Genomic DNA, 115,343 nt, shown 5'->3' with positions numbered 1-115,343 from the left:
CGGAGCCGAACTGCCCCAACGTGAGTTTCGCCAGATACGCCGGATCGCGGTATTGCGACTCCCAGACCTGGAAGTTGCTTTCATAGGTTTCAGCAGTCTTGATGTCGCTGACCCACTGACTGAACTCATCGTCGCCCGCCGCCGTCCACGTTGGCGGCAAAGCCGTGCCGTCGTGGTTGTCGAAGTAGCGGGCGAAACCGATGCGATCGCGGATCAACTCCGGCTGCGGTAGCGGGAAATACTCCCAGGACGGCAGGTCCTGCATGGAACGCGCCGTACCGAGCATGTGCCGGTGCATGAAAAAGAAGTCCACGCCGGAGCCGTTGCGATCTTTGCGCGGGCCACGGGCATCTCGCTCCTTGTCACGCGGCCCGGGCTGCCAGCCAATCCCGCGCAGCGCCTCGCGCTTGTCCTCGGGAAGCTTGTGCCATTTGTCGCGCGTCGCATGCCACAACTGGTGGAACAGGCGATGCTCAGGAGAAATCAACCACGCCAGCAGCGTCGCGTTCAGCGGCGTGCGCTCGCGGGCTTCGGGAAACAGCTGCTTGACCGCGACGAAGCGGTTGTCCTGCGCAGGCAAATTCAACGGCCGGTCGAGGCGCAGCGCTTTGCCGCTGAGAGTGCCGCTGCCGGCATTGCCGAAATCGGCCCAGACCTCATCGAGGATCATGTCCAGCTCATAGCTGATCTGGCCATCAGCGCCGATCAACCGCCAACTCAGTTTCGCCGCATCGGCCTTGGCCAGATCACCGAGAATTCGGTAACGAGGTGTTTCGCCAGAGCGCAAACGCTCCGGCGTATCGAGAAAACCGCACACGCCCCGACCTTTATGGCCAATGTCGAGAAGCACCTGCAGACCTTTCTGCGGCAAGCCTGCAAGGCCCGCGTCAGCGCCTTCGAAACGGATATCCCAGACCCCGCGCAAGGCGTTCGCCAGGCGCTGACCGGCCATGTCCGCCACATCAAAAGAGGCCTCGCCCGGCGTGATCGTCGGATCCGGCTTCGTCCATTCACGATGCCCAAAATAAGCCGCCGGCACGGCAGCGCCAGTCAGCGCCAGGCCTGCCATGAACCATCGTCGAGAAATCTTCATTGCCCTACCTGTGTCAGCCATGAAGCAGGCTTTATCCAAGCTAGAACGTTTGTTGCGCAGGTAAATTTATGTGGGTTTGAAAAGATCGCAGCCTTTGGCAGCTCCTACATGGAATGTATATCCCTGTAGGAGCTGCCAAAGGCTGCGATCTTTTAACCTGGCAACCTAAATTCCACGGCCATCCACTCGTTCTTCCCAGATAGCAAAGGCCCCCGCGCCTGCACCTCAATGGCGAACCCGACTGAGATGGCAATGACAAAACCACGTTCGAAAAAGGCTCTATTCATTGGCCTGCCGTTAGCCTTGGCGATCAGCGCCGGCGCAGGCTTTGCCGTATGGCAACACTGGTTCAAGGATGACCTGGGCTACCCGGTCAAAGTCATGAAACAGGCAGATGAGCTGCACGAACGCATGCTCTCTTTCGATAGCCATGTCAGCCTGACGCAGAACTTCGGCACCGACGGCCACGAGGCCGACAAGGACGGTGACGGCCAGTTCGATCTGGCCAAAGCCAATCGCGGTCGCCTGTCCGGCGCGGCACTGACCATCTTCGGCTGGCCAGAAATGTGGAACGGTCCGAACGCACCGCACAAGCCAACACCCGGCTTCGTTGACGAGGCGCGCAACCAGCAGGAAATTCGCTTCAAGATCATCTCCGGCATGGTCCGCGACTATCCCAATCAGGTCGCCATCGCCTACACCCCGGATGATTTCCGTCGTCTGCACGGCGAAGGCAAATTCGCGATTTTCATCAGCATGCTCAACGCCTACCCGCTGGGCCACGATCTGAGCCTGCTGGATATGTGGACGGCGCGCGGCATGCGCATGTTCGGTTTCAGCTACATCGGCAATAACGACTGGGCTGATTCATCGCGTCCGTTGCCGTTCCTCAATGATTCACCGGACGCCCTCGACGGTCTCTCGGATCTGGGCAAGCAAGCGGTCAAGCGCCTGAACGATCTGGGCGTGATCATCGACGTCTCGCAAATGTCGACCAAGGCCCTTGAGCAAGTCGCGCAACTGAGCCGCACGCCGCTGATCGCCTCGCACTCGGCGCCACGCGCGATGGTCGATATTCCACGCAACCTCAGCGACAAGGAAATGCAACTGATCAAGAACAGTGGCGGCGTGGTGCAGATCGTCGCATTCTCGCAATACCTGCGCCCACTGACGCAGACCACGCAAGACAAACTCAATGAGATGCGCAAGGACTTCGATCTGCCGCCCCTGCCAAACCTGGCCATGGCGTTGATGCCCGGTGATCCGATCATTGCCGCGTGGTCCGAACAGAAGTTCGGCCAGTACGCTGGCCGCCTCTACGGCATCCTCGAAGAAGAGCCGAAAGCCAGCCTCAAGGACCTGGGCGACGCCATCGATTACGCGGTACGCAAGATCGGCATCGATCATGTCGGCATCAGCTCCGACTTCAACGAAGGTGGCGGCGTCAAAGGTTTCGAGAATGTTGGCGAGATCCGTAACGTCACCGCCGAGTTGATCTCGCGCGGTTATTCCGAGGCGGATATCGCCAAACTGTGGGGCGGCAACTTCCTGCGGGTCTGGGATCAGGTCGAGAAAGCCGCGAAAACGGCACTGGCCACCGCGCCGGGAACCGCCAAGCCATGAGCAATCGTCGTGATTTTCTCAAGCAGGCCGGGATACTGGCTGCGGCGCTGCCACTGGGTGCGAGCCTGCCCACGCTCGCCAGTGCTTCAGCCGTTGCGCCGCTGCCGCGCAACAAGTGGGCGCAGCTGCAACAGCTGTTCGATCAGGACCCGGACTGGCTGCACTTCTCCAATTTTCTGATCACCTCGCACCCCAAACCGGTGCGCGAGGCCATCGAGCAGCATCGCGCGGCCCTCGACAAAAACCCCGGTCTGGCGATGGATTGGGACCTGGGCGTGATCGAACAGCGCGAGGAAAACGTGCGGGTCTGGGCCGCTCGCTACTTGCAGGCCAACGCCAAGCAGATCGCGCTGACCGGCAGCACCACCGAAGGCCTGGCGACGATTTATGGCGGCGCGCATGTGCGCGCCGACCAGGAAATTCTCACCACCGTCCACGAACATTACGCCACCCACACCATCCTCGCCTTGCGCACCGAACGCGATGGCACGCGGGTGCGCAAGATCCCGTTGTTCAAGGATGTGTACAGCGCCAGCAAAGCCGAAATCCTCGCCAACATCGACAACGCCATACGTCCCGAAACCCGCGTGCTGGGCATGTGCTGGGTACATTCGGGCAGCGGCCTGAAACTGCCAATCGGCGAGATCGGCGCAATCGTCGACAAGCACAATCGCGGTCGCAGCGATGCCGACCGGATCGTCTATGTGGTCGACGGCGTGCACGGCTTCGGCGTGGACAACCTCAACTTCGCGCAAATGAACTGCGACTTCTTCATCGCCGGCACACATAAATGGATGTTCGGCCCACGCGGTACCGGGATCATCTGCAGCCGCTTCGAAGACGTCAGATACGTCACGCCGGTTATTCCGACGTTCTCCGAAGCCACAGCGTTTTCCACCACCATGACCCCGGGTGGCTACCACGCGTTCGAGCATCGCTGGGCACTGGACGAGGCGTTCAAGTTGCACCTGCAACTGGGCAAGGCTGATGTCGAAGCACGCATTCACGCGCTCAACAGTTACTTGAAACAGCGCCTGCAACAACGTCCGCAAATCGAACTCGTCACGCCGTTGAGTCCAGCGCTGTCCGCCGGTTTCACATTCTTCCGGGTCAAGGGCAGGGACAGCGACAAGATCGCTGCGCACCTGATGGCCAACCGCGTGGTGGCCGATGCCGTCCACCGCGATGTCGGCCCGGTGATCCGCACCGCACCCGGGCTGCTCAATGACGAAGCACAAATCGACCGTCTGCTGGCCGTGCTCGACCAAGCCCTCTGAGCGCTCCCTTTTTCTTTTAGCGAGACCCGCCATGAACAGTGAACTGCGTCGTTTTCCTCTCAAGACCCTGCCGGCGCTGATGCTCACCGCCCTCGCCGCCGGCCTGCTGCCTGGCGCTGCCCAGGCTGCCACACCACCGGCGCCGGGCAAGGTGTTCAAGGACTGCAAGGACTGCCCGGAAATGGTCGTGCTGCCCACCGGCACCTTCACCATGGGCACCCCGGACGATGAAGTCGGCCGCGAGCCTGACGAAGGCCCGATGCACCCGGTGACGTTTGCCCAGCCGCTGGCGATCAGCCGTTTTCAGGTACTGCGCGGCGAGTGGGATGCCTACCTCAAGGACAGCGGCTACAAAATGCCCGACGGCGACACGCGTCCAGGTCGTGCGTGCAAGGCCGGCATTCCCGACTATCAGGGCAGCGACCCGCGCAAACAGTACACCGACAAGCACCCAGCAGTGTGCATGGACTTTCCTGAAATCGAAGCGTACGTGGCGTGGCTGTCGAAAAAGACCGGCAAGCAATATCGACTGGTCAGCGAATCCCTGCGTGAATACGCCGCACGTGGTGGCAGCACCGGGCCGTTCCCCTTCCCATTCGATGAGGGGAAGGAATACAGCATCGCCAAACACGCCAACACTTACGGCGCCGCCGATGGCTACAACTTCACGGCGCCGGCCGGCAGCTTTCCAGCCAATGCCTTCGGCGTGTACGACATGCACGGCAACATCTATGAATGGACCGCCGACTGCTACAACGAAAACTACGTCGGCGCACCGAGCGACGGCAGCGCCTGGCTGAGCGGCAAATGCGAGATCCGCCGCATCCGAGGCAACGACTGGGGCGAAGCGCCAGTGTTCTCCCGCTCCGGTAACCGCAATGCCACCTACACCGACACGCGCGGCGACTGGATCGGCTTTCGCGTCGCCCGCGATCTGTAACGCCATCGCCGGCTAAATTAGCCGTCCTGCCAGTCGTTTTACAGGTGAGCGCGAACCGCCACGGTGCGCCACCGCCCTCTACGTCATCCAGGCGAAGTCCGCGATCAATAGCGGCCTTCGCCGCTCTTTCAAGCAGGGAACCTCCATGAGCAAACCAACACGCGGGGTGATCAAAGAATTGTTCGCCCTGCTCAAACCCTTTCGGCTGATTGTGACCGTCTCGACCCTGCTCGGTATGGTCGGCGGTCTGAGCGTCACCGCGCTACTGGCGACCATCAACAGCGTATTGCATACCGAAGGCGACCTGAGCAACACCATGGTCGCGCTCTTCGCCGGGTTGTGCCTGCTGGCCCTGACCAGTTCGATTTTCTCCGACATCGGTACCAACTATGTCGGCCAGCACATCATTGCCAAACTGCGTAAGGAGCTGGGCGAGAAAGTCCTCTCGGCCCCCATTGAACAGATCGAGCGCTATCGCAGCCATCGTCTGATCCCGGTGCTGACCCACGACGTCGACACCATCAGCGACTTCGCTTTCGCTTTCGCCCCGCTGGCGATTTCCATGACCGTCACCCTGGGCTGCATGGGCTATCTGGCGATGTTGTCATGGCCGATGTTTTTGATGGTGGTGGTCGCGATTCTGCTGAGCACGATCATTCAGTACATTGCTCGCGGGCGTGGCATGCAGGGCTTCATGAAGGCCCGCGACTACGAAGACGAGTTGCAGAAAAACTACCACGCCGTGGCTGAAGGCGCGAAAGAACTGCGCATCCACCGCCCGCGCCGGCACCGCATGTTCGTTGCCGGCATCGAAGGAACGGCGAACAAGATCTGCGACACCCAGGTACGCTCGGTGAACACGTTCGTCATCGCCAAAACCCTCGGTTCGATGCTGTTTTTCGTGGTCATCGGCTTGGCGCTGGGCTTGCAATCGCTGTGGCCGAGCACAGATAAAGCGGTGATCAGCGGCTTCGTGCTGGTGTTGCTGTACATGAAAGGCCCGCTGGAACATTTGATCAGCACTTTGCCAATTGTCAGCCGCGCACAAATCGCGTTTCGCCGCATCGCCGAACTGTCGGAGCAATTTTCTTCGCCCGAACCACACCTGCTGCTCAGCGAGCAAGGCCCGAAAAACAAAGTCGTGCACAGTCTGGAACTGACCGACGTGTCGTACAGTTTCCCCACCGTGGAAGGTGCATCGCCGTTTCGTCTGGGCCCGGTGAACCTGAAAATCGAACAGGGCGACATCATTTTCATCGTCGGTGAAAACGGCTGTGGCAAGACCACTCTGATCAAGCTGTTGCTGGGCCTGTACGCGCCGCAACAGGGTGAGATCCGCCTCAACCAGCAGATCATCGACGCCGCGACCCGCGATGATTATCGTCAGTTGTTCACGACGATTTTCGCCGACTATTACTTGTTCGACGACGTGGTCCAGGGCGACACGCATATCCCGGAAGACGCCAACAAATACCTGCAGCGCCTGGAGATCGCCCACAAGGTCAGCGTGCGTGACGGTTCGTTCACCACCACCGACCTGTCCACCGGCCAGCGCAAGCGTCTGGCGTTGATCAACGCATGGCTGGAAGAGCGTCCGGTGCTGGTGTTCGACGAATGGGCCGCCGACCAGGACCCGACCTTCCGCCGCATTTTCTACACCGAGCTGCTGCCTGACCTGAAGCGTCTGGGCAAAACCATCATCGTCATTTCCCACGACGATCGTTACTTCGATGTCGCCGACCAATTGGTGCGCATGAGCGCCGGCAAAGTGGTCACCGAGCTTCAACCCGCCTGATTGTGAAAAATTTGTAAAAAAAGTGCGTTGAGCCTTTCCGGTTTTCGGAAGGTTCAACGTCTTATTTACAGTTAATAGAAATAGTTCTCAGTCAACACTTTGAAGAGTAGAAGAATAATGCCCGCACCGCACGGACTCCACCCGCTCGCCAAGGCTCTGCTGATCCGCCGTTCTTTCCGTTCCACGTTGCCAGCGCTGTGCGCCATGGTTCTGACCTTGCCGATGATCGGCCAGGCGCAGGCTGCGGCCGTGGCGATCAATATTCCTGCCCAGTCGCTGGGGAGCGCTTTGCAGGAATTCGGCCGCCAGACCAACCTTCAGGTGCTGTACAGCCCGGATGAAGTGAGTGGTCTGCGCAGCAGCGCGGTCAGCGGCAACCTGGAACCGACTGCCGCCATCGCGCAGTTGCTCAACGGCACCGACATTGCCTACAGCGTTGAAGGCAATAACGTCGCGTTGCGCTCGCGCAGCAACAGCGGCGCCAGTCTGGATCTGGCACCGACCAACATCTCCGCCACCGCGGAATCGGCCTGGGGTCCGGTCGACGGGATCGTCGCCAAACGCAGCGCCACGGGTTCGAAAACCGATACGGCAATCAAGGTCATCCCGCAGACGATCAACGTCGTCACCCAGGACGAAATCAAGATGCGCGGTTCGCAATCGGTCACCGAGGCCCTGCGTTATACCCCGGGCATCACTGGTGGCGGATTCGCCGACCGCGTGAAGATTTTTGACGAGCCGACTTCCCGCGGCTTCTCCCCGACTCCGCTGTACCTCGACGGCCTGCACATGCCTTACGGCGGCGGCAGCACCGGCGGTTCGCTGCAGATCGACCCATACACCCTGGAGCGCATCGAAGTGCTCAAAGGTCCGGCCTCGGTGCTCTATGGTCAGAACCAGCCTGGCGGCATCGTCAACATGGTCAGCAAGCGTCCGACCGCGACACCGCTGCACGAAGTGAAGATCGGTGGCGGCAGCTACGACCGCGCCTACGGTGCCTTCGACCTCGGCGGCCCGATCGACGATCAGGGTGAATTCCTCTATCGCCTGACCGGTGTGGTCAACGACAGCAACTCGGCCATCGACTACGCCAGCCAGAACCGCATGATGCTGGCGCCAAGCCTGACCTGGCTGCCGAACGACCGCACCACCATCACCGTGTTCGGCCAGTACCAGAAGGACCACGACGTACCGGAAGCCCAGGGCCTGCCAGCGTTCGGCACAGTCAAGAGCACCTCCAATGGTCGCATCAGCCGCAGCCGCTTCATCGGCGAGCCGGACGTGAACAAATACCATCGCGAGCAGTTTGTCGTCGGTTACGAAATCGCTCACGAACTCAACGACGTCTGGACCTTCAAGCAGAATGCCCGTTACGCCGACGTCAACGACCAGTACGTCGCGCCGCTGCACGGCTATTCGTTCCCGACCAACCCGGTCACCGGCCTCAACGACAGCAGCTTCCAGAGCCGTTACGCCGTGGACTGGTCGCAGCACAACAAGGTCTACGGCCTCGATAACATTGCCCAGGCCAAGTTCAAGACTGCCGATATCGACCACACCGTGCTGTTGGGCGTGGACTACTACCACTTCAACTCGAAGTTCCTTGGCCTGTATGACCGCACTGCTCCGGGTATCGACCTGTACAACCCGGTGTATGGCAGCGCGATCAACTTCCGCCAGCCGTACAAATGGGATAACACCATCACCCAGACCGGTCTGTACGCTCAGGATCAACTGCGCTGGAACCAGTGGTTCCTGACCCTCGGCGGTCGTTACGACTTCGCCGAAACCGACAACAAGCAACCGCTGACCGGTGGTCACAGCAACCAGAAAGACGAGAAGTTCACCGGTCGCGCCGGCCTTGGCTACGAGTTCGAGAACGGCATCACCCCTTACGTGAGCTACGCCGAATCGTTCCTGCCGCAAACCGGTACTGACATCGGCGGTGGTGCGTTCGAACCGACCACCGGCAAGCAGTACGAAGTCGGTATCAAGTACGAACCGACCTTCGTCGACGGTTTCATTCAGCTGTCGGCTTACCAGATCGACCAGGACAACATGCTGACCACCGACCTCAACAACCCGGGGTTCAGCGTCCAGAGCGGTACGGTGCGTTCGCGTGGCGTAGAGCTGGAAGGCAAGGTCAATGTCACGCAGAACCTGCGCGTACTGGCCGCCGTGTCGCGTAACCAGACCAAGTGGCACAGCGCCAACGACGGTCGCGAAGGTCGCACCGTGGCCATGGCTCCACCGTTGACCGCATCGGCGTGGATCAACTACGACTTCGACATTTCTACTGCTCTGGCCGGTTTCGGCATGGGCCTGGGTGCTCGTTACGTACAACAAAGCTACGGTTCGGACTACGAGTCGGATTCCTTCCAGGTACCGTCGTACACCGTGTATGACGCGATGGTTTCCTATGATCTGGAAAAATCGCCTCTACATGTCAAAGGTGTGAAGCTGCAGGCTAACCTGCAGAACATCACCGACGAGAAGTATGTTGCCGCGTGCAACGGGACCCTCGACTGCTACTACGGCGAAGGCCGTACCATGACTGCTGACGTGACCTACAACTGGTAATACGTTTTGCGCTCACTGAAACGCCGGCATTTGCCGGCGTTTTTTTTGGGGATCTTGGGTTTTGGGTGTATATCCGTTGCTTCGGGTGCTGCCGCTGGCGGTTTCGCTCTTACAGCGACTCACTTTTTCAAACGCCAAAAAGTAAGCAAAAGGCTTTGCCCCTGGCGTACGGCACTTCGCTTAGGCTCAGTGTTCCCTCGCTACGGTGTCCATCCGGGGGCATCGCCTACGGTTTGCTTCGCTGCACCTCCTCTCGATGTGTTCGACTTCGTCGAACGGCGCTGCGCGCCTACCCCCGGATGAACACCTCCGCTCGGCCTGCCGATGGGGCAAAAGATCAAAAGCCGAAGCCAGATCAAAAGCCAGATCAAGAGCCCCTCACCCTAGCCCTCTCCCTGAGGGAGAGGGGACTGACGGTGGTGTTTGGGAGAGTTACGCCGACGTGAAATACCGAGTCGAACTCAGATCTTGAAAAACACCCAAATCGGCTCCCTCTCCCTCGGGAGAGGGCTGGGGTGAGGGGCAAATCCACCACCAAACCCAAAGCCGACCACGCTGTGCTCTTCACCACTCAATAGGCCGAGTGTCAGCTCGCCTGCTTTTGATCTTGATCTGTAAGGCGACGTCGGAAGGCTGAGTGGAGGGATTGATCCGGGGGTGGGAGCGCAGCGACCGTTTGGCGCAGCCAAACACAGCGAGAGTAGGTGCAGCGAAGCAAACCGGAGACGCTGCGCCCGGATCGATCCCGCAGCGAAGGAACCCCGAGCCCCAGCGAGCGGGCCGCACGCAGGAGCAAGCCTTTTTGGTTACTTTTTCGGCGTCTGGAAAAAGTGACCCGCCGTAAGGGCGGAACCCTAATCAGCAACACCCGCAGCAACGGATATTCCCCCCCCCCTCGTCAAGCCAAAGCAAACACCTCTACCAAGCACCCAGCAATATGCTCCTGCGCCTCTTCAGCCTCATCAATAATCGCCCCCATGCGCATGAAGTCGTGGGTCATTCCCTCATAAACCTTCAACTCCACCGCAACCCCCGCCGCCTGCAAGTGACGCGCATACGCCACGCCCTCATCGTGCAACGGATCACACTCGGCCAACACCAACAGCACCGGCGCAACGTTAGCGTTAACCTCAGCCAGCAACGGCGAGAAACGCGGATCGAGACGATCACTGGCATCACGCTGATAGTGCTCATAAAACCACTGCAGCGAAGCCTTCTCCAACAGATACCCTTCGCCGAACTGCTCGATGGAAGGCGTGCTGCGACTGGCATCGGTGACCGGATAGATCAGCACCTGCAAGCGCGGCTGCACAGCCGCATCCGTCAGTTGCGCGGCGAGCACCGTGGTCAGGCTGCCACCGACGCTGTCACCGGCAATCGCCAGACGCGCGGCATCGATGCCCAGATCCGCAGCACGGGCCACCAGCCAGTCCCAGGCATCGCGGGCGTCGTTGGCTGCCGTCGGAAAGCGAAACTCCGGCGCCAGCCGATACGCCACCGACAACACCACACAATCAGCCATCGAAGCCAACGCCCGGCACAGAGAATCGTGGGAATCGAGGCTGCCGACCACATAACCGCCACCATGGAAATACAACAGCGCCGGACGCCCGGCACCGCTACTCAAAGGCTGATTGCTGTAGATCCGCGCGTTCAGACGCGTGCCATCGCGCACCGGCAATTGCAACTCATCCACCACAACCAGCTCTTCGCCGCCGGCGTCCATCAACAACGACGACTGATCAAACTGTTCGCGAGCCTCTGCCGGGCTCAGCTCATGCATGCCAACGCGCTTGCCACTGGCCCGGCCGTTGCCGACCAGTTGCAGGAACGCGGCGATATCAGGGTTCAACGACATTCGTATCTCTCCAGACAGGTCGAGCGCCATAAAGGCGCCCGACCGTTTTTTCAGGTTCAGAACATAGTTCAGGACATGGCTACTGGTTCAACGATCTCGCCGAGCATTTCTTCAGCCTCGGACAGGAAAGTTTCATCGCGCGGGATCTGGAAGTGCCCGCAATCGAGCCATTCGCCGCCCATACCCGGTTGCTCAAGTTGCGCCGCCAGTTCCACAGCCTCCTCTTCGCGACCCAGCGTCCACCAGCAGATCGGATTGACCGCCAACGGAGCACAGCGATCCAGTTGCAACGACAATTGCTTGAGCCGGCGTGCCACGCTGAACACATGGGCCAGTTCATCGGCGCCGAGTGCCACGTAGGTTGAAGCGCCACGTTCGACACTCATGGCGCCGGCGAACAGTGCCCGCAGGTTATGCGGTGTTTCCTCACCGTCGATGCTCAAGTCCTGCGCAGCATCCGGCAGGGTCACCCGCAGGAAATCGCGCAGATCAGCCTGCCAGTCATCCACTGCGCCTTCGTTGACCTTGGCCGACGGCACGAAGCTGTCCACCAGGCCGACGAATTTCACGGTCTGACCAGCCTGTTCCAATTGCGCGGCCATCAACATCGCCAACGTCCCGCCCAGCGACCAGCCCAACAAGTGATACGGCCCGTGTGGCTGCTTCTCGCGAATCTGCGCCACGTAAGCGCTGGCCATGCTCTGCAACGACACATCGTTGAATGCCGGGTCCAAGAGCATGCGCGACTGAATTGCCAACACCTGACGACGACCGCTCAAACGGCGCGCCAACGGCTCGTAGTCGAACACCGTGCCGAAGCCTGCGTGGATGCAGAACAGCGGCGCAACGCCCTTGACCTCTGCGTTCATCGCCAACAGCCCGGAAGCTTTTTCGGCGCTGCCCTGCACACTGGCGACCAGTTCGGCGATGCTCGGTTTCTGCATCAGGTCGCGCAGTTTCAGGCTCAGCCCCTGAGCCTTGAGCACACGACTACGGGCCACCACTTGCAGGCTGAGAATCGAATCACCGCCCAGTTCGAAGAAGTTGTCGGTGAGGCCGACGCGTTCGATTTTCAGCACCTCCTGCCAAATCTTCGCCAGGGCCTTTTCCAGCTCAGTGCGCGGCGCCAGGTAATCCTGACGCTGTTCAGCGTCCGGGTTCGGCAGCGCCTTGCGGTCAAGCTTGCCGTTCGGCGTCAATGGCATGCGGTCGAGCAACATCAGGTGCGCAGGCACCATGTAGTCCGGCAAGCTGGCCTTGAGCTGCTCGCGCAGGCGTTCGCACAAACCATCGGTTTGCGTATCGGCATTCGCCAACACGTAGCCGAGCAATTGCTTGCCACTGGCCCCCTCACGGGCCACCACGGCCGCGTCGCGCACGCCTGGCTGCTGCTTGAGACGCGCCTCGACTTCACCCAGCTCAATGCGGAAACCACGGATTTTTACCTGATGGTCGATCCGTCCCAGGTAGTCGACAGTGCCGTCCTCGCGCTGGCGAACCAGGTCACCGGTGCGATACAGACGACTGCCGTCGGTGCTGAACGGGTTGGCCACAAAGCGCTCGGCGGTGCCGCCGGCACGGCCCAGATAACCACGGGCCAGCGCGCCGCCCAGGTACAGTTCACCGGCAACGCCCGCGGGTAATGGATTGAGGTCAGCGTCGAGCACATAACCGCTGCGCTCGCCGACCACACTGCCGATTGGCGCGTAGGCCGCACCGCACTGATCATCCGCACCGGCCTTCCAGATCAGCGGTGTGACCACGGTTTCCGTCGGCCCGTAACCGTTGATGATGTATTGCGGCTTGAGCGCACGTTTGGCCAGTTCGAAACTCGCCAACGGCACGGCATCGCCACCGAAGCAGTAAATACGCACCGCCGGCGGATTGCCGTCTTGCTCGGCGTGTTCGGCCAGTTGCTGCAAATACACTGGCGGGAACGCGGCCACGGTTACGTCGTATTCATGCAGAGCGCTGTACGTCTGCTCGGCGGTCCACAGGCTGTCGTCACGGATCAGCAAACGCGCGCCGTGTGTCAGAGTGGTCAACCAGCGCTCATGCGCGCCGTCGAACGCGAACGACATGAAGTGCAGCTCGCAATCGGCCTCACTCATTTCATAACGCTGACCGATCGCCTGGCAGTGCATCGCCAACGGGCCGTGAGCGACACCGACGCCTTTCGGCTGGCCGGTCGAACCGGAGGTATAGATCACGTAGGCGAGATTGCCCGGTTGCACCGCAACATCCGGTGCGCTGGCGGAGTGCGCGCTCAGATCCAGTTGATCGAGCTCCAGCACATGCAGGTTGTCCTGCGTTGGCAGCACCTGACGCAGACTCGAATCACTGAGCAGCAAGGCAATTCCGGAATCGCGCATCAGATAACTCAGGCGCTCACGCGGATAGGTCGCATCCAGCGGCACATAAGCGCCACCAGCCTTGAGCACCGCGAGCAACGCCACGATCATGTTTTCGCTACGCGGCAACGCCACGCCGACGCGTATTTCCGGGCCGACGCCTTCAGCGATCAGCGCATGGGCCAGACGGTTGGCGCGGGCGTCGATCTGCCCGTAACTGAAGGTCTGGCCATTGAAGATCAGCGCCGTCTGCTCACCACGCTGCGCCGCCCATTGAGCGATCCGCTGATGCACGGCCGGTGCTTGCGAAGCGGCCGGCACAACCTGCGCGGTAGCCGCCTGCCCCGTTGGCAGACCAATGCGCCCCAGCGGTTGCGCCGCATCCTGTGCCAACGCCGCAAGCAAGCCTTCCATGTTGCTGCGAATGCCTTCAACGGTCGCCCGGTCGAAATGCTCGCGAAGGAACATGTACTCGATCACCAGCCCCTCTTCGAGGGTGACCATCAAATCCATCGGGAAGTTGGTCAGGCCGGCGTTGCTGATCTCGCCGAACTTCAGCGAGTCATCGCGCCACTCGCGCAGCGCCTGGTCGATCGGGTGGTTCTCGAACACGATGATGCTGTCGAACAGCGATTGCCCGGCACGTCCGGCCCAGCGCTGCACGTCGGTGAGCGGGGTGTATTCGCGCTCACGCATTTCCAGGTTGAAGTCCTGCAAGTCGCGCAGCCAGTCGCCGACCGCCTGCTCGGCCGGTACATCCTTGATCACCGGCAAGGTGTTGATGAACAGACCGAGGATCGATTCCGACGCCCGCAGACTCGCCGGGCGCCCCGCCACCGTGGCGCCGAACGCCACACAACGCTGACCGCTGTAACGGCTGAGCAGCATCAGCCACGCGCCCTGCACCAAGGTATTGAGGGTGACTTGCTGTGCTTGCGCGAAGGCTTTGAGCTGTTCGGTACGTTCTTCGCCCAGGCGGCTGTACAACGCTTCGTGGCCACGACCGCTGCCGGTGCGCGCCACGGCGTCGGCCAGATAAGTCGGCTCGTCGAGCTGACTCAGGTGCTGACGCCAGAACCCTTCACTGGCGTTGCCATCCTGCTGTTGCAGCCAGTTGATATAGCGGCGGTACGGCACGGCGTCGGCCAATGGCTTGCCGGAGTATTGGCTCAACACCTCACCGATCAACTGCGAACTGCTCCAGCCGTCGAGCAGAATGTGGTGGTAGGTCCAGATCAGTTGATAGCTGTCCTCGCCCACTTGCACCAGCGTCAGGCGTTGCAGCGGCGGCTGATCGAGATCGAAGCCCTTGGCTCGCTCGGCATCGGCCAACGCTTGCAGCGCTTCGGCCGAGTGATCCTGCTCGCGCCAGTCAAGCAGGCTGATTGGCAATTGCGGATCAGCGAGGACGAATTGCAGCGGCTCGGCCATGTCCTGCCAGAGGAATCCGGTGCGCAGGATATCGTGGCGTCGGCTGACGGTTGCCCAGGCGTCCTTCAACCGCGCCGGGTCAAGGCCCTGCACCGGAATGCACAACTGGTTGATGTAGAGATCCGACTCCGGCGCGTTCAGGCCGAGGAACAGCATGCCCTGCTGCATCGGCGACAGACGATAAAGACCTGCCAACTGATCTTGCGGCAGCGGCAATTGCGCGACTTGCACCTCACTCAGACCATGCAGCGGCACCTCGATCAGTGCTGCCACCGGCTTATCGCAGGAGGCTTCGACGCGCAGGGCCAATTGCGCAATCGTCGGGTGCTGGAACAGGTCCTTCGGACTCAGTTCCAGGCCTTGCTGACGGGCGCGGCTGACCACTTGAATCGAAATGATCGAATCGCCGCCCAGGGCGAAGAAGCTGTCGCTGGTGCTGACCTGTGCCAGCCCCAGCACGTCTTTCCAGATCTCCACCAACGCCTGCTCGGTGGCATTGACCGGGTCGACGTGTTGTTGCGCCGCCGTGAGTTCCAGAATCGGCAAGCGCTTGCGATCAATCTTGCCATTGGGCGTGAGCGGCATTTGCGCCAGCCACAGACGATGGGTCGGCACCATGTAATCCGGCAGCGTTGCGCCCAGCCAGGTACTGAGGCTGTCATGCAACTGACGTTGCTGCTCGGCGCTGGCGTCGACCGTCGCCGGATCACTCGGCACAAGGTAGGCGATCAACTGCTGGCTGCCCTGCACTTCACTGGCCACCACGACCGCTTCGCGTACGCCGTCATGCGCCACCAGGCGCGCTTCGATTTCGCCGAGTTCGATACGCAAACCGCGAATCTTCACCTGATGGTCGATCCGCCCCATGTACTCCAGCTCACCCTCTTCGCGTTCACGAATCAGGTCGCCAGTGCGGTACATGCGCTCACCGTTGCTGGCGAGTGGATTGGGCACAAACCGCTCGGCGGTCATGGCCGCACGGCCCAGATAACCGCGCGTTATGCCGGCACCGGAGAGGTACAGCTCCGCCGACACACCTTGCGGCACAACGTGCAGATCGGCATCGAGCAGATGGCTGGCGGTGTAGTTCAGGGCACGACCAATGCGCGCCTGACCACCGGCGGTGCGGCGGGTCCAGGTCGAATAGGTGGTGTCTTCCGATGGGCCATAGAGGTCGTAGACATGCTCGACCGTCGACTGCTGATACAACGCGTCGACCAGGCCTTGCTTGAGCGGTTCGCCGGCCAGATTGATGATGCGCACGCTCGCGGGGATCTGTCCGGCGCGTTGCAGTGCAGCGATGGCCGACGGCACGGTGTTGATCAGGCGTACCTGATCACGCGCTGGCAACTGCGGCAGTTCGAGAGCATTGCGCGCAATGATCAGCGAACCACCATTGGCCAAGGTGACAAACAGCTCCCACACCGACAGGTCGAAGCACACCGAAGTCGAGGCCAGCACGCCTTGGATGTCGTCGCGGCTGTAAACCTTGGCCGACCAGCCAATCAGCGCCATGACGTTGCGATGGGCAATCGCCACGCCTTTCGGTTTGCCAGTGGAACCGGAGGTGTAGATCACGTAGGCGAGGTTGTCCGGTATGACCGATGTTTGAGGTGCGCTAGCCGGATAAGCGTTCAGCGAAACCTGATCCATCAGCAGCACTTGCGTATCGCCCGGTACGCTCAGCGTCGCCGCGACCGCTTGCTCGGTGAGCAGCACCCGCGCACGGCTGTCTTCGAGCATGTAGGCAACGCGATCCGCCGGGTAATCCGGGTCCAGCGGCACATACGCGCCACCGGATTTGAGCACCGCCAGCAAGGCAATCAGCAACTGCTCGGAACGCGGCATCGCCACGCCCACGCGCACTTCCGGGCCGACACCCAACTCGATCAGCTTGTGCGCCAGACGATTGGCCTGCGCATCCAGTTCAGCGTAGGTCAGTTGTGTATCGGCGAAGGTCACCGCAAACGCATCCGGAGTCGCCGCCACTTGGCGAGCGATGGCTTGATGAATGCACCGCTCGGCGACGAAATCGGTCTCGACGCTCGTGACATTATCGATCAGGTTCAACTCGCTGAGCGTACGTTCGCCCGACTCGCTCATTTGCCCGAGCAGGCGCTGCAAGTATTCGCCCAACTGCACAACGCTGTGCGCCGCAAAGCTGTCGCACTGGTAGCTGAAGTGCATCGACAACTCATCGCTCAGATGTACCAACAGCGTCAGCGGATAGTTGGTCTGCTCATGGTTGTTGATCTCGCCGAAGCGCAATTCCTGCGGCGCGCCCTGCTCCAGCGCCTCGGACACCGGGTAGTTTTCAAACACCAGAATGTTGTCGAACAACGCTTCACCGTTGCGCGCCGCCCACCGCTGAATGTCGAACAACGGCGTGTGTTCATGCTCGCGCAACGTCAGATTCTGCGCCTGCACGCTCTGCAACCACTCACCTACGCTCGATTGCGAACGTGGGCTGGCGATCACCGGCAAGGTGTTGATGAACAGACCGATCTGCTGCTCGACACCTTTGAGTTCCGCCGGACGCCCCGCCACCGTAGCGCCGAATGCGACGTTCTGTTGACCGGTCAAGCGCTGCAACAACAGCAACCAGGCCGCTTGAATCAAGGTGTTGAGCGTTATTTTCTGCTGACGGGCGAACTCGCCCAACTGCCGGGTTTGCGCCGCGTCGAGCACACAGAAATGTTCGCCATGACCGTCTCGCGGGGCGTCGCCACGCTGCGCCTGAAGTGCTTGCGCCAACAGGGTTGGCGCTTCCAGGTCAGCCAGTTGCGCGGTCCAGTAATGTTCGCTGGCCTGCACGTCCTGACGCTGCAGCCATTCGATGTAATCGCGATAACGCCCGGCCAGCGTCGGCTGGGCAATGCCGCTGTAGCGCTGCAGCACTTCGCCGAGCAACTGCGAGTTGCTCCAGCCGTCCATCAGGATGTGGTGGTTGGTGTAGATCAAATGGCAGCGCTGATCGTCCAGGCGCACCACGACCATACGCAATAGCGGCCCCTGACTCAGGTCGAAACCTTGCGCCTGCTCGGCACTGGCCAGCGTTTCCAGTTCAGTCCGGCAGTCGCCCCGCTCGCGCCAGTCGAGCACGCTGAATGGCATGTCCAGTTGCTTGTGCACCACTTGCACCGGGCGCGCCAGTTCACCTTGCCAGACAAAACTGGTGCGCAGGATGTCGTGGTTATCCACCGCCGCTTGCCAGGCCTGCTGGAAGCGCTGCGGGTCGAGGCCTTCGACGTCGAGACGGACCTGGTTGATGTAATCACCGGTGGCCTGTTCGTAGAGACTGTGGAACAACATGCCCTGCTGCATCGCCGACAGCGGATAGACATCGGCAATCTGCTGGGCCGGCAAAGGCAAGCCGTCGAGTTGTGCCTGGGTCAGCGCCGCCAAAGGGAAGTCCGACGGCGTCAGGCCTTCGACGCCCGGGGTCAGGCAATGCTCGATCAAAGCGGCCAGTTCTTTGGCGTAATCCGCCGCCAGTGCTTCGATCACGGCGTTGTCGAAACGCTCGCTGCTGAAGGTCCAGCCCACGCGCAGTTCACCGCCATACACCTGACCGTTGAGGGTCAGCCAGTTGCCCATTGGCGCATCCAGGCTCTGGTCGAGACCGGCATTGTCCGGCGCCGGAGCGAACAGCGCGCCGTCATCGCCCTCGAAACTGCCGTCGAACTGGCCGAGGTAGTTGAAGGTGATGCGCGGGGTCGGCAAGGTGCGCAGGCTCTGTTGTGCCTGAGCATCGCCAAGGTGACGCAGCGCACCGAAACCGATGCCCTTGTTGGGGATCGAGCGCAGTTGTTCCTTGATCTGCTTGATCGACTCGCCCGGCGTAGCCGCCGGGGTCAGACGCACCGGGAACAGACTGGTGAACCAGCCCACGGTGCGGGTCAGATCGACGCCGTCGAACAGCTCTTCACGGCCATGGCCTTCGAGCTGAATCAGCGTCGATGACTGCCCGCTCCAGCGCCCGATCACCCGCGCCAGCGCCGTCAACAACAGGTCGTTGACCTGAGTGCGATAAGCCGCCGGCGCTTCTTGCAACAGTTGTCGGGTCAGCTCCGCGCCCAGTTTGGTCTGTACCGTCTGCGCCAGTCTGTTCTGCTGACCGGCGTCCATCCGCTTGCACGGCAGATCGCTGCCGACATCACTCAGGCATGCCTGCCAGTAAGCCAGTTCCTGTTGCAACGCCGCGCTGTTGGCGTAGCGCTGCAAGTGCTCGCTCCAGTCCTTGAAGGCACTGGTTTTGGACGGCAGGTTCAGGGGCTGACCGTCGAGCACTTGTTGATAAGCGTTTTGCAGATCCTCCAGCAGAATCCGCCACGACACACCGTCGACAGCCAGGTGATGGATCACCAGCTGCAAACGCTGAGTACCATCGGCCAGATTCACCAGCACCGCCCGTAGCAACGGCCCGCTCTGCAGGTCGAGGCTGCGCTGGGCACGATTGCCCAAGGCTTCCAGCGCAGCGGCATCGGTGACGTCTTCTTGCCACAGCAGGTTGTGCGGCTGCGCTTCAATCGCGCGGTGCTCGGCCTGCCACACGCCGTTGTGCAGAGTGAAGCTCAGGCGTAAGGCATCGTGATGCGCGACCAGCGCGCGCAATACTTGCTCGATTTTCTCCGCGTCCAGCGGCTGACGCGGCTTGAGCAACACCGACTGGTTCCAGTGCTGACGCTCAGGGATATCGTCTTCGAAAAACTGCTGCTGGATCGGCAGCAACAACGCCGCACCGGTGACCGCTTGCTGGTCGATGCTCGATTCGTCGTCGCCCAACTGCGCGACCAGCGCCAGACGCTGAATGGTCTGGTGCTGGAACAAATCTTTCGGATTCAGCCGAATGCCGGCCTGTCGCGCGCGGCTGACCACCTGAATCGAGATGATCGAGTCGCCACCCAGCTCGAAGAAGTTGTCGTTGAGGCCCACTTGCGGCAGCTTCAGCACGTCTTGCCAGATCGCCGCCAAGCGTTGTTCCAGCTCACTTTGCGGCGCCTTATAGGCCTGCTGCGCCTGACTGGCATCCGGCGACGGCAACGCGCTGCGGTTGAGCTTGCCGTTGGCCGTCAGCGGCAATTGCCCGAGCAGCAACAGGTGCGCCGGGATCATGTGATCCGGCAGGTTTTCCTTGAGCTCGGCACGCACGCTGTCGCGCCATTGCGCTTGCTCAGCGGCGCTGGCGTCGAGCAACGCCGCATCGTTCGGCACTAGCCAAGCAACCAGTTGCTGACCACTGAGGCCCGGTTGCGCCAGCACCACCGCCTGACGCACGGCAGTCTGTTCGAGCAGCTGCGCTTCGATCTCACCGAGTTCGATACGGAAACCGCGAATCTTCACCTGATGGTCGATCCGCCCGATGTATTCGATCACGCCGTCAGCGCGATAACGCGCCAGGTCGCCGGTGCGATACAGACGACCACCGTCAGCGGCAAACGGATCGGGAATAAACCGCAACGACGTCAGATCGGCACGGTTCAGATAACCGCGCGCCAGACCGGCGCGACCGACGTACAGCTCACCGATGCAGCCTTTGGCCACCGGGTTCAGGTCGCCGTCGAGCAAATACCACGACAGGTCCGGGATCGGCTCGCCGATCGGGCTGCTGGCGTCACGCTGCAAATCGGCCATCGACAACGGCCGGTACGTCACGTGGACGGTGGTTTCGGTGATGCCGTACATGTTGATCAGTTGCGGCGTTTGGTCGCCGAAACGCTCGAACCATGGACGCAGGCTTTTCACTTCCAGCGCCTCACCGCCAAACACCACGTAACGCAGCGCCAGCTGTTGCGCAGCGTGCTCCGGGGCGCAAGCAACTTGCATCAACTGCTTGAACGCCGAAGGCGTCTGGTTGAGCACGGTGATGCCTTCGCGGCACAGCAAGGCAAAGAAATCTTCCGGCGCACGGCTGACCTCGTAAGGCACCACCACCAGTTTGCCGCCGTACAGCAACGCGCCGAAAATCTCCCACACGGAGAAGTCGAACGCATAGGAGTGGAACAGGCTCCACACATCTGAAGGGCCGAAATCGAACCAGGCATCAGTGGCTTCGAACAGGCGCAGCACATTGCGATGGGCGAGCAAGGTGCCTTTGGGCTGGCCGGTCGATCCCGAGGTGTAGATCACGTACGCCAGGTTATCCGCGCTCATGCTCACGTGCGGATTGCTGTCGCTGTAGCCCTCGAGGTCTTCGCGATCCTGATCGAGTATCAGGCTGCGCACCGAATCCGGCACCGGCAGACGACCGAGCAGATGGCTCTGGGTCAACAGCAGGCCGATGCCGCTGTCGCCGATCATGTAGCTCAGGCGTTCTTCCGGGTAGCTTGGGTCGAGCGGCACGTAAGCACCGCCGGCCTTGAGAATGGCGAGCAGTCCGACCAGCATGTCGAGACTGCGTTCAGCTGCCAGACCGACGCGCACGTCCGGGCCGACGCCATTGGCGATCAGCTTGTGCGCCAACTGGTTGGCGCGGCTGTTCAGTTCACCGTAGCTCAAGGATTGCTCGGCATACGTCACGGCAACCGCTTGCGGTGCGCGGGCGGCCTGGGCTTCGATCAAGTGATGCAGGCACTGCTCGCTTGGGAAGTCGGCCACGGCCGGGTTCCATTGCAGCAGGGTCGCGCCGCGCTCGGTGGCATCGTGCAGTGGCAGTTCGGCGATACGCTGGGCGCTGTCCGCGACGATGCCTTGCAGCAGATTCGTCCAGTGTTGCGACAGACGCTCGATGGTCTCGACGTCGAACAGGTCGGTGGCGTAAGTCAGCTCGGCCCAGACATTGTCGGTCGACTCAAAGGTGTTCAGCGTCAGATCGAACTGCGCGGTATTCGACGCCCAAGGCAAGCCTTCGATCTGCAGTTGCGGCAGACGTGTAGCACCCTGCGCCTGACGCGCCTGGCTCTGGTGGTTGTGCATCACCTGGAACAGCGGGCTGTGGCTGAGGCTGCGTTCCGGTTGCAGCGCGTCGACCAGTTGCTCAAACGGCAGATCCTGATGGGCCTGAGCGCCGAGCACGGTGTTCTTCACTTGTTGCAACAGGCTGCGGAAGGTCTGCTGGCTGTCGAATTCAGCCTTGAGCACTTGGGTGTTGACGAAGAAGCCAATCAACCCTTCAGTCTCGACTCGATTACGGTTGGCCACGGGCACGCCAACACGGATGTCGGCCTGACCGCTGTAACGGTGCAGCAAGGTCTGGAACGAGGCCAGCAGCAGCGCGAACAGGGTGACGTTTTCACGCTGCGCGATGTGCTTGAGGGCTGCGGCCAGTTCGCGGCTCAGCGGGATGTCGCGACGCGCGCCGCGATAGCTTTGCTCGGCGGGACGTGGACGGTCGGTCGGCAGCTCCAGCAACGGTTGATCACCATCGCCGAGTTGCGCGGTCCAGTAGCTCAACTGACGCTCGCGTTCACCAGCGTCCATCCACTGTTTCTGCCACACGGCATAGTCGGCGTATTGCACCGGCAGCGCCGGCAATTGCGCGGTCTGGCCCTGGCTGTACGCGGCATAGAGCGCCACCAGTTCATCGACCATGATGTTCATCGACCAGCCATCGGAGACGATGTGGTGCAAGGTGATCACCAGCGCATGGTCATCGGCGGCCAGGCGCAGCAGTTTCACCCGCAGCAACGGGCCTTGCTGCAAATTGAACAAGTGCAGGGTTTCTGCGGCGACCAGCGCTTGCAGCGCCGCATCGTCGAGCCCCGCCACGTCCTGCACTTGCAGATTCAGCGTGCCGTGGGCCTGAATCACTTGCAGGGTCTGGCCCTGCTCTTCGACGAAGCAGGTGCGCAGGGACTCGTGGCGCTCGATCAGCGCATTGAAGCTTTGCTGCAACGCCGGCAGATCCAATTCGCCACGCAGACGCAGTGCCGCCGGAACGTGATAAGCGCTGCTGGTCGGTTCCAGCTGCCAGAGGAACCATTGGCGTTCCTGTGCATAGGAAAGCGCCAGCGGTTGCAGGCGTGGCAAGGCAACAATCGGTGGTTCCTGAGTGGCTTGATCGACACCCAATGCAGCAACGAAATCTTCCAGCGTGCTGTGTTCGAACAGCGTGCGCAGCGGCACCTGAACGTTCAGCGCCTGACGCACACGGGAGACCACTTGCGTTACCAGCAAGGAATGGCCGCCGAGTTCGAAGAAGTTGTCACTGAGGCTGACACGCTCAAGCTTGAGCACCGCTTGCCAGATCTCGGCGACGGTGTGTTGGGTGGCGGTTTGCGGCGCGCTGTAAGTCGATTGCAACTGGCTGGCGTCGGGTGCCGGCAAGGCTTTGCGGTCGACTTTGCCGTTGGGCGTCAGCGGCAGTTGCGCGAGGAACAACAGGTGCGCCGGCACCATGTATTCCGGCAGCTCAGCCTTGAGGCTGGCTTTCAGTGCGGCGCGCAGTTCGACTTCGTCAACAGCACTGGCGGACGGCACCACATAGCCGACCAGTTGCGGACCGGTCGGGCCGTCCTGAGCGACGACGACGGTTTCACGCACGCTGTCCAACGCAAGCAAGCGCGCTTCGATCTCGCCAAGCTCGATACGGAAACCACGGATTTTCACTTGATGGTCGATGCGCCCGATGTACTCGATCACGCCTTCTGCGCGATAACGGGTCAGGTCGCCGGTGCGGTACAGACGCGCGCCGTTTGCCGAAAACGGATCCGGCACAAAACGTTCAGCGGTCAGGCTCGGACGCTGGAAATAACCACGCGCCAGACCGTCACCACCAATCAGCAATTCACCGGGTGCGCCGAGCGGATTCAGCTCAAGGTCGCTGCCGAGGATGTACAGCGCGGTGTTGTCGATCGGCGTGCCAAGGAATGGACGACTGTCGTCCACGCTCAGCGCATGTTGCGCCGACCAGATCGTGGTTTCGGTCGGGCCATACAGGTTCCACACACTCGGCGTCAGCGCCAGCATGCGCTGGGCCAGTTCCTGCGGCAGCGCTTCACCGCCACAGAGGAACGTGCGGCCCTTGAGAATCGCTGCGTGTTCGTTGTCGAGCAGCATGCGCCAGGTCGATGGCGTGGCTTGCAGCACGCTGACGGCATGACGCTCGATCAGTTCGAGCACCGCTTGCGGGTCTTGATGCACGTCCTTGCCGGTCAGTACCACACAGGCGCCGGCGAGCAGCGGGCCGTAGATTTCCAGGCCGAAAATATCGAAGGAGAACGTGGTCAGCGACAGCATGCGATCCGCAGCGGCAATCCCCGGCTGCTTGATCATGCTCGCGACAAAGTTGCGCAGCGCCGCGTGGCGTACCATCACGCCTTTCGGTTTGCCGGTAGAGCCAGAGGTGTAGAGCGTGTACGCCAAGTGTTCGCCATTGACGGCAACGTCCGGCGCGGTCTGTGGGTAAGCCGCCAGCCAGTCACCGGGCTGATCGAGCAACAGGGTTTGCACACCCGCCGGGATCGGCAATTGCGCCTGCAAGTGCGTTTGGGTCAGCAGCAATTGCAGACCGCTGTCTTCGATCATGTAGGCCAGACGATCCTCGGGATACGCCGGGTCCAGCGGCACATAAGCGCCACCGGCCTTGAGGATCGCCAGCAGGCCGACGATCATCTCAACGCTGCGCTCGACCGCGATGCCGACCAACTGATCCGGGCCGACGCCGGCCTTGATCAGGTGATGCGCCAGTTGATTGGCCCGGGTATCCAGTTCGCCATACGTCAGCACCTCGTCGCCGATGATCAGCGCCGTGGCCTGCGGGTTTTGTTGCGCCTGCAAGGCAAAGTCCTGCTGCACGCACTCGGCCTGCGCACTGTGATCCGCCACGCGCAACCAGTCCTGCAACAACACGCCGTGTTCAGCGCTGTCCAGCAGCGGCAGTTCGCCGACACGCTGGGTTGGCGCGGTGATGATGCCTTGCAACAGGTTCTGCCAGTGACGGGCCAGACGCTCGACGGTTTCCGGTTTGAACAGATCGGTGGCGTAGGTCAGCTCGGCGGCAAAACCGTCATTCGATTCATAGGTATTGAGGGTCAGGTCGAATTGCGCGGTGCGCCCTTCCCACTGCACATCCTCGACGCTCAGTTGCGGCAGTTGCACCGCGCCACGGCCCTGATCACGGCTGGTCTGATGGTTGAACATCACTTGGAACACCGGGCTGTGGCTCAGGCTGCGTTCCGGTTGCAGCGCTTCGATCAACTGCTCGAACGGCAGATCCTGATGCGCTTGGGCGGCCATCGCCGCTTGCTTGACCTGCGCCAGCAATTGGTTGAACGGCAGTTGACCATTGACCTCGGCATTCAAGACCTGGGTGTTGACGAAGAAGCCAATCAGGCCTTCAGTTTCGACCCGGTTGCGGTTGGCAGTCGGCACGCCGACACGAATCTGCGCCTGGCCACTGTAGCGATGCAGCAACGCCTGGAACGACGCCAGCAACACCATGAACAGGCTCGCGCCTTCACGCTGGGCCAGTTGTTTGAGCGCATCGCCGAGGGCGGCTGGCAGGTCCAGTTGCAGACGTGCACCGCGCAGGCTTTGCACCGCCGGGCGCGGAAAGTCGATGGGCAATTCCAGCACCGGCTGCTCGCCGTCCAGCGTCTTGATCCAGTAAGCCAGTTGCCGCTCACGCTCGCCCGCTTCCAGCCAGTGACGCTGCCAGATCGCGTAGTCGGCGTATTGCACCTCCAGTTCCGGCAATGCCAGTGGCTGCCCGGCGGTGTCGGCGGCGTAATGCTGGATCAACTCGTTGACCAGCACTTTGATCGACCAGCCATCGGAGATGATGTGGTGCTGGATCAACACCAGCACATGATCGTCATCGGCGACCTTGAGCAATGCCACGCGCAGCAGCGGCCCCTGTTGCAGATTGAACGGGCGCGCGGTTTCGCTTTCGACGAACGCCTTGATCGCCGCCTCTGCGCCAGCGGTGTCGAGGCCGGCCGGTAAAGGGGCCAGGGTGATGCTCAGCGGCAACTGCGGGTGAATCACCTGACAGAAAGTTTCGCCGTGCTCGGCGAACGTGGTGCGCAAACTTTCATGACGCGCGGCCACGGCATTGAAGCTGCGCTCCAGCGCCGCCACGTCCAGCTGCCCCTTGAGGCGCAAGGCGCTGGGAATGTGATACGCGGTGCTATGCGGGTCCATTTGCCAGAGGAACAGTTGGCGTTCCTGAGCGTACGACAGAGGAATCGCTGCAAACCCGGAACGTGTTTCCGGGATCGGCAGGTTGGCCGGAGAGACGCCCTCTTCGAGCATCTTTTCCAGGTACAGCTTACGTTTGTCCAGCGGCAGAGTGATAAAGCGCTTGGCTACCCTCAAAGCAACACTCTTGTCCATCAGACTTCCTCCATATCGTCAAGCAGGGCTTCCAGCTTGTTCAGTTTCTGTTCGTTGATTGCCCCGCCTCCTGTATCGAGTCGAGCGACAAAGTCGCTCAGGACGGGGTGCTGGAATAACAGTTGCGGGGTCAGCGTCAGGCCCAGTTCAAGGGCCATGCGCGACACCACGTTGACGGCCAGCAGCGAGTGCCCGCCCAGTTCGAAGAAGTGATCGTTCAGACCAATGCGTTCAACCTCGAGCACTTGCTGCCAGATCGCCGCGACCTGCTGCTCAAGCTCACTCTGCGGCGCGACATACGCGGCCTGCATCTGGCTGGCATCCACCGCTGGCAGGGCCTTGCGGTCGAGTTTGCCGTTGGGCGTCAGTGGCAACTGCTCAAGGAACAGCAGGTGCGCGGGAATCATGTAGTCAGGTAACGAAGACTTGAGGCCAGTCTTTAGTCCGTCGCGCAGTTGCCGCTGCGCTTCACCGTCATACAGATCCAGTTGCGCGGCGACCACGTAGGCCACCAGTTGCGCACCGCCCTCGCCTTCAACGGCAAGCACCGCCGTTTCGGTGACCGCCGGTTGCGCGAGCAATCGCGCCTCGATCTCGCCCAGTTCGATGCGGAATCCACGAATTTTCACCTGATGGTCGATCCGCCCCATGTACTCCAGCTCGCCCTCTTCGCGTTCACGAATCAGGTCGCCGGTGCGGTACATGCGCTCGCCATTGCCGACGAACGGGTTCGGCACAAAGCGCTCAGCGGTCATCGCCGCACGGCCCAGATAACCGCGGGTGATGCCGGCACCAGACAAGTACAGCTCCGCCGAAACCCCGTGCGGTACCGCTTGCAGATCGGCGTCGAGCAAGTGACTGGCGCTGTGATCGAGAGCACGACCGATGCGCGGCTGGCCACCGGCGGTGCGATGAGTCCACGTCGAATAGGTGGTGTCTTCCGACGGGCCGTAAAGGTCGTAGACATGCTCAACGGTGGGCTGTTGATACAGCGCGTCGACCAGCCCTTGTTTCAGCGGCTCACCGGCCAGGTTGATGATGCGCACGCTCGGCGGAATCTGCCCGGCGCGTTGCAGCGCAGCGATGGCCGACGGTACGGTGTTGATCAGGCGTACCTGATCGCGCGCCGGCAGGTTCGGCAACTCCAGCGCGTTGCGCGCGATGATCAGCGAACCGCCATTGGCCAACGTGCCAAACAGCTCCCACACCGACAGGTCGAAGCACACCGAAGTTGACGCCAGCACGCCTTGAATGTCGTCACGGCTGTAGACCTTGGCCGACCAATCGATCAGCGCCATGACATTGCGGTGGGCAATCGCTACGCCTTTCGGTTTGCCGGTGGAACCGGAGGTGTAGATCACATACGCGAGGTTGTCCGGCTGCACTTTGGTTTGCGGTGCGACGGCTGAATAACCGCTCAGCGAATCCGGATCCATCAGCAGCACCTGCGTATCGCCCGGCACGCTCAGCGTCGCCGCGACTGCTTGCTCGGTGAGCAGCACTCGCGCACGGCTGTCTTCAAGCATGTAGGCAACGCGATCAGCCGGGTAATCCGGGTCCAGCGGCACATAAGCGCCACCCGACTTGAGCACTGCCAACAGCGCAATCAGCAACTGCTCGGAACGCGGCATCGCCACGCCTACGCGCACTTCAGGACCGACACCGAGCTCGATCAACTTGTGCGCCAGACGGTTGGCCTGCGCGTCCAGTTCGCCGTAGGTCAGTCGTGTATCGGCGAAGGTCACCGCCAGCGCATCCGGCGTTGCTGCCACTTGGCGGGCAATGCCTTGATGAATGCACAGTTCGGTGACGAAGTCGGTGTCGACGTTCGTGATGTGGTCGATCAGGTTCAACTCGCTCAACGAACGTTCACCTGCTGCAGCCATCTGCGTCAGCAAACGCTGCAGACTCGCGCCCAACTGCGCCACGCTGGCCGGGGCGAAACTGTCGCGCTGGTAACTGAAGTGCACCGACAGTTGCGCGCCCATGCTCACCAGCAAGGTCAACGGATAGTTGGTCTGTTCCTGATTGACCACTGCACCGAAACGCAAACCCTGCGGCGCGCCGCGCTCCAGCGCTTCGCCAATCGGATAGTTCTCGAAAACCATCAGGCTGTCGAACAGTGCGTCACCGCCCTGCCCGGCCCAGCGCTGAAGGTCCGCCAGCGGCGTGTGTTCGAACTCGCGTGAAGCGAGGTTCTGCGCCTGCACGGCTTGCAGCCAACTGGCCAGACTTTGCTGCGTTTGCGGCGCGGCCACCACTGGCAAGGTGTTGATGAACAGACCGATCTGCTCCTCGGCCCCCGGCAGATCCGCCGGACGCCCGGCCACGGTCGCGCCGAACGCCACGCAGTCCTTGCCGGTGTAGCGCTGCAACAGCAGCAGCCATGCGGCTTGCACCAGTGTGTTGACGGTGACTTTCGAGGCCCGGGCAAATTCACCCAGACGCACGCTCAGATCAGCGTCCAGCACTTGGTAATGGTCGCCGTAACCGACACTTGGCAAAGCATCGACTGGCCGTGCAATGGCATTGGCCAGACGCGTCGGCTCGTGCAGAGGTTCCAGCGCCGCCAGCCAGTAGGCTTCAGCCGCCGTTGCATCCTGACGTTGCAGCCAACCGATGTAATCGCGATAGCGACCCGCCGGACGCGGCACCGCTTCGCCGCGATAATGCTGCAGCACTTCGCCGAGCAATTGCGCACTGCTCCAGCCATCCATCAGGATGTGATGGTTGGTGTAAATCAGGTGATGACGATCAGTCGCCGTGCGCACCAGCACCAGACGCAGCAGCGGCGCACAGGTCAGGTCCAGCCCCAGTGCGCGCTCCTCATCAACCAGGGTTTGCAACGCCGAATCCAGATCAGCCTTGCCGCTCCAGTCGAGCACACTGAACGGCACGTCCACCTGCCGTTGCACCACTTGCACCGGTTGCGGCAAGTCGCCCTGCCAGAAGAACCCCGTGCGCAGAATGTCGTGGGCATCCACCACCGCTTGCCACGCGGCGTGGAAACGCTGCGGATCGACGCCATCGACGTCCAGCCGCATCTGGTTGATATAGTCGCCACTGCCCTGTTCGAGCAGGGTGTGGAACAACATACCCTGCTGCATCGGCGATAGCGGGTAGATGTCATTGATGCCTTGCGGCTCCAGCACCAGCGCATCCAGTTGCGCTTGCGACAGTTGCGCCAGCGGGAAGTCCGACGGCGTCACGCCACGGTTGTCGTTGTCACAGCAATGGCCGATCAGCGCCGTTAGTTCCTGCACGTAGTCATCGGCCAGACGCTCGATGGTCGCCGCGTCGAACATCGCGCCGCTATAGGTCCAGCTCAGGTCCAGTTCACCGCCGAAGACTTTGCCGTTCAGCGCCAACGGGTTGCCCAGCGGGCCTTGCAGGTTGACTTCAGCGCCTCCGGATTCGCTGGTCGGTGCGAACAAAGCCTCATCCGCCTCGGCAAAGCTGCCATCGAACTGGCCCAGATAGTTGAAGGTCAGGCGCGGCGCCGGCAAGGCTTGCAGCGATTCGCGAGCCTGCGCATCGCCCAGATGTGCCAGCGCACCGAAGCCGATGCCTTTGTGCGGAATCGCCCGCAACTGCTCCTTGATCTGTTTCAGCGAAGCCCCCAGCTCAGCCACTGGCGACAGACGCGCCGGGAACACACTGGTGAACCAACCGACCGTGCGGGTCAGATCGATGTTGTCGAAGAGGTCTTCGCGACCGTGGCCCTCAAGCAAGACCAACGCGTTGTCAGCACCGGTCCAGCGCACCATCACTCGCGCCAGTGCCGTCAGCAGTAGATCGTTGACCTGCGTGCGATAGGCGGCCGGAGCGTTCTGCAGCAACTGGCGGGTGAGGTTTTTGTCGAGGTTGCGGCGGATCGTCAGCGCCTGATCGTGTTGCTGCCCACCGTCCGGATGGTCGTAAGGCAAGGCAGCCGAAGCGCCCTGCAACTGCTGCTGCCAGAAGCCCAGTTCGGTTTGCAGCGCTGGGGTTGCCGCATAGTCCTGCAACGCTGCCGCCCAGGCTTTGACTGCGCTGGTCTTGGCCGGCAATTGCACGGGTTGACCGGCAAGGATCTGCCGGTAAGCGTTCTGCAGGTCTTCGAACAGAATTCGCCACGACACGCCGTCGACTACCAGGTGATGAACGATCAGCAACAGGCGTTGCGTACCGTCAGCCAGGTTCGCCAGCACCGCGCGAATCAGCGAGCCGCCGCTCAATTGCAAGCTGCGCTGGGCCTTTTCACCCAGGGCCTGCAGCGCCGCGAGATCAGCCACCTCGACTTGCCAGAGGATGGTCTCGCCCGCTTGCGTTGCAGCATCGCGGTATTGCGCGACCCAGCCGTCAGCCTGCTCGACAAAGTCCAGACGCAAGCTGTCGTGATGCAGTACCAAAGCGTCCAGCGCTTGTTCCAGCAGCTGCGCGTCCAGCGCCTGATTCGGCTTGAGCATCACCGACTGGTTCCAGTGATGACGATCGGGAATCGCCTGCGCGAAGAATTCCTGATGAATCGGCAACAGCGCAGTGCTGCCCGTCACCGGTTGCTGATCAATCGACTGCAGCGCTTCACCGGTCTGCGCCACCAACGCCAACGCCGCGATGGTCTGGTGCTGAAAAAGGTCTTTCGGTGTAAAGCGAATCCCGGCCTGCCGTGCACGGCTGACCACCTGAATCGAAATGATCGAGTCGCCGCCCAGCTCGAAGAAGTTGTCGCTGACGCCCACTTGCTCAAGTTTGAGCACGTCCTGCCAGATCGTCGCCAGTTGCTGTTCTAGCGCGGTTTGCGGTGCAACGTAAGTTTGCTGCAGTTGGCTGACGTCCGGTTTCGGCAGGTTCTTGCGATCCAGTTTGCCGTTCGGTGTCAGCGGCATGCGTTCCAGACGCAGCACGTACGCCGGCACCATGTGCGCCGGCAACGTCGCCTTGAGTTGTGCACGCAGATCGTCGGTGAAGCCGGCACGGTCTGCATCGCCGACTACATACGCCACCAAGCGCTTGCCACTGCCGGCGCTGCCTTCCTGCGCGACGACCACCGCTTCGCGCACGCCGTCGAGGGCTTGCAGCGCCGCTTCGACTTCGCCGAGCTCGATGCGGAAGCCACGAATTTTCACCTGATTATCGATGCGATCCAGATAGTCGAACGTGCCATCGCCACGCTGACGCACCAGGTCGCCCGTGCGATAAATCAAACCGCCGGTGGTGCTGAACGGATCAGCGACAAAGCGCTCGGCGGTCAGACCCGGACGGTTCAGGTAACCCCGCGCCAACCCTGTACCACCAAGGTACAACTCACCGGCCATGCCTTGCGGCAGCAGGTTCAAATCGGCGTCGAGCACATAAGCGCTACGGTCACCAATGCGGCTGCCGATTGGCGCATAGGCTGCACCGCATGGCACTTCGCGTCCGGCCTTCCAGATCAGTGGGGTGACCACGGTTTCGGTCGGGCCGTAACCGTTGATGATGTAGTCCGGATCGAGCGCGCGTTTAACCCGCTCGAAACTCGCGTTCGGCACCGCATCACCGCCGAAGCAATAGATACGCACCTTCGGCGGATTGCCGACGCGCTCGGCGTGTTCGGCCAGTTGTTGCAAGTACACCGGCGGGAAGGCGACCACGGTTACGCCGTGTTCGATCATTGCGTTGTAGGTCTGCTCCGGCGTCCACAGCGTGTCGTCGCGAATCAGCAGCGACGCACCGTGAGTCAGGCTGGTCAGCCAGCGTTCGTGGGCACCATCGAAGGCGAACGACATGAAGTGGAATTCGCAGTCGCTGTCACGCATCTCATAGCGCTGACCAATGGCCTGACAGTGCATGGCCAACGGGCCGTGCGCGACGCTGACGCCTTTCGGGTTGCCGGTGGAACCGGAGGTGTAGATAACGTAGGCGAGGTTGTGCGGATCGAGTTGCACCTGCGGTGCCTTGATCGGCAGCTCACGCAAATCGAGGCGATCCAGTTCCAGCAGCGGCACCGCTTCATCGACCGGCAATTGCGCCGACACCGACGAGTCGCTGATCAGCAGCGCCAGCCCGGAATCTTCGATCAGATAGGCCAGACGCTCGCGCGGATAACTGGTGTCCAGCGGCACATAGGCGCCGCCCGCCTTGAGCACGGCCAGCAGCGCGACGATTACCGACTCACTGCGCGGCAACGCTACGCCAACGCGGGTTTCGGCACCGACACCACGGGCGATCAGCGCGTGCGCCAGTTGATTGGCTCGCTGGTCGATTTCGCCGTAGCTGAAATGCTGATCATTGAAAATCACCGCTGTGCGTTGCGGATTTTCAGCGGCCAATGCGGCAATGCGCTGATGCACGCCGATGTCCACCGGGTACGGCTGCGGGTGGTTTTCGGCTTGCTGGCGTGCCTGCTCTTGAGCATCTGCCAGAGCGATTTCACCGAGATTGCGCTCGGCCGACAGGGCGAACTGTTCCAACAATTGCAGCAGGTGTGCACTGATGCCGGCGACGACATCGCTGTCAAACTGGCCGCGATCAAAGCTGTAGTGCAACGCCAGTTGCTGGCCAAGCGTGACCGCCACGCTCAGTGCATAGTGCGTCTGTTCGAGGTTACCGACCTCGCCGAATGTCAGTCCTTGTCCGGCCTGACTCAGCGCCTGGGCAATCGGGTAGTTTTCGAACACCAGAATATTGTCGAACAGTGCTTCACCGCCCTGCCCGGCCCAACGCTGGATGTCCGCCAGTGGCGTGTGTTCGAAGTCGCGCAGGCTCAGGTTTTGCGCCTGAACGGCTTGCAACCAGCTGCCAACGCTTTGATCCGGACGCGGCGCGCCAATCACCGGCAAGGTGTTGATGAACAGACCCACCTGTTGCTCGATGCCCGGCAGATCCGCCGGACGCCCGGCCACGGTCGCACCGAACGCCACGGCTTCGTGACCGGTATAGCGTTGCAGCAACAGCAGCCACGCCGCTTGCACCAAGGTGTTGACGGTGACTTTTTGCTGGCGGGCGAAGGCCTCCAGTGTTTGAGTGCGCTGCACGTCCAGGGTCAGGTAGTGATCGCCGTGGCCGCTGAGGTTCTCGCCGCCGGTGGCTGCGCGCGCCAGTCGCGTCGGCTCTTGCAGCGCGGCCAATTGACCGCTCCAGAATGCCTGACTCAGTTGACCATCCTGGCGTTGCAGCCAGGCGATGTAGTCGCGATAACGCCCGCCGCCATTCGCCGGCGTGCGCCCGCTGTAGCGCTGCAAGACTTCGCCGAGCAACTGTGAGTTGCTCCAGCCGTCCATGAGGATGTGGTGATGGGTGTAAATCAGGTGCCATTGCTCGGCGCCAGTCTGCACCAGCAGCAGTCGCAACAATGGTGCACTGCTCAGATCGAAACCTTGCTGACGCTCGGCATCGGCCAACGCCGCAAGCGCTGCGGGCTGATCGTCGCGGTCGCGCCAGTCCAGCGTGCTGAATGGCAGATGCACCTGCTTGTGGACGATCTGCACCGGCTGCGCCAGCTCACCCTGCCAGACGAACCCGCTGCGCAGAATGTCCTGCGCATCGACGGTGGCTTGCCACGCAGCGCGGAACCGCTCGGGATCGAGACCTTGTACGTCAACGCGCAACTGGTTGATGTACTCGCCCGCGGCTTGTTCGTAGAGGGTATGGAACAGCAAGCCTTGCTGCATCGGCGACAGAGGATAGACATCGTCGAGTTGACCCGCTGGCACCGGCAACCCATCCAGTTGCGCTTGCGTCACGCGCGCCAGCGGGAAGTCCGACGGCGTCGCTTGCGCGGCTTGCAACGTGCAGCAATGCTCGATCAGCGCATGCAGTTCCAGCGCGTATCGATCGACCAGATGCTGCACGGTCGCGCTGTCGAACATCTCACGACTGAAACCCCAGCTCATCGACAACTCACCGCCATACACCTGACCTTCTACGGTCAGCCAGTTGGCCAAGGGCGCAGCCGGATCCTGGGCGACGCCGCTGGTTTCAGCGGACGGCACTAACAGCGCGGCGTCGTCGAACTGACGGTCGAACTGGCCGAGGTAGTTGAAGGTAATGCGTGGCGGTGCCAACTGCGCCAGCTCGGCGCGCACCGATGGCGCCGCCAGATAACGCAGCACGCCGTAGCCCAGACCTTTGTCCGGCACCGCGCGCAGCTGCTCCTTGATCGACTTGATCGACCCGTCGAGATCGTCACTAGCCGTCAGCTTGACCGCGAACAGACTGGTGAACCAGCCCACGGTGCGGGTCAGGTCGATGTCATCGAACAGGTCTTCACGACCATGCCCTTCCAGTTCAATCAGCGTACCCGGCTGCCGGGTCCAGCGGCTGATGGTGCGCGCCAATGCAGTGAGCAGCAGATCATTGACCTGCGTGCGATACGCGGCCGGTGCCTGTTGCAGCAACTGACGGGTGCGCTCGGCATCAAGGCGCCATTCGATTTTCTCGCCGTGCAGGTTTTGCAGGCTGCCATCGGGACGTTCGCACGGCAAATCCTGCGCACCTTGATGCTGGGTTTTCCAGTAATCCAGTTGTTCGTCGAAGCGTGAAGCGGCGCTTTCGAGGCGCGCGGTCCAGGTCTGGAAGGCATTGGTCTTGGCCGGCAACTGAATGCCGCCTCCCGCCGCCAATTGCTCGTACGCCTGCTGAACATCTTCCAGCAACACCCGCCAGGAAACGCCGTCCACCGCCAAGTGGTGAATAATCAACGCCAGGCGCTGAGAGCCATCGGCCAGCGTCACCAGCAGTGCACGCAGCAGCGGACCGTTTTGCAGATCAAGGCTGCGCTGGGCTTCGTTGCACAGCGCCTGCAATTGCTCAGCAGTCTCGGCGTCACGCAGCCACAGCTCAGCACTGTCGACCAGCGGGCCGTGGCTTTGCTGCCAGCCTTCGGCGCTTTCGACAAAGCGCAGGCGCAAGGCGTCGTGATGATTGATCACCTGCGCCAGCGCGGCATCAAGCCACTGTGCATTCAGGGTGTCGCGCGGCGTCAGCAGCAGCGACTGGTTCCAGTGTTCACGCAGCGGCATCGCGCGGCTGAAGAAGTGCTGCTGGATCGGCCCGAGTACGGCGCTGCCGGTCACCGGCCCTTGATCTACCGAGGTCTGATTATCCAGCGTGGCAACCAGCGCGAGGCTGCGCACAGTCTGGTACTGGAACAGGTCGCGCGGGCTGAGTCGAATCCCGGCCTGCCGCGCACGGCTGACCACTTGAATCGAGATGATCGAGTCGCCGCCCAGTTCGAAGAAGTTGTCTTCGAGGCCGACGCGTTCAAGGCCGAGCACGTCCTCCCAAATCGCCGCCAGAGCTTTTTGTAGCGCATCCTGCGGCGCGACGAACGCCTGTTGCGGCGCGGCGTCCGGTTGCGGCAAGGCTTTGCGATCGAGTTTGCCGTTGGCCGTTACCGGCAGTTTTTCCAGCGTCATCAGGTAGGCCGGCACCATGAATTCCGGCAGGCTGCCGAGCAGCCACGCCTTGACGTCCTGCTGCCACTGTTCGTCCGGCTGAGCCTGTTCCAGCACAAGGTAGGCCACCAAGTGCTTGCCGCCCTGCACCAGCACCACCGCTTCGCGCACCAGCGGGTGCTGCATCAGGCGGGTTTCGATTTCACCCAGCTCGATGCGCAGACCGCGCAGTTTCACTTGATGGTCGAGACGACCGAGGTATTCGATCACGCCGTCGGCGCGCTGACGCACCCGGTCACCGGTGCGGTACAGCCGCGCGCCGTCGTGGAACGGGCACGGCACAAAACGCTCGGCGGTCAGCGCCGGGCGCTGGTGATAACTGCGCGCCAGACCGGCGCCGCCCAGGTACAGTTCGCCGGCCACGCCGCTCGGTACCGGCAGCAGCTCCGCGTCGAGGACGTGGGTGCGCAGGTTGGCGATCGGCCGACCGATCGGCACGCTGTCGGCGCCTTCGTCAACGCACGTCCAGTGGGTCACGTCGATGGCCGCTTCGGTCGGGCCGTAGAGGTTGTAGAGGCCGGCGTTCGGCAGTTTGGCGAAGACTTGCAGTTGTGCGTCCAGCGGCAGCGCTTCACCGCTGCACACGATGCGCTTGAGGCCGACGCAGCTTTCCACGCCCGCCTCGTGAATGAACGCCTGCAACATCGACGGCACAAAGTGCAGCGTGCTGATGCCGTGGCGGTTGATGATGTCGATCAGTTGCAGCGGATCGCGGTGCGCACCCGGCGCGGCAACCACCAGACGCGCACCGGTCAGCAGCGGCCAGAAGAATTCCCAGACCGACACGTCGAAACTGAACGGGGTTTTCTGCAGCACCGAATCGCTGGCGTCGAGCCCGTAGGCTTCCTGCATCCAGCACAAGCGGTTGACCAGCGCGGCGTGACTGTTGCCGGCGCCTTTCGGTTTACCGGTAGAGCCGGAGGTGTAAATCACATAAGCCAGGCTCAGCGGATCGACGCTGACCTCGGGACGGCTGTCGCCGTAGCCGTCGAGCAGGCCCGGTTGATCCAGCGTGATGACCTGCACGCCGTCAGTCGGCAGCGATGCCCGCAAAGCATCCTGGGTCAGCAGCAAGGTGATGCCGCTGTCCTCGATCATGTAGGCCAGACGTTCCTGCGGGTACTCCGGATCGAGTGGTACGTAGGCACCACCGGCCTTGAGAATCGCCAGCAGCGCGACGACCATTTCTACCGAGCGCAGCGCGCAAACACCGACCAGACTGTCGGCCCGCACGCCTTGCTCACGCAACAGATGCGCGAGGCGGTTGGCCCGGGCATCCAGTTCGGCGTAGCTCAGGGTCTGCTCGCCAAAGACCAGCGCAGGCGCATTCGGCGTGCGCGCAACTTGCGCCTCAATCAGTTGGTGGATGGGTGTTTCGGTCGGATAGACCGCGTGGACGTTGTTCCAGTCATGCACCAGCGTGTGTTGTTCATCCGCTTCCAGCAACGGCAATTCGCCGATGCGTTGCGACGGATCGGCGACCATGGCGGTGAGCAGACGCAGCCAGTGGCGCGCCATGCGCTCAATGGTCGCGGGCTCGAACAAATCGCTAGCGTACGTCAGCGCGGCGTGCAACTTGCCGCCCTTCTCGTAGGTATCCAGGGTCAGATCGAATTGGGTGGTGCGGCTCTGCCAGTCGAGGCTGTCGAGCACCAGACCGGACGCCGTGCTGAGGGTGGCGATATCGGCCACTTGCGGCTGATGGTTGTACATCACCTGGAACAGCGGCGTGTGACTGAGGCTGCGCTCCAGTTTCAGTGCTTCGACCAGTTGCTCGAATGGCAGATCCTGATGCGCCTGAGCGCCGAGCGCGGTTTCCTTGATCCCGCGCAGCAGGTCATCGACTCGCGTCTGCCCGTCCAGTCGAGTACGCAACACCTGAGTGTTGACGAAGAAGCCGATCAGCCCTTCGATTTCGCCACGGTTGCGGTTGGCAATCGGCACGCCGACACGGATGTCAGTCTGACCGGTGTAGCGATGCAGCAGCGCGTTGAAGGCACCGAGCAACAACATGAACAGGGTGACCTGATACTTCTGCGCGGTATTGCGCAGTTGCTCGGCCAATTGCCCATCAATGGCGAATTCGTAACGAGTGCCGCGATAGCTCGGCATCGCCGGGCGGGCATGATCCAGCGGCAGCTCCAGCACCGGGTGTTCGTCACCCAGTTGTGCTTGCCAGTAATCGAGTTGCCGCGCCTGCTCGCCGGCCTCCAACCAACGGCGCTGCCACAGGGCATAGTCGCTGTACTGGATCGGCAGCGCGCTCAGCTGTGGCGGCTGACCGGCATCGAACGCGTCGTAGCAACGAATGAATTCGTCGATCAGCACGTTCATCGACCAGCCATCGGAGACGATGTGGTGCAGGGTCAGCAGCAGAACATGTTCCTGCTCGGCGAGCTTGAGCAAGGTCACCCGCAGCAGCGGGCCGACGGCCAGATCGAACGGCAATACCGATTGCTGTTCGGCGGCCTGCACCACGGCCTGCTCCCGCTCACTGGCTGGCAGCGCGCTGAAATCTTCATGCCTGATCATCAGCGGCGCCGTGGCCGGCACCTGCAACAGGCTGTCGTCCGCCTGGCGCTGGAACACCGTGCGCAGAGTTTCGTGACGCTCGACCAGGCTAGCGAAAGCTTGCTCCAGCGCGCCGAGGTTGAGGCGGCCGCTCAGGCGCACCGCGCCCGGCAGGTTATAGGCGCCGCTCTGCGGATCGAGTTGCCAGAGAAACCACATGCGCCGCTGCGCGTAGGACAACGCCAGGCGATCCTCGGCTTCGATCCCGGCCGGGATCGGAAACCGGGCGAAATCCACGCCCTCCTTTTGCAGCGCCGCGAGGAACATCTGGCGCTTTTCCAGGGGCAACCCGATAAACCGGCGAGCAAGTTTCAAGGAGTCTTCAGCATTCATTTCTCAGCATCCGGATCAGTAGGCAGGAAGCACAAAGGCACGTCATCCCTATAAAACGAATGCAGACCGGAAAAATTAGCGAATGAGAACAACTGTCAGGCGGGCTATGCGAGGGTTTGAGACATGTGCAAATCAGTGTGGGAGCGAGCCTGCTCGCGAACGCGGTGTGTCAGGCGCCATCTATATTGGCTGACAGGGCGCATTCGCGAGCAGTCTCGCTCCCACAGGGATTTTCGGTGTTCAGGCGGTGGCGGCCATGGCATGCCGGCGATGGTGCACGTCGAGCTGATCCTTGATCACCTTCAATACCTTCGCTTCATGCTCATGAATAAAGAAGTGCCCGCCGGCGAACATGTCCACCGAGAAACTGCCGCGGGTTTCCTTGCTCCAGCCGATCAATTGCTCGGTGGTGGCGCGATCTGCCTTGCCGCCCAACACATGCACCGGGCAGTTGAGCAGCGGTCGGGCCAGCGGCTCGAACTTGCCGCAGAGCTGGAAGTCGGCACGCAGGATCGGCAGGGTCAGGCTCATCAATTCTTCGTTGGCCAGCACTTCCTCGCTGGTGCCATTGAGCGTGCGCAATTGTTCGATCAATTCGGCGTCGGTCTTGGGTTCGGCAAAGCCGCGATCATAATCGGCACGCATCGTCGGCGCCGCGGTTCCCGAAGCGAACATCGCCACCGGCTCCGGACAACCCAGCGCACGCAAGGCATGAGCAATTTCGCAGGCCAGCAACGCGCCAAGGCTGTGGCCGAACAGCGCATAAGGCGCTTTTAGGGTCGGGCGCAATTCCTTGGCCAGCTGCATCGCCAGCCCACGCATGTCAGTGTGCAGCGGCTCACCAAAACGTGCGCCACGTCCCGGCAGCTCAACCGGTTGCAAGTGTAGCCACTGCGGCAGTTTCGGCCGCCAGCGGCTGTAGACCATGGCACTGGCGCCGGAATACGGCAGGCACAGCAGGGTCAGCTTGGTCACCACGCTTTCCTCGGAAAATTCATCTGTAGAGAGAAACGGATCCCGTGGCGGTTAAATTAGTCGTCGACCGGTAAATTCCCCCCACAGGCGCTCGTTAACTGTTCAGGCCAAAACCAATAACGAGGATTCACCGTGGACCTGCAGAGCATTCTGGGCAAGCTGTTCGCCAATGCCGGTGCCGTCGGCATCGAAGGCGTTTTCCAATTCGTCTTTGGCCCGCACCTGGCTTTCTGGTCAGAGGTCAAGGCCAGCAGCCGCACCGAGCCAGGACTTCACGCCAGCCCGGACGTGACCATTGAAGTCGCCGAGCGCGATTTCCTCGGGATCATGAGCGGCATGGCCAACGTTGAGGAGCTGTTCGCCAGCGGGCGCCTGAAAATCGGCGGCAACATGGGCCTGGCAACGATGCTGCCGCAAATCATCGAGCATGCGATGCACGGCGCCGCCGTGGCGGAAAAAGTCGACATGAACAAGCGCTACCCAACCCCGCCGCGCTTCAGTGAAAAACTCACCGCCAGCCTGCCGACCCAAAGCAGCATCGAACGCCTTGCCCGCAGTGATCTGTCGGTCGCCGAATTCAACAGCCGTTACCTGCCCAATGGCATTCCGGTGGTGATCAGCAATGCGCTGCACGACTGGCCACTGTTCAAGCTCAGCCGCGAAGAATCGCTGGTGCATTTCGCCGAGCTGCAAGGCATCACCCGCCATGGCGATTATGTGAAGAAAACCTTCTCCACCGAGCGTGATTTCCGCTCGACGTCGATGGCCGACTTTATCGCCTCGCTGGACCAACCGGCGGTCAAGGGTGCGGATGGCGAGCCGCCAGCGTATATGGGCAACAACATTCTGCCAGCGCAGTTGATGCAACAGATCAAATACCCGGCCTACTTCGACGCCTCGTTATTCATTCCGCCGCGTATCTGGATCGGTCCCAAAGGCACGCTGACGCCGCTGCATCGCGATGACACCGACAACCTGTTCGCGCAAGTCTGGGGAAAGAAGAAATTCACCCTCGCCGCGCCGCATCACCGCGAGGCGCTGGGCACTTGGTCGACGGCGCCGAAGGGCGGGCTGGATGGTTGTGATTTCAACCCCGATGCGCCGGATTACAAGCGCTTCCCCGCCGCTCGGGACGTGACCTTCCTGCGCGTAACGCTGGAGGCTGGGGATCTGCTGTTTTTGCCGGAGGGCTGGTTCCATCAGGTGGAGTCGGTGTCGACATCACTGTCGGTGAATTTCTGGGTGAATTCGGGACGGGGCTGGTAAACAGTTGCCACCTCCACTTTGTAGGAGCTGTCGAGTGAAACGAGGCTGCGATCTTTTGACTTTAACGATCAAGATCAAAAGATCGCAGCGTGCCGCAGCTCCTACTTGAGATGGCGGTAGCTCTGTATCGCGGAGCCAAGCACCACCGCCCCTGCTGCAATCGCCAGCCAGAAACCGCTGCGCGCACCGAAAGCGTCCACCAGCCAACCGGAGCCGGCAGCCCCGACGGCCACGCCGATACTCAAACCGGTAACCAGCCAGGTCAACCCTTCGGTGAGTTTGGCCGCTGGCACAATGCGTTCAATCAACGCCATCGCCACAATCAGCGTCGGCGAGAAGAACAGCCCGGCAACGAATACGGCCAGCGACAAGCCAAAAATATTGCTCGCCAGCAACAGCGGCAATGTCGTCACCGCCGTCGCCACCCCGCCGTACAGGAACAACTGCGGCAATGGCAATTTCGAGCGCATCGCACCGAAGGCGATGCCGGCCAGGCACGAACCGATCGCGTACACCGACAGCACGATGCTCGCGGCCGCCGGCTGCCCTTGCTGTTGGGCAAACGCAACGCTGACTACATCAATCACGCCGACAATAACGCCCATGGCGATCATCAGCGCTAGCAGTAATTGAACGTCGGTCGAACCAATGATCGAGCCCTGATCTTCGGACGAGTGCGGATGCACCCCCGGCTCGGTGCTGCGCTGGGCGACAAACGCCGTCACGCCGATCGCCAGCGCCAGCAGCGCCGCCAGCGGTCCCGCCTCGGGAAACACCGCCACGCACAACCCCACCGACAATGGCGGGCCGACGATGAAACAGACTTCATCGAGCACCGACTCCAGCGCATAGGCCGTCTGCAATTGCGGCTGACCGCGATAGATCTCGGTCCAGCGCGCACGCACCATTGCCGACATGCTCGGCATGCACCCGGCCAGCGCGGCGAAGATGAACAGCGTCCAGTTTGGCGCTTGCAACCGCGTGCACAGCAGCAACATCAGCAGTGCGCCGCCGCCGATCAACGCTGACACCGGCAGAATCCGCCCCTGGCCGAAGCGGTCCACCAGCCGCGACACCTGCGGCGCACAAAACGCCGTGGCCAGAGCAAACGTTGCCGCCACACCACCGGCCAACGCATAGCCGCCCTTCAACTGCGAGAGCATGGTGATCACGCCGATACCGGTCATGGAGATCGGCATGCGCGCGATCATCCCGGCCAGCACAAAATTGCGTGCGCCGGGGGCGGTGAATAATTCGCGGTAGGGGTTTGCCATCGTTTGCAGCCTCATCAAGGGCCGCCAAGTTGCCATAGGGTCGGATGTCGGGGAAGCGGGGAATTGTTGGTGGAATGTGAAGGAGTGAAGTCCAAGGGCCTTTTGATAAACAGATGACTCAGCCGCCCCGGCGAGCCTGCCGGTGTCAACTGACCAGACCGATGGAAATCTCCGTTGGATGCTGGATCGACGTTGACCATCCGTCGCAAAACGCACAGACCTGTCAGGTCTGACAGGTGCCTTTTTTGGCCAATAGGGCTCTGATGACCCTGCGCTCAACCGCGAAGGAATCGTCGATGAAATCGCCCTGGACCGTCCCGCAGCTTTATGGACTTGCGCCCTTTAGAGTCGACCTCTCTCTGGCGGCAGAAGTGGATGATCGCCTCATGCCGTGGATTGAGCAGGTCGGAATTTTTCCAGGACACCATGCAAAAGTGCGCGCCATGGGCTTCGGCCGCTTCGCCATGCTGTGTCATACCGACACCGATGATCCGGCTCGGCTGTTGCTGGCGGCGCAATGTTTTGCCGCCCTCTTCGCTGTCGATGATTACTACTGTGATGATGAGAGAACGGGATCTGAACCGAAAATGGTCGGCCCGCGCCTGTCCGTGGCGCTGGCGGCGCTGGAACCGGTGTACTTGAGCGAACGGTTCCGGCCCGGTCTTGAGCAGGCATTGAGCAGCGATCCGGTATTGGTCGCTCTGCGCGGCTATCTGGCGCGGGTGGAGGCCCTCGCAACACCGGCACAGGTCGCACGCGTACGCCATGAAATCATCGCCATGTTCGTGACCATGAGCGCCGAAGCGGCCTGGCGCACCGAAGGTCTCACGCCCGCGCTTTGGGAATATCTGGCCCACCGTCAGGTCAACAGTTTCCTGCCGTGCCTGTCGTTGATCGACATCATCGGGGGCTACGAACTCCCCGCGAATGTGTATAGCGCACCGGATGTGCGACGCGTCACGGCTCTGGCCGCCAGCGCGACGATCATTGCCAATGATCTTTTTTCGGCGCTGAAAGAACAGCAGGCCGGGATCGGTGATTTCAACCTGCCTTTGCTGTTGACCCGTGAACAGCAATGCTCGCCCGAACAAGCCATGGCGCAAAGTGCCGCCATTCACGAAGAAATCATGCATTTGTACGAAGCCGCAGAACAGTCCGTACTGCCGAACGCATCAGCGCCGCTCAAACGTTACCTGTGCGGAATCAAGAGCTGGCTGGCCGGCAATGTCGAATGGCATCGCACAAGTGGGCGCTATCGGGTCTGAAGCTGTCGATCTTTTCATGATCGCGAGATGAACTCTCGCCGCCGCACGTCAGTCAGCTAAATAAGCCCACTGACCCAAGGTGCGACTTTGCATGCACATTTCCCTCGCCGGACAAACAGCTCTGATCACCGGCGCCAGCTCCGGCATTGGCCAGGCGTGCGCCAAAGCCTTGGCCGCAGCCGGCGCGGCGGTGGTCATCAACTACAACCGCCAGGCAGAACCGGCCGAAGCACTGGCCCGGCAGATCATTGCCGACGGCGGCCAGGCGCTGGCCATCGGCGCCGACGTCTCGAAGGAAGACGACGTTGAGCGACTGTTCGCCGAAACCCTCGACGCCTTCGGCTCACTGGATATTCTGATCGCCAATTCCGGGATGCAAAAAGACGCCGCCGCCGTGGACATGACCCTCGACGACTGGAACGCGGTCATCGGCGTCAATCTCACCGGACAGTTTCTCTGTGCCCGCGCCGCCCTGCGCATCTTCAATCGCCAGGGCATTCGCGAAGGCGTGTCCAGCGCCGCCGGCAAAATCATTCACATGAGTTCAGTGCACCAACGCATTCCCTGGGCCGGGCACGTCAATTACGCCGCGTCCAAGGGTGGCGTCGATCAATTGATGCAGACCCTCGCGCAGGAAGTCAGCCATCAACGCATTCGCATTAACGGCATCGCGCCGGGGGCGATTCGCACGGCAATCAACAAAGACGCGACCGAAGGCGCTGCCGGCGACAAACTGCTGGAGCTGATCCCCTACGGCCGTATCGGCGACGCGGAAGACATCGCCAACGCCGTGGTCTTTCTCGCCTCGGATGCCTCCGATTACATCGTCGGCACCACCCTGTTCATCGACGGCGGCATGAGCCTCTATCCGGAGTTTCGCGGCAATGGCTGAGCATCACCTGGAACGACAAAGTCCGATCGATGCCCACGGCATCATCGGTGACATGCGCAGTGCAGCGCTGATCAATGATCGCGGTAGCGTGGATTTCTTCTGCTGGCCGGAGTTCGACAGCCCGTCGATTTTCTGTTCGTTGCTGGACAGCCCCGACGCGGGGATTTTTCAGTTGGCGCCGGACTTGCCCGATGCGCGCCGCGAGCAGATTTACCTGCCCGACACCAATGTGCTGCAAACCCGCTGGCTGAGTGAGCGTGCGGTGGTAGAAATCACCGACCTGTTGCCTATCGGAGACAGTGACGATGCCCTGCCGCTGTTAATGCGGCGGGTTCGCGTAGTAAGTGGCTCGGCGACTTTCACGATGCGCTGCGCCGTGCGCCACGATTACGCCCGAGCCGACACCCGAGCAGAGATGGATCAACAAGACGTGACGTTCAGCGCTGCTGGCCAACCATCACTGCGCCTGGCTTCGGACCAGCCGCTGCGGATCGATGCGCAAGCAGCGGTGGCGCAATTCACGCTCAAGCAAGATGAAACGGCGGCGTTCATGCTCGGTGCCACCGATGATCCTCGATTCGCCGAAGGCGCCGGACACTTGTGCATGGACCGCACGCTGAAGTTCTGGCGCGACTGGATCGGACAGTCGATTTACCGCGGACGCTGGCGCGAAATGGTCAACCGCTCGGCCCTTGCGTTGAAACTGCTGACGTCGCGCAAACACGGAGCCATTCTCGCTGCCGCCACTTTCGGTCTTCCGGAAACGCCCGGCGGCGAACGCAACTGGGATTATCGCTACACGTGGATCCGCGACGCGTCATTCACGGTGTACGCGTTCATGCGCCTGGGCTTTGTCGGCGAAGCCAACGCCTATATGGGCTGGCTGCGCGGACGGGTCAGCGATTGCTGCGGCAAGCCGATGAAGTTGAACATTCTGTACGCCATCGACGGACGACAGGAATTGCCGGAAACCGAGCTTTCGCACCTGTCCGGTCACGGCGGCGCGCAACCGGTGCGCATCGGCAACGGCGCTTACGATCAGATTCAACTGGATATCTTCGGCGAGCTGATGGACGCGGTGTATCTGGTCAACAAATACGGCGATGCAATTTCCCACGAGGGCTGGAAACACGTGCGCGAAGTCGTCGATCAAGTCTGTGAGACGTGGCAGACCAAAGACGTTGGCATTTGGGAGATGCGCGGTGAGCAGCACCACTTTCTGCACTCGCGTTTGATGTGCTGGGTAGCGCTGGACCGGGCTATTCGTTTGGCCTCGAAACGCTCGCTGCCGGCGCCATTCGCGCAATGGGATCAGACCCGGCAGGCGATCTACGCGGATATCTGGGACAACTTCTGGGATGAAAAGCGCGGGCATTTCGTTCAGTACAAGGGTGGCACGGCGCTGGACGGCTCGATGCTGCTGATGCCGTTGGTGCGCTTCGTCAGCGCCAAGGATCCGCGCTGGCTGTCGACGCTTGAGGCGATTGAAAAACATCTGGTGCGCGACGGCATGGTGTATCGCTATCGCAACGACGACAGCAATATCGATGGCCTGGCCGGCACCGAAGGCGCTTTTGCTGCGTGCTCGTTCTGGTATGTCGAATGCCTGGCTCGCGCGGGGCAGGTTGAAAAAGCACATCTGGAGTTTGAGCAATTGCTGCGCTATGCCAACCCGCTCGGGTTGTATGCCGAAGAATTCGACAGCCATGGCCGGCACCTTGGCAATACGCCACAGGCGTTGACACATCTGGCGTTGATCAGTGCGGCGAGCTTTCTGGATCGACGCTTGAGCGGGGAAAAGAGTGAGTGGCAGCCTTGAGGTCGTCCCGTTCTTCGTCAGCGTCTGTCAGATAAATCGTACTTTAAACGCCTTTTGTGGGAAGCCGGACTACACGCCACACACATCACCCAGCGCCGAATTTCGGCGCTGCCCCCTGCACCGGTTACCTGCGGCGACACTTTGTGTAAATCAATGCCTGCAAAAAACTCACAAACGCCACGTAAAGCCACCCTCGTAACTTGCACTTACACCCCGAAATACCTTGTTGCCAGCCGTTACATCCGCCCCTACCATCCACCGCAACGGGCACAGCGGAGCTGTCCAATAAAACCCGAATTCAAGGAACCAGAATGTCCCAGCACGTCCAGCGCACCATCGACACGCCTCTTCGCAGCGGCCTGACCCGCACCCAACTCTGGGAAGCCGCGGACAAAGGCCTGATCAAATGCTGGGAAATCGGCCGCCAACGCGCCACCCGCTTCCCCGACCTCGCCCAGCGCTGCCTCGCCGACGAACTGCCAGTGCTCGGCTGGAAAGGTGGCGTGAGCCGCAGCCTGAAGAAAAACGAGAAATATGGCTCGCTGAAGTATCTGGCGCAGTGGCAAGGCTTGCGCGGCGAGGATCTGGATATCGATTTGAGTGAAGAGCGTTCGCTGACCTGCTCGCGGACGAAGATGCGTGTGACGTTTACGCCGGATCGGACGAAGTATTTCAATCAGGTGGCGGAAGCCGAGGCTTAGCCGTGCGGAAGTCCGGGCGGTAGCAATCCGGGTACAGCGCGCATACGCCGTACTGGGCATCCAGATCGGCCATGTGCTGGTAAAACTGCTCAATTTCCCAGAACGTCTCATCCGCGACGGTCATCAAGTAGAAGTAACTGAGTTGATGATCATTGGGCAGCACCAGCGCAAACTCTGGAAGCGCGTCCATTCGCGGTGCATCGGCCAGAGCCGCTAGCATGGGCGTCGGAGCCTCGGACAACTGCTCGAAGTACTTTTCTTTATAAGCCGTCAGGCCGATGGCTTCGCCCTTGGCTCTGGCATCGATCAGTTGCGCGAGGTTTGCGCGGCGCTGCTGCCAGTACGCGGCTGGCAGGTCGACATTCATTTGTTTCTTATGGCTGGCCACTGCCTCATCTGCAGAGACTTGGCGCTTTCGTTCGCCCGGCTCGGCGGCAGCTCGTGCTTCGAGTTCCTTGAATGACAGCATGATCGTCGACTTGGCAAACATGCGCTCCATCAGTTCACGGCGTTGCGGGGTATCCGGCAGTGACGGGGGCGGCGAAGCGCAACCGGCCAGCATCCCGACGAATACCAGCAGAGCAAGCAGCGATTTGAGTGACATGCATCGTCCTTGAAGTCGGTTGGCAGAATAAGCTGCGCAGTCTATCTGAACCGGAGAAAGCCCCACCGGAAATGCTCAAGGCATCACCAGTTCTGCTGCAGCGCTAACCGAAAATCGCTCGCGATAGGCCTGAGGCGTCACGCCGATAGCCCGCAGGAAACTTCGTCGCAATGTCTCTTCACTGCCAAACCCGCAATTGGCGGCGATGCGTTTGACCGGCAAACCTGTGTCACTGAGCAATCGCCGGGCGGTTTCGACGCGGATCAGTTCAATCGCCCGCGCCGGGGTCTGGCCGGTGTCGGCGCGGTAATGGCGGACGAAACTGCGTTCGCTCATGCCAGCCTGCTCGGCCAGCGTCGGGATGCCGAGATCGCAGGTGAGGTTTTCGGCGATCCACGCGTGCAACTCATCAAAACGATTGCCCTGATTCTGCAACGACAGGGTCACGCTGAACTGCGACTGTCCGCCCGGACGTTTGAGAAACACCACAAGATGCCGGGCGACGTCCAATGCGATGTCGCTGCCCAAGTCCTCTTCCACCATCGCCAGCGCCAGATCGATGCCGGCAGTGACACCTGCCGAGGTCCACACCGGGCCGTCATTGATGAAAATCGGATTGGCTTCGACTTGCAGTTTCGGGTGCTGCTGCGCCAGTTGTTCGCAGCGGGTCCAGTGGGTGACCACTCTGCGGCCATCAAGCCAGCCACTGGCGGCCAATAGAAATGCCCCTGTACACACGGAGGCCACGCGTCGACATTTACCGGCATGTTGGCGCACCCAATCCACCAGCGGCACATCTTCGGCGGCGGGATAAATGCCCCAGCCACCGGCAATGATCAACGTGTCGCTGGGCGCTTCGGGCAACGGCTCAGCCAACACCGCCAAACCCGCCGATGACATCACCGCCCCGCCGCCGCTGGCAATCACACTCGGTGCATAAGGCATCGGCAAGCCGCGCTGACGGGCGATGTCGTTGGCCGAGGCGAACACCTGCAACGGCCCGGTGACATCGAGGATCTGCATGTTGGCAAACGCGAGTACGTGGATGGCTTTGGGCATTTGGCGTAATTCGTGGGGTTATTGGCGTATGCGCCAGAACCTACGCGCCTACAGTGAAGCCGTCCACCCCTTTTTCATGGAGCAAGAACGATGACGCTGCAGATCGGTTTTCTGTTGTTTCCACAGGTTCAGCAACTCGACCTGACCGGGCCGTACGACGTGCTCGCCTCGTTGCCGGGCGTGCAGGTGCATCTGATCTGGAAGGATCTGATGCCGGTGACCGCCAGCACCGGTCTGCTATTGAAACCGACCATCACGTTCGAGGATTGCCCGTGTCTGGATGTGATCTGCATTCCCGGCGGCGGCGGTGTCGGGCCGTTGATGGAAGACGCGCAGACGCTGGACTTCATCAAACGCCAGGCCCTTCAGGCGAAATATGTGACCTCAGTGTGCACCGGCTCGCTGGTCCTCGGCGCAGCAGGCCTGCTGCAAGGCAAACGCGCGACCACGCATTGGGCGTATCACGATTTGCTGCCGACATTGGGGGCGATTGCGGTGAAGGATCGGGTGGTGCGTGACGGCAACCTGTTTACGGGTGGCGGAATTACAGCGGGGATCGATTTTGCCTTGGTGTTGGCTGAAGAGTTGGTGGGGGCCGACACGGCGCAACTGATTCAGTTGCAATTGGAATATGCCCCAGCGCCGCCGTTCAACTCGGGCAGCCCGGAGACTGCGCCGGGTGCGATTGTCGATGAGGCACGTTTGCGTGCGGCGCCATCACTGAAGTTGCGCACGGAAATCACCGAGCGTGCTGCCGCGAAACTCAATCTGCACTGATTCGTCAGCCAAATACAAAACCCTGTAGGAGTGAGCCTGCTCGCGATTGCGGTGGGTCCGCCAACATCTGCGTTGAATGACACACCGCAATCGCGAGCAGGCTCACTCCTACAGTTGATCGGGTTACCAAGGATATTTTGGTTGTCCCCGATCACCGCCTCACCTTCACTTGTCCCCACGCCCCCACCCGTGTAGAAAGCCCCTCCACACATTCTGCACAGGGACTTTCGATGAAGGCTTTGCCATGGCTCTATCTGGCGCTTCTCAGCCTCGGTTATGGATGGGCGCTGAGCTACGGCCACCTCGGCTGGCTCGCTTTGATTTCCGTGGGGCTGCTGGTGTTCGCCGGTTTTGCCGTTCGCCAGCAACAGGTTCCGGTCGCACGTTTTCTCGGCCATGGCCTATTTATCGTGCTGGCTTTGGCGCTGGCGTTGCACTGGCTGCCGGGCTTCGCCAACGGTCGCGCCATTGATCCGCAGCGCTTCACCGACAACGCCGTGCCATTCTCGATGTACCTGAATCTGGATAAACCGCTCATTGGCTTCTGGCTGCTGCTGGTGTGCCCGTGGATTGTCGGGCGACGTTCGTTACGCCTGAGCGTGTACGCCACCGCCCTCGCCCTGACGCTAAGCACGGTTCTGGCCCTCGGCGGCGCGCTGTTGCTGGGCGTGATTGCCTGGGCACCGAAATGGCCGGATCAGGCCTGGCTGTGGGTGCTGAACAACCTGCTGCTAGTGACCTTGGTCGAGGAAGCGCTGTTTCGCGGCTATATACAGGGCGGCCTCAGCCAGCGCTTCAAACACTTGCCGTACGGGGACAACCTCGCCCTGCTGCTGGCCTCGCTGCTGTTTGGTCTGGTGCATGCCGGCGCGGGCTGGACCTGGGTGTTGCTGGCAGGGCTGGCGGGCGTCGGTTATGGTCTGGCCTACCGTTTTGGCGGACTCGGCGCGGCGATCGCCACGCATTTCGGCCTGAACCTGCTGCATTTCGGCTTGTTCACTTATCCGATGCTCGCCGGCTGAAGCAAGCGCCGTTTTGCGACGCCGTGCTGATTATTGAAAAAAAATTTCAATAAAAAGCTGGCACCGCCGACAACCTTTCAAAGCCTTGCGGATTGAAAAACCATGCGTAATAACCAGCCCATTACACAACGCGAACGGACTTTCCCGGCTCAGCAGCGGTTGATTTCCACAACCGACGCCAAGGGCGTGATCACCTACTGCAACGACGCATTCGTCGAGATCAGCGGGTTTTCGCGTGAGGAACTGATCCGTGCGCCGCACAACCTGGTTCGTCACCCCGACGTCCCGGCTGCGGTGTTTTCGCACATGTGGGGCACACTGAAACAAGGCTTGCCATGGATGGGCATTGTCAAGAATCGCTGCAAGACCGGTGACCATTACTGGGTTAACGCCTATGTAACACCGGTGTTCGACGGTAATCAGGTGGTCGGTTACGAGTCGGTGCGGATCAAACCCACCGCCGAACAGATCCGCCGTGCCGAAGCGCTCTACCAACGCATCAACCAGGGCAAGTCGGCGATCCCTTCCAGCGATAAATGGCTGCCGGTGTTGCAAGACTGGCTGCCGTTCATTCTGGTCAGCCAACTGAGCTTCGTGATCGGCGCGACACTGAACTCGCAGTGGGGCTTTGCTCTGGCTGCCGGTTTGTCGGTGCCGCTGGGCCTGATGGGCCTGCAATGGCAGCAACGCGGGCTCAAACGCCTGCTGCGCCTGGCCGAGCAGACCACCTCCGACCCGTTGATCGCGCAGATGTACACCGACAGCCGTGGCGCGCAGGCGCGTCTGGAAATGTCGATCCTAAGCCAGGAAGCACGCCTGAAAACCTGCCTGACCCGTTTGCAGGACACAGCCGAACACCTGACCGATCAGGCCAAGCAATCCGACCGACTGGCACACAGCAGCTCGACCGGCCTGGAACGTCAACGCGTGGAAACTGAACAAGTCGCCACCGCCGTCAACCAGATGGCCGCGACCACTCAGGAAGTGGCGAGCCACGTGCAGCGCACCGCTGACGCGACTCAGGAAGCCAATCGCCTGACCGGTCGTGGTCGTGACATCGCCGGGGAAACCCGCGAAGCCATTCAGCGTCTATCCGTAGTTGTTGGGGAAACCGGTCTGACCGTGACCCAACTGGCCAAGGACAGCGACGAAATCGGCGGCGTGGTTGATGTGATCAAAGGCATCGCCGACCAGACCAACTTGCTCGCTCTGAACGCTGCGATCGAAGCCGCGCGTGCCGGTGAAATGGGCCGTGGTTTTGCTGTGGTGGCTGACGAAGTACGCCAACTGGCGCAACGCACCAGCGAATCGACCGGGCAGATTCACGCTCTGATCGCCAAGCTGCAACAGACAGCTTCGAGTGCTGTGCAAACCATGGAAGCCGGGCATCGTCAGGCTGAAGAGGGTGTAGCGCGGGTGCTGGAAGCGGATCAGGCGCTGGTCGGGATCAGTGAAGCGGTGGCCAACATCACCGACATGACCACGCAGATTGCAGCCGCGACCGAAGAGCAAAGTGCGGTGGCTGAGGAGATCAGCCGCAACATCAGCAATATTTCGGAGTTGGCGGATCAGACTTCCGAGCAGGCGCATAACTCGGCGTTGCTGAGTGAAGAACTGACGAAGACGGCGAATACGCAGTACTCGTTGGTGGAGCGGTTTAACCGCTGATTGAACTGGCGATAACAAAAAACCCGGAGAGCGAGAGCTTCCGGGTTTTTTGTTGCTTGTCTGAAAGTGATGGTGGCAGACCGCTTTCGCGAGCAAGCTCGCTCCCACATTGGAACTGCTTGGGACCACAGTTTTGTGTCCGACGACAATCTCCTGTGGGAGCGAGCTTGCTCGCGAAGAGGCCTTCTCTGCCGGCGAAGATCTCACTCAAGCAATGCAGACACTGCCTACAACGAGCCCAGAATGAGCCGACTGGTGCTCGTTAAGGCCAGGTTCTATTGTTTGCCGGTCAAAACTTATTCACATAAGCTGGTCAGCATGAATACACATCCTTCGGAGGCTCCGATGGCCACCACCCGAAAAACCGACAAACCCAGCAAAAAGGAAGTTCGTGAAGAACTGACATTCCTTGATGTTCGGCAAGCCGCGCGTGATGGGCAGAAAGTGTTCGATAAATTTGTGATCACTGGCAGGCTACCTATTACAAAGTAGGCCTGGATGCCAGCCATCAAAATTTCTGCACTTTTTGAACGAATCAATAACTGGCAAAACTTTGCTGCACACTTCTACAACTACAAAATCTGCGATGAATTACCTGCCATTTTCGGGCGGGATGAACGACTCGATCTGAGCGACATGCACCATATCCACCTTGCCAGTACACAGGCACTGCAGGCTCGATGGGCAAAAATCAATCGTCAGTATTACCGGACAGCATTGGTTAATGATGCTGACAATGACTTTTGGCTGATTTATGCCTATGACGCTTTTCGGGATGAGTACTTGCTACTGACAATCACCGGCCCGGATGCCCATAACCGAAGCGAGTGGGGGTCATTTTTGCGCACCGTGCATTGTGAAATCGTTGAACCCTGGGCATTAGGCAGGATTATCTTTCCCGATCTGGATGATTTGTGACTCAAAGAGCTAATCGAGACCGGCAACAAGCGAAAGATCGCTACCTGCGCACCGTCCATGCCGATGATCTGTAAGGGCTGTTGCAGGCTGCGATCCTTTGATCCTGCAAAACCGGGCAGCGAAAGCTTCCGGTTTTTTTATTGCGTGTCTGAAATTGATAGTGCTTGGCAGACCACCTTCGCGAGCAGGGCTCGCTCCCACTTTGGAACGTAGTGGGATCACAGATTTGTGTCCGACGACAATCCCCTGTAGGAGTGAGCCTGCTCGCGATGAGGCCATAACAGCCAGCGAAATTACTGAGGCAACTTCAGCTTATCCAGCAGTCGATTGACCAACAGTTCGTTGAGCATGATCACCTGTTGCAGCGCCAGCAGCGGTTTGCGCTCTGGGCCGCCGATTGAGTTGGCGATGTTACCGGCCATGGCATGGGCGTATGAAAGCGACTCGCTCGCCTCGACCAGCAGGGTTTCGTCATCCAGCGTGGGGTCGACGAGATAGACCGGGCGAAATTTTGGCGAGCTTGGTGGAGCCCCCAGGGCTTCGGGTCTGAGGTAGTAGTCGAGGGCGCGATCAGTCGCTTCTTTGACCTTTTGCGGATCAAGTGAGGGGTCGTGGGGGACTGGATCGGTGACTGGTGGGTTTGGTGTGATTTTGAACATAGATAAAGCTCCAATTTGAAAAAAGGGAGCCATCACCCTCGCTACCAAACGGCGGGTGGCGGCCATGCGCGGGTTGGTAGACCGGTCAAATTGGGTAACCCGGCGCTCACAGAGGAGCCCCACGCATGCCCACCATACAAAGCCATATCTCAAAAAAGGAGACGGCATCGACGGTGTCGCAACAACGACAATTTAAAGCGGGCTACCAAACCCGATCACTGATTTGCAGTGACAGGCAAACGATATAGCCCGGCCTATAGCCGCGTAAGCCGGCGGATTCTGGCGTACGCGTAGGTAACGGCGCAAGGTGTTGTAGGCCTGATGGCGTAACGGTTCGTGTACTTTAAACGCGTTCACAAAATCATGTTTACACACAGGAAATGCTGGACAGAGAGCGCTTCCAGTTTTTTATTGTGTCAGCGAAATCGCCCCTCACCCTAACCCTCTCCCAGAGGGAGAGGGGACTGACCGCGTGGAATGGAAGAGATACGCCGACGTGCGATACCGAGTTGAACTCAGATTCTGAAAAGCTCAAAAATCAGCTCCCTCTCCCTCTCCCTCCGGGAGAGGGCTGGGGTGAGGGGAAAATCCACCACAACACTAAAGCCGAACATCCGCTCTTCACCACTCAATAGGCCGAGTGTCAGCTCGCCTGCTCTTGATCTTGATCCACGGGCGACGTCGGAAGGCTGAGTGGAGGGATTGATCCTGGCGTGGGAGCGCAGCGACCGTTTGGCGCAGCCAAACACAGCGAGAGGAGGTGCAGCGAAGCAAACCGGAGACGCTGCGCCCGGATCGATCCCGCAGCGAAGGAACCCCGAGCCCCAGCGAGCGGGCCGTACGTAGGAGCAAGCGTTTTTGGTTACTTTTTAGGCGTTTGTAAAAAGTAACCCGCCGTAAGGGCGGAACCCTGAGCGGCCGTTACCGCAGCAACGGATATGTACTCAGATTGAAAAATGTGTCGCGTTCAAGATCTACCCCCTCACCCCAGCCCTCTCCCCCAAGGGGGCGAGGGGGAAAGGGAGCCGATCTTTATGCGGTTCGGGATCTCGGTTAACCCTTGAGAAATTCGGATACTTTCTGCGCAGCGGCAGCCAAATGCTGTTCATGGGTAAACCCGGAAACCTTTAATGGCTTGAGGTCATGATCCCCGGTCACTAGCCACGCCACCTCAATACTCGGTGACAAAGTGTAAGCCTCGACAGCCTCACGATTGCCCAACGCATCCCGCTCCCCCTGCACAATCAACGTCCGAGTCTGCAAAGAAGCCAAATGCTCAACCCGCGGTTTCTCCGGCTTCCCCACCGCATAAAACGGATACCCCAGACACACCAACGCGTCAGCCCCCAACTCATCAGCAAGCAGACTCGCCATCCGCCCACCCATAGACTTCCCGCCAACGGCCAAAACCCCAGCGACATGACGCCGCACCTCGGCATACACCTCACGCCAGCATTCCTGCAATTTCCCAGCAGGATTCGGCGGCCGTTTAACCCCATCCACCCGCCGCTGCGCCATATACGCAAACTCAAACCGCAACACGTTCACACCCAGTGCAGCAAGGCGCCCAGCCATGTCATTCATCCAGTCACTGTCCATCGGCGCACCAGCACCGTGAGCAAGGATCAACGTCGCCGCAGCCTTACCACTGGCGGCATCCCAAAGCCACCCATGATCACGCACGCACTGCGCCCATTGATCCCCGTCAATACTGGCCTTGTGCTGTTTGTCCATGCTTGCCTCGCTTTTAGTCTGCCTATAACTCCAGACGAAGGATTCGCCGCGTGTTTTGCGCGCGCTCACTTCGGCTGAACCGTGGATGGGGAACCATGAACACTTCTATCAGTACCGCCTACAACTACAAGGTGGTCCGCCAATTCGCCATTATGACGGTGGTGTGGGGCATCGTCGGCATGGGGCTCGGGGTTTTTCTCGCGGCCCAATTGGTCTGGCCCGAACTCAACTTCAATTTGCCCTGGACCAGTTTCGGCCGTCTGCGCCCGCTGCACACCAACGCGGTGATCTTCGCCTTCGGTGGCTGTGCGCTGTTCGCCAGTTCGTTTTACTCGGTGCAACGCACCTGCCGGACCCAATTGTTTGCACCAAAAATCGCCGCGTTCTGCTTCTGGGGCTGGCAGTTGGTGATCCTGTTGGCGGCGATCAGCTTGCCGCTGGGTTACACCAGTTCCAAGGAATACGCCGAACTGGAATGGCCGATCGACATCCTGATTACCATCGTCTGGGTCGCCTACGCCATCGTATTCTTCGGCACGATCATGCAGCGCAAGACCAAGCACATCTATGTGGGCAACTGGTTCTTCGGCGCGTTCATCATCACCGTGGCGATTCTGCACATCGTCAACAACCTTGAGTTGCCGGTGAGTTTCACCAAGTCGTACTCGGTGTACGCCGGTGCAACCGACGCGATGGTGCAATGGTGGTACGGCCACAACGCCGTAGGCTTTTTCCTCACCGCCGGTTTCCTCGGGATGATGTACTACTTCGTGCCGAAACAGGCCGAGCGTCCGGTGTATTCGTATCGCCTGTCGATCGTGCACTTCTGGGCACTCATCACCCTGTACATCTGGGCCGGCCCGCACCACTTGCACTACACCGCGCTGCCGGACTGGGCGCAGTCGCTGGGGATGGTGATGTCGCTGATTCTGCTGGCGCCGAGCTGGGGCGGCATGATCAACGGCATGATGACCCTCTCGGGCGCCTGGCATAAGTTGCGCAGCGACCCGATCCTGCGCTTCCTTGTGGTCTCGCTGGCGTTCTACGGCATGTCGACTTTCGAAGGTCCGATGATGGCGATCAAAACCGTCAACGCCCTCTCCCACTACACCGACTGGACCATCGGCCACGTACACGCCGGCGCCCTCGGTTGGGTGGCGATGATTTCCATCGGCGCGCTGTACCACATGATCCCGAAAATCTTCGGCAAAGCACAGATGCACAGCGTCGGCCTGATCAACGCGCACTTCTGGCTCGCGACCATCGGCACCGTGCTCTACATCGCGTCGATGTGGGTCAACGGTATCGCTCAGGGCCTGATGTGGCGCGCAGTCAACGAGGACGGCACGCTGACCTACTCCTTCGTCGAAACCCTGGTGGCCAGCCACCCTGGCTTCGTCGTGCGGCTGATTGGTGGGGCGATCTTCCTCAGCGGCATGTTCCTGATGGCTTACAACACCTGGCGCACCGTGCGGGCCTCGCAGCCTGCTGACGTCGTCGCTGCCGCGCAGATGGCCTGAGGAGTCCGCCATGAAACACGAAACGATTGAAAAGAACGTCGGCCTGTTGATGTTGCTCATGGTGTTCGCCGTGAGCATCGGCGGCCTGACCCAGATCGTCCCGCTGTTCTTCCAGGACGTCACCAACAAACCGGTGGAAGGCATGAAACCCTACACCGCGCTGCAACTGGAAGGCCGCGACATCTATATCCGCGAAGGCTGCGTCGGTTGCCACTCGCAGATGATCCGGCCGTTCCGCGCCGAAACCGAACGCTACGGGCACTACTCGGTAGCGGGCGAAAGCGTTTGGGATCACCCGTTCCTGTGGGGGTCGAAACGTACCGGTCCGGATCTGGCCCGGGTCGGTGCCCGCTACTCGGATGACTGGCACCGCGCGCACTTGTACAACCCGCGCAACGTCGTACCGGAATCGAAAATGCCGGCCTACCCGTGGCTGGTCACGCAAGCGGTCGACAGCAGCCACACCGAAACCAAGCTCAAGACCATGCGCACCCTCGGCGTGCCGTACACCGACGACGACATCAGCGGCGCGGTGGCCAGCCTCAAGGGCAAGACCGAAATGGACGCCCTCGTTTCTTACCTGCAAGTGCTCGGCACTGCGATCAAGAGCAAGAGGTGAGCACGATGGTCTTTGATATGAGCGCAGGGCTGATCCGTGGTTTAGGCACCGTTGTCGTGTTTGTAGCGTTCGTCGGCTTGACCTTGTGGGTGTTCAACCGCAAGCGCACCCCAGAGTTCGCTGAAGCACGTCTGCTGCCGTTCGCCGACGAGCCACAACCCGAAACTACCCCAGCATTTGAAACAACCCAAGCACCTGAACCAAGGAGTACCCGGCCATGACCACCTTCTGGAGTACGTGGATCTGCGTACTAACCATCGGCAGCCTGATCGGCCTGACGTGGCTGCTGATCGGCACCCGCCGGGGCGAAACCAAGGGCAGCGTCGACCAGACCATGGGCCACAGCTTCGACGGCATCGAGGAGTACGACAACCCGCTGCCGCAGTGGTGGTTCATGCTGTTCGCCGGCACCCTGGTGTTTTCCGTGGGCTATTTGATCCTTTATCCGGGCCTGGGCAACTGGAAAGGCATCCTGCCGGGTTACGAGGATGGCTGGACCGGCGTGCACGAGTGGGAAAAGGAGATGAACAAGGCTGACGCCAGGTTCGGCCCGATCTTCGCCAAGTTCGCCGCCATGCCGCTGGAAGAAGTGGCGAAGGACCCGCAGGCGCTGAAAATGGGTGGCCGCTTGTTCGCTTCCAATTGCTCGGTGTGCCACGGTTCCGATGCCAAAGGCGCGTTCGGTTTCCCTAACCTTGCCGACAGCGACTGGCGCTGGGGCGGCGACGCCGACACCATCAAAACCACCATCATGGGTGGCCGGATGGCGGCGATGCCGGCCTGGGGCGAAGTTTTGGGCGAAGCCGGGGTGAAGAACGTGGCCGCCTATGTGCGTCACGAACTCGCCGGCCTGCCGCTGCCCGCCGACAGCAAGGCTGATCTGCAAGCGGGGCAGCAGGCATTTAGCACCACTTGCGTGGCCTGTCATGGGGCAACCGGTCACGGCACTGAAGCCATGGGCGCGCCGAATCTGACGCACCCGGCCGGGTTTATCTATGGCACCAGCCTGACTCAACTCGAGCAGACCATTCGCCACGGTCGTCAGGGCCATATGCCGGCGCAGAACGAACTGCTGGGTAACGATAAAGTGCAATTGCTGGCCGCTTATGTGTACAGCCTGTCGCACGGATTGAATACAGAAAAACTGATTACTGAAGACAAGAAAAAGTAAGTATTGCGTACACATCTGCCGCACCATTCTCGGTGCGGCAGCATCCAGCCCCTTTGCGACGCATTGTCGCACCCCTTCACACCCTCTCCTTTCGGTTCCCCGGATTCGGGTCTACGCTTGCTCGATGCGGACTGGCTTGTGCCGGTTCCAGGTCAACGCTGACTGCTGTGTTCCGCGAACCGGCTGACTGATGTGGCCGCAAACGCCGGTAGATACCGGCTGTCGTGCCATTTGCCATCCGTCACCCGAACCGAGCGTTTGAACACACCCCGTTACAAGCGACCTGAACCCCTCGCTTTTTTCGTCCGCTGCGACATTTTGTCCGAGGCCGATTTTGTCCTTACGCGGCGCATGGAAAGGCCGCAGAATCAGCGTTGGAAAGCATTGACCCAGGTCATGGCGCGTTGCAATGACCCCCTGCTCTCTGCATACTTGCGGCCGATTTTAATCCTAATAAAACACCCAAACCGTGGAACCTTAGAATGAGCACAGCAATCAGTCCGACTGCTTATAACTATAAGGTAGTCCGCCAGTTCGCCATCATGACGGTGGTCTGGGGGATCCTTGGCATGGGGCTCGGTGTCTTCATCGCCTCGCAACTGGTCTGGCCGGAGTTGAACTTCGGTCTGCCGTGGACGAGCTTTGGACGCCTGCGCCCGTTGCACACAAACCTGGTGATTTTCGCCTTCGGTGGTTGTGCACTATTCGCCACTTCCTACTATGTCGTGCAGCGAACCTGCCAGACGCGACTGATTTCCGACAGCCTCGCGGCCTTCACCTTCTGGGGCTGGCAAGCGGTGATTGTCGGCGCGATCATTACCTTGCCGCTGGGTTACACCACCACCAAGGAATACGCGGAACTGGAATGGCCGATCGCCATTTTGCTGGCCATTGTCTGGGTCACTTACGGTCTGGTGTTCTTCGGCACCATCACCAAGCGCAAAACCAAGCACATCTACGTGGGTAACTGGTTCTACGGTGCCTTCATCGTCGTGACCGCGATGCTGCACATCGTCAACCACATGTCGCTGCCGGTGAACCTGTTCAAGTCCTACTCTGCCTACTCGGGCGCGACCGACGCGATGATCCAGTGGTGGTACGGCCACAACGCGGTGGGCTTCTTCCTCACCACCGGTTTCCTCGGGATGATGTATTACTTCGTGCCGAAACAGGCCGAGCGTCCGATCTACTCTTATCGCCTGTCGATCGTGCACTTCTGGGCACTGATCACCCTGTACATCTGGGCCGGCCCGCACCACTTGCACTACACCGCACTGCCGGATTGGGCACAATCGCTAGGCATGGCGATGTCGATCATCCTCCTGGCGCCAAGCTGGGGCGGCATGATCAACGGCATGATGACCCTGTCGGGTGCCTGGCATAAGCTGCGCACCGACCCGATCCTGCGTTTCCTCGTGGTATCCCTGGCGTTCTACGGCATGTCGACCTTCGAAGGTCCGATGATGGCGATCAAGACCGTCAACTCGCTCTCGCACTACACCGACTGGACCATCGGCCATGTACACGCCGGCGCTCTCGGCTGGGTGGCGATGATCTCGATCGGCGCGATCTACCACATGATCCCGCGTCTGTTCGGCCGTGCGCAGATGCACAGTGTCGGCTTGATCAACGCGCACTTCTGGCTCGCGACCATCGGCACTGTGTTGTATATCGCTTCGATGTGGGTCAACGGCATCACTCAGGGCCTGATGTGGCGTGCAATCAACGACGACGGCACCCTCACCTACTCGTTCGTTGAAGCACTGCAAGCCAGCCACCCGGGTTACATCGTGCGTGCCTTGGGCGGTGCTTTCTTCGCCAGCGGCATGTTCCTGATGGCTTACAACGTCTGGCGCACCGTGCGCGCCTCGAACCCGGCTGAAGCCGAAGCCGCTGCCCAGATCGCTGTCGTTGGAGCTCACTGATGAAGCATGAAGCTGTCGAGAAGAATATTGGCCTGCTGGCCTTCTTCATGGTCATCGCCGTCAGCGTTGGCGGCCTGACCCAAATCGTTCCGCTGTTTTTCCAGGACGTCACCAACAAGCCGGTCGAAGGCATGAAGCCGCGTTCGGCACTGGAGCTGGAAGGCCGCGACGTTTACATCGCCAACGGTTGTGTCGGCTGCCACTCGCAGATGATCCGTCCGTTCCGTGCTGAAACCGAACGCTACGGCCACTACTCGGTTGCCGGTGAAAGCGTCTGGGACCACCCGTTCCTGTGGGGCTCCAAACGTACCGGTCCGGACCTGGCCCGTGTCGGCGGTCGTTACTCCGATGACTGGCAACGTGCGCACTTGTACAACCCGCGCAACGTAGTGCCTGAGTCGAAAATGCCGGCTTACCCGTTCCTCGTGGAAAACAAGCTCGACGGCAAAGAGACGGCCAAAAAAATGGAAGTCTTGCGCACGCTCGGCGTCCCTTACACCGACGAAGACATCGCCGGTGCCAAGGATGCCGTGAAGGGCAAAACCGAAATGGACGCGCTGGTGGCCTACCTGCAAGGCCTGGGCACCATCATCAAAAGCAAACGGTGAATTAGATGGATATCGGGATGATTCGTGGCCTGGGCACCGTTGTCGTGATGGTGGCCTTCATCGGTCTGGCGTTGTGGGTGTTCAGCCCCAAGCGCAAGTCGGAGTTTGAAGACGCGACCTTGTTGCCTTTTGCGGATGATCCCGAAGCCATCAAGCACGTCGAGCAAGCTTCTAGGAGTAACAAAGAATGACTACATTCTGGAGTCTGTACGTCACAGTCCTCAGTCTCGGTACGATCTTCGCCCTGACCTGGCTGCTGCTGTCGACCCGCAAGGGCCAGCGCAGCGAACAGACGGACGAGACGGTCGGGCACTCCTTCGACGGGATCGAGGAGTACGACAACCCACTGCCGAAATGGTGGTTCATGCTGTTTGTCGGCACCATCATTTTTGCCTTGGGTTACCTGGTGCTGTACCCGGGCCTGGGCAACTGGAAAGGCCTGCTGCCGGGCTACAACTACCTTGATAACGACAAACAGACCGCGTTCGCCAACGGCCAGACCGGCTGGACCGGCGTACACGAGTGGGAAAAGGAAATGGCTCGCTCGGACGCCAAATTCGGTCCGATCTTCGCCAAGTTCGCCGCGATGCCAATCGAAGAAGTCGCCAAGGATCCACAAGCACTGAAAATGGGTGGCCGCCTGTTCGCCTCCAACTGCTCGGTGTGCCACGGTTCCGACGCCAAGGGCGCTTACGGTTTCCCTAACCTGACCGACGCCGACTGGCGCTGGGGCGGCGAGCCGGAAACCATCAAGACCACTATCATGGGCGGTCGCCACGCGGTGATGCCGGCCTGGGCTGAAGTGATTGGCGAGCAAGGCGTTGCCGACGTGGCAGCTTTTGTCGTGACCAATCTGGATGGCCGCAAGCTGCCGGAAGGCACCAAGGCTGATCCGGCCAACGGCGGCAAACTGTTCGCCGCCAACTGCGTGGCGTGCCACGGTCCGGCCGGCAAAGGCACTCCCGCCATGGGCGCGCCTGACCTGACTCACCCGGGTGCTTTCATCTACGGTTCGAGCTTTGCGCAACTGCAGCAGACCATTCGTTACGGCCGTCAGGGCCAGATGCCTGCGCAGGAACAACTGCAAGGCAACGACAAGGTGCACCTGCTGGCGGCTTACGTTTACAGCCTGTCTCACGGTGAAAAAGCACCGGAAGCGAACGCCGAATAGGGTCATCGCTTGAAACAAAAAAAGGCCCCGCCAATATTGATTGGCGGGGCCTTTTTTCATGCTGGCATTCATGACTTGTAACGTTTGCTCAATAGACCTGAGGAAAGGTGCCCTGTAGGTTTTTCCCACCCCGATGAGCAGCATCGGGTCAACCTTCAAGGATGAAGCCTACATGTCAAAAAATAACGAAAACACACTGCCAAAATGTTTGCAGCCCTGCCCTGACCATCAAGCAACGCCGGTAAAAACACCTGCTGCGCTCGCACGCTCGACATCGCCAGACACCATGGCCCATCCAGGTAACGGTGGCGGTCTGGACGGTCTCGGCGGCGGCCGATTGCTCTGAAAAAGCAGCAAAACGCAGCGAATATTCGCCCGATATCCTGCGCCCCTGCCCGTTGGCTGGGGCGCTCTGGCTGGTGCCGTTATGACAGTGATAAACCGATCGTCCGCAACCCACCTTTCCGATTGCCGGGAAAACCTCAGCGTAGTAACGTTTCTACACCAGAATCACCGGAGGCCGAACTTGATGGCCATCACGACCATTTCCAGCCGCGAATTCAATCAGGACACCAGTGCTGCCAAAAAAGCCGCGCATCTGGGTCCGGTCATCATTACCGATCGTGGCAAGCCTGCCCATGTACTGCTGAGCATCGAGGAGTACCAGAAACTGACCGGTAGCCAGACCAGCATCGTCGACCTGCTGGTCATGCCGAATGCGCCTGACATCGAATTCGAACCCGAGCGCGCCGTCATCCTCCCTCGCAGCGTGGATCTGTCCTGATGTTTCTACTCGATACCAATGTCGTTTCCGAGCTGAGAAAACCCCAAGCCGACCGGCAAGTGGTGACATGGGCAAACAGCGTTGCCCCGGCCAGCCTGTATTTATCGGCCATCACTGTGCTGGAGCTGGAAACCGGCATTCTGCGTATCGAACGCCGCGACCCGCCACAAGGAGGGATGCTGCGCAACTGGCTCGAGCGTCATGTCAAACCCGCATTCTCGGGAAGAATCCTCTCGGTCGATAGCGCCGTCGCTAGCCGATGCGCACAGCTGCACGTGCCTGATCGCAGCAATGAATGCGACGCTTTGATCGCCGCCACCGCGCTTGTTCATGGGCTGACGCTGGTCACCCGTAATGTTGCCGATTTCCAACTCAGCGGCGTTCATCTGATCAATCCATGGAACGCTGCCAATCACTGATCGTACAAAGCCCCGCCTAATCACTGGCGGGGCTTTTTTTATGGGCGCTTGGCAAAGATTGAATGCACCGGCGTCGTATCGATCAGCGTTCGATTGCGCCACTGATTGTTCTTCACCAGATAGACCTGCAACTGCTTGCGGTCCTCGGTGAAACTGGCAATCAGATAGGTTTGCTGAGACGTACTGCCGCTCAGGTAGATGGGTACGCTACCCTCCCAATAAGCATCACCTCCATCCTTATGTAAATGGCCGGCAAAGATCGCCGTCACTTGATATTTATTGACCATGTCGTGGAAGCGTTTTTGTTGCGCCTGGGTCCCTTTGTGGTTCAACGGTTTATGCATATTGATGATGATGGCGTAACCCGAAACTCGTGCCAGCCTGAGGTCCTTCTCGAGCCAGTCCAGCGCGTCGTTGATTTCAAATGTCGTCGGGTTCAGTGGATGAGCAATCCGGGTGGTATAAGTCGGCTCGTTATTGAGCTGAACCATATGAACTTCGCCGATATTTTTTGAATACGCGAGACTGCCGGAGTACGTCTTGCTGAGAAATCCACTGGTGACTTTCAAATCAAAGCTGTCCACCTTGCCTTCATGATGTTCCTTGAACTCGACGATACTTCCCGCCGCACAGCTATTGGTAAAACAATCATCAACATTATTTTCATAATCGTGATTACCCAGGCCGTACAAGTAGTCACCCTTAAAGTGTTTGTTCAACATATCCTTCATAAAAGACCGCTGCCAGCCATGACCAAAAGCGGTTATGTCACCATTGATCATCAGTGGAACCTGGGCTTGCGAACCATGCTGATTTCTGAAATCAGCAATACTCGCAAGCTGACTGTCGACCAGCCACTTGGAGCGAACTTCGAATTCCGAGTCGGATTCAGGATCACGGTTATCTGTCTTGTCGGTCCAGGGATATTGAGTATCCGAGGCAAAAACCATGTGTTTCGGGGTTCCGGTCATCGCCTGAGCGCAGGCAACCGAAGCCAATAAACAAACCCCCAGCACAACGCTTGTAAACTTATTGAAAGTCATACTTAAAATTCCATTTAAATTAATCAATTACACGCGAACAAGTTTTCGCGAAAACAGAACTTATTAGAAAAAACAGAAAACTTCAAAGCACCGAACCAGAACAATCAAGTAGATATGTTTCAGGCACAAAAAAAACTTACAACAACGCCTGATGCAAAAAGCCATGTTTGAAGTTGCACTTTGAAGTGCTCACTCGGCAACTTCTGCAACTGGAAACCTGAAGATGACACTGTCAGTGCTCGCCCCCCTTCAAGTCGACCCAGATTTTTCCAAGGCTTGCGGTGGCAAGCGCGTCGTACCGATGAACCCCTGACAACAACGGATTAGCCACCACGCCAAAACCGTCCATACTCAATAAGTCAATTGACCTGCATCAGGCTTTACTGCATTCGCTACACCATTCAGGTTTTTTACCCAACGCGACCAAAGGTCGCACCCTCGACCCAGAGCGACCGGCGTATCATTGCGCCACTGCAACGCCCCTTTTTGACCTTGGTTGGCACGTATCGACCGGGGCATTTTTCCACTGCCGTGGGATGCAATGATGAGCAATCAGATTCCGGTACACGACGTCACACCACCGAGCAAAAACGCGAACAACAGCGTTGACCTTTACGCCTCCAGAGAAAAAATCTACACCCGTGCCTTCACCGGTCTGTTCCGCAACTTGCGGATGATGGGCGGCGCCGCCTTGTTCCTGCTGTATTTCGGCACGGTGTGGCTGAACTGGGGCGGTCACCAGGCCGTATGGTGGAATCTGCCGGAGCGCAAGTTCTTCATCTTCGGCGCAACGTTCTGGCCGCAGGATTTCATCCTGCTCTCGGGCCTGTTGATCATTGCCGCGTTCGGCCTGTTCTTCATCACCGTGTATGCCGGGCGCGTCTGGTGCGGTTATACCTGTCCGCAAAGTGTGTGGACGTGGATTTTCATGTGGTGCGAGAAGGTCACCGAAGGCGACCGCAACCAGCGCATCAAGCTCGACAAGGCGCCGATGAGCGCCAACAAGTTCCTGCGCAAAGCCGCCAAACACGTGATGTGGCTATTGATCGGTTTCGTCACCGGCATGACCTTTGTCGGCTACTTTTCGCCGATCCGCGAACTGGTCTTTGAGTTCTTCACAGGGCAAGCCGATGGCTGGTCGTATTTCTGGGTCGGTTTCTTCACCCTCGCTACCTACGGCAACGCCGGCTGGTTGCGCGAGCAGGTGTGTATTTACATGTGCCCGTATGCGCGCTTTCAGAGCGTGATGTTCGACAAGGACACGCTGATCGTCTCCTACGATCCACGTCGTGGCGAAAGCCGTGGCCCGCGCAAGAAAGGTATTGATTACAAAGCCCAGGGCCTTGGTGACTGCATCGACTGCACCATGTGTGTTCAGGTCTGCCCGACCGGCATCGACATCCGCGACGGCCTGCAGATCGAGTGCATCGGCTGCGCCGCGTGCATCGATGCCTGCGACAGCATCATGGACAAAATGGATTACCCGCGCGGGCTCATCAGTTACACCACTGAACACAACCTGTCTGGGCAGAAAACCCATAAACTGCGGCCACGCCTGATCGGTTATGCCGTGGTGTTGCTGGCGATGATCAGCCTGTTGGTCACCGCGTTCTTCATGCGTTCGCTGGTCGGTTTTGACGTCAGCAAGGACCGCGTGCTGTACCGCGAAAACGCTGAAGGCCGAATCGAAAACGTCTACAGCCTGAAGATCATGAACAAGGATCAGCGCGACCACACCTACGTGCTCGAAGCCAGCGGTTTGCCGGATCTGCGCCTGCAAGGCAAGCGCGAGATCAAAGTCGCGGCCGGCGACATCGTCAGCATGCCGGTCGAGTTGTCGAGCGCGCCGGAACAACTGCCATCGAGCACCAACGAGGTGAAATTCCTCCTCAAGGATGCCGATGATGACAGCGTCCACGTTGAAGCCAAGAGCCGATTCATCGGCCCACAAATCCGTTGAGAGAACTGAACATGCCCGCAGCAAACGCCGCAAGTCCCTGGTACAAGCACCTCTGGCCATGGATCATCATCGGGATTCTGGCCTGTTCGGTGACCCTGACCCTGTCCATGGTGACCATTGCGGTGAACAACCCGGACAACCTCGTCAACGACAACTATTACGAGGCTGGCAAAGGCATCAACCGTTCGCTGGACCGTGAGCTGTTGGCGCAGAATCTGAAGATGCGTGCGGCGGTGCGTCTGGATGATGTTACTGGTGAGGTTGATCTGCGTTTGAGCGGTGACAGTCAGCCGAAGACACTGGAATTGAACCTGATTTCGCCGACGCAGCCCGAGAAGGATCGCAAGATTGTCCTGACTCGCAGCGAGACTGAAACGGGCCGCTACATCGGTCAACTGGGTGACAAGGTTGAGGGTCGTCGCTTTGTCGAATTGCTCGGCAGTCAGGATGACCATGTGTGGCGCATGTTCGAGGAAGAGTTGGTGAGCCATGACAAGGATCTGCTGCTCGGTGATGAGCCGCTGCAAGGCGCCGAAGACCTGAAAAAATAAGCAACTTCGAAAGCCCCCTCACCCTAGCCCTCTCCCCCAGGAGAGGGAACTGATCTCGAGCGTTTGCACGTTTTGTGTATGACAGTGAAAATCCAGGCTCACACCGATCGGCGCCCTCTCCCTCCGGGAGAGGGCTGGGGTGAGGGCAAGCGGACAACTCCAATGCAAGGGTTTAATCCCTCAACGATGCCATGACCACCCCACTCCCCTGCTACCACTGCGCCCTGCCCGTCCCCTCCGGCAGCCGCTTCACCGCCGTCGTACTCGGGGATTCCCGCGAGTTCTGCTGTCCGGGCTGTCAGGCTGTGGCCGAAGCCATCGTCGCCGGTGGTCTGGAAAGCTACTACCAACACCGCAGCGAAGCCTCGGCCAACCCCGAAGCATTGCCGGTGCAATTGGTCGATGAGCTGGCCCTGTACGACCGCGCCGATGTGCAGCAACCCTTCGTTCGCCATGAAGGCGATCTGGCCGAAACCACCCTGTTGATGGAAGGCATCAGTTGCGCCGCTTGCGGCTGGCTGATCGAAAAACACCTGCGCACGCTGCCCGCCGTGGCCGAGGCGCGGCTGAACCTGTCCAACCATCGTTTGCACGTGAGTTGGGCCGACGCGCAATTACCGCTGAGCCAGATCCTCGCCGAACTGCGCCACATCGGTTACGCCGCCCACCCGTATCAGGCCGACCGTGCCAGCGAACAACTGGCCAGTGAAAACCGCCTCGCTCTGCGCCAGCTCGGCGTGGCTGGACTGCTGTGGTTTCAGGCGATGATGGCGACCATGGCCACTTGGCCGGAATTCAACATCGACCTCAGCCCCGAGCTGCACACGATCCTGCGCTGGGTCGCACTGTTCCTGACCACACCGATCGTGTTCTACAGCTGCGCGCCGTTCTTCAAAGGCGCAATGCGCGATCTGCGCACGCGCCACCTGACCATGGATGTCTCGGTGTCACTGGCGATCGGCAGCGCCTACATTGCCGGGATCTGGACTTCGATCACCGGCGTTGGCGAGTTGTATTTCGATGCGGTCGGCATGTTTGCGCTGTTCCTGCTCGCCGGCCGCTATCTGGAACGCCGTGCCCGTGAGCGCACCGCTGCCGCGACGGCGCAACTTGTGAATCTATTGCCGGCCTCGTGTCTACGGCTGGACAACAACGGCCAGAGCGAACGCATCCTGCTCAGCGAGCTACGCCTCGGCGAGCGGATTCTGGTGCAGGCCGGCTCGATTCTGCCGGCGGACGGCAAGATCATCGACGGCCAGTCGAGCATCGACGAATCGCTGCTCACCGGCGAATACCTGCCGCAACCGCGCATGCCGGGCGATGCGGTCACCGCTGGCACGCTCAACGTTGAAGGCGCGCTCACCGTGGAAGTTCAGGCGCTGGGCCAAGACACGCGCCTATCGGCCATTGTCCGCCTGCTCGACCGCGCTCAAGCGGAAAAACCGCGACTGGCAGAAATCGCCGACCGTGCCGCGCAATGGTTTTTGTTGTTATCGCTGATCGCCGCAGCCGCCATTGGCCTGTTGTGGTGGGAACTGGATTCGTCGCGAGCATTCTGGATTGTCCTCGCCATGCTGGTTGCCACCTGCCCGTGCGCCCTGTCGCTGGCGACGCCGACCGCGCTCACCGCCGCCACCGGTACCTTGCACAAACTTGGTTTGCTGCTGACGCGCGGGCATGTGCTGGAAGGCTTGAATCAGATCGACACGGTGATCTTCGACAAGACCGGCACCCTCACCGAAGGCCGATTGATGCTGCGTTCGATTCGCCCACTCGGCGCGCAGGACAGTGATCAATGCCTGAGCCTCGCCGCCGCTCTGGAAAACCGGTCGGAACACCCGATTGCCCGTGCCTTTGGCCGTGCGCCGCTGGCCGCTGAAGACGTCCACAGCACGCCGGGGCTTGGCCTCGAAGGCTTGGTGGGCGGACAGCGTTTGCGCATCGGCCAGGCCGAGTTTGTCTGCGCCCTCAGCGGCGCAACGGCACCGTCGATGCCGGACGAGGCCGGCCAATGGTTGCTGCTCGGCGATACTCAAGGGCCACTGGCGTGGTTCGTCCTCGACGATCGCTTGCGTGATGACGCCCCCGCCTTGCTCGCTGCTTGTAAGGCACGCGGCTGGCGTACGCTGTTGTTATCCGGTGACAGCTCGCCGATGGTCGCCAGTGTGGCGGCGGAACTGGGCATTGATGAGGCTCGCGGCGGCTTGCGCCCGGACGACAAACTGCAAGTCCTGCAGCAACTGCACAAGGAAGGTCGCAAAGTGCTGATGCTCGGCGACGGCGTCAACGATGTACCAGTGCTCGCGGCAGCCGACATCAGTGTCGCCATGGGTTCGGCCACCGATCTGGCGAAAACCAGCGCCGATGCGGTGCTGCTGTCCAACCGTCTCGACGCCTTGGTTCAAGCGTTCACTCTGGCTCGGCGCACCCGCCGGGTAATCATCGAGAACCTGCTGTGGGCGGCGCTGTACAATGGCCTCATGTTGCCGTTCGCCGCCCTCGGCTGGATCACGCCGGTGTGGGCCGCCGTCGGCATGTCGATCAGTTCGTTGACCGTGGTGCTCAATGCCCTGCGCCTGACTCGCCTGCCGAGTCCGCCGCCCGCCAGCACCCGATCACAAACCCGCCCGCTGCCGGCCTGAACCGCGCGGGCGCCTGGAGTACCGATGCCAGCTCTCTACGTGATGATCCCGGCCGCCCTGCTGATTGTGGCCATCGCCGTGTACATCTTTTTCTGGGCGGTGGACAGCGGTCAGTACGACGACCTCGACGGCCCTGCGCACAGCATTCTGTTCGATGATCAGGATCCGAACCACACCGCCGCCGTGGACGAAGTCAACGCCAGCAAACCGGACGACAAGGCCCCGCCTCATGCTTGAACTGGCGCCCTTGCTGATCTCGGCATTGATCCTCGGCCTGCTCGGTGGTGGTCATTGCCTGGGCATGTGCGGCGGTTTGATGGGCGCGCTGACTTTGGCGATCCCCAAGGAGCAGCGCAGTCGGCGTTTTCGCTTGTTGCTGGCGTACAACCTGGGCCGAATCCTCAGTTATGCCACGGCTGGCTTGCTGATCGGGCTGGCGGGATGGGCGGTGGCGAACAGTCCAGGCGCATTGTTCATGCGTGTATTGGCCGGGTTGTTGCTGATCGCCATGGGTTTGTATCTGGCCGGTTGGTGGAGCGGACTGACCCGCATTGAAAGCCTCGGCCGCGGGCTGTGGCGCTACATTCAGCCGGTCGCCAATCGCTTGCTGCCGGTGTCGAGTTTGCCTCGCGCGCTGTTGCTTGGCGCGTTGTGGGGCTGGCTGCCGTGCGGACTGGTTTACAGCACGCTGTTGTGGTCGGCGAGTCAGGGCAATGCGCTGGACAGTGCATTGTTGATGCTTGCGTTTGGCCTCGGCACCTGGCCGGTGTTGCTCGCCACAGGGCTTGCGGCTGAGCGGGTTACGGCGCTGTTGCGCAAACGCAGCGTGCGCATGGCCGGTGGTTTGCTGGTGATTCTGTTCGGGATATGGACATTGCCCGGACCGCATCAGCATTGGTTGATGGGCCATTAAGATCAAAAGATCGCAGCCTTCGGCTGCTCCTACCTTTGGAATGCGTTTCCCTGTAGGAGTTGCCGCAGGCTGCGATCTTTTGATCTTATGCTGTTGATGCAAATCAAGATGCCCCTGCGCGCCCTCCCCTAGACTCGCCACACTGCCAGCCTATCCGGGGGAATGCCCGCATGCTCGACGCCATTCGTTGGGACTCTGATCTGATCCGCCGCTACGACCTGGCGGGGCCGCGCTACACCTCTTATCCGACGGCCGTGCAATTTCACGGTCAGGTCGGCACCTTCGACCTGTTTCATGCCCTGCGCGACAGCCGCAAGGCCCTGCGCCCGTTGTCGCTGTACGTGCATGTGCCGTTCTGCGCGAACATTTGCTACTACTGCGCGTGCAACAAGGTCATCACCAAGGACCGAGGTCGCGCGGCGCCATATCTACAGCGGCTGGAGCAGGAAATCCAGTTGATCGCCTGCCACCTCGACCCGGCACAAAAAGTCGAGCAATTGCACTTTGGCGGCGGCACGCCGACCTTTCTCAGCCACGACGAACTGCGGCAGTTGATGGCGCACCTGCGCAAGCATTTCAATCTGCTGGACGACGACTCCGGCGACTACGGTATCGAGATCGACCCGCGCGAAGCCGACTGGTCGACCATGGGCCTGCTGCGCGAACTCGGCTTCAACCGGGTCAGCATCGGCCTGCAGGATCTCGATCCGGCGGTGCAGCGCGCGGTCAATCGCCTGCAGAGTCTGGAAGAAACCCGCGCGGTGATCGATGCCGCGCGCACCCTGCAGTTTCGCTCGATCAATATCGACTTGATTTACGGCTTGCCCAAGCAGACGCCGGAAAACTTCGCCCGCACCGTCGAGGAAGTGATCAGCCTGCAACCGGATCGGCTCTCGGTGTTCAACTATGCACACCTGCCGGAGCGCTTCATGCCGCAGCGGCGGATCAATGGCAATGAACTGCCGGCGCCCGCGCAGAAACTGGAAATGCTCGAGCGCACCATCGAACAGCTCACCGCCGCCGGCTATCGCTACATCGGCATGGATCACTTTGCCCTGCCCGACGATGAGCTGGCGATTGCCCAGGAAGAGCAAACCCTGCAACGCAACTTCCAGGGTTACACCACCCATGGTCATTGCGACTTGATTGGCTTGGGCGTGTCGGCCATCAGCCAGATCGGCGACCTGTACTGCCAGAACAGCAGCGACCTCAACGAGTACCAGAACACCCTCGCCGCCGCGCAACTGGCGACTAGCCGGGGCCTGGTGTGCAACGCCGATGATCGCTTGCGCCGTGCAGTGATTCAGCAACTGATCTGCAATTTCAGTCTGGAATTCGCCGAGATCGAGCAGCAGTTCAACATCGACTTTCAGGGGTATTTCGGCACGCTGTGGCCGCAGTTGCAAGGCATGGCCAGTGATGGCCTGATCGAACTGGATCGCGAGCGGATCGAAGTATTGCCAGCGGGACGTCTGCTGGTGCGCTCGGTGTGCATGGTGTTCGATGCGTATCTGGAGCAGCAGAACCGCCAGCGTTTCTCGCGGGTGATTTAGTTTTTCATCAGCAGCGAACCGACTTTGAAGTTCTGATCCGCGGTCAGGCCCGATTGCCCGACCACTTTGGACAAGGCCAGATTGGCGGTGATCAGACCCGTATTCAACGCGGCGATGGCGCCGCGAAGAGCCGCGACCTTGTTGATTTTTTCTTCGTTGGAAAGGCGCTTGTCGGCCATGACCGCTTCGATAAGCGCCTTTTTCTCGGCAATCTGTTTTTGCAACTTGCGGATCATCTTCAGCAATTGCTGGATGTTCTCCGGCAATCCGCTGTCGTCGATGTCGCTGTTTTCACCACCGACACCGGCGGATTTTGCGATCGACGCACCGGACAGCGACACTTTGACGCCCTCGACCAAGGTCGGGGTTGCCTCTTCGGTCGAGTCTGGGTCGCGTGCATTGCCCGACGAAGCTTTAAACGTTTCCGGCACTGCCGCAACGTCGCTGCTACCGGGGCCCAGCGTGCCAATGGTGGCCATCGAAGCGTTCCTTGTATGCGTTCTGATACCTGTATATCGGCGGCTCGCTCTGCGGCTTTATGGCGGTGGGACAAAGTCGCCACAGACTGGCCTGAATGTCCTCCCGTGGGTTACCCTTACGGCTTATGTGTGTTTTCCCACAAGGATTAAAGAAATGTCCGAGCCAGTTAAACTGCGCGCTCACAACCAGGCCCATTGCAAGGATTGCAGCCTGGCCCCTCTCTGCCTGCCACTTTCTCTGAATCTGGAAGACATGGATGCGCTGGACGAAATCGTTAAACGTGGCCGCCCGCTGAAAAAAGGCGAGTTCCTGTTCCGCCAGGGCGACACGTTCGATTCCGTTTATGCAGTACGCTCCGGCGCCCTGAAGACCTTCAGCCTCAGCGACAGCGGCGAAGAGCAACTGACCGGTTTCCACCTGCCGAGCGAACTGGTCGGCCTGTCCGGCATGGACACTGAGAAACACCCAGTCTCCGCCCAGGCGCTGGAAACCACCTCGGTCTGCGAAATTCCGTTTGAACGCCTCGACGAATTGGCCCTGCAACTGCCGCAGCTGCGCCGCCAGTTGATGCGCGTGATGAGCCGGGAAATCCGCGACGACCAGCAAATGATGTTGCTGCTGTCGAAAAAAACCGCCGACGAGCGCATCGCCACCTTTCTGGTCAATCTGTCCGCGCGCTTCCGCGCTCGCGGCTTCTCGGCCAATCAGTTCCGCCTGAGCATGTCGCGCAATGAAATCGGCAACTATCTCGGTCTGGCCGTGGAAACCGTGTCTCGCGTGTTCACGCGCTTCCAGCAAAACGAGCTGATCGCCGCCGAGGGCAAGGAGATTCACATCCTCGACCCGATCCAGTTGTGCGCACTGGCCGGTGGCTCGATCGAAGGCTGATCTCGATCCGCGGTTGAGCGAAGCGTTTCAGCCGCGGGTATACTGCGCCGTTTGCAGCCCTGCCAGGACACCTCGACGATGGTCTTCGACTCCTTCGACATCAAATCGCTTATCCGCCCAGTGATCGACTTCCCGAAACCGGGCGTGATCTTTCGCGACATCACCCCGCTGTTCCAGTCGCCGACGGCCCTGCGCCTGGTGATGGACAGCTTCGCCCACCGCTACGTTGAAGCCGACTTCACCCACATCGGCGCGATGGATGCCCGTGGTTTCCTGATCGGTTCGGTGTTGGCCTATCAGTTGAACAAGCCGCTGGTGCTGTTCCGCAAGCAAGGCAAACTGCCGGCGGACGTGTTGGCCGAAGGTTATGCGACCGAGTACGGCGAAGCGTTCCTGGAAGTACACGCCGACAGCCTGTGTGAAGGCGACTCGGTGGTGATGTTCGATGACTTGATCGCCACTGGCGGGACGTTGATTGCAGCCGCCAACCTGATTCGCCGCATGGGCGCGCGGGTGCATGAGGCGGCGGCGATCATTGATTTGCCGGAGCTGAACGGGTCGCAGCGGCTTGAGGACATGGGGATTCCTACCTTCTGCCTGACGCAGTTTGCCCTGACTGATAAGTAAGTAGCGCCTGTCAGACCGCTTTCGCGAGCAGGCTCGCTCCCACATTTGGAATGCATTCTCCTGTGGGAGCGAGCCTGCTCGCGAAGGCGTCGGGCGCCTCCACGCAAAACCTAAAGCCCCATCTGCTTGCTGATGATCTCGTTCATCACCTCCCGCGTCCCGCCGCCAATCGACAAGATGCGGTTATCCCGATACAGCCGTTCCACCAGACTCTCGCGCATATACCCCAGCCCGCCGAGAATCTGCACCGCCTCGGTGGTGATCCGGTCCGACGTGTCCGTGGCAAAATTCTTCGCCATGGAAATCTCCTTGATCACACTCTGCCCCGCCGCCATCTTCGCCGCTTGCCGATAGGTGAATTCCCGCGAGACCTCCAGCGCCGTGGCCATCTCGGCGAGGCGATGCTTGATCACCTGGAACTTGCCGATCGGCTTGCCGAACGCCTCACGCTCGCGCGCCCACTTCAGGCTCTCTTCCAACGCAAGCTGTGAGGTCATGTTGGCCATCAGCGCCAGCGCCAGTCGTTCGCTTTGAAAGTTGCCCATGATGCAGGCGAAGCCCATGTTTTCGGCACCGATCAGATTTCCCACAGGCACCCGGCAGTCGTCGAAAAACAATTCAGCCGTGTCCGACGCCCACCAGCCCATTTTCTTCAGCTGGCGACCAACGGTGAAGCCCGGCGTACCCTTCTCGATCAACAACAGGCTGATGCCGCCGAAACCCAGCGCACCGGTGCGCACCGCAACGGTGTAGAAATCGGCGCGTACGCCACTGGTGATAAAGGTTTTGCTGCCGCTGACCCGGTAGCAGTCACCGTCACGCACGGCGCGGGTTTGCAGGTTGGCGACGTCGGAGCCGCCGACGGGCTCGGTGACCGCCAGGGCGCTGATCTTCTCGCCGCTGAGCACTTGCGGCACAACACGCTCACGCACCTCGGGATGGGCCCATTTGACGATCGGCGGCAAGCCGATATCCAGCGAGCCGAGCCCCGCTACCAGGCCGCCAGAGCCGCAGCGCATCAACTCCTCGCTGGCGGCAACCTTGGCGAACAGATCGCCTTCATGGCTGCCTCCCAGCGTTTCGGGGTAACCAATGCCGAGGATGCCTGCCGCGCCAGCCTTCAGGTATAGCTCGCGGGGGAAGCTTTCGGCTTCTTCCCACTGATCGATGTCCGGCAGGATCTCGCGTTCGACGAAACGTCTGACGCTGTCGCGGACCAATTGGTGGCTGGGGTCGAAGTATTCCTGAAAGGCAGGCATGGGCGAGCTCCACGGAAGGGTTCGCCGAACTTAACCGAGCGCTTGCTTGGTTTACAAGATGCAGAAGATCAAAAGATCGCAGCCTTCGGCAGCTCCTACATTGGAAATACGCGCTTCCCTGTAGGAGCTGCCGAAGGCTGCGATCTTTTGATTTTTATCAGAGGGAGATCGGTTTACGCCCGGCAAACGAATGCGCCAGCGTGCCGCCATCGACCAGCTCCAGCTCACCACCCAACGGCACGCCGTGGGCAATCCGCGAAGCGATCAGGCCTTTGTTGCTCAGCAGCTGTGCGATGTAATGCGCCGTCGCCTCACCTTCCACTGTCGGATTGGTGGCGAGAATGACTTCGGTAAACGTCCCCGCCTCTTCGATCCGCGTCATCAACTGCGGAATGCCGATCGCCTCAGGCCCGAGGCCATCAAGCGGCGACAAATGGCCCTTGAGCACAAAGTAGCGCCCACGGAAGCCGGTCTGCTCGACGGCATACACATCCATCGGCCCTTCGACCACGCACAGCAGCGTGTCGTCACGGCGGGTATCGGCGCATTGCGGGCACAGATCGTCTTCGGTCAGCGTGCGGCACTGGCGGCAGTGACCGACCCCTTCCATAGCCTGGCTGAGGGCCTGGGCCAGACGCAAACCGCCGCTGCGGTCACGCTCGAGCATCTGCAACGCCATGCGCTGGGCGGTTTTCTGACCCACGCCCGGCAAGGTGCGCAAGGCGTCGATCAGTTGGCGAATCAAAGGGCTGAAGCTCATGGGTAAAAAGTCCGACAAAACAACGAGACGCGGTTTATACCCGCGCCTCCGGCCAGCGTCAAATACTCAGTCCTGCGCGACCTTCACTACCAGTTTGCCGAAGTTGCGCCCCTCCAGCAGACCGATAAACGCCTCGGGTGCCTGCTCCAGGCCTTCCACCACGTCCTCGCGGAATTTGACCTTGCCATCGCGCACCCACGGCACCATGTGGCTGATGAATTCCGGCTGACGATCGCCGTAGTCGTCGAACACGATAAAGCCCTGAATGCGCACGCGCTTGGTCAGCAGTGTGCGTTGCAGCATTGGCAGGCGATCCGCGCCTTGCGGCGCTTCGGAGGCGTTGTAACCGGCGATCAGGCCACACAACGGAATGCGCGCCTTGGGGTTGAGCAACGGCATCACCGCATCGAACACATGACCACCGACGTTCTCGTAATAGATGTCGATGCCATCGGGGCAGGCCTTGGCCAATTGCTCAGCAAAATCGGGCGCCTTGTGATCGATGCAGGCATCGAAACCCAGCTCTTCGACCACGTATTTGCATTTGTCGGCACCGCCGGCCACGCCGACCGCGCGCAGGCCTTTGATCTTCGCCACTTGGCCGACCACCGAGCCCACCGCGCCGGACGCCGCAGCGACGACTAGCGTTTCGCCTTCTTTAGGCTGACCGATGTCCATCAAGCCCATGTACGCGGTCATGCCCGGCATGCCCAACACACCCAGCGCCATCGACGGGCTCGGCAGACCGGACGGAATCGGGATGATGTTACGACCGTCGCTGATGCTGTGGCTTTGCCAACCGGTGGCGCCGACCACCAGATCGCCTTTATGAAACTTCGGATGACGTGAGTCCTCGACACGGCTGACAGCGCCACCGGTCATCACTTCGCCGATTTGCACCGGCGCAGCGTAGGACGGCGCGTCACTCATGCGTCCGCGCATATAGGGATCGAGGGACAGGTACAGGGTTTTCAGCAGTACTTCACCGTCCTGCAGATCCGGCAGCGCTTCGCGTTCGAGGCGGAAGTTTTCCGGGGTCGGCGCACCGACCGGGCGTGAGGCGAGGACAAAGCGCTGGTTGAGGGTGAGAGGTTCGGACATGTCAGCGTCTCCTGTGAAGGGTGAATTCAGCGGGTATAGAGCAGACCGTTGAGGCTTTTGCGCGTTCGATGTTTATTCAGGTGGACCGAGGTGAATTCATTCGCGAGCAGGCTCGCTCCCACAGGGGAATGCGTTTCAAATGTGGCAGCGAGCCTGCTCGCGAAGGCGGCCTCAAAGACACCGCACCACCAAGAGTCGGAAACAAAAATGCCAGGCGCAAGGCCTGGCATTTTGTGTAGCTCATCTGCCGCCGATTGGCGAATCAGAATGGCAGTTTCATACCGGCTGGCAGGTTCATGCCGGCGGTCATGTTGCCCATTTTGTCCTGGCTGTTTTTTTCGATCTTGCGCACGGCGTCGTTGACGGCGGAAGCAATCACCGCTTCCAGCATTTCTTTGTCGTCTTCGCTCATGCCTTCAACCAGGCTTGGGTCGATGCTCACGCTTTTCACGTCGTGACGACCGGTCATCACCACGGTGACCATGTCGCCGCCGGCCTTACCGGTGACTTCGGCGTTGGCCAGTTCTTCCTGCATCTTGGCCATTTTTTCCTGCATCTGCTGCGCCTGCTTCATCAGGCCGGCCATGCCACCTTTCATCATGGGAATCACCTCAAAAGTACTTGGATCAAAACAGCGCCCGGCCAGCAAGGCCGGGCACCTTCAGTTATTAGCCTTGGGCGACCAAGGCGTCGACAGGTTCAATAGTATCGTGTCGCACCACCGCGCCGAACTGCTGAACCATCTGCTGGATGAACGGATCGCCGTGAATCGACTCCTCCGCCTCGCGTTGACGGTTGGCGCGCCGGCGGGATGCGGCCTGAGCCGGGGTCTCCTGTTCGGGCTTGATCAGCTCGATGGTCAGGCTCAGCGTGCGGCCGTGGAACTGGTTCAACGCGTCGTTCAGACGCCGCTGTTGCGTAGCGTTGAACAGTGCGCTGTGCGCCGGGTCGAGGTGCATCAGCCAATGATCGCCATCGACCGCGATCAACGTGCAGTTGGCGGCGATGCTGCCGGTCATGCCGGAGATCGGCAGTTTCGGGAACAGCTCCAGCCATTGCAACGCCAAACCTGTGGCCGGCGCTGCAGCCGGTTCTGGCTCAGGTTCCGGGGCAGGCTCGGCGGCGTGTTCGCTGGCCAGTTCGTCGAGGTAGCTGTAGGCCGAATCCATGTCCGGCTCGATGTAGTCCTCGTCGAGCGGCGGCTCGTCGTCCATGTCGATGCCCGGTGTGGCGGCATCGACATCGGCGACCGACGGCTCGGGAATCGGTGCGGCGGCCCATTCTGGAGCCTCCGGAACGACGCTGTCCGGGGTCGGCAACGGCATCGGCGGCAAATCGGGTTGCTCGGCGGTGGTTTCCAGTACCGGCTCGACGGCGGGTTGCTGCGCAGGCTCGGGCTCTGGCTCCGTCTCGGGCTCAGCCGGGGCATTCCACGGCAGGTCGACGACGGCTTCGGCGACGACAGGCGCAGGTTCAGGATCAGGATCATGTTCAGGTTCTGGCGCGGCAACGGGCGCAACCGGCGCGGGTTCGGGAGCCGGTGCAGGCGCTGGTACCGCCACGGGTGCCGGAGCTGGAGCCGGCGCAACAGCCGCAGCGACTACCGGCGCAGGTTTAGGCGCGGCAGCCACGGAGTTTGCGGAATCAACTGTGGCCTGGCTGATCCCCACTGGCTTTAGCGGTTGCCTCGGGGCGTCCGCGGTGTCGGCGGGCCGGAAAGCAAGCATCCGCAGCAGGACCATTTCGAAACCGCCACGCGGATCCGGCGCCAGCGGCAAATCGCGGCGACCGATCAGGCCCATCTGGTAATAAAACTGCACGTCTTCGGCCGGCAACGCCTGCGCCAAGGCCAGCACGCGATCGCGGTCACCGTGCCCGTTGTCGACACCTTCCGGCAACGCCTGAGCGATGGCCACGCGGTGCAACACGTTGAGAATTTCCGAGAGCACGCCGTTCCAGTCAGGGCCCTGTTCGGCCAAGTGACGCACCGCCTCAAGCAACGCCTTGGCATCGCCTTCGATCAACGAATGCAGGACGTCATAGACCTGACCGTGATCCAGCGTACCGAGCATTGCCCGCACGTCGGTGGCGAGCACCTTGCCTTCACCGAAGGCAATCGCCTGATCGGTCAGACTCATGGCATCTCGCATCGAACCGTCAGCGGCGCGACCGAGCAGCCACAGCGCATCGTCTTCGAACGGCACGTTTTCGGCGGTCAGGACGTGGGTCAAATGCTCGACCACACGCTCGGGCGTCATGTTCTTCAGCGAGAACTGCAGGCAGCGCGACAAAATCGTTGCCGGAAGTTTCTGCGGGTCAGTGGTCGCCAGAATGAACTTGACGTACGGCGGCGGCTCTTCGAGGGTTTTCAGCAGCGCATTGAAGGAATGGCTGGAAAGCATGTGCACTTCGTCGATCAGGTAGACCTTGAAGCGCCCACGGCTTGGCGCGTACTGCACATTGTCGAGCAGTTCGCGGGTGTCTTCGACCTTGGTGCGGCTCGCGGCGTCGATCTCGATCAGGTCGACAAAGCGACCTTCGTCGATTTCACGGCACACCGAGCATTCGCCGCACGGGCTGGAAGTGATACCTGTCTCACAGTTCAGGCATTTGGCAATGATCCGCGCAATCGTGGTTTTACCCACCCCGCGCGTACCGGTGAACAGGTACGCGTGGTGCAGCCGCTGGCTGTCCAAGGCATTGATCAGAGCCTTGAGCACATGGGTCTGGCCGACCATTTCGCGGAACGAGCGCGGACGCCATTTACGTGCAAGAACCTGATAACTCATCGAAAACCGTCGCAGCGAAGGAAGCAGAAGCGGCTAATGCTAGCGGAGCAAGGGCAAAATTGCATCCGGTGTCCTCGTCTAATATGGCTAAGCTGCATCAGCAGAGGCTTTTATCGGCTCGGGATCGGGAATTACCGGAGCGTTTATGCGGTGGGCCGTGGGGGCGTTGCTGGGAATCAGCCTGAATGTGATGGCAGCGCAAGCCCCGTTGCGCTTCGCCATGCCCGACAGCTGGGCGATGCCGATGGTGCAATACGAACGCGGCCGCCCGACCCAGGGCATTCTTTACGACCTGATGCTCAGCCTGGCCACGCAGGTCGGCGTACCGGCCGAGTTTCACGTCCTGCCCCGCGCCCGTGTGCAGACGGCGATGGAGCACGGCGAGATCGACGTGCGCTGCTATGCCGCGCAGTCATGGCTGCCGAATCAGTCGGGGGACTACATCTGGAGTCTGCCGTTGTTCTTCCAGCGCGATCTGTTGATCAGCCGCAAGGATCAACCTGCCAGCGCCGATCCCGCTCACCTGCCCCGCCAATCCATCGGCACCGTGCTTGGCTACACCTACCCGACTCTGCAACCGTTGTTCGACGCTGACCGACTGCAACGCGAAGATGCGCGCAATCAGGAGCAGGTGTTGGAGAAGCTGCTGGCCGGGCGTTATCGGTATGCAGTGAGCAATCAGTGGACGCTGGACTGGTTTAACCAACGCTTGATGCCGGAGCAACAACTGCAAGCGGTGGCGGTGTTGCAGGAGCAGAAGGTCGGTTGTTATGTGAGGAATGATCCGAAGGTGCCGGTGCAGCGGATATTGCGCACGTTACTGCGGATGAAAATGTCGGGGGAGATTGATGAGATTATCCGGTTGTATACCGGGTCCTCTGAAGCCACCCCATAACCCTTGTAGGAGTGAGCCTGCTCGCGATGGCGTCCTGTCTCCCAAACATGAGCTGACTGGCCCACCGCCATCGCGAGCAGGCTCACTCCTACAGGGGATTTGTGCCGACCTGACAAATCGCAGACACAAAAAAACCGCAGTGGGCGAAACCCATGCAGTTCTGGTTGAAGCGTTCGATTGTTCGTTAAGGTGGTAACCCCACCAGCCACACCCCGGCACACAATGTTCCCGCTGTGGCTGCTGCCTTCCGGCTCTGACCAGGTTCACGGGTAATCGTTGCGGGGGGACCGATGGGGTCACCATAACGACGCTTGCCTGTCGGCGAGCCGCGCCATTGTACCTATCTGAGACGAAGTTACAACCGTTGGTTGCAGATTAAAAATATGAACGGGTTCAAGGACATAAAGATCGCAGCCTGCGGCAGCGCCTACAGGGCCAAAACCTCGTCCGCCCGGCCGCCCGCCTGCTGGATCACCAGATGAATGAAGTGCAGCTTGGCAATCGCCGCCGCCGGCAATACGAACGGATAGAAATCCGGCTGACCCATGCTGCGTGACAGTTCATTGAGCATCCCCGCCAACTCGATCCACGCATTGACGAACGATAGGAACGCCTCGCCGCCGGGATGCTCCGGGTCGTACAGCGTGCTGGTCGGAAACGGCTGGTAATCAAAATCCATTTCCCGCGCGCTCATGCCAAAACCCAACGCGGTGTCCACGGCATCCATCATGTGCAGGTAATGCGCCCAAGTTTCCGCCCAGTCTTCCCAGGGATGCATGGTTGCGTAGGCGCTGACGTATTGCTGCGGCCAGTCCAGCGGCGCGCCTTGCTGATAGTGACGATCGAGCGCCTCGGCGTAACTGGCGCGTTCGTCGCCGAACAGGCTGCGGAATGAGCCGAGCCACGGGCCGTTGGCGATCAGGCGATCCCAGTAATAGTGGCCCACCTCATGGCGAAAATGTCCGAGCAGCGTGCGATACGGTTCGTGCATCTGCGCCCTCACCTGCTCGCGGTGGGCATCGTCGGCTTCTTTGATGTCGAGGGTGATCAGGCCGTTGGCGTGGCCGGTCATCGGCGCGTTGCCTTCGAGGTCGACGCCGATGAAATCGAAGGCCAGCCCGGTGTCTTCATCCACGCTCTTCGGGATGACCTGCAAGCCGAGGGTGATCAGTTGTGCGACAAGACGACGCTTGGCGATTTCGACTTTGCGCCAGCGTTCGGGGTTGTCCGGATCGGACAGGTCGGGGATGGTGCGATTGAGGCTGCAAGCGATGCACAGGCTGTCGTGATCGTTGGCCGGCAGCAGCCAGTTGCACGCGGCGGCTGTGTCGAGGTTGGCGCAGCGGCGGAACAATCCGGCGTCGGGATCGGCGTCGAGCGTCCAGGTGCCCTCGTACGGGCCCGGTTGCAGCGAAGTCAGACGACTTTCTTCCGGTTGATAACCGAGCAAAGCGTTACAGGCCAGGCACTGGCTGTTGCGAAAGAACAGCGACTGGCCGCAGCGGCACGGCCAGACTTTGCTGTTGCGTGAGGATTCGCCCATGAACGGCGCGATGATGCGGGAACTGAGCTGCTCGAAAAAACGGTGCATGGCGATCTCTCCCTGGGGCTTGCCAAGACTAGATCATTCCCGTGACAACATCGTTCCCGCGCTGTGTTTGGGATAAATCAAAAGATCGCAGCCTGCGGCAGCTCCTACAGGAGATCAATGTGCTAGACACTAACCCCAAGGAGCTGCCGCAGGCTGCGATCTTTTGATCTTAAACGGCGACGCCGTGAGTTTTGAGGAACGCGATGAAAGTTTCTTCGTCCATCACTTTCACGCCCAACTCATTGGCCTTGGTCAGTTTGGAACCGGCGCCGGGGCCTGCGACCACACAATGGGTCTTCGCCGACACCGAACCCGCGACCTTGGCGCCCAGGCTTTCCAGATGCTCCTTGGCGACATCGCGGCTCATCAACTCGACCTTGCCGGTCAGCACCCAGGTTTCGCCGGACAGTGGCAAGCCTTCCACGACTTTCCTCTCGCTCTGCCAGTGCATGCCGAAATCACGCAGTTGTTTCTCAGATGCCTCAGCCAGTTGCCGATGCTCAGGCAACGCAAAAAACTCTCGCACCGAATTCGCCTGTTTCTCCGGCAATGCCTGACGCATGTCCAGCCAGTCCGCATCCATCACCGCTTCCAGCGAGCCAAACTTGTCCGCCAGTTTCTGCGCGCCACCGGGGCCGACCGACGGAATGTGCAGCTTGTCGAGGAAGCCACCCAGCGTCGTGCTGGCAGCAAACTCGGCGCCCAGCTCACCCTGATCCTGAATCTGCAAACCATGCCCCAGCAACTCGGCAATCACCTGCTGGTTATGCGCATCCTCAAAGAAGCTGTGAATCTCGTGCGCCACTTCCAAGCCGACATCCGGCAGGTAGGTCAGCACTTGCGGCAGCGCCTGCTGCACACGCTCCAGCGAACCCAGCGAGCGCGCCAGCACCTTGGCCGTCTCTTCGCCGACATCGGGAATCCCCAGCGCATAAATGAAGCGCGCCAGCCCCGGCTTCTTGCTGTCCTCAATGGCTGCCAACAGTTTGTTGCTGGAGACTTCGGCAAAGCCTTCCAGATCGACGATATCGTCAAACTTCAGCGCATACAGATCAGCCGGCGAATTGACTAAACCTTCATCGACCAGTTGCTCGACACTCTTGTCGCCCAGCCCTTCGATATCCATCGCCCGACGCGAAACGAAATGAATGATCGCCTGCTTCAGTTGTGCGCCGCAGGCCAGACGGCCGACGCAGCGATACACCGCGCCTTCGCTGACGGTTTCTTTGCCTTTGCTGCGCTTGACCAGTTGCGTGCGCTCGACGTGTGAGCCACAGACCGGACAGCTCTCGGGAATCGCCACCGGCCGTGCGTTTTCCGGGCGGCGCTCCAGAACCACCTGCACCACCTGCGGAATCACATCACCGGCGCGGCGGATAATCACGGTGTCGCCGATCATCAGGCCCAGACGCGCGACTTCATCCATGTTGTGCAGCGTGGCGTTGGCCACGGTGACGCCAGCGACCTTGACCGGTTTCAATCGTGCCACCGGCGTAACAGCGCCAGTACGGCCAACCTGAAACTCGACGTCGAGCAGTTCGGTGAGTTCTTCCATCGCCGGGAATTTATGCGCAATCGCCCAGCGCGGCTCACGGGCACGGAAGCCCAGTTCACGCTGATCGGCAATGCTGTTGACCTTGAACACCACGCCATCGATTTCATACGTCAGCGAGTTACGGCGCGCGCCAATGTCGCGGTAGTAATCCAGACATTCGTCGATGCCCTTGGCCAGCTTCAGCTCGTGGCTGATCGGCATGCCCCACTGCTGCAACTGCTTGAGGTTGCCGATGTGGGTGTCGGCAATATCGTGGGAAACCTGACCGATGCCGTAGCAGCAGAATTCCAGCGGACGGTTGGCGGTGATCTTCGAATCGAGCTGGCGCAAGCTGCCGGCAGCAGCATTGCGCGGGTTGGCGAAAGTCTTACCGCCAACTTCCAGTTGCGAGGCATTAAGGCGCTCGAAACCGGCCTTGGACATGAACACCTCACCGCGCACTTCCAGCGTCGCCGGCCAGCCTTCGCCGTGCAGCTTCAGCGGAATATTGCGCACGGTGCGCACGTTGACGCTGATGTCTTCACCAGTAGTGCCGTCGCCGCGTGTGGCGCCACGTACCAGCACACCGTCCTGATAGAGCAGGCTGACCGCCAGGCCATCGAGCTTTGGCTCGCAGCTGTATTCCACCGCCGCGCCGCCGCCAAACAGATCACCTGCAGGGATATCCAGCCCCTCGGTGACGCGGCGATCGAACTCGCGCATGTCGCTTTCTTCGAAGGCGTTGCCGAGGCTGAGCATCGGCACTTCGTGACGCACCTGAGTGAACGCGGTGAGCGCCACGCTGCCGACGCGCTGGGTCGGCGAGTCGCTGGTAATCAGCTCCGGATTGGCCGCTTCCAGCGCCTTGAGCTCGTGGAACAACCGGTCGTACTCGGCGTCCGGAATGCTCGGCTCGTCGAGGACATGGTAACGGTAGTTGTGTTGATCGAGTTCAGCGCGTAGCTCGAGAATGCGGTTTTTCGCGGCGGTCATGGGTGTTCTCTCATAAAGCAAAAGAGCAGCCGAGGCTGCTCTAATTCATCTATCTGTGGCAGCAGAAGCAAAAGATCGCAGCCTTCGGCAGCTCCTACAGAAATAGCATTCCTGTAGGAGCTGTCGAGTGAAACGAGGCTGCGATCTTTTGATCTTGGCCTTAGCGCTTCTGGGTCAGGGCGCGACGTTCGAATTCAACGATGCGCTGACGGTAGTGCTCAATCGTTTGTGCGGTCAGAACGCTGCGCTGGTCATCTTTCAGCTCGCCGTTCAGTTCCTGCGACAACTTGCGGGCTGCCGCCACCATCACGTCGAAGGCCTGCTTCGGGTGACGCGGGCCTGGTAGGCCGAGGAAGAAGCTCACCGCCGGAGTGCTGAAATGGTCGATGTCGTCCAGATCGAAGATACCCGGCTTGACCGCATTGGCCATGGAGAACAGCACTTCACCGTTACCGGCCATGCTTTCGTGGCGATGGAAGATATCCATCTCGCCAAAACGCAGACCGCTTTCGAGAATGTTCTGCAACAGCGCCGGGCCTTTGAAGCCGGCAGCGTCGCGGCAGATCACGCTGATCACCAGCACTTCTTCAGCTTGCGGCTGATCCTTGTCGACCACCGCCGGCGATGGCTTGCTGTCTTCGGCGAAATCGTCGTCACGGCTGCTGAAGCTCGGGCCGCCGTCCAGATCCAGGTCGAGGTTCAAGTCGCCCTGAGCCGGACCGTTGCTGCCACGCTTGCCACGTTTCGAGCCGGATTCGCGAGGCTCGCGTGCTTCGCGGGCCGGCATGCTCACCGACGGCAGGTCGTGTTCGTCCAGCTGTGGTTCTTTATGGTTGTCCAGAACACGGGCCGGGCCCAACAGCTCAGCGCTGGTGTCCTCGTCCGGCAGGTTGGACAGACTTCGGTCAAGACGGAATTTCAGTTTTCCCTTGCCGCCGCGCATACGGCGCCAGCCATCGAAAAGAATACCGGCTATCACAATGATGCCGATGACGATCAGCCACTCGCGCAGACCGATTTCCATGTAATCCCGTGCCTCTATAAAAAATGCTGAAAAATAAGGGGTTTACATTGTGCAAACCGCTTTAAAACGTGGCGCCAACTCTATGTTCTGACAGGCGTTTTGCCCACGTATACGAAAAATTGACATTAAACTAGCACGACCAAAGACAACTTTACACCGTCTGTCTCATTGGCTTGCGCGAATATGTCGATTGGCCAGCAAGTCGAACCCGGTAAAAAAGTCCTACAACCCTCAATTACCTTTCCGACACCACGCTGGCTCAGGCGTCCACCATCGCCATCGCCTCCTCGACATCCACGGCTACCAGTCGCGAACAACCCGGCTCATGCATCGTCACGCCCATCAACTGCTCGGCCATTTCCATGGCGATCTTGTTGTGGGTGATATAGATGAACTGCACGGTCTGCGACATCTCTTTGACCAAGCGTGCGTAGCGTCCAACGTTAGCGTCATCCAGTGGCGCGTCAACCTCATCGAGCATGCAGAACGGCGCCGGGTTCAATTTGAAGATGGCAAAAACCAGTGCCAGTGCGGTCAGGGCTTTTTCCCCGCCGGAGAGCAAATGGATGGTGCTGTTCTTCTTCCCTGGCGGCTGCGCCATGATCGTTACCCCTGTATCGAGTAGATCTTCGCCCGTCAGTTCCAAATACGCCCGTCCACCACCGAAAACTTTTGGAAAAAGTGCCTGTAAACCGCCGTTGATCTGATCAAAGGTATCTTTGAAGCGATTACGGGTTTCCTTGTCGATCTTGCGAATGACGTTTTCCAGGGTCTCCAGTGCTTCGACCAGATCGGCGTCCTGCGCATCCAGATAACGTTTACGCTCGGATTGTTGCGTGTATTCATCGATGGCCGCGAGGTTGATCGCACCCAAACGCTGAATCCGCGCATTGATGCGTTCGAGTTCTTCTTCGGCTTCGCGTTCACTGGCTTGCGCGGTTAATGTCGCGAGCACGCCGTTGAGATCGTAGCCGTCTTCGAGCAATTGATCCTGCAAGGCCTTGCGGCGCACGGTCAGGGCTTGCCATTCCATGCGCTGCTGTTCGAGCTGGCCGCGAATCAACTGCGATTGCTGCTCGGCCTGAGTCCGGCGTTTTTCCGCGTCGCGCAATTCGCGGTCGGCATCTTCGAGGGCGATCTGCGCGGTTTTCAGTTCTTCGTCGACGGTCATGCGCTTGTCGAGCAGTTCTTCGAGTTTCAGGCGCAGCTCTTCCAGCGGTGCCTCGCCCTCCTCAAGGTTCAGACTCAACTGTTCGCGTTTTTCGGTGAGGCGCTCGGCCTGCATTTCCAGACGTTCCAGCGCCTGACGCGTGGAGTCGTGCTGCGCGCGCAACGAGCCGAGACGCACGGCCAATTGATGCGCATGATCCTTGTGCTGCCGCGCTTCCTGACGCACGCGGTCGAGGCGTTCGCGCAGGCTGTCACGCTGGGCCAGCAGCAACTCGCGCTGCTCGGTGTCCAGCGCCATGGCATCCAGCGCGTCCTGCAGTTGCATGCGCGCTTCACCGATTTGTTCGTGCTCGAGTTCGCGCTGTTCGCCGAGTTCGACCAGTTCTTCATCGAGGCGTTTGCGGCGCAAGGTCAGCTGTTCGGCCTTGGCTTTGCCGGCGGACAGCTGTGCTTTCAACTCGCCCTGCTGACGCGCTTCGTCTTGCAGCAAACGGCGCAAATGTTCGCGGCCGTTTTCCTGCTGACGCTGTTGCGCACGCAGGGTTTGCAGACGGGTTTCCATCGCCTCGACGGTGGCTTCTTTCTCTTCACGCTCAAGATGCAGCGCTTCGATTTCCTGGCCACGGGCGAGCATGCCGCTTTCCGCTTCGCTGGCCCGACGCACGCGTAAAAAGTGCCGACCGACCCAGTAACCGTCACGACTGATCAGGCTCTCACCAGCGCTCAATTGCCCGCGCAAAGCCAAGGCCTGTTCGAGGCTGTCGACCGGTTTGACCTGACCCAGCCACGGCGACAGATCGATCTGCGCGTCGACTTTATCCAGCAAGCTGCCCGCCGCTCGCACACCATCATTGCCGGGGCTGAGCAGACGTAGATCGCCTTGGGTGAAACCGGATAAATCGAAGCCATTGAAATCGTCAACCAGCACCGCTTGCAGGTCAGCGCCGAGCACGGTTTCCACCGCCAGTTCCCAACCTGCTTCAACCTTCAGGCCTTCGGCAAGACGCGGGCGCTCGGCGAGGTGGTGTTCCTTCAGCCATTCGGCGGTGCCGGTGCCTGGATCGAGCGCGGCTTGTTGCAAGGCTTCGAGGGACGCGAGGCGACCGTTGAGGCGCTGCAAATCGCCCTGCGCCTGTTGCTGCGCGGTCAGTGCTTGCTGCAACTCCTGACGCAATTGTTCGAGTTTTTCGACTTGGGCTTCTTCGCTGGTCTGCAAATCTTCGAGGGTCGCTTCGGACTCGGCGAGCTGCTCGTTGAGCTCCATGATCGCCGCGTCCTCCGGATCAGCCGAGAGCAACGCGCGCTCTTCGCCGAGGCGTTTCTGCCGGTCAGCGAGGCGCTCCATGCTGGTTTCCAACTGCTGGATGCGCGACTGTTGCACTTCGGCCTGACGACGCGGTTCGGCGGCGGTCAGGTTGAAGGCGTCCCACTGCTCCTGCCAGCCGTGCATGACGGATTCGGAATCCTCCAGCGCAGCGGCGGCTTCTTCGGCGGCGGCGCTGGTGACTTCCTGCTCGGGGGTGAGCATGTCCAGCTCTTCGCCGAGGGTCAGTAGCAACGTGCGGTCGTGGCCCAGATGCGACTCGGTTTCGAGGCGTGCGCGTTCGGCTTCTTTCAAGTCGTCCTGCAACTGCCGCAGACGTTGCTGGCCGTGCTGGATGCTTTGCTCGACCCGGGCAATATCGCCGCCGACCGAATAGAAGCGCCCTTGCACCAGATTGAAGCGTTCGGACAGGTCATGGTGCCCGTCACGCAGGCGTTCGATGGCCGCATCGGCATTGCGCTGCTCAGCGACCAAGGCTTCGAAACTGATTTCCTGGGTGCCGATGATCGACTCGCGCTGGCCGACCTGATCGTTGAGATCCTGCCAGCGCAGGGCCGACAGTTGCGCCTTGAGCTGGCGCTCCTCGGCTTTGAATTCCTGATACTTCTTCGCCGCTTCGGCCTGGCGGTGCAGGCGTTCGAGTTGCCGTTCCAGCTCATCGCGCAGGTCAGTCAGACGCGCGAGGTTTTCGTGGGTGCGGCGGATACGGTTTTCGGTCTCGCGGCGGCGCTCCTTGTACTTGGAGATGCCGGCCGCTTCTTCGATGAAATTACGCAGGTCTTCGGGCTTGGATTCGATCAGCTTGGAGATCATCCCCTGCTCGATGATCGAATAGCTGCGTGGGCCAAGACCGGTGCCAAGGAAGATATCGGTGATGTCGCGGCGCCGGCATTTGGTGCCGTTGAGGTAATAAGTGGTCTGGCTGTCGCGGGTGACTTTGCGGCGAATCGAGATCTCGGCGTAGGCCGCGTATTCGCCCAGCAGCGTGCCGTCGGAGTTGTCGAAGACCAGCTCGATACTCGCCTGACTCACCGGTTTGCGACTGGTCGAACCGTTGAAGATGACGTCGGTCATCGACTCGCCACGGAGGTTCTTCGCCGAACTCTCGCCCATCACCCAGCGTACGGCGTCGATGATGTTCGACTTGCCGCAACCGTTCGGCCCGACGACCGCCGCCATGTTACTGGGGAAGTTCACCGTGGTCGGGTCGACGAAGGATTTGAATCCCGCCAGTTTGATGCACTTGAGCCGCACGCTTAGGCAACCGTCAGGGCAGAAACCACCAGATCGCAGCTGCGCTGGGCGTAAGCCGTCAGCACGATGCGGATCTGCGGCAAATCACGGGCGAGCACAGCGGCCAGCAAGCGTTCGAACAGTTCGAGGAACTCGCTCATTGAGGCCTTGCGCTGTTCGAGGGCGAGAAAGTAGGCGCGACTCATCGCCGGCTGCAGGTTCTCGACGGTTTCTTGCAGGTAAGGATTGTTGGCGAACGGATAAGCGGCGCGCATCACCGCGAAGCTGTCGTCGACAAAGCTGCGGATGTCCTGACGCTCGTAGCTGGCGGTCAAGCGCTGCTGGATCTGCACGAACGGCGCCATGTCCGACTGCACTTGCCAGCCATTGGCCACCGAGTTGCCAAGCAGGATGTACAGCTCGCTCATCAGCGTGCAAAGGCTCTGCACCTTGTGCGGCGTCAGCTCGGTGACGTGCGCGCCACGGCGCGGCAGGATCGCGATCAGGTGACGGCGTTCGAGGATCAGCAAGGCTTCGCGGACCGAACCGCGGCTGACATTCAGTGCCAGCGTGACCTTCTGTTCCTGGATGCGCTCTCCCGGCTTCATTTCGCCACGAATGATGCGTTCGGCGAGGTGGTGAGCGATTTGCTCGGCGAGGCTGTCCGGCGCCTTGAACGTCATGGTTGTCCTTCAAACTCTATCGATCTGCACAAGCGGCGCAGTGTAGCGCAAATGCACGGTCATGGCGGAGTGCCCACTCAGCGGTTTTTGGCACGATTCCCGCAAAAAAGCAGGAGATCCGATGTGGGTCAATACTGAATAGACACGTTGTTGATCGACGAAATACACTTTCCTGACCTTTAAGTCAGAAAACCATTGACCGAAAAGTCAGACCTGCTAAATTCGGCTCAAGTCGGTTAACAACAATAATGAGTCTGCGAGGCCTTCCGTGATCCAGTTTTTACTTAACCAGGAACTCCGTAGCGAGCACGCCCTGGACCCGAATCTGACTGTGCTCAATTACCTGCGTGAACACGTCGGTAAATCCGGCACCAAAGAAGGTTGCGCCAGCGGTGACTGCGGCGCCTGCACCGTGGTGGTCGGCGAGTTGCAAACGGATGACGCTGGCCGCGAACACATTCGCTATCGCAGCCTCAATTCGTGCCTGACCTTTGTTTCGTCGCTGCACGGCAAACAACTGATCAGCGTCGAAGACCTCAAGCACCAAGGCGAACTGCACAGCGTGCAGAAAGCCATGGTCGAGTGCCATGGCTCGCAGTGCGGCTTCTGCACCCCCGGTTTCGTCATGTCGCTGTTCGCCCTGCAAAAGAACAGCGATGCACCGGATCACGCCAAGGCCCACGAAGCGCTGGCCGGCAACCTCTGCCGCTGCACCGGCTACCGCCCTATTCTGGCGGCTGCCGAGCAATCGTGCTGCGGCAAGCAAACGGATCAGTTCGATGCCCGCGAAGCGGAGACCATCTCGCGCCTCAAAGCCATTGCCCCGACCGATATCGGTGAACTCAACAGCGGCGACAAACGCTGCCTGGTGCCGCTGACCGTCGCCGATCTGGCCGACCTCTACGATGCTTATCCACAAGCGCGCCTGCTCGCCGGCGGTACCGATCTGGCACTGGAAGTCACCCAGTTTCACCGCACCCTGCCGGTGATGATCTACGTCGGCAACGTCTCGGAAATGAAGCGCATCGACACCTTCGAAGACCGCATTGAAATCGGCGCCGCCACCGCCCTCTCCGATTGCTACGAAGCGTTGAACGCCGAGTACCCGGACTTCGGCGAGTTGCTGCACCGCTTCGCCTCGCTGCAGATCCGCAACCAGGGCACCCTCGGCGGCAACATCGGCAACGCCTCGCCGATCGGTGACTCGCCACCGCTGCTGATCGCCCTCGGCGCGCAGGTTGTGCTGTGCAAGGGCGAAACCCGCCGCACCCTGAACCTTGACGATTACTTCATCGATTACAAAGTCACTGCCCGTCAGGAAAGTGAGTTCATCGAGAAGATCATCGTCCCGCGCGCCAGCGCCGAGCAGTTGTTCCGTGCCTACAAAGTCTCCAAGCGTCTGGACGACGACATCTCCGCCGTCTGCGCCGCCTTCAACCTGCGCGTCGAAAACGGCGTGATCACCGATGCGCGCATGGCCTTCGGCGGTATGGCTGCGATCCCGAAACGCGCTGCCCACTGTGAAGCCGCGCTGATCGGTGCGCCGTTCAACAACGCCGTGGTCGAACGCGCCTGCGCTGCCCTGGCGGAAGATTTCACCCCGCTCTCGGACTTCCGCGCCAGCAAGGAATATCGCCTGCTCAGCGCGCAGAACCTGCTGCGCAAATACTTCATCGAACTGCAAACACCGCACATCGAGACTCGGGTGACCGCTTATGTCTAACCATCACGGCGTAGAGAAAACTCAAGCTGAACTGGCTAAACTGTTCGCCAAGGATTTGACCTCCGGTGTCGGCCGCAGCGTCAAGCACGACAGCGCCGCCAAGCACGTGTCCGGTGAAGCGCAGTACATCGATGACCGCCTGGAGTTTCCGAACCAACTGCACCTGTATGCACGCATGTCGGACCGCGCCCACGCGAAAATCATCAGCATCGATACCTCGCCGTGCTACGCCTTCGAGGGCGTGCGCATCGCCATCACCCACGAAGACGTGCCAGGCCTGAAAGACATCGGCCCGTTGATGCCGGGCGATCCGCTGCTGGCCATCGATGACGTGCAGTTCGTCGGTCAACCGGTGCTTGCCGTCGCCGCGAAGGATCTGGAAACCGCGCGCAAAGCCGCGATGGCGGCGATCATCGAATACGAAGACCTCGAACCTGTGCTCGACGTGGTTGAGGCCCTGCGCAAACGCCACTTCGTGCTCGACAGCCACACCCACCAGCGCGGCGATTCCGCCTCTGCGCTGGCCACTGCTGAACACCGCATTCAAGGCACGCTGCACATCGGCGGTCAGGAACACTTTTACCTAGAGACGCAAATCTCCTCGGTAATGCCCACCGAAGACGGCGGCATGATCGTCTACTGCTCGACGCAGAACCCGACCGAAGTGCAGAAACTGGTCGCCGAAGTACTCGACGTGTCGATGAACAAAATCGTCGTCGACATGCGCCGCATGGGCGGTGGTTTCGGCGGCAAGGAAACTCAAGCTGCGAGTCCGGCGTGCCTGTGTGCCGTGGTCGCGCACCTCACCGGCCAGCCGACCAAGATGCGTCTGCCGCGTGTTGAAGACATGCTGATGACCGGCAAGCGTCACCCGTTCTACGTCGAATACGACGTCGGCTTCGACAGCACCGGACGCCTGCACGGGATCAACATGGATCTGGCCGGCAACTGCGGCTGCTCGCCGGACTTGTCCGCCTCGATCGTTGACCGGGCGATGTTCCACTCCGACAACTCGTACTACCTCGGCGATGCGACCATTAACGGTCACCGCTGCAAGACCAACACCGCGTCGAACACTGCTTACCGTGGTTTCGGTGGCCCACAAGGCATGGTCGCGATCGAAGAAGTGATGGACGCGATTGCCCGTCACCTGCAGCTTGATCCGCTCGCGGTACGCAAGGCCAACTACTATGGCAAGACCGAACGCAACGTCACCCATTACTATCAGACCGTCGAGCACAACATGCTCGAGGAAATGACCGCCGAACTGGAAGAAAGCAGCCAGTATCACGAGCGTCGCGAAGCGATCCGTCGCTACAACGCCAACAGCCCGATCCTGAAAAAAGGCCTGGCGCTGACCCCGGTTAAATTTGGTATTTCCTTCACCGCGAGTTTCTTGAACCAGGCCGGTGCGCTGATTCACATCTACACCGACGGCAGCATCCACCTGAACCATGGCGGCACCGAAATGGGTCAGGGCCTGAACACCAAAGTCGCGCAGGTCGTGGCCGAAGTGTTCCAGGTTGAAATCGATCGCGTGCAGATCACCGCGACCAACACCGACAAGGTGCCGAACACCTCGCCGACAGCGGCGTCCAGCGGCGCTGACCTGAACGGTAAAGCGGCGCAGAACGCGGCGGAAATCATCAAGAAACGCCTGATCGAATTCGCTGCACGTCACTTCAAAGTCACTGAAGAAGACGTTGAATTCCACAACGGCCACGTGCGTGTTCGTGACCATATCCTGACCTTTGAAGCGCTGATTCAGCAGGCGTATTTCAATCAGGTGTCGCTATCGAGCACCGGGTTCTACAAGACGCCGAAGATCTACTACGACCGCAGCCAGGCGCGTGGCCGTCCGTTCTACTACTTCGCCTTCGGCGCGGCGTGCTGCGAAGTGATCGTCGACACCCTGACCGGCGAATACAAAATGCTGCGTACCGACATCCTTCACGACGTCGGCGCCTCGCTGAACCCGTCCATCGACATCGGTCAGGTCGAAGGTGGCTTCATTCAGGGCATGGGCTGGCTGACCATGGAAGAGCTGGTCTGGAACAACAAAGGCAAGCTGATGACCAACGGCCCGGCCAGCTACAAGATTCCGGCGGTGGCGGACATGCCGCTCGACCTGCGGGTGAAGCTGGTGGAAAACCGCAAGAACCCGGAAGACACGGTGTTCCATTCCAAGGCTGTCGGTGAACCGCCGTTCATGCTCGGGATTGCCTCGTGGTGTGCGATCAAGGATGCGGTGGCGAGCCTCGGTGATTACAAGCATCAGCCGCAGATCGATGCGCCAGCGACGCCGGAGCGGGTGTTGTGGGGGTGTGAGCAGATGCGTCAGTTGAAAGCGGTGAAAGCCGTTGAAGCTGAAACCGAGTTGGCTCCGCTCTAAAGACCGAGGCGCGGCCATTCGCGAGCAGGCTCGCTCCCACAGGGGAATGCATTCCAAATGTGGCAGCGAGCTCGCTCGCGAAGAGGCCCGAACAGACAACGATGTTGTAGGGGTGAACTATGTACAACTGGATCGACGCCCTCGCCGACCTGCAGAACCAGGGCGAGCCCTGTGTGCTGGTGACGATCATCGAAGAACTCGGCTCGACGCCACGCAACGCCGGCTCGAAAATGGTCATCAGCGCTAATCAGAGTTTCGACACCATCGGTGGCGGGCATCTGGAATACAAAGCCATGCAGATCGCCCGCGAGATGCTCGCCAGCGGCAAGCAGGACACCCATCTGGAGCGTTTCAGCCTCGGCGCCAGCCTGGGCCAGTGCTGCGGCGGCGCCACCGTGTTGCTGTTCGAACCGATGGGCCAGGTGCAGGCGCAAATCGCTGTGTTCGGTGCCGGCCACGTTGGCCGCGCCTTGGTGCCGTTGCTCGCCAGCCTGCCCTGCCGGGTGCGCTGGATCGATTCGCGCGAGGCCGAATTCCCCGAACAGATCCCCCACGGCGTGCGTAAAATCGTTTCCGAAGAGCCTGCGGATGAAATCGATGAGCTGCCCGCCGGCAGTTATTGCATCGTCATGACCCACAACCATCAGCTCGACCTTGAACTCACTGCCGCGATTCTCAAGCGCAACGACTTCGCCTACTTCGGCCTGATCGGTTCGAAGACCAAACGCGCGAAGTTCGAACATCGTTTGCGTGATCGCGGTTTCGACAGCGGCGTCGTGCAACGCATGCGCTGCCCGATGGGCATCGGCGAGGTCAAAGGCAAACTGCCTGTGGAAATCGCCATCTCCATCGCCGGCGAAATCATCGCCACCTACAACGCCAACTTCGGCCAGCAGACCGCCAGCGCCGAACCGATTGCCAAACTGCTGCCGGTTTCGCGGCGCAGTCAGGCGACCAAACTCAAAGCCTCAAACTGATTAGAGAACCCTCATGCCTCTGACTCGCAAAGCCTACCGCGCCGCCATCCTGCACAGCATCGCCGACCCTGCCGAAGTCGGGATCGAAGCCTCCTACGAATATTTCGAGGATGGCCTGCTGGTGGTCGATGGCGGCAAGATCAGCGCCCTTGGCCACGCCAGTGATTTGCTGCCGACGCTGCCGGCAGACATCGAAATCGAGCACTACCAAGACGCGCTGATTACTCCGGGCTTCATCGACACCCACATTCACTTTCCGCAAACCGGCATGGTCGGTGCCTACGGCGAGCAATTGCTCGACTGGCTGAACACCTACACCTTCCCGTGCGAAAGCCAGTTCGGCGACAAGGCCCACGCCGACGAAGTCGCTGACATTTTCGTCAAGGAGCTGCTGCGCAACGGCACCACCACCGCACTGGTGTTTGGCAGCGTGCACCCGCAATCGGTGAACTCGCTCTTTGAAGCAGCCGAGAAGCTCGACCTGCGGATGATCGCCGGTAAGGTGATGATGGACCGCAACGCCCCGGACTACCTGACCGACACCGCCGAATCGAGCTATGTCGACAGCAAAGCGCTGATCGAGCGCTGGCATGGCAAGGGTCGTCTGCACTATGCGGTCACCCCGCGCTTCGCACCGACCAGCACCCCGGAACAGCTGACCCTCGCCGGGCAACTGCTGACCGAATACCCGGATCTGTACATGCAGACCCACATCAGCGAAAACCTCAAGGAAATCGAGTGGGTCAAGGAGCTGTTCCCTGAGCGCAAGGGCTACCTCGACGTTTACGATCACTACAAACTGCTCGGTGAGCGCTCGGTGTTCGCCCACGGTGTGCACTTGTGCGACGACGAATGCGCGCGACTGGCAGAAACCGGCTCGGCGATTTCGTTCTGCCCAACCTCGAACTTCTTCCTCGGCAGTGGCCTATTCAACTTGCCGATGGCCGAGAAGCACAAGCTCAATGTCGGCCTGGGCACTGACGTCGGTGGCGGCACCAGTTTCTCGCTGCTACAGACACTGAACGAAGCGTACAAAGTGATGCAGCTGCAAGGTGCGCGACTGAGCCCGTTCAAGTCGCTGTATCTGGCGACACTGGGCGGTGCGCGGGCGCTGCGCCTGGAAGACAAGATCGGCAATCTGCAACCGGGTTCCGACGCCGACTTCCTGGTGCTGGATTACCACGCTACGCCGCTGCTGAGCTACCGCTTGAAGCAGGCCAACAACATTGCCGAAACGTTGTTTGTGCTGATGACGCTGGGTGATGACCGCACGGTGCAGCAGACGTATGCGGCGGGTGCGCTAGTGCATCAGCGCTAAGCTTTTTCCAAGGCATAAAAAATCCCCCGGTGGTGTTCACCCCGGGGGATTTTTATTGCCTGTCAGATCGCCTTCGCGAGCAGGCTCAGAGCTTGGCCGCTGGGCGCCCCGGTTTCTTGGTCTGCAACAAATGCGAGAACACCGCATGCAAGTCATCCGACGCACCTTCCTCATCGAGGTTGAGCTTGCTGTCGATGTGATCCATGTGATGCATCATCAGATTCACCGCCAACTCACCGTCGCGCTTCTCGATCGCGTCGATCAACTGGGTGTGTTCGTCATACGAGCAGTGCGAGCGGTTGCCGCTTTCGTACTGGGCAATGATCAGCGACGTCTGTGAAACCAGACTGCGCTGGAAGCTGATCAACGGTGCGTTCATCGCCGCTTCCGCGAGTTTCAGGTGGAATTCGCCCGACAGACGAATACCGGCACCACGATCGCCACGGGAGAAGCTGTCGCGCTCGTCGTTGACCATCTGCCGCAGCTCGGCGATCTGCTCGGCGGTGGCGTGTTGCACCGCCAGCTCAGTGATCGCACGCTCCACCAGACGGCGGGCGAGGAACACCTGTCGCGCCTCTTCCACACTCGGGCTGGCAACCACGGCGCCACGGTTCGGCCGCAACAGCACCACACCTTCATGGGCCAGACGCGAGAGCGCGCGGCGAATGATGGTGCGGCTGACCCCGAAGATTTCCCCCAGCGCTTCTTCGCTCAATTTTGTGCCGGGCGCCAGACGCTGTTCGAGGATGGCCTCGAAGATATGCGCGTAGACAATATCGTCCTGGGTTCCGCTGCGGCCGGCTTTGCCTGCTCGCGGTTGTTTCTTGAGGGGTTGCAACTGTTCGTTCATGGGCACTCGAGTCGGGAGAACTGCGGCGAATAGACCGTGACTGTAATACGGCACAGTAGGTCGCTGGCAAGTATCGCGTAAAAAACAGCGCGATTGTACACAATGGAAGGTGGCAACACGACTGTACGGCTGTTTGTGACTTCGGCTGTATTGCAACGATCCGTTACGATTGAGTTTAGGCTTGATCACAGAATCCGCCTTCAGTGCACATTTCCCTGTAGGAGTGAGCCTGCTCGCGATGGCGGTGTGTCATTCAATAATAATTCGACTGACACACCGCCATCGCGAGCAGGCTCACTCCTACAAGGGATCGCGTCAAAGGGGACATCTTTATCTGTATAAGGAACACCGTTGTCATGAACGACGCCACCCACACTCGACTGCGCCCTCTGGCCGACACCTCGCCCTCGGCGATCGTCGCCGGTTTCATTGCGATGATGACCGGCTACACCAGCTCACTGGTGCTGATGTTCCAGGCCGGGCAAGCGGCGGGCCTGACCAGCGGCCAGATTTCTTCGTGGATCTGGGCGATTTCCATTGGCATGGCAGTGTGTTCGATCGGTCTGTCGCTGCGCTATCGCACGCCGATCACCATCGCCTGGTCGACGCCCGGCGCGGCCCTGCTGATCACCAGTCTTGGCGGTGTCAGCTATGGCGAGGCCATCGGCGCCTACATCACTTGCGCGGTGCTGGTGACGATCTGCGGGCTGACCGGCAGCTTCGAGCGGCTGGTAAAAAAGATTCCGGCCTCTTTGGCGGCGGCATTGCTGGCAGGGATTCTGTTCAAGATCGGCAGCGAAATCTTCGTCGCCGCGCAGCATCGTACCGGGCTGGTACTGGGGATGTTTTTTACCTATCTGCTGGTCAAGCGTCTGTCACCGCGCTACGCCGTGCTCGCCGCGCTGCTGATCGGCACCGCGCTGTCGGGCTTCATGGGCTTGCTGGATTTCAGCGGTTTTCATCTGGAAGTGGCGACGCCGGTATGGACGACGCCGCACTTCTCGCTGGCGGCGACCATCAGCATCGGCATTCCATTGTTCGTGGTCGCGATGACCTCGCAGAACATGCCCGGCATCGCTGTCCTGCGCGCCGATGGCTACAACGTACCGGCCTCGCCGCTGATCACCACCACCGGTATCGCCTCGCTGCTGCTGGCGCCGTTCGGCTCCCACGGCATCAACCTGGCGGCCATCAGCGCAGCGATCTGCACCGGGCCGCACGCCCATGAAGATCGCAACAAGCGCTACACCGCGGCGGTCTGGTGCGGGATTTTCTACGGGATTGCCGGGGTGTTCGGCGCGACATTGGCGGCATTGTTTGCCGCGCTGCCGAAGGAACTGGTGCTGTCGATTGCGGCGCTGGCGTTGTTCGGTTCGATCATCAATGGTTTAAGCATTGCCATGACCGAGGTGAAGGAACGGGAAGCGGCGTTGATCACCTTTATGGTCACGGCCTCGGGGTTGACGCTGTTTTCCATTGGTTCGGCGTTTTGGGGGATTGTTGCGGGGGTGCTGACCTTGCTGATCCTCAATTGGCGCAAAGCTTAAGGTCAAAAGCCCCTCACCCTAGCCCTCTCCCGGAGGGAGAGGGGACTGACCGCGTTGTATGCGGGAGTTATAGCGACGCGGGATACCGAGTCGAACTCAAATTTTGAACAGCCCACAAGTCGGCTCCCTCTCCAGGGGGAGAGGGCTGGGGTGAGGGGTAGACTCACCACAAATCCCAAACCGCCCCCCCAAACCCCAGACGAAAAAAAACGGCGACCCTCAGGTCGCCGTTTTTTTCAGTATCACTTAGCCGCGTTGATCGGCTTTTCCGGATACCAAACGTCCAGCAACGGGCTGACGTCATACTTGGTCAGCTCGGAGCGGGTTTTCAGCCAGGCTTCAACGGCAGCGCGCTGCTCTTCGTTGACCGAGCCACGCTTCTGCAGGCAAACCAGACCGAAGTCGTCGCCGCCAACATAACCCAGACCATTGGCTTCCATGGCTTCTTTGATGAAGGCTTCGAGGAAAGCGTCAATGGCTTCTTCGGACAAGTCTTCTTTGAAGTCCAGGTTCAGTTCGAAACCCAGCTCTTGAAATTCATCAACGCACAGTTTTTTGCGCAGACGCTGGGAACGGTTAGTCGCCATTGGAACAATCCTCATAAGTATTAACGGCCGGCACTTTACCAGTTTAAGCCGTCGATTGCCCGACTCTCTGGCCCCTGAAGCCGACCGCCTGTAAAAAAATAACGTATTGGCCGGCCCCGACAAGGCACAAGCTGTAACACCTTGGGGCATAATGCCGACACTTTCATGACCGCTGAGGGCTTTTTCATCCATGTCCTCGTTATTTTCCCCTCGACTGTAGGGTTTTATTTCATATGATCAAATCGTTGCGTCCTCTATTGCTCGCTGGCCTTCTTCTGCCTCTGGCCCTGCCTGTTTCTGCTGCCACCATCAATACTTCCCTGACCCCCAACGTTGAAAAAGCCCTCAAGGCGAGCAAATTGCAGCCCAGCGCCCTGTCGCTGGTGATGGTGCCGCTCGACGGCCCGGGCACGCCGACCGTGTTCAATGCCGACGTTTCGGTCAACCCGGCCTCGACCATGAAACTGGTGACTACCTACGCGGCGCTGGAAATGCTCGGCCCCAATCATCAATGGAAGACCGAGTTCTACACCGACGGCGACCTCAATGGCGGCATCCTCAACGGCAACCTCTACCTCAAGGGTGGCGGCGATCCGAAGCTGAACATGGAAAAACTCTGGCTGCTGATGCGCGACCTGCGCGCCAACGGCGTGACCCAGATCACCGGCGACCTGATCCTCGACCGCAACTTCTTCGTGCAGCCGGTGCTGCCGGAATTCAACGATGACGGCAATGACGAGAACAAACCGTTCCTGGTCAAACCGGATTCGCTGCTGGTCAACCTCAAAGCCCTGCGCTTTGTTGCCCGCAACGACAATGGCCGGGTACTGATCTCGGTTGAACCGCCGATTGCCAGCATCCACATCGCCAACACCGTTAAAGCCCTGCCCTCCAAACAATGCACCGGCGGCGTGCGCTACAACCCGGTGCCAGAAGCTGATGGCAGCGTGACCGTGACCGTGGCCGGCCAGTTGGGCGAAGGTTGCAGCTCGCAGACTTACCTGTCGCTGCTCGACCACGCGACCTACACCGCCGGCGCCGTGCGGGCGATCTGGAAAGAACTGGGTGGCAGCATTCAGGGCAAGGATCGTCTGGCCTCGACGCCGGGCAACGCCAAACTGCTCGCGCGTGCCTACTCGCCGGATCTGGCGGAGATCATCCGCGACATCAACAAATACAGTAACAACACCATGGCTCAGCAATTGTTTCTGAGTCTTGGGCAGAAATTCCGCAACGACGCCGACGGTGATGACGCGAAAGCCGCACAACGTGTGGTGCGCCAGTGGATGGCGAAGAAAGGCATTACTGCGCCGCACCTGGTGATGGAGAACGGCTCCGGCCTGTCCCGTGCTGAACGGGTCAGCGCCCGTGAAATGGCAAGCATGCTGCAAGCCGCCTGGCACAGCCCGTATGCCGCCGAGTACATCAGCTCGCTGCCGATCGCTGGTACCGACGGCACCATGCGCAAGCGTCTGAAGACCACGGCAATGCGCGGTGAAGCGCACGTCAAGACAGGTACTTTGAACACTGTGCGAGCGATTGCCGGTTTCAGCCGTGATGTGAATGGCAACACCTGGGCGGTGGTGGCGATCCTCAACGACAAGGCACCGTTTGGGGCATCGTCGGTTCTGGATCAGGTGCTGCTCGATCTGTACAAACAGCCGAAACTGGCGCAGACCGCTTCGGTCCTCTGATCACCGCGGCCCCCTGTAGGAGTGAGCCTGCTCGCGATAGCGTCAGTTCAGGCATATCAAAGTGACTGACATATCGCGATCGCGAGCAGGCTCACTCCTACAAGGGTTTAGCGTCGCGGCTAACTCATCTGCTCGACGCGATCGCGCCCGCGCTGCTTCGCCATATACACACCCGAGTCCGCCCGCAACAACAGCGCATCCGCGCCCTCCTCCGGTCGCCAACTGGCGATCCCGAAACTCGCCGTGACCACGCCGACCACATCCACCGGCGCACTGCGCAAACCCTGCCACAACTCAACCGCCAACATGTACGCGTGTTCGCCGTCGATGTCCGGGCACAGCACCATGAATTCCTCGCCGCCCAAGCGACAGAACACATCGGTGCGCCGCAATCGATGGCCGATCCGCTCGCACACCGCTTGCAGCACGCGGTCGCCCACGGCATGGCCGTACTGATCGTTGATGCGTTTGAAATGGTCGATGTCGAGCATGATCACCGACAGCTCGCCGCCACCGCGCTCGACCCGGGCCATTTCCGTGGTCAGGCGTTCCTGAAAATAGCGGCGGTTGTGGATGCCGGTCAGCGAATCGGTCACCGACAGCGCACGCAGTTCTTCTTCCACGCGTTTCAGGTCGGAAATATCCGAGATATAGCCGTGCCACAGCACGCCGCCGCCCGGCAGTTCCTCCGGCGTCGCCTCGCCGCGCACCCAGCGCAGGCCACGTTCGGGCAGTTGCACGCGGTATTCCTCGCGCCACGGGCTGAGGCTGTCGGCCGAGGCGCGAATGGAAGAGCGCACACGAGTAACGTCCTGTGGATGAATGCGCGTGAAGATCGCTTCGGCGTTGAACAGCAGCACGTCCGGCTCCAGCTCGTAGATCTCGCGGATGCCGTCGCTGGCGTAGATCACACTGAAGCGTCCGTCGAATTCCATCTTGAACTGATAGATGCCGCCGGGTACGTGCGCGCTGAGTTTCTTTAGCAGCACGTCGCGCGCGGCCAGCACTTCGTGCACGCGCTTGCGCTCGGTGATGTCGATGCAGATCGCCAGATGCCCGACCCATAAACCCTGCTCATCGAGCACCGGGGTGGCCAGCATGTTCACCGGAATATGGCTGCCATCGCTGCGCACCAGCGTCCACTCGCGGGCCTCGTGGCCGCCGACTTCGCCGCCCTCGACCAGCATCGCGTGGCAGGTCGGGATGCTTTTACCGTAGCGCGCACTCAATTCGGCAGCACGGGCCGTCAGCTCACGGGGCAGGTGCAGGTTTTCCAGGGTCATGTGACCGACCACCTCGGCGCTGCTGTAGCCGAGCATTTGTTCGGCGCCTGGGTTGAAGGTATTGATCACACCGCGCAGGTCGGTAGCGATGATCGCCACCTGCGTCGCCGCATTCAGCACGCCGCGCAACTGACCGTGGGTGCCGCGCAGCTCCTGTTCGCTGGCATGCAGTTCCTGTGTGCGCAATTCGACCATGCGCAAGGCGCGCTGGCGCTGACTGACCAACACATAGAGCAAGGCGCTGAGCAGCAGACTGAGCAAGCTGCCCAGAATGATCACACTGCCGACCGACGAATGGTTGGCCTGAACGAACGCGTCGCTCGGCAGAATATCGACCTGATAATCATGATCGGCCATGCGCACCAAGCGCGTGGCAGTCAGGTCGCTCGGCGCCGGTTCATTGGTCGACTCGAACAACACCTCGTGCTGATCATTGGTCGACATGTCGAGAATGCGCACCGACAGATAGTCATGGAAGGCATCCGGCAAACCGTCGGCCAGCAACTGACGCATGCTGATCACCGCCATCACGTAGCCGAACGATTGGCGCTCGCCACTGCGGCTTACAGGCGCGACGAGCAGCACACCGCGCGCATAGGACGGCTCGATGCTGACCAGATGCATCGGTTGCGATACTGCCAGACCGCCGAGCCTGTCGGCGCGTTGCAACGTGTCGCGGCGTAAAGGTTGCGCGAGCAGGTCATAACCCAACGGTGAGCCGAGCCGACTTTGCGTCTGGCTATAGAGCACCGGCACATAGGCATCGCGCACGCCAGCCAGTTGCAGCTCGCCCTGTGCATTCAGTTCACGCAGGGTGAAGTTACTCAGGCCTTCGTCACGCACCCGTTGCTCGAACGCAGCGCGCTCGGCACCGCTGACCTTGAGGGCAAACGAATAGGCCTGGGTACGCATTAATAAGGGTTGGGTGTAACCGTCGAATTCGGCGCGGGACACCGATTCAGAGTTGGCGAAGAAGCGGCGCAGGCCGTCGAGGCGTTGCTCCTGATCCTGAAAGCGTTCTTCGATGCGACTGTAACGTTCGTTGGCCAGAAGTTGAAAACGCTGACGGGTTTGTTGCTGAAACTGATTGAGGGTGGCCCAGGCGAGCAGCCCCGTGAGAATCCCGCCGGCGAGCAATACCAGCAGCGCGACCAGCCAGGCCGAGACGTCTTCGCTGATGAAACCCAGAATCTTTGGGCGCACGGGGTGCAACGACATAAAGACAACTCACTACGCCAGCATTTACGGGAAAACCCCATTGACCGTGTGTGAGTTATAGCTATTAGCCACTAATTTAGCTAGCGCGGGCAGATCCACGGAGCCTTTAAAAATCAAGGCTCTGTGGATCCAACCCGGCAAAGCGTCAACGAGCCGTGATTTTCCAGGCGCGGTGGATCTTGGAGTTGCGGGCGAAATCCGGATCGATGGTCTGCGCACTGATTTCCTCGACCGCGTAACGCTCGGCGAGGTTTTCTTCCAACTGGAACTTGCGGAAGTTGTTGGAGAAATACAGCACACCGCCGGTTGCCAGACGGGCCATGGCCAGGTCGATCAACTGCACCTGATCACGTTGCACGTCGAAGATGCCTTCCATGCGCTTGGAGTTGGAGAACGTCGGCGGATCGATGAAGATCAGGTCGTACTCGTCACGGCTGCTTTCCAGCCACGCCATGACATCGCCCTGCTCCAGACGGTTCTTGTCCGAGTAGCCGTTCAACGACAGGTTGCGGCGCGCCCAGTCGAGGTAGGTTTTCGACAGGTCGACGCTGGTGGTGCTGCGCGCGCCGCCCTTGGCCGCGTGTACGCTGGCGGTCGCGGTGTAGCAGAACAGATTGAGGAAGCGCTTGCCGGCGGCCTCTTTCTGAATGCGCATGCGCATCGGGCGGTGGTCGAGGAACAGACCCGTGTCGAGGTAGTCGGTGAGGTTGACCAGCAACTTCACGCCGCCCTCGCTGACTTCATTGAACTTGCCCTGTGCAGCCTGACGCTCGTACTGCTTGGTGCCGCTCTGGCGCTCGCGGCGTTTGACCACCACGCGGCTCTTGTCGACGTTCAGCGCCTGCGGAATGGCTGCCAGGGCATCGAACATGCGCGCCGAGGCTTTTTCCGGGTCGATGGATTTCGGCGCGGCGTATTCCTGGACATGCACCCAATCGTGGTACAGGTCGATCGCCATCGCGTACTCAGGCATGTCGGCATCGTAAACGCGGTAGCAATCAATGCCTTCGCGCTTGACCCACTTGCCCATGGCCTTGAGATTCTTTTGCAGACGGTTGGCAAACATCTGCCCGCCTTCGCTCAAGCGCGGTTGCTCGATCACCGGTGTCGGGGCTGGCGTCGGTTTGATCGGGTTGCCGTTCTTGTTGAACTTGCGCTCTTGCGGCTCGTCCGGAGTCTGGTCGTAAGCCGCTTGCTCGCGCTCGGCCTGACGCTGTTCCGGGGTACGACGCTCGCCGGTGACGAACTGATCCGGCAGCACTTTGATCAACAGCAGTTTGCACGGCAGTGCGCCGTTCCAGAACGAATACTGTTTGTGGCTGCGAATGCCCATGCGCTTGCCCAGATCCGGCGCGCCGGTGAATACCGCCGCTTCCCAGTTCAGGCAGGCCTGACGCAGGCGCTCACCGAGGTTCTGGTAGAGGTACAACAGGCTGGCTTCGTCACCGAGACGCTCGCCGTACGGTGGGTTGCAGATCACCAGACCTTTCTGGTTCTGATCCGGACGCGGCTCGAAGGTCGCGACTTCGCCCTGGTAGATCTTGATCCACTCGCTCAGGCCGGCACGCTCAACGTTGTTGCGACCCGGTTGAATCAGACGAGGGTCAGCTTCATAACCACGAATCCACAGCGGTGGCTTGGCCAGACCGGCAGCGGCGCGTTCGACGGCTTCTTCATGGAGTTTTTTCCACAGCGCCGGGACGTGACCGAGCCAGGCGGTGAAACCCCACTGCTCACGACGCAGGTTCGGCGCCATGTCGGCGGCAATCATGCCGGCTTCGACGAGGAACGTACCGACACCGCACATCGGGTCAGCCAGCGCGCCGCCTTCGGCAGCAATGCGTGGCCAGCCGGAACGGATCAGGATGGCTGCCGCGAGGTTTTCCTTCAGCGGTGCCGCACCTTGCTGCAAGCGATAGCCGCGCTGGTGCAGGCTGTGGCCGGAGAGGTCGAGGGAGAGAATCGCTTCGCCGCGATCCAGACGCAGGTGAATGCGCAGATCCGGGTTGAGCTTGTCGATCGACGGACGGTCGCCCTGTGGGGTGCGCAGTTTGTCGACGATGGCGTCTTTGACTTTCAGGGCACCGAAGTGGGTGTTGTCGATGCCTGAGCCGTGGCCGCTGAATTCAACGGCCAAGGTACCGTCGCTGAGCATGTGATCCTGCCACTCGATGTCGAGCACGCCGTGGTAGAGGTCTTCAGCGTCTTTCATCGGAAAACGCTTGAGCACCAGCAACACACGGTTGGCCAGACGCGACCAGAGGCACAGGCGATAAGCGGTTTCCATGGTCGCCATGCCACGCACGGCGGAAGTGTGCTCGCGCGCTTCTTCAAGGCCAAGCCCGACGGCTTCCTCGATGAGCAGGCCTTCAAGGCCTTTAGGGCAAGTGAGGAAGAGTTCGAAACGGTCGGACATGGTATTTCCAGAGCCTTTGGCTAGTGAATCGGCAACGCATTGCCGATCCGGTTTTCAATCAGGCGCTTTTCTAAAAGAACGCCCGTGTGGCACGAAGGTGTGCCGTTCCATCCCCGCTGCTCGGGTTAAAAGAGCTTAGATGCCGGGACAGATAAAAAAGTTGATGCAACAAAAAGTCTTAAAGCGACCCTTCGTCGCTTTATACCCCAGCGCAAACGTGGGTCATTCTCACTAAAGAATTAACCCCATCATCCAGCGCGGGGCCGATCATACCGGGGTTTGCTGAAAAACCGTGCATGAAACCCGTCGTTACTTATGGCTGTAGCACTAATTTCGTTACGTCCTTATGACAAAACGATCATTCCCTCGGTGTGACTCATTGGTTAGAACTGAACACAGGTTGACGTCGCAACGGCGTCAACACCTTGGCTCGCCACGCCGGCAGCGAGCCGCACCATGGCAGGTTTCTTCTGCCAGACCTCAGTTGAGGTCAACGCGACACAAAACAGTCAACAAGTGAGGGAAACACCCTATGAGAAGACTTAAGCGTGATCCGTTGGAAAGAGCATTTTTGCGCGGATATCAATATGGCGTTGGTGGCAAATCCCGTGAGCTTTGCCCATTTACTCTACCGTCGGTACGTCAAGCCTGGATTAACGGCTGGCGAGAAGGACGCGGCGACAACTGGGACGGTATGACCGGCACTGCGGGAATCCACAGACTCAACGAACTTCACGCCGTCGGCTGACACAGGGCATTTATTCCGACACGACAATCTGAATTTGTAACGACTTACCATGCACGTCCTTCCCGGACGGCGGGCTGCGGCCCAGGGGCTCCTTCGAGGAGCCCTTTTTTATGCCTGTCTGGCTGACACACATTTCGTGTAGGAGCTGCCGAAGGCTCCTACATTGGCCAGGTCAGCCTAGGGGGATCAGCGTAGGGCGGCGATCGCGTCGACCGATTCGCGAATCAGCGCCGGGCCTTTATAGATGAAGCCGGAGTAGATCTGCACCAGGCTCGCACCGGCGGTGATCTTCTCGGCCGCATGCTTGCCTTCAGTAATCCCGCCCGCGGCAATGATCGGCAAACGCCCAGCCAGCTCACCGGCCAGCACCTTCACCGTATTGGTGCTCTTCTCCCGCACCGGCGCGCCCGACAAACCGCCCGCCTCGTCGCCATGCTCCATGCCTTCAACACCAACCCGGCTGAGGGTGGTGTTAGTCGCGATCACCGCGTCCATGCCGGTTTCGATCAACGCTTGAGCCACCTGCGCGGTTTCTTCATCGGTCATGTCCGGCGCGATCTTGATCGCCAACGGCACATGTTTGCCATGACGCAACGCCAGTTCAGCGCGGCGCGTGGCCAGATCCGCGAGCAATTGCTTGAGCGAATCACCGAACTGCAGGCTGCGCAGGCCCGGGGTATTTGGCGAGCTGACGTTGACCGTCACATAGCTGGCGTGGGCGTAGACCTTGTCCAGGCAGATCAGGTAATCGTCGACCGCACGTTCAACCGGAGTATCGAAGTTCTTGCCGATGTTGATGCCCAGCACACCTTTGTATTTCGCCACTGCCACCCGCGCCAGCAGGTTATCGACACCGAGGTTGTTGAAGCCCATGCGATTGATAATCGCCTCGGCTTCCGGCAAGCGAAAAATCCGTGGTTTCGGGTTGCCCGGCTGCGGGCGCGGAGTCACGGTGCCGATTTCGACAAAACCGAAACCCAGTTGCGCGAAGCCATCAATGGCCGCGCCGTTCTTGTCCAGACCGGCGGCCAGACCCACCGGGTTCGGGAATTCGAGGCCCATGACCGTCACCGGTTTCTTCGCCGGCGCCTTGCACAGCAAGCCGTTGAGGCCCAAACGCCCACCCGCGCCGATCAGATCCAGCGACAGATCGTGGGAGGTTTCCGGGGAAAGTTTGAACAACAGCTGACGGGCCAGGGTGTACATGGGCGGCGATGACTCGGGCGGCGAAAAGAGGCGGCGATTATAGCCGGGCATCGACCTGCGGCGCGAGGCGCACGCGCAAATCGCTGTCACTGGCATATGCCTTGCACCCTCCTTGCCATCAGCGCGCAAGGCCAATGACGGCACGCGGGCAAGGACAATGGCGTCGTCCCGGGTTTTGCCTGCGCAAAGTCCGCGGCGGCGCTTTTTTTCGAGGTGGCGGTGTATGAATGAACCTTCGGTAGGGCCACTGGCCTGGGTCAATGGCAGCGATGCCCCGGAAAAGACTGCAATCAACCTCGGTTTCATGGCCCTGAGCGATTGTGCCTCGGTGGTCGTCGCGGCCACACAGGGCTTTGCCCAGCCTTACGGCCTAACGCTGAACCTGAAGCGCCAGGCCTCCTGGGCGAATCTGCGCGACAAACTGGTCAGCGGCGAACTGGATGCCGCGCACAGTCTGTATGGCCTGATTTACGCCGTGCACCTGGGCATCGGCGGCGTCGCCCCGACCGATATGGCCGTGCTGATGGGCCTGAACCAGAACGGTCAGAGCCTCAACCTCTCCCACGGTCTCCAGAACCTTGGCGTGACCAGTCCTGAAGCGCTGGACCGCCACGTGCACCAAAGCCGCGCAAAACTCACCTTCGCCCAGACCTTTCCCACCGGCACTCATGCCATGTGGCTGTATTACTGGCTGGCGAGTCAGGGCATTCATCCATTGCAGGACGTCGACAGCGTCGTCGTGCCGCCGCCGCAAATGGTCGCGCACCTGCAAGCCGGGCGCATCGACGGTTTTTGTGTCGGCGAGCCTTGGGCGGCCAGTGCGGTGCAGCAGGATCTCGGTTTCACCTTGGCCACCAGCCAGACCATCTGGCCCGATCACCCGGAAAAAGTCCTTGGTTGCACCCGTGAATTTGTCGAGCAATACCCGAACACTGCGCGGGCGTTAGTGATGGCGATTCTTGAGGCCAGCCGCTTCATCGAAGAAAGCCCGGAGAATCGCCGTAGCACCGCGCAATTGCTCAGCGCTCCGGAATATCTGGACGCGCCGCTTTCGTGCATCGAGCCGCGTTTTCTCGGTGATTATGCCGATGGGCTCGGCAATCGCTGGCAGGATCCACACGCGCTGCGTTTTCACGGCAACGGCGAGGTGAATCTGCCCTATCTGTCGGACGGCATGTGGTTCATGACCCAGTTCCGCCGCTGGGGCCTGCTGCGTGAGGATCCGGATTACCTCGCCGTCGCCCGTCAGGTCCAGCAAATGGATATCTACCGCGATGCTGCGACGGCAGTCGACGTAGCGGCGTGGGGCACAGACATGCGCAGCAGCCAGTTGCTCGACGGCAAAGTCTGGGACGGCAGCGATCCCGCCGGCTACGCGCGCAGTTTCAAGCTGCACGCGTTGAACGACGACGCCCCCCTTCTCGCCCGCCGCTGACAGGAGACCGCGAACATGTTGCGCATTCTGTTGATCAACGACACAGCGAAAAAAGTCGGTCGCCTGAAAGCTGCGTTGACCGAGGCCGGTTTCGAGGTGATCGACGAGTCCGGCCTGACCATCGACCTGCCCGCGCGCGTCGAAACGGTGCGCCCGGACGTGATCCTGATCGATACCGAGTCACCGGGCCGCGATGTCATGGAACAAGTTGTGCTGGTCAGCCGCGACCAGCCACGGCCAATCGTGATGTTTACCGATGAACATGATCCGGGGGTGATGCGCCAGGCGATCAAGTCAGGGGTCAGTGCTTACATCGTCGAAGGCATTCACGCCCAGCGTCTGCAGCCAATTCTGGATGTGGCGATGGCGCGTTTCGAGAGTGATCAGGCCTTGCGTGCGCAGTTGCAGGCGCGTGATCAGCAATTGGCTGAGCGCAAGCGTATTGAGCTGGCCAAGGGTTTGTTGATGAAGATGAAGGATTGCAATGAGGAAGAGGCTTACACCCTGATGCGGCGGCAGGCGATGAGTCGGCAGCAGAAGCTGATTCAGGTGGCGGAGCAGATTATTGCGATGAGTGAGTTGCTTGGCTGAGGTGTTCTCACCGCTGAAAAGCCCCTCACCCTAGCCCTCTCCCAGAGGGAGAGGGGACTGATTGGGGGATGGCGCAGTAATACTGCCGACCTGAACGATTTTCGGTGAATCCATATTCGACTCCGTGTTTCAGGTCGATGTTTTGCGCAAGACACCTCGGTCAGTCCCCTCTCCCTCTGGGAGAGGGCTAGGGTGAGGGGCTTTTGATCTTTCAGCTGTTGGCACAAATCTCGCTACGTAAAACGCACAGGTAACCAACGGCGGTTGCCCCACCCACGACAAAGACGTCGCTCACCCGTTCGCCCAACCGGCGCATCAGGTAGCGGCGTTTTTGCGTTTTGGCCCCACAGCTCGGGGCCGGTGGTGCGGCCGTGGCGGCGCTCCACCTGCTGTTGCATGACTCCTTTCGAGACTCTTTTCAGCTGAGGTGCGCGATGAATTCAAGCTTCTGGAAATCCGGCCACACCCCGACCCTGTTCGCGGCCTTCCTCTATTTCGACCTGAGCTTCATGGTCTGGTACCTGCTCGGCCCGCTGGCGGTGCAGATTGCCGCCGACCTGCACCTGACCACGCAACAACGCGGCCTCGTCGTCGCCACACCGATCCTCGCCGGCGCCGTACTGCGCTTCGTGATGGGCATGCTCGCCGATCGACTGTCGCCGAAAACCGCCGGGCTGATCGGCCAGGTCATCGTCATCTGCGCATTGTTCGGCGCCTGGAAAATCGGCATTCACAGTTACGAACAGGCGCTGATACTCGGCCTGTTTCTTGGTATGGCCGGCGCGTCGTTTGCCGTCGCCCTGCCCTTGGCCTCGCAATGGTATCCACCACAGCATCAAGGCAAAGCCATGGGTATCGCCGGTGCGGGCAACTCCGGCACCGTGTTCGCCGCGCTGCTGGCACCGGTGCTCGCCGCCGCGTTCGGCTGGAGCAATGTCTTCGGTTTCGCTTTGATTCCGCTGATCCTGACTCTGGTGCTGTTCGCCTGGCTGGCAAAAAATGCGCCTGAGCGGCCGAAAGCCAAAGCCATGACCGACTACTTCAAAGCCTTGGGCGACCGCGACAGCTGGTGGTTCATGTTTTTCTACAGCGTCACCTTCGGCGGCTTCATCGGCTTGGCCAGCGCCCTGCCCGGCTACTTCAACGATCAATACGGGCTGAGCCCGGTGACCGCTGGCTACTACACCGCAGCCTGCGTGTTCGGCGGCAGTTTGATGCGGCCATTGGGTGGCGCCCTGGCTGACCGTTTCGGTGGCATCCGCACCTTGCTGGCGATGTACACCGTCGCTGCTGTCTGTATCGCTGCTGTCGGCTTCAACCTGCCAAGTTCCTATGCGGCGCTGGCACTTTTCGTCTGCACCATGCTCGGTCTGGGCGCCGGCAACGGCGCCGTTTTCCAACTGGTACCGCAGCGTTTTCGTCTGGAGATCGGCGTGATGACCGGACTGATCGGCATGGCCGGCGGCATCGGCGGTTTTGCCTTGGCCGCCGGCATGGGCGCGATCAAACAGAGCACCGGCAGCTATCAACTGGCCCTGTGGTTGTTCGCCAGTCTCGGCGTGTTGGCATGGTTTGGCCTGCACGGCGTCAAGCGTCGCTGGAGAACCACCTGGGGTTCGGCGGCAGTGACGGCGGCGCGGGTCTGAAGCATCGATGGCCCTGCAACTGAGTTTCGCCGAAGCCAGCGCCACCGGCCCGCGCGCAGAGAATCAGGACGCTTTGCGCCTGGTCACGCCCGCTCCGGCGTTGGCGGCGAGCAAAGGTTTTCTGTTCGCCATCGCCGACGGCGTCAGTCAGTGTGCCGATGGCGGACTGGCTGCGCGTTCGACCTTGCAGGCCTTGGCGCTCGACTACTACGCCACGCCGGAAACCTGGAGCGTGGCGCAGGCACTGGATCGCCTGCTGCTCGCGCAAAACCGCTGGTTGCAGGCCAACGGTGGTGGGCAACCGTTGCTCACCACGGTCAGTGCTTTGGTCATGCGCGGTCGGCGTTTTACCCTCGCGCACGTCGGAGATTGCCGGGTGTATCGCTGGCACTACGATAGTTTGCAGCGGATCTCGGAGGATCATGTCTGGGATCAGCCGGGCATGCAGCATGTGCTCAAACGCGCGCTGGGGCTGGATCAGCATCTGGTGCTGGATTTTCTCGATGGCGAACTGCGTGAAGGCGAAAGCTTTGTGCTGCTCAGCGATGGTGTCTGGTCGACACTCGGCGATACCGCCATTGCGGCGATTCTGCGTGATCAGCCGGATCTGCACAGCGCCGCGCAGACGCTGGTCAACGCCGCGCATCTTGCGGGGAGCCAGGACAATGCCAGTGCTTTGCTGGTGCGGGTGGATGCTTTGGGTGAGGCAAATATCGGCGATGCACTGATTCATTTGCAGCAATGGCCACTGCCGCCACCGTTGAAACCCGGTCAGTCGTTCGAAGGCTGGCAAGTGCTGGACATTGTCGCTCAGAGCCAGCAATCGCTGCTGTATCGGATTGTCGATGAGCAAGGTCAGATGTGGTTGCTGAAAACCCTGCCGTCGCGCAGCGCCGATGATCCTCACGCCGGGCAGGCGCTGCTGTCCGAGGAATGGTTCCTGAAACGCGTGGCCGGCCGGCATTTTCCTGAAGTCCATGCGTGTAATCAGCGTCAGCATTTGTACTACGTGATGCGAGAATATTCCGGGGCGACGCTGGCACAGTTGTTTCAACAGTCAGGCCCATTGCCGTTGGCACAGTGGCAGGACATCGCCGAGCGCCTGTTGCGTGCGGTCGGGCTGCTGCATCGGCGGCAGATCCTGCATCGGGACATCAAACCGGAAAATCTGCACGTGGGCGACGACGGCGAATTGCGTCTGCTGGATTTTGGCCTGGCGTACTGCCCAGGCTTGTCCGAAGACGCGCCGTCGACGTTGCCGGGAACGCCCAGCTATATCGCCCCGGAAGCGTTTCGTGGGGATCCGCCGAATGTGCAGCAGGATTTGTATGCGGTCGGTGTGACCCTGTATTTCTTGCTCACCGGGCATTTTCCCTATGGCGAGATCGAAGCGTTTCAGCGGCCGCGATTTGCTGTGGCAGTGAGTGCCAGTCGATTTCGGCCGGATCTGCCGGAATGGTTGGCGCAGAGCCTGGAGCGTGGGGTGGCGGCTGATCCGCAACAACGGTTTGAAACGGCTGAGGAATGGCTGTTGGTGTTGGAACAGGGCGAGCGGCGCAGTTTGAGTGTGCGGCCCAGACCGTTACTGGAGCGTGAGCCGTTGAAGGTTTGGCGGACGATAGCGTTGGTGGCTTTATTGGGGAATATGGTGCTGCTGGTTTTGTTGTTTCATGGCTGACACCGCGTCGCGTCATTCGCGAGCAGGCGCGCTCCCACAAGGAATTTGTGAACGACAAAGAGCCACTGTGGGAGCGAGCCTGCTCGCGAAGGCGCCCGCCCAGTCACCACAAATTCAACTGCCTGAATGCCCCACGAACGAGCAACCCGCTTCGAATCAGTGCAAAAAATCCATCCTCAAAATCGGTCACCCCCAATAAACCCGCCACCGTCCCCACTTGGCACAACCACTGCATTACCTCTCCCAACACACACATAAAGCTCAACCTTCAACGACGAAGGCTGCGCTTCCCGAGAGAACGGGACCAGGACAAAGGCGTCCTCGCTAGGCAACTAGCGGGACGCCTTTTTTTGTTTGCGCAAAATTTCTCGAGCAAGGCCTGACTGCCCACAAGAGGCCAGCCGCAGCTCCCCGGAGAACCTGATGAAAAAACTCAAACTGGTGATGATCGGCAATGGCATGGCCGGGGTCCGCACCCTCGAAGAATTGCTCAAGCTGAGCAACGAGCTGTACGACATCACCGTCTTCGGCGCCGAACCGCATACCAACTACAACCGCATTCTGCTGTCACCGGTGCTGGCCGGCGAGCAGACCTTCGAAGAGATCGTCCTCAACGACCTCGATTGGTACCTGGAAAACAACATCAAGTTGCTGCTCAACCGCAAAGTGGTGGAGATCGACCGGGTCAAACGCCGGGTGATCGCCGAGGACGGCACCGAAGCCGAATACGACCGCCTGCTGATCGCCACCGGCTCGACGCCGTTCATTCTGCCGATCCCCGGCAACACCCTGCACGGTGTGATCGGTTATCGCGACATCGCCGACACCCAAGCCATGATCGACACCGCCAAAACCCACAAACACGCGGTGGTCATCGGTGGCGGTCTGCTCGGTCTCGAAGCGGCCAACGGCCTGATGCTGCGCGGCATGCACGTCACCGTGGTGCATATCGGCGAATGGTTGTTGGAACGGCAACTGGATAAAACCAGCGGTCAACTGCTGCAAAGCGCCCTCGAATCCCGTGGTTTGCACTTCCGTCTGTGCGAACAGACCCAAGCCCTGCACGACGCTGGCAATGGCCGGGTCGGCTCGGTGCAATTCAAGAACGGCGACATCATCCCCGCTGATCTGGTGGTGATGGCTGCCGGCATTCGCCCCAACACCGAACTCGCTGAGAAGGCCGGCATCCCGTGCAATCGCGGGATCCTGGTCAATGACACGCTGCAAACCTACGACCCGCGCATTTACGCGATCGGCGAGTGCGCCAGCCATCGCGGGATTGCCTACGGTCTGGTCGCGCCACTGTTCGAACAGGCCAAAGTCTGCGCCAATCACCTCGCACAACTGGGGTTCGCCCGTTATCAGGGTTCGGTGACTTCGACCAAACTCAAAGTCACCGGCATCGACCTGTTTTCCGCTGGCGACTTCATGGGCGGCGAAGGCACCGAGACCATCACCCTCTCCGACCCGATCGGCGGTGTGTACAAAAAACTGGTGATCAAGGATGACGTACTGGTCGGCGCCTGTCTGTACGGCGATACGGCAGATGGCGGTTGGTATTTCCGGCAGATTCGTGAGAATCACGCCATCGGCGAGATCCGCGATCACTTGATGTTCGGCGAAAACGCC

At 60.4% G+C, this 115,343-nt stretch carries 73 protein-coding genes and 1 other RNA gene (2 of these 74 only partly in view); 46 read left to right on the top strand and 28 right to left on the bottom strand.

All coding sequences use genetic code 11. The annotated features are described in order from the left end of the window. Positions 1 to 1,093 carry the 5' portion of a PvdJ/PvdD/PvdP-like protein gene (locus PspR84_RS09920; RefSeq protein WP_160057116.1) on the bottom strand. The gene continues 527 nt to the left of window position 1, outside the view, so 1,093 of the gene's 1,620 nt are visible here — the first part of the coding sequence; it begins with the start codon at positions 1,091 to 1,093; its stop codon lies beyond the left edge, outside the window. A 252-nt stretch (positions 1,094 to 1,345) separates the two neighbouring features. Here PspR84_RS09920 and pvdM point away from each other — a divergent pair, with 252 nt between their 5' ends. The 5 genes from pvdM to PspR84_RS09895 all read left to right on the top strand — a co-directional run bounded on the left by pvdM (position 1,346) and on the right by PspR84_RS09895 (position 9,308). Next, positions 1,346 to 2,716 (top strand): pyoverdine-tailoring dipeptidase-like protein PvdM, encoded by a 1,371-nt coding sequence (gene pvdM, locus PspR84_RS09915; RefSeq protein ID WP_160057115.1) that lies wholly within the window; start codon positions 1,346 to 1,348, stop codon positions 2,714 to 2,716. Then, positions 2,713 to 3,993: an aminotransferase class V-fold PLP-dependent enzyme gene (locus tag PspR84_RS09910; protein WP_160057114.1), complete on the top strand. Its 1,281-nt coding sequence runs from the start codon at positions 2,713 to 2,715 to the stop codon at positions 3,991 to 3,993. Before pvdM ends, PspR84_RS09910 begins: the two co-directional genes overlap by 4 nt. Before the next feature lie 31 nt (positions 3,994 to 4,024). Continuing rightward, on the top strand, positions 4,025 to 4,933 hold the full coding sequence (locus tag PspR84_RS09905) for a formylglycine-generating enzyme family protein (protein ID WP_160057113.1): 909 nt from the start codon (positions 4,025 to 4,027) through the stop codon (positions 4,931 to 4,933). Positions 4,934 to 5,078: 145 nt separating this feature from the next. Further along, positions 5,079 to 6,728, top strand: coding sequence for a cyclic peptide export ABC transporter (locus PspR84_RS09900; protein ID WP_160057112.1), 1,650 nt, complete (start codon positions 5,079 to 5,081; stop codon positions 6,726 to 6,728). 117 nt (positions 6,729 to 6,845) lie between these two features. Next, positions 6,846 to 9,308, top strand: coding sequence for a TonB-dependent siderophore receptor (locus PspR84_RS09895; RefSeq protein WP_160057111.1), 2,463 nt, complete (start codon positions 6,846 to 6,848; stop codon positions 9,306 to 9,308). 898 nt (positions 9,309 to 10,206) lie between these two features. On the opposite strand, the gene PspR84_RS09890 is transcribed toward PspR84_RS09895, so the two are convergent. From PspR84_RS09890 to PspR84_RS09875, 4 genes are all read right to left on the bottom strand, one after another. Next, positions 10,207 to 11,166 (bottom strand): alpha/beta hydrolase, encoded by a 960-nt coding sequence (locus PspR84_RS09890; RefSeq protein WP_160057110.1) that lies wholly within the window; start codon positions 11,164 to 11,166, stop codon positions 10,207 to 10,209. Positions 11,167 to 11,234: 68 nt separating this feature from the next. Next, complete coding sequence (locus tag PspR84_RS09885) at positions 11,235 to 26,222, bottom strand: non-ribosomal peptide synthase/polyketide synthase (protein WP_160057109.1); 14,988 nt, start codon at positions 26,220 to 26,222, stop codon at positions 11,235 to 11,237. Then, positions 26,222 to 38,542, bottom strand: coding sequence for a non-ribosomal peptide synthase/polyketide synthase (locus PspR84_RS09880; protein ID WP_160057108.1), 12,321 nt, complete (start codon positions 38,540 to 38,542; stop codon positions 26,222 to 26,224). The genes PspR84_RS09885 and PspR84_RS09880 overlap by 1 nt, the downstream gene beginning before the upstream one ends. 240 nt (positions 38,543 to 38,782) lie before the next feature. Beyond that, a complete protein-coding gene (locus PspR84_RS09875) occupies positions 38,783 to 39,520 on the bottom strand; it encodes an alpha/beta fold hydrolase (RefSeq protein WP_160057107.1) in 738 nt (245 codons plus the stop codon). Positions 39,521 to 39,649: 129 nt separating this feature from the next. Between PspR84_RS09875 and PspR84_RS09870 the strand changes: the two genes are divergently transcribed. Then, positions 39,650 to 40,783 carry a cupin-like domain-containing protein gene (locus PspR84_RS09870; RefSeq protein WP_160057106.1) on the top strand — a complete coding sequence of 378 codons (1,134 nt, stop codon included), beginning with the start codon at positions 39,650 to 39,652 and terminating at the stop codon, positions 40,781 to 40,783. Positions 40,784 to 40,884: 101 nt separating this feature from the next. Here PspR84_RS09870 and PspR84_RS09865 read toward each other — a convergent pair whose 3' ends face one another. Beyond that, positions 40,885 to 42,057 carry an MFS transporter gene (locus PspR84_RS09865; RefSeq protein WP_160057105.1) on the bottom strand — a complete coding sequence of 391 codons (1,173 nt, stop codon included), beginning with the start codon at positions 42,055 to 42,057 and terminating at the stop codon, positions 40,885 to 40,887. A 236-nt stretch (positions 42,058 to 42,293) separates the two neighbouring features. Here PspR84_RS09865 and PspR84_RS09860 point away from each other — a divergent pair, with 236 nt between their 5' ends. From PspR84_RS09860 to PspR84_RS09845, 4 genes are all read left to right on the top strand, one after another. After that, positions 42,294 to 43,322, top strand: a complete 1,029-nt coding sequence (locus PspR84_RS09860; RefSeq protein ID WP_160057104.1) for a family 2 encapsulin nanocompartment cargo protein terpene cyclase — start codon at positions 42,294 to 42,296, stop codon at positions 43,320 to 43,322. Between the two features lie 91 nt (positions 43,323 to 43,413). Beyond that, the gene (locus tag PspR84_RS09855; RefSeq protein ID WP_160057103.1) at positions 43,414 to 44,214 is read left to right on the top strand and encodes a glucose 1-dehydrogenase; all 801 of its coding nucleotides are present in this window, start codon (positions 43,414 to 43,416) and stop codon (positions 44,212 to 44,214) included. Next, positions 44,207 to 46,033: a glycoside hydrolase family 15 protein gene (locus tag PspR84_RS09850; RefSeq protein ID WP_160057102.1), complete on the top strand. Its 1,827-nt coding sequence runs from the start codon at positions 44,207 to 44,209 to the stop codon at positions 46,031 to 46,033. The genes PspR84_RS09855 and PspR84_RS09850 overlap by 8 nt, the downstream gene beginning before the upstream one ends. 311 nt (positions 46,034 to 46,344) lie before the next feature. After that, on the top strand, positions 46,345 to 46,734 hold the full coding sequence (locus PspR84_RS09845; protein WP_160057101.1) for a hypothetical protein: 390 nt from the start codon (positions 46,345 to 46,347) through the stop codon (positions 46,732 to 46,734). Here PspR84_RS09845 and PspR84_RS09840 read toward each other — a convergent pair. Together PspR84_RS09840 and PspR84_RS09835 are read right to left on the bottom strand one after the other, a co-directional pair. Beyond that, positions 46,706 to 47,338 (bottom strand): hypothetical protein, encoded by a 633-nt coding sequence (locus PspR84_RS09840; protein ID WP_160057100.1) that lies wholly within the window; start codon positions 47,336 to 47,338, stop codon positions 46,706 to 46,708. The two genes, PspR84_RS09845 and PspR84_RS09840, sit on opposite strands and share 29 nt — an antisense overlap. Positions 47,339 to 47,413: 75 nt before the next feature. After that, positions 47,414 to 48,397 carry a GlxA family transcriptional regulator gene (locus PspR84_RS09835; protein WP_160057099.1) on the bottom strand — a complete coding sequence of 328 codons (984 nt, stop codon included), beginning with the start codon at positions 48,395 to 48,397 and terminating at the stop codon, positions 47,414 to 47,416. 90 nt (positions 48,398 to 48,487) lie between these two features. Between PspR84_RS09835 and inhA the strand changes: the two genes are divergently transcribed. From inhA to PspR84_RS09810, 5 genes are all read left to right on the top strand, one after another. Continuing rightward, positions 48,488 to 49,174, top strand: coding sequence for an isonitrile hydratase (gene inhA / locus PspR84_RS09830; protein WP_160057098.1), 687 nt, complete (start codon positions 48,488 to 48,490; stop codon positions 49,172 to 49,174). Positions 49,175 to 49,404: 230 nt separating this feature from the next. Next, positions 49,405 to 50,196, top strand: coding sequence for a CPBP family intramembrane glutamic endopeptidase (locus PspR84_RS09825; protein WP_160057097.1), 792 nt, complete (start codon positions 49,405 to 49,407; stop codon positions 50,194 to 50,196). 102 nt (positions 50,197 to 50,298) lie between these two features. Continuing rightward, complete coding sequence (locus PspR84_RS09820; RefSeq protein WP_007917140.1) at positions 50,299 to 51,864, top strand: PAS domain-containing methyl-accepting chemotaxis protein; 1,566 nt, start codon at positions 50,299 to 50,301, stop codon at positions 51,862 to 51,864. A 243-nt stretch (positions 51,865 to 52,107) separates the two neighbouring features. Next, on the top strand, positions 52,108 to 52,356 hold the full coding sequence (locus PspR84_RS09815; protein WP_160057096.1) for a hypothetical protein: 249 nt from the start codon (positions 52,108 to 52,110) through the stop codon (positions 52,354 to 52,356). A gap of 6 nt (positions 52,357 to 52,362) precedes the next feature. Next, a complete protein-coding gene (locus PspR84_RS09810) occupies positions 52,363 to 52,782 on the top strand; it encodes a type II toxin-antitoxin system YafO family toxin (protein ID WP_034152828.1) in 420 nt (139 codons plus the stop codon). 293 nt (positions 52,783 to 53,075) lie between these two features. Here PspR84_RS09810 and PspR84_RS09805 read toward each other — a convergent pair whose 3' ends face one another. Both PspR84_RS09805 and PspR84_RS09800 read right to left on the bottom strand, forming a co-directional pair. After that, complete coding sequence (locus PspR84_RS09805) at positions 53,076 to 53,441, bottom strand: hypothetical protein (RefSeq protein ID WP_016983499.1); 366 nt, start codon at positions 53,439 to 53,441, stop codon at positions 53,076 to 53,078. Positions 53,442 to 54,494: 1,053 nt separating this feature from the next. After that, entirely contained in the window at positions 54,495 to 55,175 is a 681-nt protein-coding gene (locus PspR84_RS09800; RefSeq protein WP_160057095.1) for an alpha/beta family hydrolase, read from the bottom strand. 95 nt (positions 55,176 to 55,270) lie between these two features. Between PspR84_RS09800 and ccoN (PspR84_RS09795) the strand changes: the two genes are divergently transcribed. The 10 genes from ccoN (PspR84_RS09795) (at position 55,271) to PspR84_RS09750 (ending at position 63,392) form a co-directional block, all read left to right on the top strand. Continuing rightward, positions 55,271 to 56,695, top strand: a complete 1,425-nt coding sequence (ccoN, locus tag PspR84_RS09795; RefSeq protein ID WP_160057094.1) for a cytochrome-c oxidase, cbb3-type subunit I — start codon at positions 55,271 to 55,273, stop codon at positions 56,693 to 56,695. 10 nt (positions 56,696 to 56,705) lie between these two features. After that, complete coding sequence (ccoO, locus tag PspR84_RS09790; RefSeq protein ID WP_003223389.1) at positions 56,706 to 57,314, top strand: cytochrome-c oxidase, cbb3-type subunit II; 609 nt, start codon at positions 56,706 to 56,708, stop codon at positions 57,312 to 57,314. A 5-nt stretch (positions 57,315 to 57,319) separates the two neighbouring features. After that, positions 57,320 to 57,535: a cbb3-type cytochrome c oxidase subunit 3 gene (locus PspR84_RS09785; RefSeq protein ID WP_160060066.1), complete on the top strand. Its 216-nt coding sequence runs from the start codon at positions 57,320 to 57,322 to the stop codon at positions 57,533 to 57,535. Continuing rightward, on the top strand, positions 57,532 to 58,485 hold the full coding sequence (gene ccoP, locus PspR84_RS09780; RefSeq protein WP_160057093.1) for a cytochrome-c oxidase, cbb3-type subunit III: 954 nt from the start codon (positions 57,532 to 57,534) through the stop codon (positions 58,483 to 58,485). The genes PspR84_RS09785 and ccoP (PspR84_RS09780) overlap by 4 nt, the downstream gene beginning before the upstream one ends. A gap of 482 nt (positions 58,486 to 58,967) precedes the next feature. After that, on the top strand, positions 58,968 to 60,410 hold the full coding sequence (ccoN, locus tag PspR84_RS09775) for a cytochrome-c oxidase, cbb3-type subunit I (protein WP_007917159.1): 1,443 nt from the start codon (positions 58,968 to 58,970) through the stop codon (positions 60,408 to 60,410). After that, the gene (ccoO, locus tag PspR84_RS09770) at positions 60,410 to 61,018 is read left to right on the top strand and encodes a cytochrome-c oxidase, cbb3-type subunit II (RefSeq protein WP_160057092.1); all 609 of its coding nucleotides are present in this window, start codon (positions 60,410 to 60,412) and stop codon (positions 61,016 to 61,018) included. The genes ccoN (PspR84_RS09775) and ccoO (PspR84_RS09770) overlap by 1 nt, the downstream gene beginning before the upstream one ends. Positions 61,019 to 61,023: 5 nt before the next feature. Beyond that, positions 61,024 to 61,209, top strand: coding sequence for a CcoQ/FixQ family Cbb3-type cytochrome c oxidase assembly chaperone (locus tag PspR84_RS09765; protein ID WP_003175465.1), 186 nt, complete (start codon positions 61,024 to 61,026; stop codon positions 61,207 to 61,209). Continuing rightward, on the top strand, positions 61,206 to 62,189 hold the full coding sequence (gene ccoP, locus PspR84_RS09760) for a cytochrome-c oxidase, cbb3-type subunit III (protein WP_007917163.1): 984 nt from the start codon (positions 61,206 to 61,208) through the stop codon (positions 62,187 to 62,189). Before PspR84_RS09765 ends, ccoP (PspR84_RS09760) begins: the two co-directional genes overlap by 4 nt. Before the next feature lie 529 nt (positions 62,190 to 62,718). Further along, positions 62,719 to 62,973: a type II toxin-antitoxin system Phd/YefM family antitoxin gene (locus tag PspR84_RS09755; RefSeq protein WP_160057091.1), complete on the top strand. Its 255-nt coding sequence runs from the start codon at positions 62,719 to 62,721 to the stop codon at positions 62,971 to 62,973. Beyond that, positions 62,973 to 63,392 (top strand): type II toxin-antitoxin system VapC family toxin, encoded by a 420-nt coding sequence (locus PspR84_RS09750; protein WP_095124870.1) that lies wholly within the window; start codon positions 62,973 to 62,975, stop codon positions 63,390 to 63,392. Before PspR84_RS09755 ends, PspR84_RS09750 begins: the two co-directional genes overlap by 1 nt. Positions 63,393 to 63,430: 38 nt before the next feature. On the opposite strand, the gene PspR84_RS09745 is transcribed toward PspR84_RS09750, so the two are convergent. Next, entirely contained in the window at positions 63,431 to 64,435 is a 1,005-nt protein-coding gene (locus tag PspR84_RS09745; protein WP_160057090.1) for a metallophosphoesterase, read from the bottom strand. Positions 64,436 to 64,979: 544 nt separating this feature from the next. On the opposite strand from PspR84_RS09745, the gene ccoG reads away from it, so the two are divergent. The 6 genes from ccoG (at position 64,980) to hemN (ending at position 72,054) form a co-directional block, all read left to right on the top strand. Continuing rightward, positions 64,980 to 66,395, top strand: a complete 1,416-nt coding sequence (gene ccoG / locus PspR84_RS09740) for a cytochrome c oxidase accessory protein CcoG (RefSeq protein ID WP_077571861.1) — start codon at positions 64,980 to 64,982, stop codon at positions 66,393 to 66,395. 11 nt (positions 66,396 to 66,406) lie between these two features. Beyond that, positions 66,407 to 66,946, top strand: a complete 540-nt coding sequence (locus PspR84_RS09735; protein WP_160057089.1) for a FixH family protein — start codon at positions 66,407 to 66,409, stop codon at positions 66,944 to 66,946. Positions 66,947 to 67,137: 191 nt separating this feature from the next. Continuing rightward, the gene (locus PspR84_RS09730) at positions 67,138 to 69,588 is read left to right on the top strand and encodes a heavy metal translocating P-type ATPase (protein ID WP_160057088.1); all 2,451 of its coding nucleotides are present in this window, start codon (positions 67,138 to 67,140) and stop codon (positions 69,586 to 69,588) included. Between the two features lie 24 nt (positions 69,589 to 69,612). Beyond that, complete coding sequence (gene ccoS / locus PspR84_RS09725; protein ID WP_160057087.1) at positions 69,613 to 69,825, top strand: cbb3-type cytochrome oxidase assembly protein CcoS; 213 nt, start codon at positions 69,613 to 69,615, stop codon at positions 69,823 to 69,825. Continuing rightward, entirely contained in the window at positions 69,818 to 70,501 is a 684-nt protein-coding gene (locus PspR84_RS09720) for a sulfite exporter TauE/SafE family protein (protein WP_160057086.1), read from the top strand. Before ccoS ends, PspR84_RS09720 begins: the two co-directional genes overlap by 8 nt. A 170-nt stretch (positions 70,502 to 70,671) precedes the next feature. Next, positions 70,672 to 72,054, top strand: coding sequence for an oxygen-independent coproporphyrinogen III oxidase (gene hemN, locus PspR84_RS09715; RefSeq protein ID WP_160057085.1), 1,383 nt, complete (start codon positions 70,672 to 70,674; stop codon positions 72,052 to 72,054). Here hemN and PspR84_RS09710 read toward each other — a convergent pair. Further along, positions 72,051 to 72,533, bottom strand: a complete 483-nt coding sequence (locus tag PspR84_RS09710) for a hypothetical protein (RefSeq protein WP_160057084.1) — start codon at positions 72,531 to 72,533, stop codon at positions 72,051 to 72,053. The two genes, hemN and PspR84_RS09710, sit on opposite strands and share 4 nt — an antisense overlap. A 154-nt stretch (positions 72,534 to 72,687) precedes the next feature. Here PspR84_RS09710 and fnr point away from each other — a divergent pair, with 154 nt between their 5' ends. Both fnr and PspR84_RS09700 read left to right on the top strand, forming a co-directional pair. Then, positions 72,688 to 73,422 carry a fumarate/nitrate reduction transcriptional regulator Fnr gene (fnr, locus tag PspR84_RS09705; protein WP_007918332.1) on the top strand — a complete coding sequence of 245 codons (735 nt, stop codon included), beginning with the start codon at positions 72,688 to 72,690 and terminating at the stop codon, positions 73,420 to 73,422. A 78-nt stretch (positions 73,423 to 73,500) separates the two neighbouring features. Next, positions 73,501 to 74,049, top strand: coding sequence for an adenine phosphoribosyltransferase (locus PspR84_RS09700; RefSeq protein ID WP_038365388.1), 549 nt, complete (start codon positions 73,501 to 73,503; stop codon positions 74,047 to 74,049). 110 nt (positions 74,050 to 74,159) lie between these two features. Here the strand turns inward: PspR84_RS09700 and PspR84_RS09695 are convergent, their stop codons facing one another. The 5 genes from PspR84_RS09695 to dnaX form a co-directional block, all read right to left on the bottom strand. Further along, positions 74,160 to 75,308, bottom strand: coding sequence for an acyl-CoA dehydrogenase family protein (locus PspR84_RS09695; RefSeq protein WP_160057083.1), 1,149 nt, complete (start codon positions 75,306 to 75,308; stop codon positions 74,160 to 74,162). A gap of 157 nt (positions 75,309 to 75,465) precedes the next feature. After that, positions 75,466 to 76,068, bottom strand: a complete 603-nt coding sequence (gene recR / locus PspR84_RS09690; RefSeq protein WP_007918335.1) for a recombination mediator RecR — start codon at positions 76,066 to 76,068, stop codon at positions 75,466 to 75,468. Between the two features lie 66 nt (positions 76,069 to 76,134). Beyond that, positions 76,135 to 77,169 carry an NADP-dependent oxidoreductase gene (locus tag PspR84_RS09685; protein ID WP_160057082.1) on the bottom strand — a complete coding sequence of 345 codons (1,035 nt, stop codon included), beginning with the start codon at positions 77,167 to 77,169 and terminating at the stop codon, positions 76,135 to 76,137. Positions 77,170 to 77,431: 262 nt separating this feature from the next. Beyond that, positions 77,432 to 77,770, bottom strand: a complete 339-nt coding sequence (locus PspR84_RS09680; protein ID WP_016984747.1) for a YbaB/EbfC family nucleoid-associated protein — start codon at positions 77,768 to 77,770, stop codon at positions 77,432 to 77,434. Between the two features lie 67 nt (positions 77,771 to 77,837). Next, positions 77,838 to 79,958 (bottom strand): DNA polymerase III subunit gamma/tau, encoded by a 2,121-nt coding sequence (gene dnaX, locus PspR84_RS09675; protein WP_160057081.1) that lies wholly within the window; start codon positions 79,956 to 79,958, stop codon positions 77,838 to 77,840. A 145-nt stretch (positions 79,959 to 80,103) separates the two neighbouring features. Here dnaX and PspR84_RS09670 point away from each other — a divergent pair, with 145 nt between their 5' ends. Then, a complete protein-coding gene (locus PspR84_RS09670; protein ID WP_160057080.1) occupies positions 80,104 to 80,853 on the top strand; it encodes a transporter substrate-binding domain-containing protein in 750 nt (249 codons plus the stop codon). A gap of 196 nt (positions 80,854 to 81,049) precedes the next feature. On the opposite strand, the gene ffs is transcribed toward PspR84_RS09670, so the two are convergent. The 6 genes from ffs to PspR84_RS09640 form a co-directional block, all read right to left on the bottom strand. Beyond that, positions 81,050 to 81,146: signal recognition particle sRNA small type (gene ffs / locus PspR84_RS09665), an RNA gene on the bottom strand. Positions 81,147 to 81,280: 134 nt separating this feature from the next. Then, positions 81,281 to 82,444 (bottom strand): putative zinc-binding peptidase, encoded by a 1,164-nt coding sequence (locus PspR84_RS09660; RefSeq protein WP_160057079.1) that lies wholly within the window; start codon positions 82,442 to 82,444, stop codon positions 81,281 to 81,283. A gap of 169 nt (positions 82,445 to 82,613) precedes the next feature. Next, positions 82,614 to 84,971, bottom strand: a complete 2,358-nt coding sequence (gene ligA, locus PspR84_RS09655) for an NAD-dependent DNA ligase LigA (protein ID WP_160057078.1) — start codon at positions 84,969 to 84,971, stop codon at positions 82,614 to 82,616. A gap of 160 nt (positions 84,972 to 85,131) precedes the next feature. Further along, positions 85,132 to 85,995 carry a cell division protein ZipA gene (gene zipA / locus PspR84_RS09650; RefSeq protein WP_160057077.1) on the bottom strand — a complete coding sequence of 288 codons (864 nt, stop codon included), beginning with the start codon at positions 85,993 to 85,995 and terminating at the stop codon, positions 85,132 to 85,134. Positions 85,996 to 86,254: 259 nt separating this feature from the next. Further along, positions 86,255 to 89,743 (bottom strand): chromosome segregation protein SMC, encoded by a 3,489-nt coding sequence (gene smc, locus PspR84_RS09645; protein ID WP_160057076.1) that lies wholly within the window; start codon positions 89,741 to 89,743, stop codon positions 86,255 to 86,257. A gap of 2 nt (positions 89,744 to 89,745) precedes the next feature. After that, entirely contained in the window at positions 89,746 to 90,405 is a 660-nt protein-coding gene (locus PspR84_RS09640) for a GntR family transcriptional regulator (protein WP_160038949.1), read from the bottom strand. 268 nt (positions 90,406 to 90,673) lie between these two features. Here PspR84_RS09640 and xdhA point away from each other — a divergent pair, with 268 nt between their 5' ends. The 4 genes from xdhA to guaD all read left to right on the top strand — a co-directional run bounded on the left by xdhA (position 90,674) and on the right by guaD (position 96,815). Further along, positions 90,674 to 92,128 (top strand): xanthine dehydrogenase small subunit, encoded by a 1,455-nt coding sequence (gene xdhA, locus PspR84_RS09635; protein WP_160057075.1) that lies wholly within the window; start codon positions 90,674 to 90,676, stop codon positions 92,126 to 92,128. Beyond that, the gene (gene xdhB, locus PspR84_RS09630; protein WP_160057074.1) at positions 92,121 to 94,520 is read left to right on the top strand and encodes a xanthine dehydrogenase molybdopterin binding subunit; all 2,400 of its coding nucleotides are present in this window, start codon (positions 92,121 to 92,123) and stop codon (positions 94,518 to 94,520) included. The genes xdhA and xdhB overlap by 8 nt, the downstream gene beginning before the upstream one ends. A gap of 119 nt (positions 94,521 to 94,639) precedes the next feature. Beyond that, positions 94,640 to 95,497: a xanthine dehydrogenase accessory protein XdhC gene (xdhC, locus tag PspR84_RS09625; RefSeq protein ID WP_160057073.1), complete on the top strand. Its 858-nt coding sequence runs from the start codon at positions 94,640 to 94,642 to the stop codon at positions 95,495 to 95,497. Between the two features lie 13 nt (positions 95,498 to 95,510). Further along, a complete protein-coding gene (gene guaD, locus PspR84_RS09620) occupies positions 95,511 to 96,815 on the top strand; it encodes a guanine deaminase (RefSeq protein WP_160057072.1) in 1,305 nt (434 codons plus the stop codon). A gap of 85 nt (positions 96,816 to 96,900) precedes the next feature. Here guaD and PspR84_RS09615 read toward each other — a convergent pair whose 3' ends face one another. Beyond that, positions 96,901 to 97,665, bottom strand: coding sequence for a GntR family transcriptional regulator (locus PspR84_RS09615; RefSeq protein WP_007918375.1), 765 nt, complete (start codon positions 97,663 to 97,665; stop codon positions 96,901 to 96,903). A gap of 356 nt (positions 97,666 to 98,021) precedes the next feature. On the opposite strand from PspR84_RS09615, the gene PspR84_RS09610 reads away from it, so the two are divergent. Continuing rightward, the gene (locus PspR84_RS09610; RefSeq protein WP_160057071.1) at positions 98,022 to 99,212 is read left to right on the top strand and encodes a benzoate/H(+) symporter BenE family transporter; all 1,191 of its coding nucleotides are present in this window, start codon (positions 98,022 to 98,024) and stop codon (positions 99,210 to 99,212) included. A gap of 242 nt (positions 99,213 to 99,454) precedes the next feature. Here the strand turns inward: PspR84_RS09610 and PspR84_RS09605 are convergent, their stop codons facing one another. Continuing rightward, entirely contained in the window at positions 99,455 to 99,799 is a 345-nt protein-coding gene (locus PspR84_RS09605) for a YggL family protein (RefSeq protein WP_160057070.1), read from the bottom strand. A 233-nt stretch (positions 99,800 to 100,032) separates the two neighbouring features. Between PspR84_RS09605 and dacB the strand changes: the two genes are divergently transcribed. Continuing rightward, on the top strand, positions 100,033 to 101,493 hold the full coding sequence (dacB, locus tag PspR84_RS09600) for a D-alanyl-D-alanine carboxypeptidase/D-alanyl-D-alanine-endopeptidase (protein WP_160057069.1): 1,461 nt from the start codon (positions 100,033 to 100,035) through the stop codon (positions 101,491 to 101,493). 119 nt (positions 101,494 to 101,612) lie between these two features. Here the strand turns inward: dacB and PspR84_RS09595 are convergent, their stop codons facing one another. Both PspR84_RS09595 and rlmKL read right to left on the bottom strand, forming a co-directional pair. Further along, positions 101,613 to 103,994 carry a diguanylate cyclase gene (locus PspR84_RS09595; protein WP_160057068.1) on the bottom strand — a complete coding sequence of 794 codons (2,382 nt, stop codon included), beginning with the start codon at positions 103,992 to 103,994 and terminating at the stop codon, positions 101,613 to 101,615. Positions 103,995 to 104,139: 145 nt separating this feature from the next. Further along, positions 104,140 to 106,410: a bifunctional 23S rRNA (guanine(2069)-N(7))-methyltransferase RlmK/23S rRNA (guanine(2445)-N(2))-methyltransferase RlmL gene (rlmKL, locus tag PspR84_RS09590; RefSeq protein WP_160057067.1), complete on the bottom strand. Its 2,271-nt coding sequence runs from the start codon at positions 106,408 to 106,410 to the stop codon at positions 104,140 to 104,142. A 532-nt stretch (positions 106,411 to 106,942) separates the two neighbouring features. Between rlmKL and PspR84_RS09585 the strand changes: the two genes are divergently transcribed. Next, positions 106,943 to 107,158 carry a ribosome modulation factor gene (locus PspR84_RS09585; protein ID WP_003223300.1) on the top strand — a complete coding sequence of 72 codons (216 nt, stop codon included), beginning with the start codon at positions 106,943 to 106,945 and terminating at the stop codon, positions 107,156 to 107,158. 186 nt (positions 107,159 to 107,344) lie between these two features. Here PspR84_RS09585 and PspR84_RS09580 read toward each other — a convergent pair whose 3' ends face one another. After that, the gene (locus tag PspR84_RS09580) at positions 107,345 to 108,364 is read right to left on the bottom strand and encodes a quinone-dependent dihydroorotate dehydrogenase (RefSeq protein WP_160057066.1); all 1,020 of its coding nucleotides are present in this window, start codon (positions 108,362 to 108,364) and stop codon (positions 107,345 to 107,347) included. A 223-nt stretch (positions 108,365 to 108,587) separates the two neighbouring features. Here PspR84_RS09580 and PspR84_RS09575 point away from each other — a divergent pair, with 223 nt between their 5' ends. The 5 genes from PspR84_RS09575 to nirB all read left to right on the top strand — a co-directional run. Next, a complete protein-coding gene (locus PspR84_RS09575) occupies positions 108,588 to 109,799 on the top strand; it encodes a CmpA/NrtA family ABC transporter substrate-binding protein (protein ID WP_160057065.1) in 1,212 nt (403 codons plus the stop codon). Positions 109,800 to 109,814: 15 nt separating this feature from the next. Then, positions 109,815 to 110,390 carry an ANTAR domain-containing response regulator gene (locus tag PspR84_RS09570; protein ID WP_134826004.1) on the top strand — a complete coding sequence of 192 codons (576 nt, stop codon included), beginning with the start codon at positions 109,815 to 109,817 and terminating at the stop codon, positions 110,388 to 110,390. 434 nt (positions 110,391 to 110,824) lie between these two features. Further along, positions 110,825 to 112,036, top strand: coding sequence for a nitrate/nitrite transporter (locus PspR84_RS09565; RefSeq protein ID WP_095120053.1), 1,212 nt, complete (start codon positions 110,825 to 110,827; stop codon positions 112,034 to 112,036). 7 nt (positions 112,037 to 112,043) lie between these two features. Then, complete coding sequence (locus tag PspR84_RS09560) at positions 112,044 to 113,714, top strand: bifunctional protein-serine/threonine kinase/phosphatase (protein ID WP_160057064.1); 1,671 nt, start codon at positions 112,044 to 112,046, stop codon at positions 113,712 to 113,714. Positions 113,715 to 114,137: 423 nt separating this feature from the next. After that, positions 114,138 to 115,343: the 5' portion of a nitrite reductase large subunit NirB gene (gene nirB / locus PspR84_RS09555; protein WP_160057063.1), read on the top strand. 1,248 nt of this gene lie beyond the right edge of the window; only the first 1,206 of its 2,454 coding nucleotides appear in the window; the start codon lies at positions 114,138 to 114,140; its stop codon lies off the right edge, out of view.

This window comes from Pseudomonas sp. R84, assembly GCF_009834515.1.
GTDB lineage: Bacteria > Pseudomonadota > Gammaproteobacteria > Pseudomonadales > Pseudomonadaceae > Aquipseudomonas.
Note: the sequence above shows the minus strand (reverse complement) of the source record. Positions and strands in the feature narration are given on the sequence as shown.

What these genes read in the sequence shown, in the direction of transcription:
- pvdM (WP_160057115.1), top strand. Translation starts at nt 1,346, where the DNA reads ATGACAAAACCACGTTCGAAAAAGGCTCTATTCATTGGCCTGCCGTTA.
- PspR84_RS09910 (WP_160057114.1), top strand. Translation starts at nt 2,713, where the DNA reads ATGAGCAATCGTCGTGATTTTCTCAAGCAGGCCGGGATACTGGCTGCG.
- PspR84_RS09905 (WP_160057113.1), top strand. Translation starts at nt 4,025, where the DNA reads ATGAACAGTGAACTGCGTCGTTTTCCTCTCAAGACCCTGCCGGCGCTG.
- PspR84_RS09900 (WP_160057112.1), top strand. Translation starts at nt 5,079, where the DNA reads ATGAGCAAACCAACACGCGGGGTGATCAAAGAATTGTTCGCCCTGCTC.
- PspR84_RS09895 (WP_160057111.1), top strand. Translation starts at nt 6,846, where the DNA reads ATGCCCGCACCGCACGGACTCCACCCGCTCGCCAAGGCTCTGCTGATC.
- PspR84_RS09890 (WP_160057110.1), bottom strand. Translation starts at nt 11,166, where the DNA reads ATGTCGTTGAACCCTGATATCGCCGCGTTCCTGCAACTGGTCGGCAAC.
- PspR84_RS09885 (WP_160057109.1), bottom strand. Translation starts at nt 26,222, where the DNA reads ATGGACAAGAGTGTTGCTTTGAGGGTAGCCAAGCGCTTTATCACTCTG.
- PspR84_RS09880 (WP_160057108.1), bottom strand. Translation starts at nt 38,542, where the DNA reads ATGAATGCTGAAGACTCCTTGAAACTTGCTCGCCGGTTTATCGGGTTG.
- PspR84_RS09865 (WP_160057105.1), bottom strand. Translation starts at nt 42,057, where the DNA reads ATGGCAAACCCCTACCGCGAATTATTCACCGCCCCCGGCGCACGCAAT.
- PspR84_RS09855 (WP_160057103.1), top strand. Translation starts at nt 43,414, where the DNA reads ATGCACATTTCCCTCGCCGGACAAACAGCTCTGATCACCGGCGCCAGC.
- PspR84_RS09850 (WP_160057102.1), top strand. Translation starts at nt 44,207, where the DNA reads ATGGCTGAGCATCACCTGGAACGACAAAGTCCGATCGATGCCCACGGC.
- PspR84_RS09845 (WP_160057101.1), top strand. Translation starts at nt 46,345, where the DNA reads ATGTCCCAGCACGTCCAGCGCACCATCGACACGCCTCTTCGCAGCGGC.
- PspR84_RS09840 (WP_160057100.1), bottom strand. Translation starts at nt 47,338, where the DNA reads ATGTCACTCAAATCGCTGCTTGCTCTGCTGGTATTCGTCGGGATGCTG.
- PspR84_RS09835 (WP_160057099.1), bottom strand. Translation starts at nt 48,397, where the DNA reads ATGCCCAAAGCCATCCACGTACTCGCGTTTGCCAACATGCAGATCCTC.
- inhA (WP_160057098.1), top strand. Translation starts at nt 48,488, where the DNA reads ATGACGCTGCAGATCGGTTTTCTGTTGTTTCCACAGGTTCAGCAACTC.
- PspR84_RS09825 (WP_160057097.1), top strand. Translation starts at nt 49,405, where the DNA reads ATGAAGGCTTTGCCATGGCTCTATCTGGCGCTTCTCAGCCTCGGTTAT.
- PspR84_RS09820 (WP_007917140.1), top strand. Translation starts at nt 50,299, where the DNA reads ATGCGTAATAACCAGCCCATTACACAACGCGAACGGACTTTCCCGGCT.
- PspR84_RS09815 (WP_160057096.1), top strand. Translation starts at nt 52,108, where the DNA reads ATGAGCCGACTGGTGCTCGTTAAGGCCAGGTTCTATTGTTTGCCGGTC.
- PspR84_RS09810 (WP_034152828.1), top strand. Translation starts at nt 52,363, where the DNA reads ATGCCAGCCATCAAAATTTCTGCACTTTTTGAACGAATCAATAACTGG.
- PspR84_RS09805 (WP_016983499.1), bottom strand. Translation starts at nt 53,441, where the DNA reads ATGTTCAAAATCACACCAAACCCACCAGTCACCGATCCAGTCCCCCAC.
- PspR84_RS09800 (WP_160057095.1), bottom strand. Translation starts at nt 55,175, where the DNA reads ATGGACAAACAGCACAAGGCCAGTATTGACGGGGATCAATGGGCGCAG.
- ccoN (WP_160057094.1), top strand. Translation starts at nt 55,271, where the DNA reads ATGAACACTTCTATCAGTACCGCCTACAACTACAAGGTGGTCCGCCAA.
- ccoO (WP_003223389.1), top strand. Translation starts at nt 56,706, where the DNA reads ATGAAACACGAAACGATTGAAAAGAACGTCGGCCTGTTGATGTTGCTC.
- PspR84_RS09785 (WP_160060066.1), top strand. Translation starts at nt 57,320, where the DNA reads ATGGTCTTTGATATGAGCGCAGGGCTGATCCGTGGTTTAGGCACCGTT.
- ccoP (WP_160057093.1), top strand. Translation starts at nt 57,532, where the DNA reads ATGACCACCTTCTGGAGTACGTGGATCTGCGTACTAACCATCGGCAGC.
- ccoN (WP_007917159.1), top strand. Translation starts at nt 58,968, where the DNA reads ATGAGCACAGCAATCAGTCCGACTGCTTATAACTATAAGGTAGTCCGC.
- ccoO (WP_160057092.1), top strand. Translation starts at nt 60,410, where the DNA reads ATGAAGCATGAAGCTGTCGAGAAGAATATTGGCCTGCTGGCCTTCTTC.
- PspR84_RS09765 (WP_003175465.1), top strand. Translation starts at nt 61,024, where the DNA reads ATGGATATCGGGATGATTCGTGGCCTGGGCACCGTTGTCGTGATGGTG.
- ccoP (WP_007917163.1), top strand. Translation starts at nt 61,206, where the DNA reads ATGACTACATTCTGGAGTCTGTACGTCACAGTCCTCAGTCTCGGTACG.
- PspR84_RS09755 (WP_160057091.1), top strand. Translation starts at nt 62,719, where the DNA reads ATGGCCATCACGACCATTTCCAGCCGCGAATTCAATCAGGACACCAGT.
- PspR84_RS09750 (WP_095124870.1), top strand. Translation starts at nt 62,973, where the DNA reads ATGTTTCTACTCGATACCAATGTCGTTTCCGAGCTGAGAAAACCCCAA.
- PspR84_RS09745 (WP_160057090.1), bottom strand. Translation starts at nt 64,435, where the DNA reads ATGACTTTCAATAAGTTTACAAGCGTTGTGCTGGGGGTTTGTTTATTG.
- ccoG (WP_077571861.1), top strand. Translation starts at nt 64,980, where the DNA reads ATGAGCAATCAGATTCCGGTACACGACGTCACACCACCGAGCAAAAAC.
- PspR84_RS09735 (WP_160057089.1), top strand. Translation starts at nt 66,407, where the DNA reads ATGCCCGCAGCAAACGCCGCAAGTCCCTGGTACAAGCACCTCTGGCCA.
- PspR84_RS09730 (WP_160057088.1), top strand. Translation starts at nt 67,138, where the DNA reads ATGACCACCCCACTCCCCTGCTACCACTGCGCCCTGCCCGTCCCCTCC.
- ccoS (WP_160057087.1), top strand. Translation starts at nt 69,613, where the DNA reads ATGCCAGCTCTCTACGTGATGATCCCGGCCGCCCTGCTGATTGTGGCC.
- PspR84_RS09720 (WP_160057086.1), top strand. Translation starts at nt 69,818, where the DNA reads ATGCTTGAACTGGCGCCCTTGCTGATCTCGGCATTGATCCTCGGCCTG.
- hemN (WP_160057085.1), top strand. Translation starts at nt 70,672, where the DNA reads ATGCTCGACGCCATTCGTTGGGACTCTGATCTGATCCGCCGCTACGAC.
- PspR84_RS09710 (WP_160057084.1), bottom strand. Translation starts at nt 72,533, where the DNA reads ATGGCCACCATTGGCACGCTGGGCCCCGGTAGCAGCGACGTTGCGGCA.
- fnr (WP_007918332.1), top strand. Translation starts at nt 72,688, where the DNA reads ATGTCCGAGCCAGTTAAACTGCGCGCTCACAACCAGGCCCATTGCAAG.
- PspR84_RS09700 (WP_038365388.1), top strand. Translation starts at nt 73,501, where the DNA reads ATGGTCTTCGACTCCTTCGACATCAAATCGCTTATCCGCCCAGTGATC.
- PspR84_RS09695 (WP_160057083.1), bottom strand. Translation starts at nt 75,308, where the DNA reads ATGCCTGCCTTTCAGGAATACTTCGACCCCAGCCACCAATTGGTCCGC.
- recR (WP_007918335.1), bottom strand. Translation starts at nt 76,068, where the DNA reads ATGAGCTTCAGCCCTTTGATTCGCCAACTGATCGACGCCTTGCGCACC.
- PspR84_RS09685 (WP_160057082.1), bottom strand. Translation starts at nt 77,169, where the DNA reads ATGTCCGAACCTCTCACCCTCAACCAGCGCTTTGTCCTCGCCTCACGC.
- PspR84_RS09680 (WP_016984747.1), bottom strand. Translation starts at nt 77,770, where the DNA reads ATGATGAAAGGTGGCATGGCCGGCCTGATGAAGCAGGCGCAGCAGATG.
- dnaX (WP_160057081.1), bottom strand. Translation starts at nt 79,958, where the DNA reads ATGAGTTATCAGGTTCTTGCACGTAAATGGCGTCCGCGCTCGTTCCGC.
- PspR84_RS09670 (WP_160057080.1), top strand. Translation starts at nt 80,104, where the DNA reads ATGCGGTGGGCCGTGGGGGCGTTGCTGGGAATCAGCCTGAATGTGATG.
- PspR84_RS09660 (WP_160057079.1), bottom strand. Translation starts at nt 82,444, where the DNA reads ATGCACCGTTTTTTCGAGCAGCTCAGTTCCCGCATCATCGCGCCGTTC.
- ligA (WP_160057078.1), bottom strand. Translation starts at nt 84,971, where the DNA reads ATGACCGCCGCGAAAAACCGCATTCTCGAGCTACGCGCTGAACTCGAT.
- zipA (WP_160057077.1), bottom strand. Translation starts at nt 85,995, where the DNA reads ATGGAAATCGGTCTGCGCGAGTGGCTGATCGTCATCGGCATCATTGTG.
- PspR84_RS09640 (WP_160038949.1), bottom strand. Translation starts at nt 90,405, where the DNA reads ATGACGTTCAAGGCGCCGGACAGCCTCGCCGAGCAAATCGCTCACCAC.
- xdhB (WP_160057074.1), top strand. Translation starts at nt 92,121, where the DNA reads ATGTCTAACCATCACGGCGTAGAGAAAACTCAAGCTGAACTGGCTAAA.
- xdhC (WP_160057073.1), top strand. Translation starts at nt 94,640, where the DNA reads ATGTACAACTGGATCGACGCCCTCGCCGACCTGCAGAACCAGGGCGAG.
- guaD (WP_160057072.1), top strand. Translation starts at nt 95,511, where the DNA reads ATGCCTCTGACTCGCAAAGCCTACCGCGCCGCCATCCTGCACAGCATC.
- PspR84_RS09615 (WP_007918375.1), bottom strand. Translation starts at nt 97,665, where the DNA reads ATGAACGAACAGTTGCAACCCCTCAAGAAACAACCGCGAGCAGGCAAA.
- PspR84_RS09610 (WP_160057071.1), top strand. Translation starts at nt 98,022, where the DNA reads ATGAACGACGCCACCCACACTCGACTGCGCCCTCTGGCCGACACCTCG.
- PspR84_RS09605 (WP_160057070.1), bottom strand. Translation starts at nt 99,799, where the DNA reads ATGGCGACTAACCGTTCCCAGCGTCTGCGCAAAAAACTGTGCGTTGAT.
- dacB (WP_160057069.1), top strand. Translation starts at nt 100,033, where the DNA reads ATGATCAAATCGTTGCGTCCTCTATTGCTCGCTGGCCTTCTTCTGCCT.
- PspR84_RS09595 (WP_160057068.1), bottom strand. Translation starts at nt 103,994, where the DNA reads ATGTCGTTGCACCCCGTGCGCCCAAAGATTCTGGGTTTCATCAGCGAA.
- rlmKL (WP_160057067.1), bottom strand. Translation starts at nt 106,410, where the DNA reads ATGTCCGACCGTTTCGAACTCTTCCTCACTTGCCCTAAAGGCCTTGAA.
- PspR84_RS09585 (WP_003223300.1), top strand. Translation starts at nt 106,943, where the DNA reads ATGAGAAGACTTAAGCGTGATCCGTTGGAAAGAGCATTTTTGCGCGGA.
- PspR84_RS09580 (WP_160057066.1), bottom strand. Translation starts at nt 108,364, where the DNA reads ATGTACACCCTGGCCCGTCAGCTGTTGTTCAAACTTTCCCCGGAAACC.
- PspR84_RS09575 (WP_160057065.1), top strand. Translation starts at nt 108,588, where the DNA reads ATGAATGAACCTTCGGTAGGGCCACTGGCCTGGGTCAATGGCAGCGAT.
- PspR84_RS09570 (WP_134826004.1), top strand. Translation starts at nt 109,815, where the DNA reads ATGTTGCGCATTCTGTTGATCAACGACACAGCGAAAAAAGTCGGTCGC.
- PspR84_RS09565 (WP_095120053.1), top strand. Translation starts at nt 110,825, where the DNA reads ATGAATTCAAGCTTCTGGAAATCCGGCCACACCCCGACCCTGTTCGCG.
- PspR84_RS09560 (WP_160057064.1), top strand. Translation starts at nt 112,044, where the DNA reads ATGGCCCTGCAACTGAGTTTCGCCGAAGCCAGCGCCACCGGCCCGCGC.